The organism is Candidatus Hydrogenedentota bacterium (assembly GCA_016791475.1).
GTDB lineage: Bacteria > Hydrogenedentota > Hydrogenedentia > Hydrogenedentales > JAEUWI01 > JAEUWI01.
Genome location: JAEUWI010000028.1, coordinates 1 through 92,640, shown reverse-complemented (window position 1 = coordinate 92,640; position 92,640 = coordinate 1). Strand labels below are relative to the sequence as shown.

58 protein-coding genes and 2 pseudogenes are annotated in these 92,640 nt (G+C 62.1%); 27 read left to right on the top strand and 33 right to left on the bottom strand.

Annotation, left to right across the window (positions count from 1 at the left end; all coding sequences use genetic code 11):
- Positions 1-450: 450 nt before the first annotated feature.
- Positions 451-1,008 (top strand): Hsp20/alpha crystallin family protein, encoded by a 558-nt coding sequence (locus JNK74_15910; protein MBL7647671.1) that lies wholly within the window; start codon positions 451-453, stop codon positions 1,006-1,008.
- 63 nt (positions 1,009-1,071) lie between these two features.
- Here JNK74_15910 and JNK74_15905 read toward each other — a convergent pair whose 3' ends face one another.
- Positions 1,072-10,089, bottom strand: coding sequence for a tetratricopeptide repeat protein (locus tag JNK74_15905; GenBank protein MBL7647670.1), 9,018 nt, complete (start codon positions 10,087-10,089; stop codon positions 1,072-1,074).
- 259 nt (positions 10,090-10,348) lie between these two features.
- On the opposite strand from JNK74_15905, the gene JNK74_15900 reads away from it, so the two are divergent.
- From JNK74_15900 to JNK74_15870, 7 genes are all read left to right on the top strand, one after another.
- The gene (locus JNK74_15900) at positions 10,349-12,022 is read left to right on the top strand and encodes a CotH kinase family protein (GenBank protein ID MBL7647669.1); all 1,674 of its coding nucleotides are present in this window, start codon (positions 10,349-10,351) and stop codon (positions 12,020-12,022) included.
- Between the two features lie 287 nt (positions 12,023-12,309).
- The gene (locus JNK74_15895; GenBank protein MBL7647668.1) at positions 12,310-13,284 is read left to right on the top strand and encodes a hypothetical protein; all 975 of its coding nucleotides are present in this window, start codon (positions 12,310-12,312) and stop codon (positions 13,282-13,284) included.
- A 201-nt stretch (positions 13,285-13,485) separates the two neighbouring features.
- On the top strand, positions 13,486-16,464 hold the full coding sequence (locus tag JNK74_15890) for a PSD1 domain-containing protein (GenBank protein ID MBL7647667.1): 2,979 nt from the start codon (positions 13,486-13,488) through the stop codon (positions 16,462-16,464).
- 137 nt (positions 16,465-16,601) lie between these two features.
- Complete coding sequence (locus JNK74_15885; GenBank protein MBL7647666.1) at positions 16,602-18,017, top strand: DUF1501 domain-containing protein; 1,416 nt, start codon at positions 16,602-16,604, stop codon at positions 18,015-18,017.
- 48 nt (positions 18,018-18,065) lie between these two features.
- Positions 18,066-18,335 (top strand): hypothetical protein, encoded by a 270-nt coding sequence (locus tag JNK74_15880; GenBank protein ID MBL7647665.1) that lies wholly within the window; start codon positions 18,066-18,068, stop codon positions 18,333-18,335.
- Positions 18,336-18,337: 2 nt separating this feature from the next.
- Positions 18,338-18,838 carry a hypothetical protein gene (locus JNK74_15875; GenBank protein ID MBL7647664.1) on the top strand — a complete coding sequence of 167 codons (501 nt, stop codon included), beginning with the start codon at positions 18,338-18,340 and terminating at the stop codon, positions 18,836-18,838.
- A 134-nt stretch (positions 18,839-18,972) separates the two neighbouring features.
- Entirely contained in the window at positions 18,973-19,830 is an 858-nt protein-coding gene (locus JNK74_15870; GenBank protein ID MBL7647663.1) for a ThuA domain-containing protein, read from the top strand.
- A gap of 4 nt (positions 19,831-19,834) precedes the next feature.
- Here JNK74_15870 and JNK74_15865 read toward each other — a convergent pair whose 3' ends face one another.
- The 3 genes and pseudogenes from JNK74_15865 to JNK74_15855 all read right to left on the bottom strand — a co-directional run bounded on the left by JNK74_15865 (position 19,835) and on the right by JNK74_15855 (position 22,047).
- A complete protein-coding gene (locus JNK74_15865) occupies positions 19,835-20,845 on the bottom strand; it encodes a phytase (GenBank protein MBL7647662.1) in 1,011 nt (336 codons plus the stop codon).
- A 122-nt stretch (positions 20,846-20,967) separates the two neighbouring features.
- Positions 20,968-21,906 carry a hypothetical protein gene (locus JNK74_15860; protein ID MBL7647661.1) on the bottom strand — a complete coding sequence of 313 codons (939 nt, stop codon included), beginning with the start codon at positions 21,904-21,906 and terminating at the stop codon, positions 20,968-20,970.
- Positions 21,907-21,963: 57 nt separating this feature from the next.
- Positions 21,964-22,047, bottom strand: a pseudogene (locus JNK74_15855) (prepilin-type N-terminal cleavage/methylation domain-containing protein).
- A gap of 310 nt (positions 22,048-22,357) precedes the next feature.
- Between JNK74_15855 and JNK74_15850 the strand changes: the two are divergent.
- Positions 22,358-22,507 (top strand): annotated as a pseudogene (locus tag JNK74_15850) (prepilin-type N-terminal cleavage/methylation domain-containing protein).
- A 138-nt stretch (positions 22,508-22,645) separates the two neighbouring features.
- Positions 22,646-23,434, top strand: a complete 789-nt coding sequence (locus JNK74_15845; protein MBL7647660.1) for a hypothetical protein — start codon at positions 22,646-22,648, stop codon at positions 23,432-23,434.
- 81 nt (positions 23,435-23,515) lie between these two features.
- On the opposite strand, the gene arfB is transcribed toward JNK74_15845, so the two are convergent.
- Positions 23,516-23,941 (bottom strand): aminoacyl-tRNA hydrolase, encoded by a 426-nt coding sequence (arfB, locus tag JNK74_15840; protein ID MBL7647659.1) that lies wholly within the window; start codon positions 23,939-23,941, stop codon positions 23,516-23,518.
- 225 nt (positions 23,942-24,166) lie between these two features.
- On the opposite strand from arfB, the gene JNK74_15835 reads away from it, so the two are divergent.
- The 3 genes from JNK74_15835 to JNK74_15825 all read left to right on the top strand — a co-directional run bounded on the left by JNK74_15835 (position 24,167) and on the right by JNK74_15825 (position 27,584).
- Positions 24,167-24,658, top strand: a complete 492-nt coding sequence (locus JNK74_15835; protein MBL7647658.1) for a hypothetical protein — start codon at positions 24,167-24,169, stop codon at positions 24,656-24,658.
- 156 nt (positions 24,659-24,814) lie between these two features.
- A complete protein-coding gene (locus JNK74_15830; GenBank protein ID MBL7647657.1) occupies positions 24,815-26,095 on the top strand; it encodes a Gfo/Idh/MocA family oxidoreductase in 1,281 nt (426 codons plus the stop codon).
- 373 nt (positions 26,096-26,468) lie between these two features.
- Positions 26,469-27,584, top strand: coding sequence for a Gfo/Idh/MocA family oxidoreductase (locus JNK74_15825; GenBank protein MBL7647656.1), 1,116 nt, complete (start codon positions 26,469-26,471; stop codon positions 27,582-27,584).
- A gap of 122 nt (positions 27,585-27,706) precedes the next feature.
- On the opposite strand, the gene JNK74_15820 is transcribed toward JNK74_15825, so the two are convergent.
- The 10 genes from JNK74_15820 to JNK74_15775 form a co-directional block, all read right to left on the bottom strand.
- Positions 27,707-28,447, bottom strand: a complete 741-nt coding sequence (locus JNK74_15820; GenBank protein ID MBL7647655.1) for a thioredoxin family protein — start codon at positions 28,445-28,447, stop codon at positions 27,707-27,709.
- 127 nt (positions 28,448-28,574) lie between these two features.
- A complete protein-coding gene (locus JNK74_15815) occupies positions 28,575-29,897 on the bottom strand; it encodes a hypothetical protein (GenBank protein ID MBL7647654.1) in 1,323 nt (440 codons plus the stop codon).
- 174 nt (positions 29,898-30,071) lie between these two features.
- Positions 30,072-30,740, bottom strand: a complete 669-nt coding sequence (locus JNK74_15810) for a DUF4159 domain-containing protein (GenBank protein ID MBL7647653.1) — start codon at positions 30,738-30,740, stop codon at positions 30,072-30,074.
- 287 nt (positions 30,741-31,027) lie between these two features.
- Positions 31,028-31,774, bottom strand: a complete 747-nt coding sequence (locus JNK74_15805) for a hypothetical protein (GenBank protein ID MBL7647652.1) — start codon at positions 31,772-31,774, stop codon at positions 31,028-31,030.
- A complete protein-coding gene (locus JNK74_15800) occupies positions 31,749-34,091 on the bottom strand; it encodes a hypothetical protein (protein ID MBL7647651.1) in 2,343 nt (780 codons plus the stop codon). The genes JNK74_15805 and JNK74_15800 overlap by 26 nt, the downstream gene beginning before the upstream one ends.
- A 1-nt stretch (position 34,092) precedes the next feature.
- Entirely contained in the window at positions 34,093-36,333 is a 2,241-nt protein-coding gene (locus tag JNK74_15795; GenBank protein ID MBL7647650.1) for a hypothetical protein, read from the bottom strand.
- Between the two features lie 3 nt (positions 36,334-36,336).
- On the bottom strand, positions 36,337-38,445 hold the full coding sequence (locus tag JNK74_15790) for a BatA domain-containing protein (protein MBL7647649.1): 2,109 nt from the start codon (positions 38,443-38,445) through the stop codon (positions 36,337-36,339).
- Between the two features lie 304 nt (positions 38,446-38,749).
- Positions 38,750-39,769 (bottom strand): DUF58 domain-containing protein, encoded by a 1,020-nt coding sequence (locus tag JNK74_15785; protein ID MBL7647648.1) that lies wholly within the window; start codon positions 39,767-39,769, stop codon positions 38,750-38,752.
- Positions 39,741-40,772 (bottom strand): MoxR family ATPase, encoded by a 1,032-nt coding sequence (locus JNK74_15780; protein ID MBL7647647.1) that lies wholly within the window; start codon positions 40,770-40,772, stop codon positions 39,741-39,743. Before JNK74_15780 ends, JNK74_15785 begins: the two co-directional genes overlap by 29 nt.
- On the bottom strand, positions 40,769-40,984 hold the full coding sequence (locus JNK74_15775; GenBank protein ID MBL7647646.1) for a hypothetical protein: 216 nt from the start codon (positions 40,982-40,984) through the stop codon (positions 40,769-40,771). The genes JNK74_15780 and JNK74_15775 overlap by 4 nt, the downstream gene beginning before the upstream one ends.
- A 332-nt stretch (positions 40,985-41,316) precedes the next feature.
- Between JNK74_15775 and JNK74_15770 the strand changes: the two genes are divergently transcribed.
- The 6 genes from JNK74_15770 (at position 41,317) to lpdA (ending at position 56,008) form a co-directional block, all read left to right on the top strand.
- Positions 41,317-42,549 carry a hypothetical protein gene (locus tag JNK74_15770; protein MBL7647645.1) on the top strand — a complete coding sequence of 411 codons (1,233 nt, stop codon included), beginning with the start codon at positions 41,317-41,319 and terminating at the stop codon, positions 42,547-42,549.
- Positions 42,550-42,847: 298 nt separating this feature from the next.
- On the top strand, positions 42,848-48,994 hold the full coding sequence (locus tag JNK74_15765; GenBank protein ID MBL7647644.1) for an Ig-like domain-containing protein: 6,147 nt from the start codon (positions 42,848-42,850) through the stop codon (positions 48,992-48,994).
- Positions 48,995-49,139: 145 nt separating this feature from the next.
- Positions 49,140-49,913 carry an HAD family hydrolase gene (locus tag JNK74_15760; GenBank protein ID MBL7647643.1) on the top strand — a complete coding sequence of 258 codons (774 nt, stop codon included), beginning with the start codon at positions 49,140-49,142 and terminating at the stop codon, positions 49,911-49,913.
- Positions 49,914-50,256: 343 nt separating this feature from the next.
- Positions 50,257-52,875 (top strand): pyruvate dehydrogenase (acetyl-transferring), homodimeric type, encoded by a 2,619-nt coding sequence (aceE, locus tag JNK74_15755; GenBank protein MBL7647642.1) that lies wholly within the window; start codon positions 50,257-50,259, stop codon positions 52,873-52,875.
- 284 nt (positions 52,876-53,159) lie between these two features.
- Complete coding sequence (locus JNK74_15750; GenBank protein MBL7647641.1) at positions 53,160-54,524, top strand: 2-oxo acid dehydrogenase subunit E2; 1,365 nt, start codon at positions 53,160-53,162, stop codon at positions 54,522-54,524.
- A 62-nt stretch (positions 54,525-54,586) separates the two neighbouring features.
- The gene (lpdA, locus tag JNK74_15745; GenBank protein MBL7647640.1) at positions 54,587-56,008 is read left to right on the top strand and encodes a dihydrolipoyl dehydrogenase; all 1,422 of its coding nucleotides are present in this window, start codon (positions 54,587-54,589) and stop codon (positions 56,006-56,008) included.
- 116 nt (positions 56,009-56,124) lie between these two features.
- Here lpdA and JNK74_15740 read toward each other — a convergent pair whose 3' ends face one another.
- From JNK74_15740 to JNK74_15705, 8 genes are all read right to left on the bottom strand, one after another.
- Positions 56,125-59,187: a heparinase II/III family protein gene (locus tag JNK74_15740; GenBank protein MBL7647639.1), complete on the bottom strand. Its 3,063-nt coding sequence runs from the start codon at positions 59,185-59,187 to the stop codon at positions 56,125-56,127.
- 217 nt (positions 59,188-59,404) lie between these two features.
- Positions 59,405-59,752 (bottom strand): monovalent cation/H(+) antiporter subunit G, encoded by a 348-nt coding sequence (locus tag JNK74_15735; protein ID MBL7647638.1) that lies wholly within the window; start codon positions 59,750-59,752, stop codon positions 59,405-59,407.
- On the bottom strand, positions 59,749-60,015 hold the full coding sequence (locus JNK74_15730) for a hypothetical protein (GenBank protein MBL7647637.1): 267 nt from the start codon (positions 60,013-60,015) through the stop codon (positions 59,749-59,751). Before JNK74_15730 ends, JNK74_15735 begins: the two co-directional genes overlap by 4 nt.
- A gap of 12 nt (positions 60,016-60,027) precedes the next feature.
- Entirely contained in the window at positions 60,028-60,501 is a 474-nt protein-coding gene (locus JNK74_15725; protein MBL7647636.1) for a Na+/H+ antiporter subunit E, read from the bottom strand.
- Positions 60,498-62,000, bottom strand: coding sequence for a Na+/H+ antiporter subunit D (locus JNK74_15720; protein ID MBL7647635.1), 1,503 nt, complete (start codon positions 61,998-62,000; stop codon positions 60,498-60,500). The genes JNK74_15725 and JNK74_15720 overlap by 4 nt, the downstream gene beginning before the upstream one ends.
- Positions 62,001-62,053: 53 nt before the next feature.
- Positions 62,054-62,401, bottom strand: a complete 348-nt coding sequence (locus tag JNK74_15715; GenBank protein ID MBL7647634.1) for an NADH-quinone oxidoreductase subunit K — start codon at positions 62,399-62,401, stop codon at positions 62,054-62,056.
- Complete coding sequence (locus tag JNK74_15710; protein ID MBL7647633.1) at positions 62,391-62,816, bottom strand: Na+/H+ antiporter subunit B; 426 nt, start codon at positions 62,814-62,816, stop codon at positions 62,391-62,393. Before JNK74_15710 ends, JNK74_15715 begins: the two co-directional genes overlap by 11 nt.
- Positions 62,813-65,065: a DUF4040 domain-containing protein gene (locus tag JNK74_15705; protein MBL7647632.1), complete on the bottom strand. Its 2,253-nt coding sequence runs from the start codon at positions 65,063-65,065 to the stop codon at positions 62,813-62,815. The genes JNK74_15710 and JNK74_15705 overlap by 4 nt, the downstream gene beginning before the upstream one ends.
- Positions 65,066-65,529: 464 nt before the next feature.
- On the opposite strand from JNK74_15705, the gene JNK74_15700 reads away from it, so the two are divergent.
- On the top strand, positions 65,530-66,552 hold the full coding sequence (locus JNK74_15700) for a hypothetical protein (protein ID MBL7647631.1): 1,023 nt from the start codon (positions 65,530-65,532) through the stop codon (positions 66,550-66,552).
- A gap of 12 nt (positions 66,553-66,564) precedes the next feature.
- Here JNK74_15700 and JNK74_15695 read toward each other — a convergent pair whose 3' ends face one another.
- A complete protein-coding gene (locus tag JNK74_15695) occupies positions 66,565-67,359 on the bottom strand; it encodes a hypothetical protein (protein MBL7647630.1) in 795 nt (264 codons plus the stop codon).
- A gap of 114 nt (positions 67,360-67,473) precedes the next feature.
- The gene (locus JNK74_15690; GenBank protein MBL7647629.1) at positions 67,474-69,102 is read right to left on the bottom strand and encodes a neutral/alkaline non-lysosomal ceramidase N-terminal domain-containing protein; all 1,629 of its coding nucleotides are present in this window, start codon (positions 69,100-69,102) and stop codon (positions 67,474-67,476) included.
- Between the two features lie 294 nt (positions 69,103-69,396).
- On the opposite strand from JNK74_15690, the gene JNK74_15685 reads away from it, so the two are divergent.
- Positions 69,397-70,287, top strand: coding sequence for a prepilin-type N-terminal cleavage/methylation domain-containing protein (locus tag JNK74_15685; GenBank protein ID MBL7647628.1), 891 nt, complete (start codon positions 69,397-69,399; stop codon positions 70,285-70,287).
- Positions 70,288-70,378: 91 nt separating this feature from the next.
- On the opposite strand, the gene JNK74_15680 is transcribed toward JNK74_15685, so the two are convergent.
- The 6 genes from JNK74_15680 to JNK74_15655 form a co-directional block, all read right to left on the bottom strand.
- Positions 70,379-71,878 carry a trypsin-like peptidase domain-containing protein gene (locus JNK74_15680; GenBank protein MBL7647627.1) on the bottom strand — a complete coding sequence of 500 codons (1,500 nt, stop codon included), beginning with the start codon at positions 71,876-71,878 and terminating at the stop codon, positions 70,379-70,381.
- 40 nt (positions 71,879-71,918) lie between these two features.
- Positions 71,919-73,085 (bottom strand): exo-alpha-sialidase, encoded by a 1,167-nt coding sequence (locus JNK74_15675; protein ID MBL7647626.1) that lies wholly within the window; start codon positions 73,083-73,085, stop codon positions 71,919-71,921.
- 458 nt (positions 73,086-73,543) lie between these two features.
- Positions 73,544-74,872: a sigma-54-dependent Fis family transcriptional regulator gene (locus JNK74_15670; GenBank protein ID MBL7647625.1), complete on the bottom strand. Its 1,329-nt coding sequence runs from the start codon at positions 74,870-74,872 to the stop codon at positions 73,544-73,546.
- 71 nt (positions 74,873-74,943) lie between these two features.
- Positions 74,944-76,944: a HAMP domain-containing protein gene (locus JNK74_15665; GenBank protein MBL7647624.1), complete on the bottom strand. Its 2,001-nt coding sequence runs from the start codon at positions 76,942-76,944 to the stop codon at positions 74,944-74,946.
- Positions 76,941-77,522: a hypothetical protein gene (locus JNK74_15660; protein ID MBL7647623.1), complete on the bottom strand. Its 582-nt coding sequence runs from the start codon at positions 77,520-77,522 to the stop codon at positions 76,941-76,943. Before JNK74_15660 ends, JNK74_15665 begins: the two co-directional genes overlap by 4 nt.
- Before the next feature lie 40 nt (positions 77,523-77,562).
- A complete protein-coding gene (locus JNK74_15655) occupies positions 77,563-78,672 on the bottom strand; it encodes a hypothetical protein (GenBank protein MBL7647622.1) in 1,110 nt (369 codons plus the stop codon).
- Between the two features lie 326 nt (positions 78,673-78,998).
- Between JNK74_15655 and JNK74_15650 the strand changes: the two genes are divergently transcribed.
- Positions 78,999-80,315, top strand: a complete 1,317-nt coding sequence (locus JNK74_15650) for a PQQ-like beta-propeller repeat protein (GenBank protein ID MBL7647621.1) — start codon at positions 78,999-79,001, stop codon at positions 80,313-80,315.
- Positions 80,316-80,612: 297 nt separating this feature from the next.
- On the opposite strand, the gene JNK74_15645 is transcribed toward JNK74_15650, so the two are convergent.
- On the bottom strand, positions 80,613-82,058 hold the full coding sequence (locus JNK74_15645; GenBank protein MBL7647620.1) for an MFS transporter: 1,446 nt from the start codon (positions 82,056-82,058) through the stop codon (positions 80,613-80,615).
- A 315-nt stretch (positions 82,059-82,373) separates the two neighbouring features.
- Here JNK74_15645 and corA point away from each other — a divergent pair, with 315 nt between their 5' ends.
- The 5 genes from corA (at position 82,374) to JNK74_15620 (ending at position 89,294) form a co-directional block, all read left to right on the top strand.
- Positions 82,374-83,459 (top strand): magnesium/cobalt transporter CorA, encoded by a 1,086-nt coding sequence (gene corA, locus JNK74_15640; GenBank protein ID MBL7647619.1) that lies wholly within the window; start codon positions 82,374-82,376, stop codon positions 83,457-83,459.
- 29 nt (positions 83,460-83,488) lie between these two features.
- The gene (locus tag JNK74_15635) at positions 83,489-84,892 is read left to right on the top strand and encodes a hypothetical protein (GenBank protein ID MBL7647618.1); all 1,404 of its coding nucleotides are present in this window, start codon (positions 83,489-83,491) and stop codon (positions 84,890-84,892) included.
- Positions 84,893-85,032: 140 nt separating this feature from the next.
- Positions 85,033-85,893: a hypothetical protein gene (locus JNK74_15630; GenBank protein MBL7647617.1), complete on the top strand. Its 861-nt coding sequence runs from the start codon at positions 85,033-85,035 to the stop codon at positions 85,891-85,893.
- Positions 85,894-86,347: 454 nt separating this feature from the next.
- A complete protein-coding gene (gene metG, locus JNK74_15625; protein ID MBL7647616.1) occupies positions 86,348-88,090 on the top strand; it encodes a methionine--tRNA ligase in 1,743 nt (580 codons plus the stop codon).
- A 457-nt stretch (positions 88,091-88,547) separates the two neighbouring features.
- Positions 88,548-89,294 carry a ThuA domain-containing protein gene (locus JNK74_15620; GenBank protein ID MBL7647615.1) on the top strand — a complete coding sequence of 249 codons (747 nt, stop codon included), beginning with the start codon at positions 88,548-88,550 and terminating at the stop codon, positions 89,292-89,294.
- Between the two features lie 244 nt (positions 89,295-89,538).
- Here JNK74_15620 and JNK74_15615 read toward each other — a convergent pair whose 3' ends face one another.
- A complete protein-coding gene (locus tag JNK74_15615) occupies positions 89,539-92,259 on the bottom strand; it encodes a sigma-70 family RNA polymerase sigma factor (GenBank protein MBL7647614.1) in 2,721 nt (906 codons plus the stop codon).
- Positions 92,260-92,640: the final 381 nt, after the last annotated feature.

Here is a 92,640-nt window from a genome sequence, read left to right as displayed (position 1 = left end):
GTGGGGCCTACTGAAAACAACAAAACAGCAAACACTACCCAAGTGGACAGTATTTACAGAAACTATTTGACACTACCCCCCTGTGGAACACAAGCTTGCTGCGAACGGGCACAGGCGCCTCCAAAAGCTTCTCTTTTTCTCCGTGCCTCCGTGTCTCCGTGGTCCAAGTTCTAGTTGCGGCCGGAGGCTGCTCCAAGTCCATTCGTCGTTAGATCGATTTCTGGATTCAGACGGCTGGCGTGTTGCTTCGTTTGGAAATGAATCAGTCGCGTTCGATTCTGAAGCAGTAAACGCATTGTGGGGCTGGCTGCACAATCGAAAGCGCCCGGAAACCGATGGTTTATTGGGCAATCGCGTTGGCACGGTATTTGATAGTTAAAAAACGGAGCCGGAAATTACGCCGGGCCAAACTGACAACCGAAGGAAAGGAAAAGAAAAGGAGATTTCACCATGGAACTCAAGCAACTTGCTCCCTGGAACTGGTTCAAGTCTGAACAGGAGAATGGGTCTCGTCCACTCCCGGTGACGCGGGGTGGCTCCGCGAATGCCTATCCAGCGCCCCTTGCCCGGTTCCACGAGGAATTCGACCAACTCTTCGATAATCTGCTTCAGGGTTTTCCCTATGCCCCATCCCCGCTTTGGAACACCCTTCGTGTCCCCGACACTACTGCGTGGCTGAAGCCGTCCGTCGACATCGCCGCCACCGATAAGTCGTACACGATTTCGGCGGAATTACCCGGTGTGGACGAGAACCAGATCGAGGTACAAATCACGGGCGACACGCTGGTAATCCGGGGAAAGAAGGAGCAGAAAAAAGAAGAGAAGAAGGATCACTACTACTGCGTGGAGCGCTCCTACGGCTCTTTCGAGCGCCGCCTCTCCCTGCCGGAGGACGCCGATGCGGAAGGCATCCAGGCGGCCTGTAAGAAAGGCGTGCTCACGCTTACGGTGCCCCGCCGCGCCGCCGCCGCGCTACCCACAAAGCAGATCGACGTCAAAGTCGCCTGATCTCCCATCGCCCCACTCCGCCGCGGCCGCGCGGGCGCAACTGCTGCGCCCGGCGGCCCGGCTTCATTGTTGGGCAGTCCGCACGTCGTTCCTCCCTTCATCCCGCGCGGGAAGGGAGGGCATGACCACGCGCAGGCCCTCGGCGCCGGAGACTATGGCCAGAGAAAAAACGCCGGAGTTCACTTCCTGGCCGTGACGGCAACGAACGAAGACCCAGTTGATACCCTGTTTCAATGCAACTTCAACCCGATCCGTATCCAGGAGATTCAAGCGGCCCGAGCGGTTGGAATAGACTTCGCCCTCATTCACCCAGAGCCGGATTTGATCACTGCTTCCGATCGCCAGTGTTACGGTTCGTACGTCTGGACTTTCCAACTTCACGAGAAATTCGCTTGCGCCCCGGGTGCCCCAGGAACCCGAGAAGCCGCCGGACATTCGTCCCACCAGCAGCGAGGGATAAGAATCGCCTTCTTCCAGTGCGCGCCATTCCCGAGATGGGGGAAGGGGAACGTCCTCACCTCGCAGCAATGCGGATACTTCTCCGTCCAGATCCCGGGCCATCTCTGACCAATCGTTCGTTTCGGCAATGTCCGAGGACGCCCAGGACGTGATCAGATTACCCAAAAGCCGCACTTCGGCCTCGCGCGCGGCGGGAACCCCAAGGCTCGCGGGATCGAGGGCGGGAACCGGTAACCCATGTCGCGACGCAAGGGCGGCGCGAAGGGCCGCCAAATCCCCTACGCCGGGTTGCTCCGGGCTTGCCTGAATCTTCGCCACGATGAGAGGCTCTACGGTTTCATAGGGCAATTCGCTGAAATATGAGGCAATTTCCTGCCAGGCCTCCGAACGCATGGGCAGCGGCGCGGGGAGGAGGCGCGAGAATAGCTCAAGCGCCCCGGCCGGGTCCCCCGCCTTCCGCTTGAAGGATATCTGCGTCAGGAGCGCACGATCCTGTACTTCATCGCCATAATCACCTCCGGCCAATCGCTCCAGGCACTTAATCGCCAACGCGTCTTCTCCCTGCGCGCGGAACAGATCCGCCAGTCGGAACAAGTGGGGCGACTGGGCGCCCGGTGCATCGGCAAACGCCGTGAGTGCGGCGAGCCCCGCGGCCTTGTCGGGGCCATACCAGGCTTTGAACGCCGCCACATAGGTCGCCATGGCGTCGGTGGGCGCCAGCTCGGCAACGCGGTCGAAGAGCGCATCCCGCATTGCCGGGTCCTCAAGTTCCTCCGCGCGATAGAGTCCATAGGCCGGATCGTGGGTCAGTATTTCTGGATTGGTGCGGGAAAGCTCGATGAGCATTCCGGCCGCTTCACTGCGCGCTTCCAGGTTGTACAATGCATCCACCAGCACTCGATCCGAATGCCGAGAGGTGCGCGGGTGTTTCGCCGCCGCCACCAGCACCGCGACGGCCTGATCGCGCTGGCCCGACTCCCTCAGCACGAGACTGAAATTCTCGGCGTCGTCGCGATGCGCAATCGAGCTTGAATCGATACGGGTGAGCAAGGCGTCCCGCAGGCGCCCGGCCGTATCTGGATTCACGTTGCGTGTCATGCTGAGCAAGACATGATTCACGAAAGCGTTGGACTTCAGCGAGTCCGTGCCGAGCAGGGTCTGCCAGGTTGCCGACTTTTCCAGTTGCGTTCCGAGCTTCGATACGAGGCCCTCCTGACCATTCGCATTGAGATCGTGATACACGGACTCCAGCGATGCGACCATGGCTTCGATCTGCCCTGTGCCCTCCAGCGCCCGGGCACGGAGCAGGGCGACATCCACGGCCCAGCCGCCTTCCGTGCCGGCGTCGCCCAGCACTTCAAGGGCTTCGGCAAAGCAGGACTTGTCGAGAAGGACCCGCGCGAACTCCGTATTGACCGGCTCCCCCGCCTCCCGCCACGCCGCCATGGCCTCGGCGGGCTTTCCCGCCAGGGCAAGACACTCGGCGAGCTTCACCCGCACGTTGCGGTAGTCCGGTTGCCGCACCAGCAGTGCGGCCAGATCGGCCGCCGCCTTCTCGGGTGCGTTGGCCGCACGATACGCCTGCGCACGCTGCTGGAGCAGCTCGGAGTCGCTTTCCGAGAGCGTCACGGCATCCAGCAGGGCAATGGCTTCCTGTGCCTTCCCGTTGTTGGCGAGCTCCCGAGCCGCTTCGATGCGCGCCTGGGGTGTGGCTTCCGGAGTGGCGGCCACCGCCTCGGCCTCGGAGGATGCCGCGGGCGCCGCTACCGGTTTCTCCAGCGTCTCCTGTCGCAGATCCTGGGGCAACAGGTCCTTCGCTCGCTCTATCAGCTCCTGAAACATCCGCTCGTCGCGGTAGTCGCCGAGTAGCTCCAGAGCGGCGGGCCAGCGGCCCCGGTTGATCTCCCACCAGGCCAGTACAAAGCGATCGGTTTTGGAAAGTACCGGCTGCTTGCGGATCGCGTCGATATAGCCATCCACCACCGAAGCGGGCACAACATGGTTGCAGAAGTCGCCCAGCGCACGCAGCTCCTGGGCGAGTTGGTAACCGGCGGGATCGTGGCCCGCCTCGCGACGAAGCACGCCGCGCAACAATTCTTTCCACGCGGCCTCCGTGTTGCCGCTGGCCAGCAGGGCGCCCATGACGCCTCGTGATCGAAGTTCCTGAAAAACGGTGTCGCGGACCTCCTCGGGCCACTGGGCATATTGTTGTCCCGCTTCGGCATGAAATCCCCTGACGATCAGGAACTGAAGGTAGCGCGCCTGGATGTATCTGTCGTTGGACTGCTCCATCAGTGCTTTCAAAGTAGCGCGCGCGCCGACCACGTCGCCCCGCTCCGCGTCGAACTCGGCGAAGCCCGCCCTGAGCCGACTGTGCTGCCCCGGCTCCGAGTTCGCCAGAACCTCCTCGCGAAAGGCCGCCAACTCACCGCGACGGCCTGTTTCTATCAAGGCCTGGCTCGCCTCACGGACTACGTTTTCGTAAGGATTGGGGCGGCGGGCCCGGTTCAGCGCGAACTCGCGCCACGCATCGATATTGCCCGACTCCCGAAGCATGCCGCTGAAGCGATCGCCAAAATCCTTGTCAAATTCGGTGTCCCCAAGTAGCTTCTCATATATCGCTATTGCCCCCGCGAGGTCGCCGGACTTCTGCAGGGTATCGGCATAGAGGGCCTGAAGCTCGCGGTTCTCCGGAAAGCGCGCCGCTATCGGCTCGATCCGGCGCCGCGCAAGGCCCGGCAGATTTTCCAGGTCGCCCGCGTATCGCCGGGCCAGATCCGCCGTGGTCTTCGTTTCGGTAGAAAAGATCTCGGAATCGATCAGGCTCTCGTAGCGGCCCCGCGCTTCGTTGAGCCGGATGATCGATTCGGCCAGTTCGTGCCGCGCCGGGTCGGAGGCGGGTATTGAGGTGAATACCTCCTTGAAGTAGGGCACTACCACTTCGTCAGCGCCCGCCTCGGAAAGAGCGCGGATGGCCTGATCGTGACCAAAATTCCCGCCATGCTGCTCCGCGAATTTCTTCCAGGTCTGGAGGGACTTCTCCGGTTCCCCGGCGCGAAGATAGAGCATGGCCAGGCGCTGGTAGTCGGTCTGCCCCGCGACCTTGCCCACCGACTCCAGATACTGGATGGCCGCCGCGAGATCGCCCCGGGCCTCGGCAAGCCCCGCCAGGAGCGTGCTGACCTGCTGATCCGCGTTTGCGGTGGCAATGCTCTTCAGTAGTTGCTCGGCCTCCGCCGCGCGCCCCTCGTGGCGCGCGATAAGAGCCGCCAGAATTTTCAGCGAACGCGCGGTGTACTCGTCCGCGTGCGTGGCCGCCGCGATGGCCTTCAACTCCTCCAGCCGGCCCGCCTCGGCAATGCGCTGGATAATTTCGGGGGTGCGGCCCGTGTCCACCTGAATTCCGGCCTGGGGTGATGTCGGTTGGTAAAGCTTCAGATATTCGGCGGCCGCTTCGCTCTTGTTTCCCGCCTGCCAGTAGTAGTCACCTATCTGAAAAGTCAGCCAGACATTCTGCGGCTCGATGCGCAACGCGCGCTGGAGCAATTCCGCCGCCTGGAGGTATTCCCGCTCCTGGCCGAGTTGCTGCGCCAGTTCCTGGAGTTCGTTGACGGTGCGCGCCTCGCGCTTTACCCGCTGCTCGAGGGCAGCGAGTTCTTCCTTCTTCCCCAAATCCTTGTAGAGCCGCCGGATTTCGCCCGTGATATTCCTGGAAGCCGACGGGCGCGCCGCCACCACCGACTCCAGCACGGCGAGCGCGCCCGCGGGATCGTTGTTCGATTCCAGCAGGCCCGCATAGCGCACTTTCAATTGCACATCGTTGGGACGAAGCTCCAGCAACTTTTCCATTTGCGTCCGGGCCAGATCGTACTGCCGGCTCTCCATGTAGAGCCCGATCAGGGACTCGCGCAGCGTGACGGACGTGGGCTGACCCTCCAAACGCGACTCGAAGTCGGTGATGAGTTCCTGCTCGCGACCGGCCTCTCGGTAGGCGTTCCAGAGCGTTTCAAGCCCGTACAGCCCCTGGGTCTGGAGCGACATCGCATTCATCGTGTATTGAAAGTTCTGGCCGCGCCCCCGGACTGCGCCCTGCTTTTCATAGGCCTCGCGGGCATAGGCTATGGCCTCGTCGTAGCGATGCTCCGCGGCGCTGGAGCGCGACAACTGGATCAGGATGCCCGCATCGCGCGAACGGGCCAGCTCCTCCTCCAGCAGCGCCCGAGCCTCGGCGCGGGCGCCGCCGTTCTCCAGCGTCCTCACCACCTGGCTCAAGTGATTGGCCCGCATCCCCACGTTACCGCGGACCGTCCCGCCGATTGGGGTATCGGGCAGGGCGCGATAGAGCGCGGGAAGGGCCGCGATATCTTCCTGCGCCAGAGCGAGCTGGAGCCGCGCGCGTGCGACCTCGCCCGCCAACGCGGGATTCGATGTTTCAATTTCGGTATAGCCGCCGAGCATTTCATCAAATCGCCCCTGCTCGTCCAGCAGGAATAGGCGGAAATTCTGGAGGAGGAAGTCCCCCGGACGCCGGGCAAGCAGGGCCTCGACCGCCTGAACGGCTTCGCTGTCGCGCTCGGTATTGCGAAGGCACGCCACATAGAAGTAGGCAAAGTTGGAAGCTTCCTGCCGCGCTTCGTCGCTCTCCGCCGTCGCGTACTTCTCGGCCTCGGCGCGAAGGCGCTCGATGACCGGTGCGAACTCCTCGGGAGTCGAAGTCAGGCGGTAGGCCTCGTTCAGCGCCTGAGCCCGCTGATGATCCGTCACGGGGAAGTTATATCCCTGAAGCATGGAAATATTGCCGCCCGACTGGCGACCGCGCCGGGAACCCTGGGGCATGTAGAGCGGCGTTGGAAAGTTCCGTTGCGCTTGGAACATGTTGGGGACCGCCTCAGCGGTCGGGGCAAACACCGCCTCGATGTACAAATCCCGTGCGCCGGCGGCGTCGCCGCGCTCCTGACGCAGGCGCGCGCGTCCCGTGAGGGCGGCGTTGAGAAAGCGGGGGTCAAGTTCGGCGGCCTTCTGGTAGAGTTGATCGGCCGTTTCCTGGTTCTCGGCCCGCTGAAATGAAGCGGCGACTTGCAGGTAAATCTGGGCCTTCTCGGGCGCTTCCGCGGTCAACTCGGCCAGCACCGCCTCGGCCTCCCCATAGCGCTCGCTCTCCGCCAGCAATCGAATATGCATGAGCCGCGCCTGGCCCGCGAGGTTCGTGTCGGGCTGCTGTGACATTTCCTTCGCCATGGCGATTGCTTCATCCCTTCGCTGAAGCTGCTGGAGGTAACCGAAGATGCGCCAGCGAAGCGACAGATCTTCCGGCTGGAGCGCGGACAGTTCGCGGGCGGCTTCCAGGGCAAGCTCCGGCTGCTCGGACGCCTCGCAGACCAGAAGATAGTCGCGTCGCGCGTCGATATTCTCGGGTTGCGCTTCGATACGCTTACGGTAAGTATCGACCATGGACTCGGTTTCGTCGAGCTGGCGGGATAGATGGACCATGGTCTGCACGACCTGCTGGCGCACATCGTTGAAGCTCTGGCCGTAGCCCCGGGAACGATAACCGCCAAAGCCGCCCCGCGAACGATAAGGCCTGCTGAAGCCCATATTCATATTCATATTCATATTCATATTCATATTCATGTTCATGTTCATGTTCATGTTCATGTTTATATTCATGTTCATGTTCATCGACATCCCTCCCTGGAAGGCAGGGAACGACGGGAAATTCGCGGGCGGCCGAGCGGTGGCGGGCGGCTGGGTCCCGTTGGTCTGGGGCGCTTCTGGACGTTCGCCAATGTCCAGGATCTTCTTCAACTGCTCCAGTCCCTTGTCGATCTCGTTGAAGCCGATCAATTGCTGGGCATAATCGAAGCGAAGATTGTGATCGTAAGGGTCAATCTCCAGAGCGCGCTCCGTTCGGGCGTTCGCTTCGTCATAGAGTCCATAGGCCTCCAACTGGCGGGCCACTTGTAACTGCACGGCGGCGTCATCGGGGTTCTCACGGGTGATGCGCTCCCACACGGTGATGGCGTCATCCATCCGCCCGACCTGGGCATAGGCGCCGGCCAGCCGATCAAGATCCTGGGGCGTGGGCTGGGCCGACCGCGCCAGAAGCTCTTCGTAGACCGCCAGCACCTTCTGGTGATCGCCGGCCTGATAGGCCTCGGTCATCACGAGGCGCAGGACCGCGTCGCGATCCTCGACCTCGCCCCGGGCCCGCTCCAGGGTCTCCATGGCCCCCCGAAGATCTCCGGCGGCGCGATACACGGCGGCCAGCTCCTGATAGGCCGCCAGGCTCTTGGGCGCGGCGCTGACCCGGCGCTGGAACTCCGAGAGCAGCACATCGCGCTGGCCATTGCGCACATACACCGTGGCCAGCCGGTTCACCGCGTCGAGCCGCGTGTTATCGTCCGTGGCGGTTTCCAGCATCTTCCGGTAGATTTCCTGGGCCTCGCCCAAGCTGCCGAACTGCTGCAGGGCGTCGCCAAACTCGCGATAGTAGGCCGACTGGGCGCCGTCGAGCTGGACGAGGTTCCGGTACTGCTGGAGGCCCTTTTCGGGCTCGCCGTTGCGAAGGTACGCCTGGGCGAGCGCCGTGCGGGCTTCGGGGCTGGAGGGGGAAAGTTCCACCAGCTTTTCGGCGGATCGGATCGCCTCCTGGGGTCGGCCCGAGGTACCATAAAGTGCGAGCAGGTCGCGCAAGTAGGCCTGGGAACGTTCCGCGTCTTTCGACATCAGCCCCTCGATCGCTTCAATCGCCTTCTCGGTCTGCCGGTTCTCCTTATAGGCCCCGGCGAGCAGTCGCTGAAACTCGATACGCGCGGGATCGATGGCGACGCATTCCTCATACAACTTCACCACACCGGGTCGGTTGCCCAGGCGGGCGTAGAGCCGGGCCAGCTTGAGACGGGCCGTCGTGTCCCCCGGGGCCCGCACGATGGCCTCTTCCCAGGCCTTGCGCTGCTGATCCAGTGTTCCGAGGGCCTCGTAGGCATCAAGAAGCCCCCGCTCGCCCTCGTTTTTCAGGTACTCGCTCGTGTCCTGCTCCGCCAGACGCGTGTACTGCGCCACGGCCCCGGCGTGATCTTCGCGCGCCGTGAGCAGCCGGGCGTAGGCCAGGACATGGTCGAGATTGTCGGGCTCCAGTGCCATTGCCCGGGAATAGAGCGCCTCGGCCTCGGCTTTGAACTCTTTCGACAGCAGTATCGCGGCGATCTCCGCCACTTCTCCGGCGGGCGTATCTTCCGGAGCCGCGGCCGCCTGCCACGCCGCGAGGGCCGCCTCTTCCTCGCCCATGTCGTACTTCAGACTCGCCAGGCGCAGGCGCCACTCGCGATCCGGCCGAAGGGCCAGGGCCGCCTCGTAGGCCGCCGCCGCTTCGGGAAAAAACTCGCTCCGCTCCAGCCATTCGGCGAGCTGAGCGTGATTGCCGGCCACGCTCCCGTCGCCGACCACGCGGCGCCAGGTCTCCAGGGCCTTCTCGGGCGCTTTGTGTTCCAGCCAGGCCTCGCCCAGCCGCCGCACATAGTCCGGCTCCGCGGGATACTGCGCGATGAGCGCCTCAAAGGTCGCCGCGACTTCGTCCATTCGATCGGCCCGATGGTAGAGACTGATGAGCATCTCCAAGGCCGACACGCGCCCCGGCGCGCGCGCAATGATGTCCTTGAGCAGTGTTTCAGCCTTGGCCGTATCTTCGTGACGCAGGGCAACATCGGCCAATAGCTCGGAAAGGGAGAGATCCGTGGGATCCTGGGCGATGCGGGCTTCGAGGTAGGCCGAGAGCCCTTCCAGGTCGCCCCGGGACTCATAGACCCCCACGAGTCGACCTTTCAGATCCTCATGGAGCCAGTTCCCCGGTGCGGCGAGGGCCAGCCCCTGCTCGAAGGCCGCAATGGCCCCCGCATGGTCATCTTTCGCGAGGAGGGACTGGCCGATGGCGCGCCAGGCGTGGCACTGGCGATAGGGGTCCTTCGACGCAGCCGCGATGATACGTTGCCGGGCGGCAATGGCTTCGTCCCACATGCGATTTTCTTCATAGATCTCGGCTAATTCCTGAAGCGCAAAGAGATCGTTCGGATTCAGCGCTGCTATGCGCTCCCAGACGGCGGCGGCTTCGGCGCGCTTCCCCGAGCGAAGATAGACGCTGCCCAGCATGCGGCAGATTTCGGAGCGCTGCTCGGGGCTTTCCGTGGCGTCCAGCGCGGTGCCCAGCAGGGCAATCGCGTCGTCGTCCTTGCCCGTTTCATAGTAAAGCCGCCCCAGGAGTGCATTGAAGGCGGGGCTGGCCTCGCCCAGTTCACGGGCCTTGGAAAGCGCCTCGACCGCCTCACCGGACTTGAACTGGCGCGCCAGGATACGGCCGCGGAGCACGAGACCACCGGTGGTCTCCGTCTGCCCCTCGGCGGGCGCCAGTTTCTTGAGCCACCCGTCTACGCCCTCGCCGAGCATATAACTCTCGTAAACCCGGTCAAAGGCCGCATCCTGCAGCGGGTCCCGCTGGAGCACCTGCTCATAGCGTTCACGAATCAACCGGTCCCGCTCTTCCAGGACGACCGCCCCCGCTCCTTCTTCCTGCGCCCCCACGGGCGCGGCCGCCAGAATAAGGAAAATAACCGCATACAACGTTCTCATGCCCAGCTCTCCTCATCGAATTGAAACCATGTGCTATCTACTATATACGACAATGGCCGGAAAAAGTTCGACGGATTTCCCGGTCGCGCACCCGCCTCTTGGATTCCTGGATGGGCTCGTGTACACTCAGTAGCCATGGTGTTGCCGCAATGTGAAAAGCCTGGCGGACAGGGGTGGCTTGGCGGCGACACGGGCGACACAGCCCCCAGGCTGATCGCGCTGGATGCAGGCAGGGATAACTTACCTTCAGGGAGGTATCATGAATCTGTTAGCGAATCGTTACGTTTGTCTGGCCGCGACCTTTATGGGGCTGGGACTGGTCCTAAGCGCCTGCAATGGTAAGGCCAATTTCTTCCGCTTCCAATTGATCAACCAGACCCCCTACGCCATCACCTATTTCACGGTGGCGGATTCCGAGGCGGGTCTCGATACGGCGGCGAATGTGCTCGGCGAGGCGCTGCCCGGCAATGCCGTGGGCGACGCGAACGTGGACGGCCCCGGTGAATACTGGCTCCGCGCAACCGCCGACGTGGACGGCACCCCCGTGACCCGCACCCGCGGTCCGCTGACAATGACGAACAACAACGTGGGCTGGGCCTGGCGCCTGGAAGATGGAGAGGTGGTCGAGGGTACCGATGCCGCCAGCCTCTACGCCCAGAGCGAGCTGCCGATTGTCATTATCGACACGGATGGCCAGGACATCTTAGACGACCCGAAGATCACCGCGACCATGCACATCATCGAGGGCGCCGAGGGGGAGAACGTGGCACCCGATCCGGATTCGGCCACCTTTACCAGCCCCATCGGCATCGAGACCCGCGGCAACTCGTCCCAGACCTTTCCGAAGAAATCCTGGGGCCTGGAATTGTGGGATGAGACCGGCGAAGGCGTGGATGCCGAGCTTCTGGGCATGCCCGAAGAGGAAGACTGGGTACTCTATGGCCCCTGGATGGACCGAAGCCTGATCCGCAATGTGCTGGGTTACGGCCTCTGGGCGGACCTGGGTTACTACGCGCCCCGCACACGCTTCTGCGAGGTCTACCTGCGGACGGATCCGGAAGTACCGGTTGTCGAGTCCTACGAAGGCATCTACGTGCTCACGGAACGGATCAAGCGCGATGGCGACCGCGTGGACATTTCCCGCCTCGAACCGGAGGACTCACACGCCCCGGAGATCACCGGTGGATACCTGCTGGAAATCATGGAACCCAGCCGCCTGGATCCGGACGAAGTGGGCCTGCCCATCGCGGATGGCTTCGTGGCGAGCCTGGTCTATCCCGATCCCGACGACATAACCGATCTGCAGCAGCGCTGGATTCAGGGCCATCTTGCGGCCTTTGAGCAGGCCCTCTTCAGCGGCACCTTCACCAATCCCCAGTCCGGTTACGCGAAGTACATTGACGAGGATTCTTTCATCGACTACATGCTCTTCCAGGAGTACTTCAAGAACCGGGACGCTTTCCACTCCAGCACGTACGTGTACAAAGACCGCGACGATGTGCTGCACCTGGGCCCCATGTGGGATCTGAATATCGCCATGGGCTATTTCAGCTTCCAGGGACTCGAGGGAACGGAAGATTTCATCCTTACGAAGGAGGGCGGACCAATTTCGCGAAGCGCCTGGCCACGGCGGCTGCTGCGCGATCCCGCCTTCAAAGAACGGTATATCGCCCGCTGGAATGAACTGCGCGACGGTATATTCGACACGGCGACGATGAACGCGCGCATCGACGGCATCGTGGCGGAAGTCGGCACCGCTCAGGCGCGCCAGTTCCTCCGCTGGAAGACGCTCGGCTACACCCTGTTTCCCGATATCCGATACTTGATGTTTGCCGGTCCCCACCCCGATTCTTACCAGGGCGAAATTCAGTACCTCAAGGACTGGCTGCAAGAACGGGCGGAGTGGATTGACGCAAATATAGACGAATTGTAGTTGACAGTTGACAGTTGACAGTTGACAGTTGACAGTTGACAGTTGACAGTTGACAGTTGACAGTTGACAGTTGACAGTTGAAAGTTGACAGTTGACAGTTGATAACGAAAAGATTGTGCCCGTGGCGCTCCCTGGAGCCCACGGGCTTTTGGTAGATCAATCTCACAAGTCCCATAAGACCCATAAGTCCCATAAGTCCCATAAGTCCCATAAGTCCCATAAGTCCCATAAGTCCCACAAGTCCCATAAGACCCATAAGACCCATAAGTCCCACAAGGATTCGCCCGATGCGCCTGAGTCACCACCCTTTCTTCACCTTCGCCATGGCCCTGACCGCCCTCGCCACCGCCACGGCCCACGGGGAGGATACCTCCACCATCGGCCCCGCCTGGGAATGCATCACACCTGCGGCCGCTTTCAGCCCGCGTGATACGGCCGAGGGGGTGGTGTATCAGGGCAAGCTCTGGTTGAGCAATGGCTACTACCAGGGCAACATTCTATCGCGCGACCTCTGGACCTCCGAGGACGGTGTAACGTGGACCGAGGTCAACCATGCCACGCCCTATGATGGCTACAGCGAGATGGTCGTCTACCGGGACCTCCTCTGGGCGGTAAAGGGCAGCGTCTGGAACTCCAGGGATGGTGTCACGTGGACGCAGGTGCTGGACAAAACGCCCTTCGGCGTTCGAGGTTATGGCGAGCTCGTGGTGTATCGCGATTCCCTGTGGCAATTGGGCAGCGGGTCGGACGTGTGGCGTTCGACCGATGGCGCGCAGTGGACCGAGGTAATCGCGGAGGCCCCCTACGGCAAGCGCGAAGCGGCGGCGGTCACGGTGTTCAGGGACAAGCTCTGGCTGATGGGCGGAAAGACGCCCGGCGCAAATACGCCGAAAGAGAAGGGCTACCCCGAGACTACCACGCATAACGACGTATGGCGTTCCGCCGACGGCGTGACCTGGGAGCGCATCTCGGAGCACGCCCCCTGGGCCCCGCGTCAGTGGTTCATCGCCGAGGTCTACCGGGACCGCCTGTGGATCGTCGGCGGCTATGACAACGTAAACGGCGCGAACTTCGACGATGTGTGGTACACGGAGGATGGCGTGACCTGGCACCGCTACGAAGCCACGACGGTCTTCTCCACACGCCACGAACCCACGACGTATGTGTATCAAGACCGTCTCTGGGTCGTCGCGGGAAACACCTGGCCCGTGCTGAACGACGTGTGGCGGCTCACGCTGCCGGAAGGATGGCCGAGCAAGTAGGGTCGCCACGCCGCTCAATGTTGTAGCGCGACCTGACGTTTCCAGGTGTATTGAGTTGAGGGATGCGTACGGAGACCGGCGGGCCTGTCCTGTGGTGTGCCGGGCGACCCCGGCTCAACGGTTGGCGCTCCCGCCCGGCCTTCGCTATACTGCCTTGGTAGGTTGCAGATCACGCTTGCTGTTCAGGAGGTCCGTTCCGGCGTGTTTCGATTCGCTGTCCATACTACTACCGCCGCGCTGGTCGCCTTTGGAAGCGCCTCCGCTTTCGCCGCGCCCGACTTCGCCACGGAGATTCGCCCGATCCTGGAGCGGAGTTGCTTCGCGTGCCACGGACCGGAACGGCAGAAGAGCGGCTATCGTCTGGATGTGCGGGATCTGGCTTTGCGGGGCGGTGACAGCGGAAAGCCCGCCATCGTGGCGCACGACAGCGCAAGCAGCCCCCTCATTCAATACATCAGTGGCGGCGACCCGGAAAAGGTCATGCCGCCGGAAAAGAGCGATGCGCAGCGCCTGACGCCGGAGGAAGTGGCGCTCTTCCGCGCCTGGATCGACGCGGGGCCCGCCTGGCCCGATGAACTGGCGGGCGCACTGGAGGAACAAGCGCCCCACTGGTCGCTGGAGCCCCTCGTCGCACCGCCCGTACCAACGGACACAAGGAATGCTATCGACGCCTTCATCCAGGCGAAACTCGCGGAAAAGGGCGTCTTACCTTCACCCGAAGCCGATCGCAAGACCCTGATCCGCAGGGTGTATTACGATCTGACGGGCCTGCCCCCGACACCGGAGGCCGTGGACGCGTTCTGCGCCGACCCGAACCCGCTGGCCTATGAAGACCTGGTGGACCGCCTCCTCGCTTCCCCGCGGTATGGGGAGCGATGGGCCCGACACTGGCTCGACACGATCCACTTCGCCGACTCTCACGGTTACGAACACGACGTCGCTCGTGACAACGCCTGGCCCTATCGCGACTATGTAATTCAGTCTTTCAATCGCGATACCCCTTGGCCGCGCATGATCCGCGAACAACTTGCGGCGGACTATTTTTACCCCGATGAACCGGAGCTCACCCCGGCCCTGGGCTATCTCGGCGCGGGAACGTTTGACTTCAGTACTTATGTCACCGCCGTGGTCACCTTTGACTATCTCGACCGCGACGACCTCGTCACCCAGACCATGTCGTCTTTCGTGAGCACGACGGCCAACTGCGCGCGCTGCCACAATCACAAATTCGACCCGATCCCGCAGCAGGACTACTATGCGCTTCAGGCCGTCTTCTCCGGCGTGGTCAAGGGTGACCTGGCCTATGACGGAGAACGCGCAGTAAAGGCGGAGCGGGCGCGCTGGTCCGGGCTCATCGTGGCGGCGGACCATCGCGATGCGGCGACGCTTCTGAAAGCGGAGAATGCCCCGCTGGTGGACGAGTGGCTCGCGCGACGGGGCGACGGCGCCATCTGGACACCCCTCGACGTGGACACCTTCCTCTCCACCGAGGGCGCGACGCTCACGCGGGGTGAGGACAAAATCATCGTGGCCAGCGGCAGCCGTCCGGACAAGGACACCTATACCCTCTCCGCCGGAAGCACCCTGCCTGAGATCAGTGCGCTGCGCTTGGATGTCTTTCCCAACGACGCCCTGCCCATGAAGGGCCCTGGACGCCAGGGGAACGGCAACTTCCACCTGAGCGAGTTCGAGGTGCGCGTCTTCGAGCCCGGTGTCGCCGAGCCGGTGAAACTGGAGTTCAACCGGGCTACGGCCGATTTCAACCAGAGTGACTGGGGCGTCGAAAAATCCATCGACGGTAATGCCGGCACGGCCTGGGGTATCCACCCCGAGGTGGGCATGGCACACCATGCGGTCTTTGAATTGAAGACTCCCCTCGCGATGAAGCCCGGCGCTCGCCTTTCCATCACCATGAAGCACCTGCACGGCGACCGCCATGTCATCGGGGCTTTTCGCCTTTCCGCAGCCAGCGACACCGCCGATCGCGTTGCGGCGCTGCCCGCGAGCACCCTGGCGGCTCAGTCAATAGACGAGGCCGTGCGCAGCGAGTCGCAGCACGTTGATCGGGCCGCACCAGTACTCCGTTATGTCGCGGAACATGCACTGGCCCAGCTTCCCGCGCAGCAGCGGATCTATACGGCGGCGCGCAGTGTGGACATACCCGATGGTGCGGCCACCGTGAAGATGGCCAGTCTCTCGGAGCCCAAAGAAGTGCACCGGATGGAACGGGGCGACTTCAGCAAACCCCAGGAAATCGTGGAGCCCGGCGCGCTCTCGGCCCTGGCCACCCTGCCCGCGCGCTTCCCGCTGAAAGAACCCAAAAACGAGGCCGAGCGCCGCGCCGCGCTGGCCGACTGGATCGCGAGCCCCGAGAACGTGCTGACCTGGCGCAGCATCGTCAATCGCGTTTGGCACTATCACATCGGGCGCGGCCTCTGCGATACACCGAGCGACCTGGGGCGCATGGGCGGCGCGCCCTCGCATCCCGAGCTTATCGATTGGCTCGCAGTTTGGTTTCGCGATGAAGCCCACGGCTCCCTGAAGGCACTGCACCGCCTGATTATGACCAGCGACACGTATCGCCAGTCCTCCGCCCACCGCGAAGAGGCCGCCGCGCTGGATGCGGACAATCGCTTGCTCTGGCGACAGAACCGGCACCGTCTTGATGCGGACGCCTTTCGCGACTACACCCTCGCCGCAACGGGCATGCTCGACTTGACCATGGGCGGGCCGGGCGTGAGAAACTTTACCGAGGCGCCTGGCCCCCAGCTTACCCCGGTACTGGACTACCAGGCCTACGATTGGAACAGCGCGGGCGCAAATCGCCGCAGCATTTACCGCTTTGTCTGGCGCGGCATCGCCGATCCTTTCATGGAAGCCCTGGACTTCCCCGATCTCGGCCTGCTGTCGCCCCAGCGCGGCTTCTCCGCATCGTCGCTCCAGGCCCTGTCGCTGTATAACAATAATTTCGTGCTGCACCACAGCGCGACGCTCGCGGAACGGCTCCAGGCCGAGGCCACCGATTTGGATGGGCAGGTCTTGCGTGCCACGCGCCTGCTGTGGTTCAGAGATCCGAACCCGGAAGAGTTGGCGGCCTTTCGCGACTTTGCAAGCGAATATGGACTGCCGGCCCTGTGCCGGGTGTTGTTGAATAGCAACGAGTTTTTGTTTGTGGATTGAGAGAATGTACAACGTGTCACAGGAACAGCAGACTCTTCAGAGATGGCCGAATTTCATTTCCTGCCGTCCCTGCTGTCGCTGAAGTCCCTGCAATATGGAGCGTGCACTTGCGTGCACCGCGGGAATCCAGTCCCATGATGAAAAACGCGCAACACCCTCTGCTGAATCGCCGCGACTTCCTGTTGCAGGCGGGCGGCGGCTTTGCGGGGCTGGCGCTGGCCCAGATGCTGGCGGGTGACGCCGCCGCGTCGGTCCCCACACCTTTTCACCATCCGCCGCGGGTCAATCGCGTGATTCAGCTTTTCATGACCGGCGGGGCGAGCCCCATGGACCTCTTCGACTACAAGCCGGAGCTGGAACGCCTCCACGGTCAGATGCTGGGACCCAAGGAGAAGCCCGATGGCTTCGTGGCCCCCGCCGGCGCCATCATGAAAAGTCCCTTCGCATTCAAACAGCACGGCCAGAGCGGACGCTGGGTGAGCGAGGTCTTCCCTGAGCAGGCGAAGCTCGTGGACGAGATGGCCTTTCTCATGGCCATGACCACAAAGACGAATGTTCACGGCCCAGGCACCTATATGATGAATTCGGGCTTCCTGCTGCCGGGCTTCCCCTGCCTGGGATCATGGATCTCCTATGCCCTCGGCAGCATCACGGAGAATCTGCCTTCCTTTGTGGTGCTGCCCGATGGAAAGGGCCTGCCCTACAACCAGAAGGGCTGCTTTTCTTCCGGTTTCCTTCCCGCGGTGCATCAGGGCACGGTCATCAACGCGGCGGCGACCCAGCCGGTGCCGGATCTTTTCGCAGGCGGCAACTATCCCTTCGCCAACAGCGACGCCGATGCCTCCGGCCTCGCCTTGCTTGACACCATCAACCGCGCCCACGCGGCCGCTCACCCGGGCGATTCGCGGCTCGACGCGCGCATTGCGAGCTATGAACTCGCCGCGAAGATGCAGCTCTCCGCGCCGGAAGCCTTCGATGTGATGCGCGAGCCGGACTATGTGCGCCGGGCCTACGGCATGGAGGACAAAGTTACCGAAGACTTTGGCCGCCGCTGCCTCCTGGCCACGCGGCTCATTGAGCGGGGCGTGCGCTTCGTGCAGGTATGGAGCGGGCCCCAGGGCGCCGTGGCCAACTGGGACAACCACGGCAGCATCATCTCGGAACTTCCCCCCATGGCCGCGAGCGTGGACAAACCCATAGCGGCGCTCTTGCGCGATCTCAAGTCACGGGGGCTCGACGAAGACACGCTGGTCATCTGGACCACGGAATTCGGGCGCACACCCTTTGCCCAGTCGGGCACAGGCCGCGATCACAACGGCGGCACCTTTGTGACCTGGCTTTGGGGCGCGGGAATCAAAGGCGGGGTGTCCTACGGCCAGAGCGACGACTGGGCCTACAAGACGGCCGCGAATGAGACGTACTGCTACGATTTGCATGCCACGGTGCTGCACCTGCTGGGCATCGACCACCTCAAACTAAGCGTGCGCAAGGACGGTATCGACCGGCGGTTGACCGATGTACATGGACACGTGGTGCGGGAAATATTGGCCTGAGGGAACGGTGCAGGTTTGGTATACTGATGGAAAAGGAGGTAGAGAACGATGTTGGACGAGAACGAAGTCAAGACTCGTCTTGAACGAGAGGCGATTCCGAATGTGGACCACTTTGACGTATCCGTCGGGCCCGACCATACGGGCGTGGAGTGCGCGTTCATCTATGTTGTAGTCCCGGATACCATCGCCGATCTCGATGATTTTTCCCCGTACACGCAGCCAATCGATGACCGAATCTTCGAGATATTCAAGCAGGATTTCCCGGGGGTCTGGCCGCATGTGAACTTTCGAAGTGTCTCCGAGGCGGCCGCGTTGTAACCATGGCCTTGCACGACGAACTTCTGGAACTGTCCTTCGCGCTTTCGGGTTCCACGAAACAGGCGTACCGGCGAAGATCCGTTTCAAGCGCCTACTACGCCCTGTTCCATCGATTGGCTCATGAGTCATCCTCCCTTTTCTTCCCCGAGCCACCCGATGCGCTTCTACATGCGGCCACCACCCGAGCACTTGACCACAAGACGATGTCCAACGTATGCCAGGGCTTCGCCGGACTGTCCGTTCTCAAGGGTCAGATTCAACAGTTGCTCGGCTCGACCGAGATTCCCGAGGATTTGCGGAGCGTCTCTCGCCTTTTCTTCGAACTCCAAGTGGCGCGCCATCGGGCGGACTACGATATACGCGCCGTGTTTACTCCTACAGAGGCCAAGAAATACTGCCTCGGGACCAAGCGGGCATTCACAGAACTGGACAGGTGCCGCGCTGAACCTGTCTACCGGCTCTTCCTCGGATGCCTGCTATTCGCCAACTCCTGGCGCAGCTAACCCGGCGATTCTGGTCCCCCCCTCCAATTCGACATCCCCCACCCGCCTGCGCTAGGCTGTCCGCCGCTACTATTCCGCGCCCGCCCTGTCACACGGGTGCGTCAACGCAACGGTTTTCATCTGGAGGAGCATTCATGTCCCGCACGTATCGTTTCTTTGTCCAATCCATCGCGGCTTCCGCAGCGTTACTGCTGGGCGCGGGTCTCGCCACCGCCGCGGAGAAAAGCCCCGCCCCGCTGCGCGCCCTGCTTATCGCCGGCGGCTGCTGCCACGACTACGCCGCGCAGAAGGACATCGTCAAGAAGGGCCTGGAAGACCGTGCCAACGTGGTCGTGGATGTGGTCTACTCCGAAGATACCAGCACGGCGCCACCCCTGGCGATCTACGGCAACCCCGACTATGCCAAGGGCTACGACGTGGTCATTCACGACGAGTGCTCCGCGGATGTGAAAGACCTCGCCGTGGTTGAGGGCGTGCTCGCCCCGCACCGCGCGGGAATCCCCGCGGTGAACCTCCACTGCGCCATGCACAGCTACCGCACCGCGCCCAACGTGAAAGAGCCCGTGACGGCGGGAACGCCCGAGTCCCTCTGGTTCGACTTCCTGGGCCTTCAGTCCTCCGGCCACGGCAAGCAATTGCCCATCGCCATTGTCGTCGCCGACGCGGAACATCCCGTGATGAAAGGCCTTGCGGACTGGACCACCATCAACGAAGAGCTGTACAACAACATTGTGGTGCGCGACAAGACCAAGGTGTTGGCCCGCGGCAGCCAGGAGCCAAACGACCGCCCCGGATTTACCGAAGCGGCCGTGGTGTGGACCAGTGAATATGGCGACAAGAAGACCCGCGTGTTCTCCACCACCATCGGGCACAACAACGACACCGTGGCCGATGCCCGCTATCTCGATCTGGTGACGCGCGGTCTCCTGTGGGCCTGCGGCAAGCTGGATGAATCCGGCGCGGTCGCACCGGGCTACGAAGCGAAGCCCTGACCCCTTATTCCAGCGGCAGACCCAACTGCCGCAGATCACAAATCTCAATTGCGAAGGGCGGCGTCGCGCCATTGTGCAGGGCGAAGACGCCGCCCGGAAAATTTTCCCCCAGGTTGGCTGGGCACACATCGATCCCGTCGGTGTCCGTCGCGCCTTCTACGCTGAAAGACTTTACAAAGGTGCTGGCGTCGTCGAGCTTGTAGATGTTATAGCGGCTGTTGCCCTGGCTCGACGCGATGAGGTAACGATAGTCGCCCGCGCCGTGGAGCAGTGTGAGCCCCTCCACATCCGCCGTCAGTCCGTTCGTGCCCACGGGATGGACCAGTTCGCCCTTTACTTCCGCATCGGGCTCCGCGCCCGCGCGCCAGATACCCACCTTCTCTTCGCCGATGTAGAGCGTGCCCGTGCGATCATCCGCCACACAACCTTCGCTCTCGGTAATCGGCCAGCTCCGCACTTTCGCGCCCGTCACCTTGCCTTCGGCGTTCACCGCGAGTTCGTACTGCTCCACTTCGCCGCCGGTATCGTTGGGAACGGTGATGGCGTAAAACTTGCCCGACTTCGCGCTGTGATAGAGCGTCATGCCGTAGTTCATACCGGTTTGAATCGCGCCATCATCAATGCGCGAGAGCTTTCGGGTCTCTGAGTCGATGGCGTAGACGTGAACCTTAAGTTCATTGCGTTCGTTAAAGGCCACGATGCTCGTTTTCTTGCCCTTGAGGTCGAAGCCGTCGCGCAGATCGATGTTGCCCGGCTTGCCCACCCCCTCGATTATCTGAATCGCCTTCCCGTTCATATCATAGACAAACAAGATACCCGCGTGTTTATCCGACGTGATGATGGCGCTCAGCGCCGGGTCGGTCGGGTGGACCCAGATGCACATATCGTCCTGATCCACCACCTTGGTATGGGTCAGTACGAGATCGGGCTTCACGACGAGATCGGGGGCCGGCGCAGCCGCCAGCGCCGCGAGACAAGCGAAAAGGGCCATACCCCCATTCAATATCACGTTCATTTCAATTCTCCATTGAAGTCAGAGACGGTCGATGCCGCCAGATACGAAACCGCCGTGCCGCGCGTCCGACCTTCGGCGGATCGCGCGGCACGGAACAGTTTACACCCACGTCCGATCCCCGATCAGTCGTCCCACGTCGAATAGTTGAAGCCGATGGCGGCGGCCAGCTTGCTCGTCGGGATCTGGCCGTCATTGCTGCCGTACTTGGAGAAGGCCACGTGGCCGTCCATGTAAAGGATGTTGCAGCCGCCTGGAATGTGGTTGAAAGAATCTGCGCCTTCTTCCTTGAACCAGCCCGCGGGCGGGGGAACCAGCGCGCCGGTGCCAATGTTATCCCACATCACCGGCGTCGTGCTCTGCGCCTTGGCCGAGCCTCCGGGATTGTTGATGTCGGTGATGAGGAAGCGCTCCACACCCTCGCGGAGGCGCAGGATCGTGCTGCCGCCGGCATTGCCGATCACGTTGATATTAATGCCGGTGAAATCCGCCACATGGGCCGCCACCTGCGCGGCGGGCCAGCTCCCCACGTTGATGTCCTTCTCCAGATTGTCGTAGAAGGACTGAAGCGTCGTCCCAAAGCCCGCGTCGAGCCAGTCGCCGATGCCGCCCTCGAGGTTCATCATGCCATAGTCCGACTTGCCCATGGTGATGGTCACGAGCGTGCCGAACTGATCCACGGAATCGATGACCCAGGGCCAGTAGGTATAGCTCGCGTCTTCCAGCGCGCCGGGCGCCACGGTGCCGTAAAGGGGGTGACTCGTGGGCAGATTGCCTTCCGCCCCTTCGCACCAGATTCCCGGCGGGTTCGTGGAGCAGTCGGTGTACTCTTCAACACTTTCGCTATCCGATGGGCAGAATACAATCTTCAGATCGGTGAGATACTCCGGGTAGAGCTCCACGCCCGAGGGCACGTTCTGCGCATCCAGATCCCAGTCCGTAAAGGGAACCGTTCCCGAGGGATCATCACGATACTCCTTTGCCTCCAGATTCTCCTGAAGCCCCAGCCGCGGGAAGCGCTGGCCTTTGGATTCGTTGGCATACATCTTGAGCACGAGACCCATCTGCTTCAGGTTGTTCTGACAGCTCGCGCGGCGGGCCGCCTCGCGTGCGCGGGCCAGCGCGGGAAGCAGGATGGCCGCCAGGATGCCGATGATGGCGATCACCACCAGCAGTTCGATCAGGGTGAAACCACGTTTGCGCATTTTCATTTCTCCGATTTTTGTTCCGAGGGGGGATCTATACGATGCCACTGTTCGGGGTGCAGCCAACACCCGGTACATGGTCATTGTGGCCCGCCGCTGTTTCGGAAGAATGAGTCCGCGCTTAGTTTTTGGCGAAGTTATTGTTAGAAAAGCGCGAACCCCGGCCCACAACCCCCATCCCGCCCTCCCCTCATCGTTTTCTAGCAGATGACTGAAGCACACCTAACAGAGACCGACTATGCTGTGCGCCATTGTCATGTCATATGCACTCCAACAAACAAGAGTCTCACCAAGACAAAGGAGAATCGAAATGAAACGAAAGGGATTCACCCTGATCGAACTGCTGGTGGTGATCGCCATCATCGGCATCCTGGCGGCCATCCTGCTTCCCGCGCTGGCCCGCGCACGCGAAGCGGCCCGCCGCGCGAGCTGCCAGAACAACCTGAAGCAGATGGGCCTGGTCATGAAGATGTTCGCCGGCGAGAGCAAGGGTTCCCGCTTCCCCGACTTGAACCGCACGCTACCGGGCTTCAACAACGATTTCCAGGGCGTGGAAATCACCGAGATCTATCCCGAGTACCTGGCCGATGTAAACGTGATGGTGTGCCCGTCGGATTCGGACAGCGCGGGCGACGTGTGGACCCAGCAGGCGCTTCGCTTTACCGAAGGCGTAGAGACAATCAACGACCTGATCGGCGGAGGCACGGCCAATTTCAACTGTATGGTGGCCCACCTGGCGGTTCCGCGCTCCTATCCCTACTTCGGCTACGCGGTGGACCACGGCTCGAGCGCCCGTCTCGCCTGGAAGGCGATTGAGAAGGTCATCCGCAATGCGAAGGCGGTCCCCGCCGCGTATGTGCAACTCGACATGGGCGTGGATTGTCCCTACAACACCTTCACCTACGACGACGGCAAGGGCAACGTGTTGACCGGCCTCTTCCAGATGACTTCCGAAATGCCGAACGAGGCCAACCTCGCCTCCACCGCCGATGCGCCGGACGAACGGGCGGTTGGCTTCGACGCCGGTGGCACGATGATTCTCGGGCCCGCCTCCGCGCAGAAACTCCGCGAAGGTGTGGAACGCTTCCTCATTACGGACATCAACAATCCCGGTGCGAGCTCGGAAGCCCAGAGCACGCTGCCGGTGATGATCGACGCCTGGGGCACGACCAAGAAGGTGAGTAATTCCGACGACGAGAACAGCACCGCCGCGGTATCCGTTTTCAACCACGTCCCCGGTGGTTCCAACGTGCTGTATATGGATGGGCACGTCGAATTCATAAAATATCAGGGCGCGGGCGGCAAGTTCCCCGTCACCACCTACGGCGCCCCCTATGTCGCCAAGATTCAGGGCTGGTCCTCCCACCTTGTGGAAGGCGTGCTCTAGGCCGCACCGCAGTCACCACGATATAACCCCGACCGCTTCGCCGGGAAGCGCCTCCAACGAGGCCGCTTCCCGGCGTTGCTTTCAGTCGTCGCCGCCCCGCACGGGCCCCCGCGTCTTCTTCACCTCGCCGCGCCGCGCCTTGCCCTCCATGCGGCGCTCTTTGGCCGCTTTCGAGGGGCGCGTGGGTCGGCGATACTTGGGGCGCACCGTCGCCTGACGGATCAGCGCCACCAGCCGCGCCAGGGCCTCCTCTCGATTCGCCAGTTGGCTACGATGCTCCGTGGCCGTGATGATAATCACCCCGTCGGCCGTGGCGCGCGATCCCGCCAGCGCCAGCAATCGCGCGCGGACCGACTCCGACAGCGCAGGCGATAGCGCCGCGTTGAAGCGCAGTTGCACGCCCGTGGACGTCTTGTTGACGTTTTGTCCGCCGGGGCCGGAGCTGCGGATGAAGCTCTCCTGGATCTCGTCGTCGTCGAGGATGATATGGTCGGTGATGGGGATCATGGTTTGGGCTCAAGGGTGAAGTTCGTGGCATGAATGTAACGTAATCCGGAGCGCGGTGCCAAATGGGCGCGTTGAAGCGAATGCTATGCGCACTTTATGCCAGTGCGTGTCGGGTGATGGTGTCACGCAGATTTTCTCGAATCCAACCCAATTGACGGCCCATCCCCCGCAGTCTATAATCGACGTTCGATTCCCACGGCACCAGTAACATCAGGAGAAACTATCGTGACCCACGAATCTACGCCCCAGGAACGCAGGGCTTTCATGACCGGAACCATCGCGGGCCTCGCGGGCGGCGCGGCCATCCTTTCTTCCACCACGGCTGTCGCCGCGAGCAACGTCAAGCTCACCGGCCTCGATCCCGACGCCGCCCCCGCCGCCGACTCGGGCTACACGCCAGGCATCAAGGCGGAAGGCGGACAAACAGTTATCTTTGTTTCAGGGCAAGGCCCGGAAGATTACAACGCCGATATGGAAACGCAGATGCGGCAGACCTTCGACCGTATCGGCAAGGTGCTGGCCGAAGCGGGCGCGGGCTTTGAAAATATCGTAATCCTGCGTTCGTACTTCGTGGACATAGCCCGCGATCTTCCGGCCTACCGCAAAGTGCGCAAGGAATACCTCAAGCAGCCCTACCCGGCCTCCACGGCGGTCGGCACGCCCGCGCTGGCGATTCCGGGGTTGATGATCGAAATCGAGGCGGTAGCGATTATCTGAGAGATGGTTAAGAATGGGTCGTATGAGTCTTATGGGTCCTATGAGGTACTACACCGAATTTGCATTCTGACCCATTCGACCCATTCGACCCATTCGACCCATAAGACCCATAAGACCCATCAATCTCGGACGAGAACTGACACGGGAGCGTGAAACATGTCGGGAACCCTCAATCGCAGGCAGTTCATCAACCGGAGCGCTGTCGGTGCGGCGGGCCTGGCCCTGGCTTCAAGCGCCGCCCGTGCGCAGGAGGCCCCGGCCAATCGTGTCGTCGTCGGCGTGATGGGCCTGTCGCGCGGCCTTGCGCTAACGGAACACTTCGCGACCCAGCCCGGTGTGGAAGTGCGGTATGTGTGCGACACCGATTCCGAGCGCACCGGCCCGGCAGCGGCCATCGTGGAAAAGGCGGGCCACGCGCGCCCGCGGGAAATCGGCGACTTCCGCAGGATCCTCGACGATCCCGAGGTCAACGCGCTGGTCTGCGCCGCCCCGAACCACTGGCACGCGCCCGCCACGATCCTGGCCTGTGCGGCGGGCAAGCACGTCTACGTCGAAAAGCCGTGCAGCCACAATCCGCGCGAGGCCGAGCTGATGGCGGAGGCCGCGCGCAAGCACAACCGCGCCGTGCAGGTGGGTACGCAACGCCGCAGCAGCGCGAACATCCAGAAGGCCATGGCGACGCTCCACAGTGGCGAGATCGGCAAGGTTTACTCCGCTCGCGCCACCCTCGGCGGCAACCGGACCACCATCGGCACCGGAAAACCCGCCAATGTTCCGCCGCATCTGGACTATGAGCTCTGGCAAGGCCCCGCGCCGCGTGTACCCTTCTTGAGCAACCGCATTCACTACAACTGGCATTGGTTCTGGCACTGGGGCAACGGCGAACTGGGCAACAACGGCGTGCATTTGCTCGATCTCTGCCGCTGGGGCCTCCAGGTGGACTTTCCCACGCGCGTCACGTCCATGGGCGGGCGCTACGCCTTCGCCGACGATCAGGAAACGCCCGACACACAATCGACGGGCTTCGAGTTCCTGGACGGCAAGCTCATCACCTGGCAGGGTCAGAGTTGCAATCCTTTCGAGCCGGATTTCATCAATTTCTATGGCGAGAAGGGTACCCTCACCATGACGGACGGTGGAAATTTCTCGGTGCTCGACATGGAGAACAAGGTCCTTCGCACGGAGACCGGCGGGCGCGGAGATATCGAGCACGTCGCCGACTTTGTGGCCGCCGTGCGCGAGGATCGCACCACGGGACTCGCCAGCGGCATCGAGGATGCCTACAAGAGCACGCTGTTGTGCCACCTGGGCAACATCGCCCAGCGCACCGGCCGCGCCTTGCGCTGTCATCCCGCGAATGGTCACTTTGTCGATGATGCGGACGCCATGAAATTGTGGACACGCGACTACGAGCCCGGCTGGGAGCCGGTGGTCTGAGCCCCTTGGTCCGGGGAAGCTGAATCTTTGATATCGCGCCACGGCTCAATGCTGCGAGGAGCGTGGGCACGGCTGGGAGCGCAGGCGTCCCGCCTGCATCATGTGCCGAAGGCGCATGTGGTGAAGGGCAAACGAGTCTGCATGCGAATGTCTGACTTTTGAAACCTACTTGGAATGCGCCATGGCAGATGTGCACCTACGGTGCACGAGCAGGCGAGACGCCTGCGCTCCCAGCAGGTCGCGTATTATTCGATATGAGAGTTGGCCTGGCAAGCTCGAAGTCGTGCCAATCGAATCAAGTATTACCTGTGTTCTTACTTTGCGTTCTTTCGCGGCTGAAAATCTTTTCTTCAGAACTCTTCAGGAGCCCCTCATGAACAGACGCCACTTTCTGGGACAATCGCTGATCGGTGCGGCCAGTCTCGCCGCCGCTTCGTCCGCGCGGGCGCAGGCCGAAGGCGAGCACGGAATCAAAGCCGCCATCATCACCAACAAGAGCGGAGCGCATCTGGAGGCCTACTACACCGGCCTCGCCAAGGCCCCCGAGGTCGTGTCCGTGGTGCTTGCCGATCCGGATGGCACGGCGGAGGAAAAAGCGCGCCAGATGATAGGGCCCAAACTGGTCAAGGTGTACAAGGACCGCGCCGAACTCTTCGCAACGGAAAAGCCCGAGTTTGCCGTTATTACGATGGAAGCCGTCCAGGCCCCCGACGCGATCCGCGATGCGCTGGAGGCGGGCTGTCACGTGCTTGCGGAAAAGCCCGCCTGCACCCGCGCGGAGGATTTCGCGCCCCTCACAGAACTGGCGGAATCAAAGAAACTCAACCTCTGCCTCGCGCTGGCCAACCGCACCAACCCCGAGATGATCAAGGCGAAGCAACTCATGACCGATGGTGTCATCGGCAAGATGTATGGCATCGAAGTGCGTTTCGTGGAGGATCAAACACGCCTCACCAATCCGGGCTATCACCAATCCTGGTTTGCCGATAAGAACCGCGCCGGCGGCGGGCATCTCACTTGGCTCGGCATCCACTGGCTTGATCTGTCCATGTACATCACGGGCGCGTCCATCACCCACGTGACCGGTTTCGCCACGAACATCGGCGGTCAACCCATCAATATTGAAGATTCCGTGGCCATGACCATGCGCTACGACAACGGGGCGCTGGGCACCATGACCTCGGGCTACTATCGCAAGAGCGACGACGAGTCGCTCATCCGCATCTGGGGCTCCAAAGGCTGGATAGAGCTCAGCTCCGAGGATCGCCGTCGCGTGCGCTGGCAGGATACCTCCGCCGAGAATTCGCAGGTCGAAGAATTCAACGGCCCGACGGACTACGTGCACTACACGGCCTATACCGGGGCCTGCGTGCGCGCCGCCGTGGGACTCGGTGAGCCGCCCATGACCCCGCGTGAGTGCTTGCGGGTCTTGAAGGCGATCTACGGGCTCTACGAGGCCGCGGAGACGGGAAAGACGGTTGAATTGTGAAGGATGAAATTTGAAGGATGAAGGATGAAGGGGATGGCGACTTCACGCTTCCGTTTTAACCCCCGCCCTCTACGCTTAATCTCTTCCCACTTCTAATCTCTTCACACTTCATCCTTCATCCTTCATCCTTCATCCTTCCCCATCGCCGCCAAAGCCGTCGCGCGGTCCGCCTCACTTGCCCAGGGGTCGAAGTTCGCCGCCGCGTCCGGGTCGAGGGCCGCAAGCGTTTCCTTCGCCGCGATTCGCTCGCCCAGGTAGGCGCTGGCGAGTCCCTGGCGCATCCAGCCTTTCACCAGCGCGGCGTCGAGTTTCAGTACCGTTTCCCGTGTTGCCTTGCGCACTTCCGGATCGGGGTCCGCCAGCAGCGCCATTACCTCTTCCTGCTTCGCGTCCGCCGTGATGGACGTTTTCTCCGGGGCGCTTCCCTCGGGCACGGCGATCACCGTGCCTTCGATCTTCTTGTGCGTGTTCTCGCCCGCGTCCTTCAAATAGGCGATGAATTCCTCGCTCTCCATAAAGCCCAGGCGATCACCGATCATCTCGCCGTGCACGTTCAACACCACGTTGCGCGGGATGCTGTGGACCCCGTAGGCCATGGCGGTTTTCTCATCGGCGTCGATGTCCACCTTCACCGTCACAAAACTCCCCATCGCCGCGATCACTTCCGGGTCCGTGTAGACCTGCTCGTCCATCATGCGGCAGGGCCCGCACCACGTGGCGAAGAAATCGATGAGCAGTGGCTTGTTCTGTTCCTTTGCGAGTTTGAGGGCCTCGTGGTAGTCGGTCTTCCATTCGATGGCGGGCTTTTTAGTTTCCTGGGCGGTGGCGCGTGTGGTTATGAGCAACAGGGACGTCAGGGACATAAGAGACAACAGAGACAGCAGGGACGACAGATATTCTGCGATGCTTTTTTCCTGCCGTCTCTGTTGTCGCTGTTGTCCCTGTAAGTCGCGAAAGCCGCTTTGCAGGTTTCTTGTATCGTGCGCGTTCTCAATCCTTCCCATGCTTGATTTTCTCCCAGTACGTCTCATAATTGAAGGCCGGGCTGTTTTCCGGATCGTGGCAGCTCTCGCAGGCGATGGTGGCCATCTTCGCGGCGCGCTCGGGGATGTCTTCGCCGTTGTAAAACTTCACATGGTGATCGCCGCGCCCGTGGCAGCTCTCGCAGCTTACCGAACCGAGCGCGGGCGTGAGTCGCTGGTTCACATAACCGTCCGTCGCGCCATAACCCACCGTGTGGCACTGGAGGCAGCGGGGATTGCTGTCGTGGCCCTTGGCCGCCAGACTCTCCAGCGCGTGGGCATGCTTGAAGCCCTTCCACGCCTCCACCGTCTTCGGGTGACACGCCACGCAGGCGGCCTCGGAGACGTATTTATTCGCCGTGCCGCTGCGCGCCGCCGTGATCGTTGTGAGTCCTTCATCATCGTCGCGGTGCGGCTGAAAGTCCATCTCGGCCAGGCGCACTTTGAACTCATCCACGATGGGCGTGATTTCCGGCGCTTCCACCATCGTATCGGCCAGCATGTGGATGGCGTTGGTGTACGTCGCCTGTCCATCCGCGCCGAAAGCGATGTCCAGCTTGCCCACCGCCTTGCCCTTGTCGGTGATGTAGACCAAGCGCGACTGGTTTACTTCCACGGGTGCGTGCGTAGGCTGGAGCACCCGACCGCCAACGATCACGCCAATCTCGAAGTAGCGCTCGGCCAGTCGCTTCATCGTCTCCTCGTCGACAAAGGCGAGCACCACAATGAAATCGGCCTTGGGCGTGAGCTCGGGCAGATACTTCCCCACGGCATCCGCCGCGGGTGCAATCACTATGCCCTCCCCCTGATCCTCCGGAGCCACATTCTCATCCGTCACCCCGAGAATCCCTATCCGATAGCCACCCTCCACCGTCACCACCTTGTAGGGCGGGAAGAGCAGCGCGCCCGAGGCATCCATCACATTCGCCGAAATGAACAGTCCCGATTCTCCACCGACCTCCTTGAGCTTTTCCGCGCCGAGGGACACCTCGCGATGGCCCACGTTGACCGCGTGATAGCCCATCGCGGCGTAGCCCTTGAGGATGTACTCCATCTCGAAAACTTCCCAGTTGCGCGGACCCGCCGTGATATCGCCGACATCGACGAGAAGACGCGGTCCGGGGGCCTGTTCCTTGAGGAAGGTCATGCGGCGCGATATGCCGCCCGCCTGGCCGGAGGAGCATCCGCAGGGCTCGATGTGACCCCGCGTGTCGCAGGAGTAAATGATGGAGAGTGTGGGCGGCGCGACGGACTCGCGGGCGGATTCCGGGGAGCACGCAGCGAATGTCAAAGCCAGGGACACAAAGGACAAAAAGGACCTGAAGGACGCTATAGTTGCCGTAAAACGGGGTACAGGAGCGCACTTCAACCGCTTCGGTATCGGCACGATACCGCGTTGACTGTTGATGTCCCTTGAGTCCCTTCGGTCCTTTAGGTCGTTCACCTCTCCCACATCTTGGCCCTTTCAATGCGTCAACGAATAGGTCAACACGTTCACGTTGATTTCTTGGCTATTGCGCACTTCGTTTCCACCGCAACAGCAGCACCCGCCCCCCGCGTTGCCCGTGTCGTTCAGACCTTCGGGACTGTAAATCAGTACGATGCGCCCGTCGATTTCGAGGCCCTCCAGCGAGGCGGTGCCCTGGCTCTTTTTCAGGCGAACCGAGGTCACATCGAAGACCGTCTTGAAGATCTTGTGCTCCATCGGTATCTTCACCAGTTCAAGCTCGGGGAAGACCTTCTTGATCTCACGGCGAAAGGACTGATCCCACTCCTTTGACGAGCACCCCGCCGAGGCCAGAAGAAAGCCGCCGCGTTCGAGGTAGGCCCGCAAGTTTACCCGCTCCTCCTCCAGCAGATTAAACACACCCTCGCCCGTCATCACCGAGAAGGGATACTCGAAGAGCTCATCCTTGCTGAGCTTCACCGGGTCGAAACTTGACTGGGTCTCGATGTTCGTCTCCACGCGCGTCGTGGCGAGAAACTTGTCGCTGAAACATTTCGAGCTCTTTGAGCCCGCGTAGATCAGGTTGGCGCAGCGCACGACGGCGTCGGTCGACTGTGCGGCCTGTGCCCCGCGGCGGACTTTGGGTTTGGTATCGGCGGAGGCATGAATTAAGGGTGCTACCGCCAAAGCAAAAAGTGTGACCAGGGCGATTAAACGCCAACCCGGTCGTGCCACGCGATCCGGCAACGCCGGTTCGTGTGTGACGAGTGAAAATTGCCCGACACTTGCGAGTTGTCTGCGCGGAGGCGGTGCGACACAAGGGAGGTACACGACGCTCGCTCGGTGGCTTCTCCGAACGTGTAGATTCGGGTTTGCGGCGGGCACACGAACCGGCGTTGCCGGATCGCGTGGCACGACCGTAGAACCCGTAAAACCCCGACGATTTCCCTGCAAGATTGTGAATCGTGTGCCCCTCATTTTTTCGTCTCCTCTTCGGCCAGCTTCTTGAAATACTGGTCGATGTGCCCGCGGTATTCTTCCATCACGCGCTCGCCACCGCTGGCCTCGAAGTCCACATCGAATTTCTTCGCCGCCGAAACCTCGTCCACGTTCTGCGCGGCCTTGCCTGGCTCTTCCGCTTCCGCGTCGGACTTCGCCTTGCGATCACCGAGCATGCGCGACTTCTCATTCGACTTCTCACCGAACTGATCGGGACCAAATATGCCGAAGGGCGCACCGCCGCCGCCCTGACCGGACTGGCCGTTGCCCGTGAGGCCACTGGAGCCCGGCTTCATGCCCGCGCCGAGTTGCCCCAACGTGTTGCCCGCGTTCATGCCCATCTTAATCTCGAGCTTGAACTTGCAGGCGCTTCCCGCACCGGCGCTGGCGGACTCGCAGACCTTGATCATTTCTTTCATATCCGTCGCCGCCTCTTCCGCTTTCACGTGGCCATCGAGGGCCTTCTTTTCCGAGAGGCGCGTTGAGGCTTCGTCCATGTCAGACTCGATGAGGCGCTTCTCTATTTCGTCGGCGATCTTCCGCGCGTCCGCCGCCACGGTGGCGTAGTCCGGCTCGGCGAGTTTCTCGTCCTCGGTCACCGAAGGCACGCGCTGCGCCACCGGCGCCTCCACATCCACCGGCGCTTCCTGGCTCCAGGCGCTCGCCACCGCCGTCATCAGCATGGCGCACCACACGCTATTCCGCAGCAGGCGTTGTTTCATTTTCCGTTCCTTTTTGTTTCGCCGCGAGGGCGTCCAGTTCATCCGCATGCAGCCGGATCGTCTCTTTCAGTTCCGCCAGCGCCGCCTGCACTTCCTGCTGCTGTACCGACAACTCGTCGAGCCGGATCCGATCCTCCGGGGACAGGGTCGTCAACTGTTTGTAATAGCTGATGCTGCGCTCCAGGCTCTTCTGCACACCGTAGAGGTACTTGAACTGCTCCGTGTCGCCCATGACCTTGGCGACGTGCTCCAGGTTCTCGTTCGCCTGCTGGATGCCGTCCTTGAACTGCTGTGCGTTCTCCGCGAGTTGATCCAGGGCCTCCTGTTGCGCCTGCGATGCCGCCGCCATGCGCCCCTGCGGTGTGCCGGACTGCGGCTCGCCCGATTCGCCCTCGGGGCTTTCTCCGGCTTCTCCAGGCTGCTGTGCTTCGCCCGGCTCACCCGCCTTGCCCATCTCCGCGCCGGCCTGCGACATTTGTTCGTTCGCTTTCTCGAGGCGCTGCGCAAAATCGCGGAGCGAGGCCTTGTATTCGTTCTCAATGTCGAAGACCACTTCACCATCCGCCATCTCCTCCAGTCGCTTCGCCATGTCCGCCGCCTCCTTCGCGAGCTCCGCCTGTTCGCCCGCCGCCTGCGCCAATTGCTCTTTTTCCTCTTCGGTCAGGCCACCGGGTTGATTCATCTTCTCCTGGAGCGCATCGGTTTTTTCCTTCAGCGCCTGTTGCGCTTCGGCGATGGCCTCCATCTCTTCCAGAATCGCGTCGTACTTCTGGCGGAGATCCTCCGCCGTCATTTGCGATTGCGCGAACCTGCGATATTCCTCGAAGGAAACAATCTGAAGACGAAACATTTCCGAGGTGGCCGTCTGCGGCGCGCCCGGCCTGCTGTCCGTCGCCGTGGCGTAATATTCGATGCTGTCGCCGGGCTTTACACCGAGATCTTTCAAATCCAGCGTGTCGTCCACGGTCACAAAGCTCGTCGCGCCATCATCCTCGTAGATCGATTTGCGCGCGTCGTCGGACTGGTTGTGGCGGCGGAAAAACGCGACTTTCGTGATGCCCAGGTCGTCGCTGGCATCCACCAGAATCGGAATCTTCGAATCCGGCACCGCGAAGGAGTCCATGCCCGGTTGATCAATCACGACCTCGGGCTTGTTGTCGGGGATGATCTCGACGGTGCCTTGCGCGCTGTCTTTCGCGGTATTCCCATCGATATCCACAATACTGGCGGAAAAGGTGCCCGCCTCGGCCAGCGCGAAGGTCGCCTCGACGATGTTCTCCTCGTCCGCCGGTGCGAAGGGATGGGCCACACCGTTCACTTCCACCTGGCCGCCTTGCAGCGGTCGGTTGGAGCGAACCCGCATCGTGACCTTCGTGTCCACGTAGCCCTTGATCGGCTCCTCGGACAGGACGCGTGTCTCGGGGTCCTTGTGGGTGTAGGCGGGGTATTCGTAGTTGATCACCACGTCCTCAATGCGCGGCACGGTGTTGATCGCGATATCGTGGCGATGGGTCCGCGCGCGGCCCGTTCGGGCGAAATAAATCACCGGTTCGCGCAGGTTCTCCAGGGTCTGAAAGAAATTTCCTTCGCCCGCGTCGTGCATGTCCACGACGGCGATTTCCTTGCCTTGCCGATCCAGTAGCACGAGCGACAGCGCATCGGGGATACGATTCGAGGCGAGCACTTCGATCTTGAGGCTGTCGCCGAAGTCCACGCTGGTGTCGCCCGGATTCACCGCGAAGTGAAACGGGCTGTAGGGCGGGAAATCCGCGAAGGGCAGGAGGTAACGGGGTACCACCGCCAGAAAGAGCACGTAAGACATGGCCGCACTCACGAAGAAGAGCAGTGCCAGCCCCGCGAGGGCCCAGCGTTCGCGACTCAAGGTTGGCGGTGTAAGCGCGTCGTAATTCACCGGGGTTGCGGCCCGCTCGGTGGCATTTTCGATCTCGCGGCGCATGAGCGCGGGAGAGAAAGGGACGCCCTTCTCGCTGTCCAGGCGCTGCTCAAAGTCCATGGCGTTGGTGAGCACATTCTGGAGGTCGGGGTTGCCCTCCTCCACCAGGCGCACCAGCATGCGACCCCGTTCGCGCGACTGAAAGGCCTGGCGCAGGGACCACGCCACGCACCCGAGCAACACAACGGCCAACAGGCCATCCAGCATGAGGCGAATGGCGCTGGAGAAGGCGAAGGCCCCATCGAGGGCGATGAGCGCCAGCGCGAGGGCGAGAAAAATCCACGCCACGCGGATGACCATCAGCACGAGCACGCGGTCCCGATAGGTCGTTTCGAGCTCTCGAATGAAATCGCGCACGTTCATATCACAACAGCCCCGTCCGGCGGCGGATGAACCACTCCACGCCCAGCACGCACACCAGCAGCACGAAGAAACGGCCCTGGTCCCACGCGTCCTCCGGTTTTGTTTCCTCTTTGAGAGACAGCTCGTGCCGTTTTAGTTTCTCCGGCAGGGCTTTCCAGTCCTCCACCGCGAGCACCTCGCCGCCGCTGGCCGCCGCGATCTGCGCCATGAGCTCCGGGTTCGCCCCCACGAAGCGGGCCTCCTGATCGTTGGCATAGACGGAAAACTCGATGGTCTGTTCGCCCTGGCCGTGGCCATTGTCGAGGAGCACCGCTTGATAGGCTCCTTCCTCTTCCGGCGTGTAGAGCGTGCTGAAGAACCCGTCGCCCGTGCCGTTGCCGGCGGGCTCCAGCGTTGTCGTGGTGCCGCTGGGCGCGGTCACGCGAATCTGCGGCGCGAAGTCCGCCGCCACGTCCTTCGTCTGGACAATGAGCGACGCCGACTCGCCCGCGTTGTAGGAAAACTGGTCCGTCTTGAAGGCGATGCTCTGTCCCGGCAGAAACTCGGAGTCGTAGACCAGCCAGCGAATCATCTGTCCCCAGAAACGGGCGTAGACCTCGTCGTACTTTGAAAGTTCGTCCTTCATGAAGGCCCATTGCCAAAGGCCCGAAGCGCCCACGGTCATGACTTTGCCCTTGCCGTAGCGCTGATAGGAGATCGCGGCAATCTCCTCGTTGGCCGCCGCGCCCACGCCCTTCGCGAGGATCACCGCGAGGGACTTCTCCTCTTTCACTTTGGTCACGCTGATCATTTCGGGCAATTCGCGGATGATCACATCGGCGGACTGGCCCGCGCCGAAGTTGAACATCGGGTTCTTGCTGCCCGCGCTGGTCAGAGCGAAGCGCGCTTTCGCGAGGGCGCCGTCGTCCCAGATCACCGGCTCGATCTCCGCCAGGGCGCTGCTTGCCGCTTCATAGGGCTTGCCCCGCGCGAAAATGATGTTGCCCCCGCGCACTTCCACGTACTCCTTGAGCAAAGCCACCTGCACCGGGTCAAAGATTTCCTCCACGCCCTTGCCGAGGATTACGCAGTCGTACTGGAAAAGTTCCTCGCGCGTCCGGGGCACCCGGAGCGCGCTCACGCCTTCGGCGGTGCCCTCCACCCCCTCGGGCGCGGCCTGAGTCACGTAGATCATCTTGTCGTGGCGCTCGCTCATATCGAAGATGGCGGACACCTCCAGGTTCGGGTCGGCCTGGAGCGCGCGCAGCAGAAACTTGCTGTCCCAATAGGGCGAGGCTTCGGCCAGCAGCACCTTCGCGCGATCATCCGCCACCTGCACGAAGACCGTGCGCTCGTTGTTCTTCAGGTCGGACTCGCCCTCCAGCGCTTCCACGCGCACGGTATAGCGATAGGTGCCCTTGACCGCTTCCTTGATGGGGAAGGAAAGGGGCTGCATGCCCTTTTCCAGCATGCACTGCTGCACGCCCATGGACACGCCATCGCGAAACAGCTCCACTTTGCCATACCAGCCATCGAAGCCGCGCTGATGCAGATCCACTTTCAGACTGGAGGGCTGATTGCGAAAAAGGAAGCTCTGATCGAAGCGCGCGGCCACGGCGAGGTCTTTCGTCTCGTCGGTCGTGCCCACCGTGGTGGTCCACACCGGGATGCCCGCCGCGCGGAGTGATATTGCGGCGGTGGCCGGATCGTTGCCGTTGTTGTCGCGTCCATCGGAGATGAGCAGGATGCCCGCGTGGTGCTGGCCCTGGCTGGTAACGCCCGCGTTGCTCAGGGTCGTGGCAATGTCCGTCGCGATGCTTTCGCGCGGCTGGCTCGCAAGCAGCTCGTCGAAAGGCATCCGACCCGCTCGGTCGTCGAAGAGCGTAAAGCGCACGTCGTAGTTGCGCCGCAATTCGGTCATGAAAAGATCTTCCGACGCGATGAGGGCCTCGCGCACGACCTCGAAACGGGTGCCGCCTTCCACATCCGCCGTCCCCATGCTCCGGGAACCGTCCACCAGCACGGTGAAGACATTCTTGCCCTGGGCGCTGTCTTCCGTCGCAAGTTTCATGGGGCGCAGCAGCAGAATCGTCATGCCCGCCACGACCGAGAGGCGCATTGCCGTGAGCAGTGTGCGCTTGAAGGCGCCAGCGTCGTTACGCGCGCGAAAGTAATTCGCGATGGTGAGCAGGCCCACGACACAACCGAGCAGCACAATATATTCGGCGGGAAAGGGCGGGTCGAAGGCGATGTTCTTGAACATGGCTCAGCGCCTCCACGCCAGGGCGAAGCCCTGCTCAATCGCGAGGAAGGCCAGCGCGGCCGCAAGGAAGAAATGCCACAGAGGCGCGCCTTCGCGCATGGCCCGCAGCGTGCCCGCGTCGGAGCCCGTCGCCGCGAGGAAGCTTTCCTGCGATCGCTTCGCCATTTCCTGGAGCTGGGCCGCCGAGAGTGTCTCCAGGTTGCTCTCCCGCGGGTCGGTATTCACCGCGATGGACGCGAGTTTTGCGTCTCCGCTGTACACGCGATAGAAGCCGGTTTGCTTCGTTTCAGCGAAGATGACCGAGCCGGTCGCGCCGTTCAGGTCGAGCACGGCGCTCACCGATTCCCCGGCGGGATTCGCAAAGCGCACGGGCGTCTCCGGTGTGGCCAGCGTGATCGATGTGGAGCAGGGGAGGCCCGCCTCGAAGGATCGCGCGCCTCCGCCTTCGAGCCCAAGGGCCTTCACCATCTCGTGAACCAGCGGCACGAAGACGGTGCTCTTCTGCACGTCGCTGCCCTCGAGTCCCGGCGAGAAATTTGCCAGCAACAGGGAGCCGCGCCCGAAGTTGGTCCGCGCCAGGGCGATGTTGCCGTTGTCGTATTTCATGAGCACCTGCCCCTGGGTCTCCTCCCGCTTTGTGGTGAAATAGCTGAAGAAATGGAGGTCCGCCAGCGCGCCCGACTCGCGAAACTTCTTCAGCATCGGGTCGTCGTAGTTCGCCGAGGCCAACGTCGCGAAGCCCGCTTCGTTCGCGTCGGGGGCCACATGCCCCGCGAGTGTGAAGGGCAGTTTCAATGCGCCCTCGGACTTGGCGAGGAGCAGCGTCAGATTGCCGGGATCCGCAGGCCCTTCCACGAACCAGGCCACGCGTCCGCCGTCTCTGAGATAGCTCGCCAGCGCTACCGCCGTCGATTCGCTCATCGCACCCGCCTGCGACACGATCACCGCGTGGGCGCGGGCCGCCGCGAAACGATCAAAGGCATCCAGCGCCATCACCTCCGGCACGAATACAGATGCGCCACCGCCGAAGGGATCGAGGGCCGCCGCTAAAAAACGGTGGGAGGCATCCCGCGCGGCGCTAGGCGCATCGGACAGAATAACGACGGGAAAGCGTTCGGAAACCGTTACCGCCGCGTGGCGTGTGTCGTCCTCGCGGAGGCCATCGGCTGGAATAGACGCCACGGCCTCGAAAACACCACTGCCGTTGAAGCGCACGCGAAAACCCGCCGTGGCGCTCATGCCCGCGTCGACCTTCACGGTCGATTCCAGGGGCGCTTCGCCCTCCAGCGTGAGGGACACGGGCAGCGCCTGGAACTCGGGGCCGTAGTTCGCCACGGTGCAGTGAATCTCCGCAGGCTCGCCGATGGCGGGACTCGCGGGCCGCACTTTCATCTCCGTGATCGCAGCATTGCGAAGTGCCGCATCCGACACGGGGACGAAGACTGTCTTGACGTGTTCGGGAATTGCCGAAAAGTTGACCGAGGCCCAGTTGGATCGCTGGAAATCGGAGATGAAGTGAATCTCCTGACTGCGCGTCGATTGATCGTCCAATTGCTCCAACGCCAGCGCGATGGCCCCGTCGATGTCGCTTCGGGCGGCCTGGTAGTGCCTGTTGGCGAGTTCCGCGCGCAACTGAGCCCGCGTGGCCCGGGGCGCGTCATAGATCGCCTCGGGCACGTTTCCCGCAAAGATGACGTTCGCGATGTCGGCGGCGCCCAGCGCGTCCAGCACCGATTCCGCAGCACTGAGCGCCCGCCCAAAATGGGAGACGCCCGCGCCGGAATAGCCCATGCTGAGCGATGCGTCCACGATGATAATGGCCGCCGCGCCGCCTTCGGGAGTCTTTGTTGCGGCGAGCGTGCCCTTGGCGAGCACGGGCCGCAGGAAGGCAAAGAGCACCAGCAGGATGATAAGCGTGCGGATGAAGAGGAGCAGATAATGGCGGACGCGAAAAAGACGCGACTGATTCGCCTGAGCCTTGTAGAGGAAGCGCAGCGTGGGGAAAACGATCAACACGGGCGTCCTGCGGGTGAGCAGGTGAATCGCCAGGGGTATGGCTATCGCCAGGGCCCCGATGGCCATCGCCGGATTGATAAATGTTAAACCGCCCATAATGTGTCCCGCATAACCGAAGTGTAACGCCTTAACCGCCATCAACAAACTTTCACCACGAAGGTCACGAAGCGCACGAAGAAGAAAAGAGAAGTTTTCCTAAATTGATGACCCAGCACGATTGAACGCGGAGCACATTGAATCGGCGAGCTTTCGCTATCTGGATCCGTGGCTCGATAACTGCGGTCTCTTTCCTTCGTGTACTTCGTGCTCTTCGTGGTTAAACTTTTCTGTCGGCTTAGGCGATGTCTTCGCTACTCCCATTCGTGTAAATTCGTATCCATCGTGGTTAAACTCTTCATCTTCATCCCCTTCCCCGGTGCGCGAGAAAGCGCCCCAGCACTTCGGGGTAGGGCGTTTCCGTCGTCATGAAGGTGTAGGTGATATTCCGCGCGCGGCAACGGGCTTCGATATCGCTGCGGAAGGCCTCCAGCAGCGCGCCATAGGATTCCGCCACGTCTTTCGGCTGGATCGTGATAGAGCCGCCCGTTTCCGCGTCCACAAAGTTCGCATTGGCCACGTCGGGCAGTCGCACTTCATTCTCGTGGAGCAGGTGAAAGACAACGATTTCGAAACCACGGTGGGTGTACATCGCCAGTGCGCTGAACAGCTCGTCGGGTTCGTCCAGCAGATCGGAAATGATGATCAACACGCCCCGCTGCTTGAACAAGGTGAAGGCCTTGCGCAGCGCCGACGCCACCGAGGTGTGTCCGCCGGGCCTGGTCAGTTCCAGCGCACTCAGCATGCTGTAGAGATGGCGCACCGTGCCGCCTGCGGGAATGTGGCTCCGTATCCGCCGATCGAAAAGCACCAGTCCTGCTTTGTCGCCCTGTTTGATGAGCACGTACGACAGCGCCGCCGCGAGATAGCTGCCGTACTCCAGTTTGGTCAATCCACAGAAAGGCAGTGCGGGCCGGTTCACCGTGCCGCCAAAGGCCATGGAAGCGCTCACGTCCAGGAGTATGGTGGCCGAAAGATCCGTCTCCTTCTCGAAGAGCTTGATGTAGTGTCGGTCCGTACGGGCGTAGGCCTTCCAGTCGATGCTGCGAATTTCGTCGCCGGGATTGTATTGTCGGTAGTCCACGAACTCCGGCGCGTTGCCCTTGAAGCGCGAACGGTGCCGACCGCTGTAAAAACCCTCCACGATGGCCCGCGCCGCAAAGAGCATGTTCTTCATGCTCCGCAGGTCGCGGGGCTTGAGGTACTTGAACTCCTTCGGCTTGTGCCTGGGCATGGGCGGGGGCTCCGCCTGGCGCCAGCGGCGCAGGTTTTCGCGGCCCGCTTCGATACGCTGCCTAATGCTTGTAAGACGGCTGTTCGACATGTTCGAGAATCCACTTCACGATCTGCCGGGAAGAAATATCCTCGCCCGCCGCATTGTAGTTGGGAATGATGCGATGCTGGAGCACGGGCATGGCGACCTCCTGCACCTCCAGCGCCGAAGGGGCCGCTTTGCCCTTCAAAAGCGCCAGGCACTTCGCCGCGAGGATGAGGTACTGAGAGGCTCGGGGTCCGGCGCCCCACTCCACATAATTGTTAATATACTCGGGACTGTCATCCAATTTGGGCCGAGATGCCCGCGCCAGGCGCACGGCATACTCCGTTACGTGGCGCGACACGGGAACACTGCGCACCAGCGCCTGATAACGCAGGATATCTTCCGGACCAAAGACGGGCAGCACGTCCTGCACCGCGTCGGTGGTGGTGCCCTCCACGATATCGCACTCTTCCTCCGCCGAGGGATAGCCGATGTTGATGCTGAACATGAAGCGGTCCAACTGGGCCTCGGGCAGGGGATAGGTGCCCTCGTGCTCAATCGGGTTCTGCGTGGCCACGACGAAGAACGGCTTCTGCAGGGTGTAGGTCGTGCCCGCCGCCGTCACCGTGTATTCCTGCATCGCCTCCAGGAGTGCCGCCTGCGTTTTTGGGGAGGTGCGGTTGATTTCGTCCGCCAGAATGAGGTTCGCGAAGATGGGACCCTTCACAAAATGCATCACGCGGCCGCCCGTCTGGGGATCGATCTGCAGAATCTCCGTGCCCGTAATGTCCGAAGGCATCAAATCCGGCGTGAATTGAATCCGTTTGAAATCCCAGCCCAGCGACTGGGCCAGGGTCTTCACCAGCAGCGTCTTGGCAAGTCCCGGCACCCCAATAACCAGCACGTGGCCCTGGGCGAACATCGCCGTAAGTAATTGCAGAATAATGTGTTCCTGCCCGATGACCACCTTGTGGATCTCGGCCCGGAGCGTGTTGAATCGCTCCAGAAACTCCCGGGCGGCCTCCAGATCGGCCCCCGGCTCGGCAGTTTCCAACGACCTCGGTGTCATGCAATACCCTCCATGTACGGTGATTGCCTGAAAGCTATGCCTGGAATCCGCCCCAAGAGCGCCCCAGCCTGTGATGTCATTACGCCAACCCTGCCAGTTTTATTCATGTCGTAGTAACGATACTCACTAGCATATACGTTAACGCCGCCGTTGGCAATAGGGTGAATTTTTATTTCGGTGCCGGGGATGGCGGGCGAGCCTTCCAGCAACATTCCCGGTCGAGCTCCGCTCCTGCGTCACGGGCAGCCCCAGTCAACCGCGAAAAAGTAAACCGGTCATGATGCTGTCCAGTTTAAGGGCCAACTGGACAGAATTATGACCGGTTTGAACCACGGATTTTGAATAACCGCGGCTGATCACGGCCGTGGGTCACGCGGCACACCGGGGAGACGGTCGAAACCGCCCATGGATTGATCCACGTAGTGCCCGCGTGGCGATTCCTGTTGTCGCTCCCGGACATCGGCGATTGACGTCTTGCAATGCGCTCGCGCCTTTGCTTTAATGACCCTTCTCCCGCGTCCACCCAATTCATAGGAAGTACCCCATGAAACACGCCGCCCCCCTCTCCCTCTTCGTTCTCTCCGCCCTGCTGTTCTGCGTCCTTCCCACTCACGCCCAGGAACGCTTCAAGCAGGATCGCTTCGCCATCGGCCTTTGGGTGAATCCACCCGTGGATGATCAGGCGGCGGCGCGCTATCAGGACGTGGCCGACGCGAATTTCAATATGGTCATCGGCGGCTTCGGCGGCGGGGAGCACGACACGCTGGTGGAGCTCTGCGAGAAGCTGGACCTCAGGCTGATCGGCTATGCCGGCACGGCAGACCCCGCAACCCTGCCCGACAGCCCCGCCATCTGGGGCTATGCCCTGCGCGACGAACCCGGTGCCGACGATTTCCCCGCCCTCCGCGAGTTGGCCGACGGCGTGCGCAAGGCGCGGCCGGGCAAACTGCCCTATATTAATCTCTTCCCGAACTACGCCGTCCCCGGCCAGCTCGACGCCCCCACCTACGACGAACACGTGCGGAAGTTCATGGAAATCGTCCAGCCCGAAGTGCTCAGCATGGACCACTATCCCCAGTTCCACCCCGGCAACCCGGGCCGGGACGGTCGCGCGGGCTACTGTGAGAATCTCGACACACTTCGCACGCACGCTATGAAGGCGGGTGTGCCCTTCTGGAATTTCTTCAACATCATGCCCTACGGCCCCCAGACCGACCCCACCGAGGCCCAGGTCCGCTGGCAAATCTACACCTCCATCGCCTATGGCGCAAAGGGCGTCATGTACTTCTGCTACTACACGCCCCAGGGCGCGGAGTTCCCCAAAGGCGGCGCCATCATTCACGTCGACGGACGCAAATCCCGCCACTACGGCGAGGCACAGCGTATCAACGCGGAATTGAAACACCTGGGGCCGGTGCTGATGCAACTCACCAGCGAGAAAATCGTCCACGTCGATGAAGCGGCGGGCGATGTGCCGACCGACAAGCTCGCCGGCCTGCCCATCACCAACCTGACCCGCGCGCCGGAAGACCCGAAAGGCGACTACCTCGTGGGCGCCTTCAAGCATGCCGATGGCCGCCGCGCCGTGCTCCTGAACAACTACCACTTCGCCTACACCGCCTGGCCCACCGTCACCTTCAATGCCCCTTTGGCGTCGGTCATTGAGGTAAACAAAGAGACCGGCGAACAACACCCCGTGATCGACGACAGCCCGCTGATGGATGGGATCCAGATCTCCCTCGGCGCGGGCGACGGGCGGCTCTTTCTGCTGCCGTGACCACCCCGCGTTACCCCCTTGATTCGGGGGCGGCGGAAACGTCGCGCCTCCCACATTGGATTGACGGTTAGCGAGTCGTCTGCTACACTCCCCATGTCCGAGCATGGGCCCGAAACCGCACGATTGGCTGTCCGGTCGGGCTCATCGAGGTGGTGATTCTTCCGATCCGCCGCAACGGATCAGGTGCGGTATCTCAACGCACCAGATATCCCATGCGGTGATCGGAAGATGCGTCTGGCTTTCGACCGTGGGCAAGGGTGATTCAATGCAAATCAGGTCCGTCGTTACGTGTCTATTCTTGTTGGTGCCGATGCTCGCCCTCTTGTCGGGCTGTCCACCCCGCACCATCTCCGTCCCGGATCTTCAGGGCTCGACCCAGGCGGCGGCGGAAACCGCGCTGGAGAATGCCGGACTGAGCCTCGGCACCGTCTCGCAGGCCCATAGCGACACCGTCGCGGTCGGGCTTGTTATCTCCCAGCGCCCCAGCGCGGGCGACCTTGTATCGCCCAACACCTCCGTTGCCATCACCATCTCGCTGGGACCCGATACGGGTGGTGAAGGTGAAGGCGAGGGTGAAGGCGAAGGCGAGGGTGAAGGTGAAGGCGAGGGTGAAGGTGAAGGCGAGGGTGAAGGTGAAGGCGAGGGTGAAGTGGAAGGGGGCCCCACAGCGGCGTTCCTTTCCCTCGGCGTGGAAGGTCAGGCGCCCCTGCTGGCCCGATTCTTCGACCGTTCCCAGCCCGGCGACGAAGCCATTACCGCCTGGTCGTGGGATTTCGGCGATGGCGGCGTCAGCACGGATCCCAATCCCACCCACACCTACACGGAACCGGGCGAATACGACGTGCGCCTCACCGTCACCACGGCCATCGCGCAGAACACGACCACGGAGGTCGGCCTGGTGCGCGTGGCGACCTTGAGTGACGCGAAGTTTGTGGATTCCGCGCCCTTCGACGGCGAGGGCGACATCGCGGTGACCCGCGAGACCATTTTGAACTTCAGTGCGCCGCTGGACCCCGACAGCCTCACGGAGACGTCGGTCTTTGCGAAGCGCGGCAATCAACTCCAGGGGGTTCGACGCCACCTCTCGCCCGATGGTCGCCAGGTAACCCTCTTCTATACCGCGCCCCTTCCGGGCAACGCATCGATCGATGTAACCATCAACGGCGACCTGCTCACCACCGTCGACGGTCGCACAATCGATGCGGACGACGACGGCGAGCCCGGCGGCACCCGCACCATCACCTTCACGACCCTCGGTCTCACCTCCGTGCCCGGCACCGCGGTCTACGGCCGCATCTTCGCCTCGGAGCTCGCGCTCGGTGCGAAGGGCGCGGAGGTCAACATGCCTCTGGAGGGCGTGGAGATCATGGTCGATGGCCGCTTCGACATGGCCACCACCACCGACGCGGAGGGTAATTTCCGCCTCGATCCCGCCCCCTCGGGCCGCTTCTTCGTGCACATTCGCGGCCTGGAAGTGGCCACGGCCTTCGTGGACGGCGCGCCCGTTGATACCAGCTTCCCCGATGGCCCCTACTACCCTACCGTCGGCAAGGCGTGGGAAGCGAATCCCGGCGCGGAAACCAACGTGGGAGACATCTATCTCCCACTCATCCAGCCGGGCGCCCTGCGAGAGGTGAGCGAGACAGAACCCACCGAAATCGGCTTTGTGGATGAAATCATCGAAGCCAATCCCGATTTCGCGGGCGTGCGCGTCATCGTGCCGCCAGACAGCCTCTACAATGACTTCGGCGAGCGCGGTGGTCGCGTGGGCATCGCGCCGGTGGCCCCGGACCGCCTGCCGAGCCCCCTGCCCGAAGGACTGGATCTGCCGCTCGTCATCACGGTGCAGACCGATGGGCCAAACAACTTCGATACGCCCGTACCGGCCTGTTTTCCCAATCTGCCGGACCCCGAGACCGGCGCGCTGCTGCCGCCCGGCGCGCCAAGCGCCCTCTGGAGCTTCAACCATGATTCCGGCGAATGGGAGATTGTAGGCCCCATGACCGTCAGCGAAGACGGCGCCACCGTCTGCACCGACCCCGGCGTTGGCATCGTCCAGCCGGGGTGGCACGGCAACGCACCGGGCACCGAGGCCGAGGGCCCCGAAACACCCGAGCGCCCCGAGCGGGAAAACCCCGAACAACCGCAGAGGCCCCGCCCGCGGCCGAATGATCCGCCCCAGGATCCGCCCACGGACTGCGAGGAAGAGGAGTGGGCCCTGCCCGATGCCTTCGACGTACAGAGCCTGGCGAACTGCGCAAGCCAGTTGGCCGACGCCCAGTCGTCACTCGCGACCGTAATGCAGACCGCAAGCCTCGTCCAGGGCATCCGGGCCCAGACGGCCCAGGTCATCAGCGAGGTGGCCAGCGGCGCACGAAACGACGCCAACACCCTGCTGCTGCTGGAATCCATTCTGGCCGGTAAAGAGCCTGTAATCGCGGAGATAAACGCGCTCCTCGCCGCGGTGCGGGGGGAGAACTCGCCCCTCGTGCAGGCGTCCAACGCCGTAACCTGCGCCCAGTCGGCCCTGGAGCTCATCCAACCCTATTGCGACGCGCTGCTCGATAGCGAGTGCGCCCCGGCGGACGCACGGGCGGTTTGCCTGCAAATCGCCGTCATTGCCGAAAACCTGACCAATACCGCCGCGACACTTGCCCAGGCCCAGACGGCTCTTGCCGATTTCTCCCTGGACAATCTGTGCCTCGACGTGGAGATCGCCATCAACGCCCTCTCGGCGGCCAAGGCCGACCTGACGGACGAGGAACTGACCGATCTCCTCGAGGCTATCCTCGCCCACACCGTGGCGCTGGAGGAGGTGACGCCCGAAGAGGCGGAGGCCTTCCTCGGCGCGCTACCCGCGCTGTCGTCGGCCCTCGGCGGCTATGGCCGGGCCTATCTCGCCGCGCGGGGCTGGACGCCCAACGCCTTCGTGCGCCTCGATGTAAACGGCAATACCTTCCGCACGCGCGCCTCCCAGCAGGGTGTGTACGATTTCATTCTCCCGCCCCAGGCAGTCTTTGTTCTCTCCGTCTTCGATCCCCTCGCCATGACCTGCGGCGACTACGTCGGCGTGTCCGCGGAGTCAGGCTTTGAAACCGCGCTCCAGGCGCCCGTGCTGGCCCCCTGTGGTCCGGACGACGCCGACGAGGATGGCCTGCCCGACGCGGCCGAGGAAATCGTGGGCACGGACGGCGCCGATCCCGACACCGACGGCGACGGCACGCTGGACGGCGCCGAGATCCAGCAGGGCTCCAATCCGCTGGACGGGTTCATCGTGGAAAATGGCATCATCGCCGCCACCGACACCCCCGGCACGGCGGTGGATGTGGACGCGGCGGACAACCTCATCGCTGTGGCGGATGGCGACGGCGGCGTGGCCCTCTTCAACGTCTACAACGGCATGAACCCCGCCATCGTCGCTCAGGTGGAGACCGTCGGCAATGCGACGGCCGTTGCCGTGGGTGCGAACCATGTTGCCGCCGCCTGCGGTAGCGCGGGCCTGTCGATTATCGACGCGACCAACCCGATCACCGCGAGCGAAATCCACGTGGTGCCCGCCGGCGCCTTCGGCGAGAGTATTGGCGCCGTCGCCGTCGCGGGCGGATACGCCTTCGCCGCCGGTCAGGGTGGAAACGGCGGCGTGGTCCAGGAAGAGAAGGACTTCGCGGGGTCCAACGCGGGTGCAAACAGCATCGGCATGGTGGAGCTCGCCACGGGACAGGTGGTCGCCCAGTACACCCTTACCAACGAGCAGGCCATGGACCTGACGGTCTCTGGAAACGTGCTCTACGCCACTGTGGCTTCCGTCCAAGGCCAGATCCCCAAGAAGGGCGCCTCCTATCAGTCTTATCGCCTGATGGCCTTCCGCATCGGCCAGGGCGCCCTCGACTTCACAAGCTCGACCAGCCTGCCCGATTCCTATGGCGATGAGGAACTGAGCCGCAAGGTCTTCGCCGGCGGCGATCTGGCCTTCGCCACGCACCGCACGGGCTACACCGTGGTGGACATCCAGAATCCCGCCGCGCTGAGCTCGCTGGCCACCGCCGACACCCAGCTCTTCGGCTGGAAGCAACTGCTCCACGACGGACAGGGCCTAGGCATCGCGGCGGTGAGCCCGAACAGCACCCTGGATGGCCCCCATCATGTGTCCCTCTATGATCTGAGCGACCCCCTGAACACCGATCAGTTCATCACCGAGTTCCCCACGCCGGGTATCGCCCGCGCCGTGGCGCTCTACAACGGCCTGGCCTACGCCGCCGATTCCGATGCGGGACTCCAGGTCATCAGCTATACCCGCTTCGACGCGGGCAGCACACCACCCGGCGTGAGCTTCACCGTCGGCGATGGAACGGGCAATGTGGAGATCGGCCAGTCCGCGCTGATCGCCGTGGAGGCCACCGACGATATCCAGGTGCGCCATGTGGAGCTGCTGGTGAACGGTCAGGTGGTCGAACGCGATGGGAACTTCCCCTTCGAGTTCTACTTCACTCCCGCGCAGACTGTCGGCGCGACGGCCAGTCTCTCCGTCGTGGCCGTGGATACCTCCGGCAACAGCGCGGCGGCCCCCGTCCAGACCATCACCACCACGGCGGACACCACCCCGCCGCGCATCTCGGGCTCTTTGCCGCGAGAGGGTGGAGAAGGAGAGGATCTCGCCAATGTGACGCTCTTCACCAATGAGGCGATCAATCCGGAATCGCTCTCACCCGATGACTTCACCCTGACCGCCTATGGAGAAGACCCTGTGCCGGGTAAGAGCGACCCGGTCGATGTGCCCATCGACGGCGTGGCGCTGATGGATGGACGAACGCTCATCGTTTCGCCCGCCGGGCCCGTACCCTATGGCCGGAATGTCCTTTCCGTGGCCTCGGGGTCCATTCGCGATGTCGCGGACAATGCCATGGTCATACCCTATACCTTGACCTTTTTCAACGTGGCGCCCAAAGTACCGCTGGAGTGGATCGGGGCCGACGGGGCCGACTGGAACAATCCTGCGAACTGGAGCGAGGGCCGCGTGCCGACCGAGGAAGACTCGGTAATCATCAATCCGCCGGGCGACCCTGTCGTCATCCGAAACGGCGATTTTACCGTGGCAAACGGCGCAAACGTGGACCTGCTCAACGTCCGGCGCCTGGAAAACATGCGCTTCCGTTTCTATGGCAACAACCGCTTCAACGCCCCGCAACTTACCGAATGGGTGGCCGACGAAGGCGGCGGCGAGCTGACCGTTTTCGATGGCCCGTTCGACTTCAACGCGCCGCTCAACTACGTTGAAAACATTTACCTGCACGCATGGGATGGGGCCACCATCGCCCTGCCGGAACTGGAAACCTACGCAGCGACCTCCTGTTTTGGCGGCACCTTGATCGCCGCCTTCGAATCCAACAGCCTCGTGTCCCTGCCCGCCCTTACCACGGTGCTCTTCGACCGGAACCTCGACTACCCCTGCAACTACGGCATTAGCGCCGTTGAAGGCGGACGGGTGGAGATGCCCATGCTCACGGCCTTTACCCTGGGCGAGTTTGACTATGCCGAGGTCAACGCCAGCGGAAACGCCAGTCGGGTTGACCTCCCCTCCATGGCGAGCGTGCAGGAACGTGTCCATGTCTACATTGGCAATGGAGAGGTGCGGCTCGACGCCATCACCGCGATTCACGGCTCTATGCGGGTTGTTGGCGACTCGCCGCCGGCTCTCTCTCTGGTCACGGAACTCACCGGAGGGCTGGACGTCTCAAATGCCACACTCGATTTGCCAAACCTGACGACCATCGAAGCGCTGGAACTCTATGTGAACGAGGGGGCGACCGTTACCCTGGGGGGCGCGGAGGCGGTACTCGGCGGCAAGTTTATGAACATTGTCTCCGGCGGTACGTTGAATCTGCCCGCGGTCACCGAGTTGAGCGACGTATCGATCACTATCGGCACCGGGGGCACGCTGAACGCACCCCTGCTGAACGCCATGCGGGCCGCAAATCTGCTGACCCGCGTGGAGATTGGGAGCGAGGGCAACCTGTCGCTCCCCGTGGAAACCATGACGAATGTGGAGTTGTGGACCAACAACGGCGGCCACCTCGAATTGCCTCTCCTGACGCAGTTTGAGTGGCGTGACCACTGTCTTGGCGTACCCGCCCTGGACGCCCGCGACGGCGGGGCCACGATCAGCCTGCCCGCCCTGCAAACCATCGTCGTCGATAGCGGCGGTCGCTGCGCGCCCTTCTACGATCCCCTCGGGATCCAGGCGGCCGCCGGCGGCAGTATCAGCCTGCCCGAGTTGGTCACCATCGAGCTCGGCGCCGGAGGGGAGGGGGAGACCGCCTACGCCGACCGCCTCTCCATCAACGCGGCCGGCGAAGCGGCTCAGATCGATGTATCGAAGCTCGCCACCTTTCCCGTGGACCGCGTAATCTTCACCAACGACGCCGACGGCGTCATCCTCCGCCCGTAGAGACGGATTTCGCGGCGGGCGGTCCTGGAGTTCCGGGACCGCCCGCGCCGTTTTGGATTAGACCATTGCCTGTACCCTTCCCCCGACAGCCTGTGCGACAATAGAAGCCACTTACGGCGCGACAATTGAAGTGAGGATAGAGGCCATGAGCAACGCGAACGAGAAGAAGAATTACTTGATCGATATGGACGGCGTACTCGTGCGCGGCCAGCAGCCCATTCCCGGCGCGGCCGAGTTCATTGCCCGGCTCCGCGCGGCGGACTGTAAATTCATGGTCCTCACCAACAACCCCCTCTATACCACCCGCGACCTGGCCTACCGCCTCCGCGCCACGGGGCTCGACATCGAGCCGGAGCGCATCTACACCTCCGCCATGGCCACCGCACAGTTCCTACACCTCCAGAAACCCGAAGGCACCGCGTATGTCGTCGGCGAGAGCGGGTTGACCCACGCCATCCACGATGTGGGCTATGTCATCACCGATCGCAACCCCGACTATGTCGTCCTTGGCGAAACCCACGCCTACAGCTTCGACCAGATTACCACCGCCATCCGCCTGGTGACTGGAGGAGCCCACTTCATCGCCACGAACCCGGACAAGTCCGGCCCCAGTGAGTACGGCATCGTGCCCGCCTGCGGCGCCATGGCCGCCTTGATCGAGCAGGCCGCCGGGCGTCGCCCCCTGTTCATCGGCAAGCCCAATCCCCTCATGATGCGCCTCGCGCTCAACCACCTGGGCGTGCACTCGGAAAACACCATCATGATCGGTGACAACATGGACACCGATATCATCGCGGGCGTTCAAACCGGCCTCGGCACCATCCTGGTGCTCAGCGGGATCACCGATCGCGAGCATCTGCGCCAGTTCCCCTTCCAACCGACCCGTGTCATCGACTCGGTGGCCGAAATCGAGCCCTGACGGATCGCGGCCTGCGGAAAGCCGCGAGAAAAACCCGTCACGCGTTTTTCTCGAATTTCGCTTTTATGCCTTCCTGAACAGGCGCCGTCGCCCCAGCTATAAGCGCTTGCAACCCTTGTCGATAGAGCGCGCGGGGTCCCCCGCCTTGATGTATGGCGCATGACTGGCATACAATACCATGTCGCCCGGTGCTTGCCGGGTTTTGGACAAGGATGCCCTTCGCGAGTCAGCGATATCTATAGTTTTGCGGTACGCGTATGCGTGTGCATCGAAGCGGAAAGGATAAAGGTCCCCGGTGAGTGTAGAACCCGAACCTTTGGAAGAACAAGTAGCCCAGGAATGGATGGACGCGCTGGACGATCTGGTCGCGGAATCGGGCGTTGCCGCGGCGACCGCCCTCATGTACCGCCTGTCGGATTATGCCTACGCCCACGGCGTCCGCCTGCCGTTTACGGCCAATACGCCTTATATCAACACCATCCCAGCGGATGATGAACCGGAATATCCCGGTGATCGCGAGCTGGAGCGCCTGAACAAATCCACCATCCGCTGGAACGCCATGGCCATGGTCGTGCGCGCCAACCGCGAACTGGACGGCATCGGCGGCCATATCTCCACCTATGCCTCCTCGGCAAACCTCTATGAAGTGGGCTTCAACCACTTCTTCCACGGCCGCACGGAATCCCACGGCGGCGACCAGATCTACTTCCAGGGCCACGCCTCCCCCGGCATGTATGCCCGCGCCTATGTGGAAGGCCGTCTGAACGAAAAAGACCTCAAGAACTTCCGCCGCGAGCTGGCGAAGGGCGGCGGCCTGTCGTCCTACCCGCACCCGTGGCTCATGCCCAACTTCTGGCAGTTCCCCACCGTATCCATGGGCCTTGGTCCAATCATGGCTATCTACCAGGCGCGCTTCAACCGCTACCTGGAGCACCGGGGTCTGAAGCCCAATAACGGCGGCCATGTGTGGGCTTTCCTGGGCGATGGCGAGTGCGACGAGCCCGAAACCCTCGGCGCCATCGGCCTGGCCGTGCGCGAGCAGCTCGACAACCTGATCTTTGTAATCAATTGCAATCTCCAGCGCCTTGACGGTCCCGTGCGCGGCAATGGCAAGATCATCCAGGAACTGGAGCGAATCTTCCGCGGCGCGGGCTGGAACGTCATCAAGGTGATCTGGGGCAGCGAGTGGGACCCCATCTTTAAGTCCGAACTGGGCGGTCGCCTGATCAACGTGCTGGAAGGCGCGGTGGACGGCGACTACCAGAAGTTCACCGTGGAATCCGGCGATTATATCCGCCGCTGGTTTCTGGAACGCGACCCCGAGCTGAAACCGCTTCTGGATACCGTCACCGACGAGCAACTGCGCAAAATCAAGCGCGGCGGCCACGACCCGATCAAGGTCTATGCGGCCTACAAGAAGGCGGTGGATACCGAAGGCCGCCCCACAGTAATTCTGGCCAAAACCGTCAAGGGCTACGGTCTGGGCGAGGCGGGTGAAGGCAAGAACATCACCCACCAGCAGAAAAAAATGAACGAAGACGAGCTGCGCGAGTTTCGCGGCAACTTCGGCATCCCCATCACCGACGACGACGTGGCCTACGCGCCCTTCTACAAACCCGCCGAGGACAGCCCGGAAATTCAGTACCTCAAGGCGCGCCGCGCCGCGCTGGGCGGCTCGCTGCCCCGCCGCGAAGTTACGGCGCCCGCCCTCAAGGCCCCGGGCGACGAGCTCATCAAGGAATTCCTTACCGGCAACGACCGGGCCGTGTCGACCACCATGGTCTTCGTGCGCATCCTGGCCATCCTGTTGCGCGACAAGGCCCTGGGCAAACTCGTGGTGCCCATCGTGCCCGATGAAGCCCGCACCTTCGGCATGGACGGCCTCTTCCGCCAGGTCGGCATCTATTCTTCCAAGGGCCAGCTTTATGAGCCCGTGGACGCGGACAACCTGCTTTATTACCGTGAAGCCACCGACGGCCAGATTCTGGAAGAGGGCATCAACGAAGCCGGCTCCATGGCCTCTTTCCTGGCGGCGGGCACGGCTTATGCCACCCACGGCATCAACACCATCCCCTTCTATATTTACTACTCCATGTTCGGCATGCAGCGCATCGGCGACCTGGTGTGGCTGGCGGGCGATATCCGCTGCCGGGGCTTCCTCGTCGGCGGCACCGCCGGCCGTACGACCCTGAACGGCGAAGGCCTCCAGCACCAGGACGGGCACAGCCTGGTCCTCGGCAGCACCGTCCCCAACATGCTCTGCTACGACCCGGCCTTCGCCTTTGAACTGGCTGTCATCGTTCAGGACGGCATCCGGCGCATGTACCAGGAGCAGGAAGCGGTCTTCTACTACCTCACGGTGGAAAATGAACCCTACGCGATGCCCGCCATGCCCAAGGGCAAAGGCGTCCGCGAGGGCATCCTCAAGGGCATGTACAAGTTCAGGCCCTCCGAGATGAAGCCCACCAAACTCCGCGCCCAGTTGCTCGGCAGCGGCGCCATCATGAATGAAGTGCTCAAGGCCCAGGAGATGTTGGAGAAGTACAAAGTCTCCGCCGACGTCTGGAGCGTGACGAGCTATGGCGAACTGCGCCGCGACGGACTGGCCGCCGAACGCTGGAACCGCCTCCACCCCGGCTCGAAGCCCCGTGTGCCCTATGTCACCAAGTGCCTGGCCGGGGAAGAGGGCGTGGTTGTGGCCGCTTCCGACTACATGAAAGTACTGCCCGACGGACTGTATAAGTGGGTGCCCCAGGGCATCGAAAGCCTCGGCACCGACGGTTTCGGCCGCAGCGAGTCCCGAGAGGCCCTGCGCGATCACTTCGAAGTGGATGCGCGCCACATCGTCTTCGCCACCCTGTCGGCACTGGCCCGCGCGGGCAAGATCAAAATCGATGTGGTCAAGGCGGCCATGAAGGAATTGAAGATCGCGCCCCACAAGCCCGATCCCGCCTCGGCCTAGAAACTCAGCATTAGTACGCAGTCACGCGATTTGACGGGAATGCCCTCGCGGCGAGAAGCCGGGCCATTCTTATCGCTTCCAGCGACGGCAGCGACTTCAGGGACAGCAGAATGAGACGTTACTGCTGTCCCTGAAGTCCCTGTTGTCCCTGAGACGCGCATGTAGTCCTTGAACACGATTGAGAAACCGGGTTGTGGGCAGAGCTCACGTCCAGCTTCACCAGAGAATGACACCATTATTCCAGCGGTGATTGCACGGCCCGAACCATGCAGGAACAGAAATCCATGGCGACAGAATTCAAGCTCCCTGAACTGGGTGAAGGCGTCACGTCGGGTACGGTTGCGACCCTACTGGCCAAAGTGGGCGACACGGTGGCCGCGAATTCGCCCATCATCGAAATCGAGACCGACAAGGCCGTGGCGGAAATCCCGATTCCGGTTTCTGGAAAGATCACGAAGATCAACGTCAAGACCGGAGACAAGGTCAGCGTGGGCCAGGTTATCCTTGTGTACGAAAAGGCGGACGGCGCCGCGGCGCCCAAGGCGGAAAAGCCCGCTCCCGCTCCCGCACCAGCTCCGACCCCGGCGCCCGCGCCTGTGGCCCCTCCGGTTGCTCCCGCACCCGTAGCGCCCGCGGCGACTGTGGCGGCGCCCGCGCCACGCGCCACGGCTCCAGTCGCGCCCGTGGCCCGTTCGAGCGCGCACATCCAGGCCTCCCCCTCCGTCCGCAAGCTCGCCCGCGTCCTCGGTGTCCGCCTGGAAGATGTCCCCACGGCCGATCCCTCGGGCCGCATCAGCGCCCACGATGTGGAGCAGTTCGCCGCCGCCTCCGGCGCCACGCCCGTCGTCACGGCCCCGCCCGCACCCGCTCCGGTCGTTGCGCCCGCCCCTGTGGCGGTAACCCCCGCGCCGGTGGCCTTGGCCGGTTCCGTAGCCGATGACCGCTGGGGAAAGGTGGTGCGCGAAGCCATGAACGGCGTCCGCAAGAAGACCACCGAGCACATGACCCACTGCTGGACCACCATTCCCCACGTGACCCACTTCGACAAGGCGGATATTACCGCCCTCGAGCAGATCCGCCAGCAGTACGCCCCCGGCATCAAGGCCAAGGGCGGCAGTCTGACGGTCACGGTCTTTCTCATGAAGGTCGTCACCGAGGCCCTGCGCCGCTTCCCGAAGTTCAATGCGAGCATCGATCTGGCCACGGAAGAGATCATCTTCAAGCAGTACTACAACATCGGCGTCGCCGTGGAAACCCCCGCCGGCCTGCTCGTCCCCGCTATCCGCAATGTGGACCAGAAGAGCCTTCAGGACCTCGCCCTGGAGTTGCCCGTAATCGCGAAGAAAGCCCGTGATCGCAAGCTCAGCCTGGACGACATGTCCGGAACGACCTTCACCATCAGCAATCTGGGCGGCCTGGGCGGCACCGGCTTTACCCCCATCGTCAACTCGCCGGAAGTCGCCATTCTCGGCGTCTCCCGCTCCGCCGTCGAAGGCGTCTTCCAGAATGGCCAGCTCGTGCCCCGCACCATGTTGCCCCTGAGCCTCTCCTACGACCACCGCCTCATCGACGGGGCGGACGCCGCGCGCTTCATGCGCTGGGTAGCCGAGGCCCTCGAAAACCCCTGGAAACTCATCCTGGAATCCTGACCCCCCGGACGACCAACGATAGAACAACGAAAACGACCCCGAAGGGGGAAGAGGATAAACGTATGAGCAGCAATCAGAGCACACAGGTCGCGGTGCTGGGCGGCGGGCCCGGCGGTTACGCCGCGGCATTTATGGCCGCGGACCTCGGCCTCGACGTGACCCTCATCGATGTGGAAGCCAATCCCGGGGGCACCTGCCTCTACCGCGGCTGCATCCCGTCCAAGGCCCTGCTCCACGTGGCCAAGGTCATCAACGAGGCCCGGGAATCCACCCACTTCGGACTGACCTTTGGCGAGCCCCAGATTGACCTGAATCGCGTACGCAACGCCACCGACGCCGTCGTCAACCAGATGACCGGCGGACTCGGACAGCTCGTCAAAGCGCGCAAAATCAATTACATTCAGGGCCGGGGCACCTTCGTAAACTCGAAGAACCTCGTCGTCACCCTGGCCGACGGCAAGCAGATCAAGCTGGCTGCGGAATACACCATCATCGCCGCCGGCTCGCGTCCGGCCCGATTCGGGCCCCTGATCGAGTCCGAGCGCATCATGAACTCCACCGGCGCTCTGAAGCTTACCGACATTCCCGAATCCCTGCTCCTCGTGGGCGGCGGCTATATCGGCCTGGAACTCGGCACCGTCTACTCGGCCCTCGGCTCCGAAGTCACCTGCGTGGAAATGACCGGTGGACTCTTGCCCGGCGCGGACCGCGACCTGGTGAAGCCCCTTCAGGCCCGCTTGGAGACCCAGTTCAAGGAAATCCTCCTGAACACCAAAATCGCCGATATGAAAGAGCAGAAGACCGGCATCAAGGTCACCCTCGAAGGCGAGAACCTCAAGAAGCCCCAGCGCACCTTCGACAAGGTGCTCGTGAGCATCGGCCGCAAACCCAACTCCAGCGGCCTCGGCCTCAAGAGCACCGGCGTCGTGGTCAATGATCGCGGCTTCATCGAAGTCGATGCCCAGATGCGCACCGCCGATCCCAATATCTTCGCCATCGGCGACATCGTGGGCGGTGCCATGCTCGCCCATAAAGCCTCCGCCGAAGGGCGCGTCGCGGCCGAAGTCATCGCCGGCCACCACGCCGCCTTCGAACCCCAGGCCATCCCCGCCGTCGTCTTTACCGACCCCGAAGTCGCCTGGTGCGGCCTCACGGAAGAAGAGGCCAGGCGCACGGAACGCAACGTGCACATCGCACGTTTCCCCTGGGCCGCCTCCGGTCGCGCCACCACCATCAATCGTATGGAAGGCATGACCAAGATTATTTCCGATCCCGAAACCCACCGCCTGCTGGGCATGGGCATCGTCGGCGCGGGCGCGGGCGAGCTCATCGCGGAAGGTACCCTGGCCATCGAGATGGGCGCCCTGGTGAGCGACATGGACCTCACCATCCACCCCCACCCCACCCTCAGCGAAACCGTCATGGAAGCCGCCGGCTCCGTCTTCGGCACCGCCACCCACATCTACCGCCCGAAGAAACACTAAGCAGTCCAGAGACCATCCGGGCAGCCCGCAACCAGCGAGGCTGCCCGGTTCTATTTGAGACGGGACCGTCCCGCGCATTACGTGCGGGGAACGGCCCACTCGGATTGCATTATGGTTCACCCACCGCCAACAGTCGCCATCGGTACCTCCACACGGTCCCCAGGGCCCACATTCACGATCCACGCGTCCTCCCCCGACACAAAGGGCGCACTGTCCGCGCGGGGTGCGGTGTAGGTCACCACGCCGCCTTTCACGCCCGTAATCGGCACGAAGGCGCTGAAAGCCTCGTCCGTCGCGTAGGCGCCATCGTAGACCGGGGCAAAGGCCATGCCCGTGGCCGTGGTGAAGCCGTCCGCGCGGAGTGCGCCGATGCGTACGCGACCCACAAGCAGATCGTCGCCCACGGTAACCAGAAGTCCGCCTGGCGCGGGTGCCGCCCCGAGGATGGGGTGGGCCGTGCGGCGAAAGTCGTTCTGAAAGTGAATCACCTTGCCGGCCAGCGAACCGACATCCGCCGAAAGCATTTCGCATGCGATAAGAATGCGACCCGAACCCGCGTCGACCGAAGTGACCGTGCCCGTGAGGGGGGCCGACTGGCTGGAGCTGACGCCTCCGGCCATGAGATAGGTACCGCCGGTGGCCCATCGGCGCGACACCGTCCCATTCGCAAAACGCACAACGGCCATGGCCGCGTCGGTGTGCAGGTCTTCATCGGCGAGACGCATCGTTCCGCCCGCCGTGTTGATCAACACCACATCGCGCATGACCTCAGCCGCGGGTCCGGTCCAGCGCACCTCCGCGGCCACGCCGGAACCTTCACGCAAGGGTAAATTGCGGGCTTGCTGGATGGCCGCCGAACCGCTGAACGGCTCGGCAATCGAGACAAACTGGGATTCCATTTGATCACCCTGATTGCGCCCAATCACATACTTTACCGGCGTCTTGTACTTCACGGGCGAGATAAACGCATCCGCAAGCATCGCCTCCTTCGGCGCATCCAGCCGGTAAAGCCTGAGCTTCGCCTCGGGATTCTTCTCATGGATCCATTCGCCCGCGGCGCTGCCCCCGGTCAGCCGCTGCACGTTAAACAAGTGCTGGAAACCCGAACCGCGGTAGTCCGAGTAGCCGCCGGTGTACCCCGGTGTGGCCATCGCCGGATTGTCGTAGATATATTCCAGCGGGACGTCCGGACCCGCCAGCGTGCCCGCCGCCGGCTCGCTCCATTCGCCCGACAATGGAGTAAAGGTCCCGGGCGGGCCGTGCAGGCTATAGTCGTGCTGACCGCCGCCCTTCACCGTAAAGCAATCCACCAAGTAGCTCCGGGCATCATCCAGGTCCACCATCACCAGCCGCCGCCGGTACTCGCTCGTCTGGCCATAGGTCGGCGCGGCGTCGATATCCAGCGCTCGGGCGAATCCCTCATCCACAAAGCGCTGCACCGTGCCGGGGTAGTTGGTCCGCTGCCGCGCGGCGTCCACCGTGACCGTGTTGTGGGCGATGGTGTTCTTGCTCCAGGTATAGATGCCGGGCACATAGGCGTTCATGAAATCGGGATAGCCCAGATCGGGCATCATCACAAGATTGTTCGCATAGAGCTCGAAGTTCAACCGGTCAAAGTGGCCGTGTCCCCCCATGTAGCCGTAGTAGAGCGCCAGCGAAATCGTGTTCGCGGGATTGTTCAAGATCGCCATGCCGTAGCCGTCCATCAGCCTTGATCGCACCGGAGCCTTCACGGGCGGCGCGGAAGGAATCACCGGCGCAAAGAGGCTCTCGAAATCGATGAAGCCCCCGTCGCCGGTGGCGTTGAAGCCCTGAAGGTGCGCGAGAAATCTCGGGTCTTGATAGACCTGCCAGGCCCGTTGGTATACGTAGGCATCGCGCCCGACAAAGCCGCCATACACCGAGCCGCTGTCGCCCACGGAAGGCGTGTGCTGGCCAATGTTCACCACGTCGATTACGCCATCGTAGAGCCGGCGCATCTTGGGAATGGCGTACACGTCGCGATTCGCGCGGTGCAGGGCCTCCGCCACCGTGGTGATATTGGCCACCCAGGAAAAGTTGTAGCCCGGCGCCGTCTCGAAAGGCGGCCCGTCGCGATAGACCAGGTTGTAAAGCGCGTAGTTCAGCCCGGTCGTTGCTTCTCCACTGCCCGCGTCGTTCATGATGCCGTCGAACCATTCATCCTGCTTGCCAAACTGACGCGCCAGCCCCGCAAAGACCAAAGCTTTCTGGTGCATGCCGAAATTGCCGCGAATCTTCCCGGAGAAATAGCCGTCGATACCTTCCTCGAGCAGATTCGCCTCGATGTTCGCCCGCACCTGCGCCGCCGTCTTCCCCGACACGGTGTCATCTCCAATCGCGTCCCAGCAATAGTCATAGGCCTCGGCCAGCGACGTCAACGTGCCCGTCTCCCAGATGTGGTTCAGGATCTTCCCTTCATAGCGCCCGCCCCGCGCGCCCTGGAGTTCCCCATAGCGCGACTGCGGATGGTGATCCATGTTCGGGTAAACTTCCGCGATGCGATCCAGCAGCACCGCCGCTTTCCGCCCATAGGTCGCATCGCCCGTCAGAATGTAGGCCCGGGCCAGATCCTGCGCCGCGGGAATGATGTGGTTCATCCACGTCCAGTGATTCGCATACGCCACAAACCAGTGCTTCTCGCCGCTCGGTGACACCCAGCCCCGTCCGTCGTCCGCGTAGTCGCCCGTGAGCAGCGAACGATCGTTCATACCCGATGCATAATAGGCCGCGAAATCGTTGCTCGGATAGGTGCTGCCGTCCACCGGGCACGTCACCTTGAACGGTACCTTCGGGTCGATAATCCAGGGATATGTCCCGCCCTTCTCATAGAGTTCCATACCGCATTTCGGACAGCCCGCCGTCGCGTCGTTGAAGGCGCGCGGCACGTCCGCCGTCGTCACAATGGCCCGCAACGCGGTGTCCTCCCAGGCCATCCAGACATCGGCCCGCTTTATGGTGGCATCCGCAATCGCCCGCGCCGCTGGATATTTCGCGATGTTCTCCCGGGCCATCGCCACTTCGGCATCGGTCCACAGCATGCGCTGCGTCTTCAGGGGATACTGAGGCGCGCGGGAGATCGGCGGAAGGAGATCGGCGTGGGCGGGCAGAAGAGCCAGGATCGCCACACCGAGGATGGAGCAGGTCATTCGCACAAACATGAGAGAACTCCAGAGTAAACCGTGGAAAATGGAGCGGGCTCCTTCATTGTCGAAGAACCTTCACGGTCGGAACCCGCAGCCGGTATCATAGCCCTTCGCTGAGTGCGATGCCATTTCCGGTCCGGCGCTGTATCGCCCTTTATCAGAGTCTGCACGACAGGTCCGTAGGGCGCTTGCTGGCCGCGGATCACGGGCGGGTGATCGTGGGCCAACAACGCTACTTTGTGTCACCTCGCTTGTGGGCCTCGTCGGCCGTCCACTCCTCACACCGGGTTCGGGGACACATGGGGGTCCGGGCGGCGAGTGCGGCCCGCGCCAGCACCTGCGCCACGATGGGCGCGGTGATGCACAGAAAGAGAGCGATTAACACGGCGCGCGCGCGGATGGCGGGTTCATCGAAATGCAGGGTCAGCGCAAGCAGGCCCGAGATGACGCCAACGGTGCCCGCCTTCGCCGCCGCATGCATGCGGAGAAAAACGTCGGGCAGTCGGACGATGCCGATCGCGGCGACCAGTGTGAAGACGGCACCGACCCACAAGAGTCCTACGACCAGATGATCGGTCATTGCCCCGCCCTCCGTTGGATATACATGGCGAAGGCCAGGGTTCCTACAAAGCCGAGTAATGCGGCCACAATGGCCACGCTGAGGAAGTGGGACTCGCCCGTGGCGATAGCATCGACCACGATCATTCCGATGACGCAGGTCATGATAAAGTCGAGCGAGATCACGCGGTCCGCCAGTGTGGGCCCCTTGATAAGCCGTGCGAGCGCAAGGAGAAGTGCGACCCCATAGACAACCATGATGTACTTAATATGGGTTTCTATCATCTCGGGATCTCCTCAGGACAGCATCCTCAACAGGTGCGCTTCCAGGCCGCTCTTGAATTTCCGGCGCACTTCGTCCGCATTCTCCATATCCATCACGTGTACATAAAGGGTCTTGCCGTCGGCGCTGAGCTCGACGCTCATTGTTCCCGGCGTCAGCGTCATGGCATTCGCCAGCAAGGTCTGCTGGATCGTCGTTCGCGCCGACAGGGGCAGCGCCACAATGCCCGGTCGGATTGCGCGAAAAGGCCAGATGACCGCCCAGGCCACTTGAAGTGCTCCGACAAGCACCTCGCGCAGGAAATACAGCGCGAACACAAACACGTACCAGACCTTCTTGCGGTACTTCCCGCCGCGGCTGATCTCGGTCTGGACGCTCAGAATCGTGAAGCCCACCAGGAAGCCCAGAGCAAAGTTCTGGGTATTCACCGCCCCGGATGCGGCGCACCAGGTCAGGGCGAGGAGCAGATTCAGGAAGAGAGCCTTCATGGCGCAACTCCCAGCACCGCCGAAATATACGCCTGAGGGTCGAGAAGCTCTGCGGCGGCGGCGGTCGACACGGCGAGGAGCGGGGCGGCGGCGACGGAAAGGAGCACACTGAAGGCCGCCAACACCACGCCGGGTGCCAGTATACCCCAGGTTTGCACGCGCGAAAGTTGGCGCTCCGGCACGTGTGCATGGACTTCACGGGGGGCGGCCTTCCAAAAGGCCTCGTTCCAGATCTTCGTCATGGAATAGAGGGTGAGGATGCTGACCGCCAGCGATACAAAAACCGTGATATAGGCACCGCCCTCCAGACCCGCCTTCACGAGGGCATATTTGCCCACGAAGCCCGAAAAGGGCGGCAGGCCCGCCAGAGACAACGCTGGCACGGCGAATAAAAGGGCGAAGGCGGGTCGGGTCGCGGCGAAGGAGCCGAGCTGCTTCAAGTCCGAGGTCCCGCGAAGGTAGTGCATAAAGGCCCCCGAAACAAAGAGCGCCCCTTTGGCCGCCATGACGTGAACCATGAAGCAAATCGAGGCCGCCAGACTGCCGGCGGTGGCCAGCGCAACGCCAAAGATCAAGTAACCGATCTGGCTTACGATATGAAAAGAAAGGAGCTTTCGCAGGTTGTACTGTGCGACGGCCCCCAGCACCCCCGCCACCATCGTCAATGACGCCACGACCAGCACAAAGGGCTGAAACTGGGCGTGCTCGGCCGGGAACAACAGGGTGCTGGCGCGGATGAGTGCGTAGACGCCCACTTTTGTGAGGAGCGCAGAAAAGAGAGTCGTGACCACGTGAGGCGGCGTATGGTAGGAAGCGGGCAGCCAGGAAAATAGTGGAAAAACGCCCGCCTTGATCCCGAAAGCCACCAGGAGTAGCCCGTAGGATGCCTGCCTCACGGACCCGCTCTCAATCTCCGGAATGCGCGTGGCCAGATGGGCCATGTTCAGAGTGCCGGTATTGCCGTAGATGATCCCGACGGCGGAGAGAAAAACGACCGATCCCACAAGGTTCATCGTGACATACTTCACCGCACCGCCGAACTGTCGACGGGTACCGCCGAGAACGATGAGCACGAAGGACGCGATCAACAACACTTCAAACCATACGTATAGATTAAATAGATCTCCCGTAAGAAAGGCGCCGTTGACCCCGGCCAGCAGCACAAAGAAAAGAAAGTAGTACCCGTCCTTCAAGCGGCGCGTATCCATGGTGGCGTTGGAGAAAATCGCCATAAGCAAGGCGGTGATGCCCGTCATGAGCACCATGATGGCGGAGAGACCGTCGGCCACAAGAGAGATTCCGTAGGGTGCGGGCCAGGCCCCCGTGTGAGCCACTTGAATCCCACCCTGGACTTCCACTGCCAGGGCGATCACGGCGGCGAGCAAGGCGATCGTTCCCGCAAGGCCGATCCACCGGGTTGTGCGGGGCCACGCCGTCGCGGCGGCCGCGCAGAGCGCCCCCGCGGCCAGGGGAATCACAATTGGTAGAAACAACAGCAATGAAGAATCCTTCTACACGATGCGCGTAACTGGCTTGTCGGCCCTTTGTCGGATCAATGCACCGTGTCGCGCAATTGATCCGTGTCGTCGGAATCGATCATGTCATAGGCCCGGCGAAACAAGACCAGGGCGAAAGCCGAAACGCCGAAGCTGATCACGATGGCCGTTAGCACCAGGGCCTGAGGCAGCGGATCGGCGGAGTGTGCGGGCACGGCGGTCATACCCTCGGCCACGAGGGGCGCGGGGCCTCGCGCCACGCCGGCGGACACGAAGACAAGCAGATTGGCCGCATGTCCCAGCAGCATCAGCCCGAGAATGACCCGGAGAAAGCTTCGCCGAAGCAACAGATAAAATCCGCAGCCGAAGAGCACCGCGATCAGGACGACGATACTAAGTTGCATCGTAGTCCTCCAGCATGGCAAATACCATGGTCAGCACGACTCCCGCGACGACGAGATAGACGCCGACGTCGAACAGCAGGGGCGTGCCCAGTGTTATCTTGCCCAGATAGGGAATGTCGGGCGTACCCCAGACACCCGTCAAAAAGGGCTCTCCCTTCCACAATCCCGGCAGTCCGCTGATCAGCGCGACCAGTAGGCCCGAGGCCATGAGCGTGCGCGGCGAGAAACGCGCGGAGCGGCGCGCCGCATTCACATTGTAGGCCAGGGCATGCACGGTGAACGCGGTGGCCGCCACCAGCCCCCCCACGAAGCCGCCGCCGGGCTCGTTGTGCCCTCGCAGGAGCAGGAGCACTGAAATCAGCAGCATGACGGCCTTCAGCAGGGGCGTCCAATTTCGAAGGAGGGCGGAATTCATACGCGGGCCTTTCGCGCGCGGCGGCGGCGCATGAGCGCCTGGGCACCGAAGGCGGCAACAGCCAGCACCGTTATTTCACCCAGAGTATCGAGGGCACGAAAGTCCACCAGGATCACATTCACCACGTTGCGCCCGTGGGCCAGGAGCAGACTGTTCTCGCGATAGAAGTCGGAAACCGAACGAGCCTGCCCCGTTGCCAGAGTGAAATAAGCGAGCAGACCCATCAGGATGCCAGCCATCGCGGCGAGGGCCGCATCGCGGCGGCGAACCGAGACGGGCGCGAGGTTCTTAAAGCCCGGCATGGCCGCCGCAAGCAGGGCGAACAACACCACCGACAGGGATTCCACGATGATCTGGGTTTTCGCAAGATCGGGCGCACCATAAAAAACATAGAGCAGGGCCATGCCGTAGCCCACCACGCCGAGGCAGGCGAGGGCTCCAAAGCGGGACTCCACACGGGTGAGCGCGATGGCCGCGATGGCAATCATGCCGACGATGATCAGTTCGTGAACCCGCGCATCGGCCAGTAGGAAGGCGGGGGCGTGGCCTTCGTCCGGTAGTACGCTGCACGCCATGCCGATAACGCAGGCAATTACGACCAGCAGGTAGTAGCGGAGATAGCCGTGCTGAAGAAAGCTCGTTTGCACCCCTGAGAACCAGAGCATACCCGCCACCGCGCCATGATAGCCCCCTTCCGGCCCCAGGCGGTACAAGGGCGCGAGTCCGGATGCGGAACGCTGAAGAAGGCGCCTTAACAACACGGCAACCATACCCAGCACCAGGGTCGAGATACTGAGGAGCAGGGCGGTATTGAACCCGTGCCACAGCTTGAGTTTGATCTCCACCGTTGCTCCGATGACATCCGAGGCACCGGGACCGAGAATATGATGACTCAGCAGGGTCGGGTAGAGCCCGAAGGTCAGGCCGAGCGCGCCCAACACCATGGGACCCAGCCAGAGCGAAAAGGGAGCCTCGCCCGATACAGACGGATGCGCGCCGTGCCGTCGCCAGAAAGGCAGCACGCCGACGACGATGGCTACGTAGACATTGGCCGCGTTGGCCAACACGGCCGCGCCGACCAGCCACGGACCCGCCACGGGCGCATAGAGCAGGGCCTCATAGACCGATTCCTTGCCCACAAATCCCAGCAAGGGAGGCAGCCCCCCCATGGAGAGGCTGGCAATCAATGCCGCCAGGGCCGAAGCCGGCATCGCGCGGCCCAGCCCGCCCAGCTTCTCCACGTGGGCTTCGTGGGTCGCGTGGATCATTGTGCCCGCCGTCATGAACAAGGCCGCCTTATAGAACGCGTGCACAAAAAGGAAAACCTTGAAGGCTTTGATGGCCATCGGCGTACCCAGGCCGATACATAAAACGAGCGTGCCGAGCGCGGTAACAGTCGAATAGGCGAGCATGGGCTTCAAGGCCGTCTGCTGCATGGATAGCCACCCGCCCGCGAACATCGTCGCCGTGCCCAGACCCACCAGCAGCCAGAACCAGAGCTCCGTCCCCCCCAACGCCGGGCTGAGACGCGCAAGGAGGTAAACACCGGCTTTTACCATCGTGGAGCTGTGGAGATAAGCGCTCGCGGGCGTGGGAGCCGCCATCGCATTGGGAAGCCAGAAATGGAACGGAAACTGGGCCGATTTCGTTGCCGCGCCCGCGACTATCAGCAGGACGATCGCCACATAGTGGGGGTGCTCCGCGAGGCCCGGTGTTGCGATAATCTCGCCCAGCCGAAAGGTACCCGCCGCATTGCCGAGGAGAATCAGGCCCGCGAGAAGCGCCAGGGCGCCCGCACCCGTGGTAAGTAGCGCCTGCAAGGCCGCCTGTCGCGCGCTTTCTTTCTGATGCTCGAAGCCGATCAACAGGTAGGACGCGACACTGGTCATTTCCCAGAATAGGAAGAGTGCAATCACGTTGTCGGCGAATACCACGCCGAGCATGGCCGCCATGAAGAGAAAGAGAAAGGCCATGAAACGGCCCCGGCGGGGATCGCCCTCGAAATAGGAAGCCGCATAGACAACGATCAGGGCCCCAATCCCCGTAATCAGAAGGCCGAAAGCCAGACTGAGACTGTCCAGGCGCAGACTGAGCTCAAGCCCGGCCAGCGGGGCCCAGGGGAGCGACTGCACCCACCCCTCGTCCACGTGATCGACCAAGAAAAGCAGCCAGACGCAAAGACCCGCCGGAGCGAGGGCCATGACCCAGCCGAAGGTCCGGCCCGCCGGACGGGAAAAGGGAGCAGACACTACCGCAGCCACCAGTGGAATCAGAATTAACAGAAAGAGCATTAAATCAGTCAACAAATCAGGTTAGGCCCCCTGCTTTCCTTGCATTCGCGGATCACGCCAAATCGGGTCGAAGCCCAAATACCGGTTGAGCAGGCCACGACTTACTCTACAAATCCTGGGGGCGTTTTATTCTTGCTCACGCTGATTTGACGGATTCAGGTTGCCGTAGTCAATTTCGGACGCGATGTACGGCAACGGTCGCCTCCGGCTGCAGCCATTCCTCAGCGTGCCGGATCCATCTCCGTATGGAACGAGTTTTCGAGGGGCAAAATCGCTCCAGACCGATCGGCACACTCATACGCCCAAACCAGGACCGCCTGGATCGCCACCAGTAAAAGCAGCGCGAATCAGGTTGGTCACGTTGCATTACGCAAGCGGGCATCGGATAATGGCCTGGTAGACCAGCCAGGAGACCAATCCCAATGCCCCCGATCCGAGAGCTTAACCGCGCGGTCTTGTGTATCGCCTGCGTCACAACGGCGATCCAATCCATGCCCTCTTTCGCCGCACCCTATCCCAAGGTTAATCTTTCGGCAGGCTACGAGGTGGATCCCGCGTGGCCCAAGAAGCCCGCGTCTCTTCCGTGGGAGCAAATCGCGGGGGTAGCCGTGGATGGTCAGGGCCGTGTGTGGACCTTCAACCGCGCGGAACCACCGGTGCAGGTCTTTAGTGCGGCGGGCGATTTCTTGTTTTCCTGGGGCGAAGGCCTCTTCAGAGGACCCCACTACCTTCGGATCGATCGGGAGGGAAGGATCTGGACCGCGGACTACCAGCGGCACCTCGTGCGCAAGTTCGAGCAGGACGGCAAACTGCTCCTCACCATCGGAACACCCGACGAAGCAGGCGAGGATGAATCGCACCTCAGCGGGCCCACCGACATGGCGATATCGCCCGCCGGCGACGTTTTCATTTCGGACGGCTATGGCAACAATCGCATCGTCCACTTCGACAGGGATGGGAAATTCGTGAAGACGTGGGGAACCCTGGGCGTGGGGCCCGGCCAGCTCAGCCAGCCCCATGGCATTGCCATGGATTCCCAGGGCCTGCTGTATGTATGCGAGCGTAACAACGGCCGCATTCAAGTCTTCAACCAGGCGGGCGAATCCCTCGCACAGTGGCGCAATCTGATCAACCCCTGGGGCATCCACATAAACTCCCGCGACGAGATCTTCGTCTGCGGGAGCACCCCCGCCCGATGGACGGAGCGGGGCAATCTGGGCAACCCGCCCCACGATCAAATCCTGATGAAATTCGACACCACCGGGCGCGCCTTGGAACTCTGGGCCTTCCCCCTGGCAAAGGAGGGCGAATTGGTACCCGGTCACCTCGACTGGATGCACGGCATGGGCTTCGACGACGCAGGCAACGTCTATTTCGGCGACGTGGACGAAAACAGCCCCACCCACCGCGTGCAGAAATTTGTCCGGCTCGAAAAGGAGCAGTAAGAGAAAGCTCCCCTACGCGTCGATGGTGAGGATTTCCAAACTAAGTGCGGCGCTCATTACCCCCATGAGAAACATCCCCATCTGCGTTTCCTGAAGCATCGCGAGCGCCCCGCTGTCGATGACCAGATGATCCTGGAGGTGGGCCGGATTCCGCAAAATCGATTGCACCGTGTCCGGCGCGATATCGTGCGGCAAAAGCCCGAGAAACAGGCACGTAAAGATCGCGTGCGACGGCGTAACGGGCCCCGAGTAAAACAGAAACTGAATCAACTGATTCGAGGAAACGGCGTGTTGACTATTTCCGTCGCTCCACTGCCGCGTGGGGGCCTCGCATTGCTCGAAATAGAGCCCCTTCCGCTCGCGAATTGACGCCACGGTCGCACCGTCAATTCGTAACTCCCCGAACACGTTGCGAAGATAGACTCCGGCGACGGAATCCATGGACTCGGGCAACCGGGACATCAACCACTCCTCCTCCGCGCGGGCGATGGGGTAGTTGAGAAAGCCGCAGCAGCCGAAAGACGCCTGGCGGAAGTTGGCCGTGCACCCGTCGCACAACGGCGCATAGGGATCAAGGCTGCGCCCCGTTTCCAGCAGCGACGCCACCGTCACCTGCTCCGCCACCGGGCCACTGGGGTACTGCACCACCCGCGTGATGGTGGCCGTCATCGGGTCCTGCCCGCCATCGCGGATGCGTTGTACCAGCAACGCCGCCTGGCCCCGCGCCTTGATGCGGGACACCAGCACATCCACGCCCAGCTCCCGCTTTACCTTGCAATTGCGGCTCTGTACATAATCCACGCCCACGATGGTCAGCTCCTTCGATTGATTCCGCCGCCATCATGGCAGAACGAGCGAAGGGCGTCAACCGAAACGTCGCGGAAAGTCCTTGTGGCGCGGAGTGCACCGCCGTGCCGAATGCTACCTCGCCGCGCCGCCCGTGGCCGCGGGTTCGTCCCCGGACGCCGGCTCGGGAAACACCGCGTTCATCTCTTCGAGCATCTTCATGGATTCACGGTGGATCGTGGGGGCCACGTCCGGTCCGCCGGAGTTCTCCTCGCCGTACTGGGCTTCGCCATCGTAGATAAAGGGCGCCTTCACGTCCCATTGAGACTTGGGCACCATATAGCCGATCTGATCATTGGCCAGGCCGATGACCAGGGCCATGCGGGCCTTGCGCTCCATTTCATCGCGCAGCGGCGGCACTTCCACCGGCTCGATCTCATAATCGCGCCCCGGCAGGGCTTCCACGCCCCCTTCCACGATCTCGGGATAGATTTCGCCGGGCACGCTCAGCAGCAGCACGCCGCCAATGCGGATCACATTCAGCTCGGTGCGCGCCCCTTGAAAGAGTTTGTAGCCGTCGTGGATAAGGCCCATCATCATGGCGTATTTGTACATCCCCGTGACCGGCACCCGGATCGTCCGCGCGGAAACGGCCAGGCGCGGATTTTCGTTCTTCCAGACGCGGTCGCTGCGCAATGCGTTGCACGCCACAATCGCTAGATTCTCGCCCAGCGCCTGGGCCTTCTCAAAGCTCGCCTCGCTGAAACTCCGCTGCCCGTCGCGGTGGGGTACGGTGGTGTGGAGCTGCGTCATCAGACCGCCCACCTGCCCCTGAAAAAAGAGGCACATCCCGCCAAAGCCCTCCACGCCGTTGGGCGCGGGCACGCCCTTCTCCACACCCTCCCGCAGCCAGTGGGGAAAGTCGGAGGTGATCATGCCGTTCTTGCCGCCCAGCGCCTCGGGGTGGTTCCCCCAGTTCACAAACGTCGCGATCGTGTCCTCGCTGTCCTTCTTCGTGAAGCGCATGAGGTACATCGTGTTGTCCATCACCACCGGCTTCCGGGAATCGTCCACAAAGCCCTCCGGGGCGATCTCCACCGTGGTGCACTCCATCTCCGCCGGGCGCATCGACAGCACCGCGCGCTCCACCGCCGCGCGGGTCTTCTCCCGGACCATGTCCATGTAGCGCTCGTCGTAGCCGAAGATGGGCGTGGGGCCGCTCCAGATCTTCATCGTGTCGGGCGTCTCATGGGTGTGGCTGCTGGAAAACAAGATATGGTCGATACCCAGGTCCTTGCTCACCGACTCGCGCACCGCAATGAAATCGTTCTGGAAAATGCCGACGCTGTCAATGGTAACCAGCACCAGCGTTACGCCGTTGTTGCGCAAGGCAATGGCCCGGGTCCACGGCGTGTCGTTGATCCCCTTCGCCGGTCGGTTTGAACTGAATCCCGCCATCCAAACGGCGTCAAACTCGCCGTTCCCGTTGCGGTCCGTAAAGGTATCCGTCCCCTCGTCGTATTTGCTGTTTTCGTTCACGTCCACCCAGTCGTCGTACAGGGCGAAATCCGGACTGATTTCCTCCATCCCCACCCCCACCTGAAGTCCCTCGGGCGCGACCGCCACTTGCGTATGGTCCGGCACCTGCAGATTCAACTCATAGTCGGGATACTGCCCCTTGAGGCGACCGCGAAACCAGACAGCGCCCACCAGAATAAGGATCATGCAGGCGCTGAATATCTTATGCTCTCGAATGAATGACATGGGGTACTCCTGAAAGACGTCAATACGACCTCCATCATAGCAGGCCGGGGAGTCCCGATCCCATGGGGGCATCAGCCCCCTTGTCGTCAGTGGACACGACTATGCGAAAAAGTGGCACACAAAACCCTTGCATAGCTATCAGCCTTATGTTATACTTACTAAACATTATTCTGCACCGCCTCTCATTAATTCAGCCAGTCGTGGGAATGGCTTCCGGCGTATACAGCAGTTCTAACCCAACGCGGCAACGCCGCCGGTACACCATCTTTAATCCATTCAATTGAAAGGACTTAAATCATGAAGAAACGTGGCTTCACCCTCATCGAACTCCTCGTCGTTATCGCCATCATCGGCATCCTCGCCGCCATCCTGCTTCCTGCCCTGGCCCGCGCACGGGAGGCCGCACGGCGCGCTTCCTGCCAGAACAACCTCAAGCAGTTGGGCGTCATCTTCAAAATGTACGCCAACGAATCCGACGGCGAGAAGTTCCCCCGCCGCAAGACCTTCAACTGCAACGGGACCCTCAGCGACACCATGATCTTCGACGGCACCCAGCTCATGCCCGAATACCTGACCGACGCGCAGGTCGTCTTCTGCCCGTCCTGGGGCAAGGATGTGGACGCCGTGGATCGCTACGACGCCGATGGCAACGGTCGCGTGGATCCCTGCGAGTTCGCCAAGGAGCCCTATGATTATATTGGCTGGCTCTTCACGGAGGACGTGAACCTCCTCGGCCCCCTGGTCGGCACGGTGGGCTCGGACGTGGGCGGTCGTTTCTCGGAAGCCGAAATCAATTCGAGCACCCCCCTGGGCGCGCTGGCCCAGGCCAACGTCACTACGCTCGGAGCCCAGAGCGACAACGACTTCACCGTTCCCGCCGCCTATGCCGGCACCCAGGCCGGGGGCAGCAACGTGATGCTCCGTCTCCGCGAGGGCGTCGAACGCTTCCTCATTACCGATATCAACAATCCCGGCGGCAGCGCGAAGGCCCAGAGCAATGTGGCCGTCATGTGGGACCACGTCACCACCAACACCATCGACTTCAACCACATCCCCGGCGGTGGCAACGTGCTTTACCTGGATGGACACGTCAACTTCCTCAAGTACCCGGATGAGAAGTTCCCCATGACCGAGGACAGCGCCCGTACCTTTGGCCGCTACAATCGCCCCTTCAACGGCGTGTAAACCCCCCACCCCTTCCCGAGTACAGCGCGGCCCGGATGGCGACAACCATCCGGGCCGATTCTATTTGGATCGACACGTTGCGAATCCGGCGCTACGCCTTCCAGCGACCCAGCGCGCCCATGGCCGCGAGCGTCAGGAGCGCCAGCCCCGATACTAAAATGTTTCCCGAGGACTTCTCGATGGACTGGGCCTCGAAGACGCAACCGGAGCTTCCAGCGCCGCGCGGCGAGCCATTGCGCGAATAAAAGTCACTCCCGTCATCCGGCGGTGTGGCCAGGGTCAGGAAGCCGCCCGCCAGTGCGAAGAACTCACGGAAGGATGAATACTGATCCAGTCGCGCGTTCGAAATACCACAGGCCTGAAAATTGCCGTTGCTGAGCATGCCGAAGACCCGGAAGTTCGCATCGTCGAACATGACGGGCGAACCGGAAGAACCGCCCTCGGTGAGCCCTTCATCCCACGACAGCGTGGTCTGCAAGTCGCCAAAACGGGTGTCCAGATTGATCTCGTTTACGCGGCCTATACTCTCTTTCATTGCCGTGCCGTCGGGATGGTGAAGGCCCACCGCGCCATCGCCGATGCGGGGCGCACGCGTGTCCCAGCCGAGATAGGCGCGACCGCGCGTGCCCACGGGCACCGTGTCCAGCCGCAGGAGCATGCCATCCAGCGCCGTGCTGTTGCGCAGGAAAGCCGTGCCCGTGCTGCGGGGCAATCCCGCGATCGTACCCGCACTCGGTTCGGTCCCGGGGCAGCCGTTCGTGCGCAGGTCCCAGATCACCTCTACGCCATCCGCAAAGATGGTGTCGCTCGTGCCCTGAAAGCAGTGATCCGCCGTCAGGAAGAGCCCTTCGGCCACATCCGTCGCCGCGTTATTCAGCAGGGCGCCGGAACAGAGAAAGGAGGTGCCGTCTTCGTCCGTAACGGTCATGCGCCCGATACCCGCGCTCACCTCCTGAAGGGACGTGTTGTCGGTGCAGTCCGCCGAAAGGGGACAATCCAGTTGCTTCGTTGCCGGGCTGCTGAAATAGTGGGAAAGCATCTCCAGCGTAATGTCCGGCATGATCTTCCGGGGTGAGCGAAGCTCCACGATCACCGTGTCGCCCATCGTCGTGGGCAACCAACGGCCGTTGCTGCTCGTGTTGGCCAGCGTGAAGGGGCCAAAGGCGTGGGGCGCCGAGAGGTCCACCAGCCAAACCTCGTCGTCCGGGTGAAGGCGGGCCAGGTTGACCCGGAGCCGGAGTGCGGAGGCATCCACCGAGGTGATGGAGGACCGCCAGATATTCAGGCCATCCTGCGCGACCTGAGCCTCGAAAAGGTCCGCGGAGGCCCAGCCGAGTATCGCGCCCGAGCCGACCTGAAGCGCGGGCGTTTCCACGGCCGACTTCAGTGCTTCGGTTTGTCCCGCGAAGTCATCGATCTGGTATTGGGGCACCAAGTCGGCATTCCACGCGGCGGCGGCCCCGGCCGCCACGGCATCGGACTCGCCATCGGACAGGGCCTTCGCGGGCGGAATAAACCGGTAGTCGGCAAACTCCGCGACCGCACTCAGCGCCAGGGCGCACAAAGCCGCCCCGATTAATAATCGATGCATACGATATCTTCTCCTTGCGGGCCACGCGGGCCCCGCGCTTCTATCGGATCGCTTCCGGCGCCAGCCGGTCCAGCGGAATCCGGGTTACCACAATTTCTTCATAGGCGCTTTGCGTGCCCCGCTCATAGACGCAGGCCACCGTCGTTTCATTCAAGAAAGCAAGATCGGAGTAGGCGCTCGGCCCGGCGTACAGCTCAACCGCATTGGGCCACGTCGCACCGCCATCGCCGCTCGCGCGCACGGTCATCTTCTCCCGACTCGCACTGGCCGGATTGGAGAACAGTAACAGAGGACGAACGCCGTCGCTCAATGCGCTCGCCTGGCAAACCGGCTCGACCAGCGCGGGATCGCTCCGATCCGCCGACCATGTTAGTCCGCCATCCTCACTGTAGGATACACGACGTCGATTCTCCCCGGTATAACTCCGCATGTTCTGGTAAACGCGCCCATCCGGCAATTCGGCGACTGTAGACTCGTTGGTAAAGCCCTCGTGTATGCCGCCGATGGCCCAGGTCGTGCCCCCGTCATCGCTGAAGATAACATGGGAGTGCCACCCGGTAAATTCTGGCCCCAGCGAGTGGTTGGCGGGCACCAGCAATCGGCCCGACTTCAGTTGAATCGCGTGGCACGGCCCCGTGGCGTACCACCGCCATTCCGGTTTGCTCGCCGTCGCGCTGATCTCCACCGGCGCGCTCCAGGTCGCGCCCTCGTCGCGGCTGTCCATCACCCAGACCGTCCTGGGCGGATCCTCCCCGGTAAGGATTCGATTTTCCCTCGCGGAAGCAAGATTCTTCGTCCACACCAGCACCAGCTTCCCCGATCGCCCGTCGTACACCGGCGCGGGATTCCCGCAGGTAAAACCGGCGTCATGCGCCACGACGGCAAGGGGCGACCACGTGACGCCCTCATCCACGCTGTATTTCATCACCAGATCGATCTCACCGGAATCGCTGCGATCATTCAGACGCCCCTCGCAAAAGGCAATAAGCCGGCCCGGTGTGCGAATGAGGGCGGGAATGCGGAAAGTGTGGTAACCCTCCGTACCCGATCTGAACACGGTCGTGGCGGCCAACTCCTCCGCCGGACAGCACGCGGCCCAAAGGGCCAGGCTGGTCAAGGCGAGGCACTGAATAAACTGAACTGTCGTTTTCTTGAACGCCACAGCAATCCCCTTTTGCCTTGCAACTAATTTTTTGAATACTACCATGAAATGGGGTGTTCCGTTTCTATTCCAATCGGGGCCCAACAAGGCTTCCACATCGGAAACACATAAGTTGGCTATGACGCTCAAAGAGAGATCGAACCGCAAATTAACGCAAATTAGCGCACATTCTTCCTCGGGTCGAGAATAGTTGGTTTTATCCGGGGTGTACAGGGCTTAGACTATGCTGATTTGAGCATTGCTTACTTCCGTGCCCTTCCGTGGTCAGTGTTTTTTTGACCACGGAAAACACGGAATTCCACGGAACGAACATGTTAAGCGCCGCTTTTTAAAGCCCGGTGCACGATACGCAACCAAATATCCGCGTTCATTCGCGGTTCAGATCTCTTTCGTTTCCCTCTTCAACAATTTGCGAAAATTCGCGTGAATTTGCGGTTCCACTTTCTCAGATCTCGCCAAGCGGCGGCTTCAGGCTCCTCGTGGTTAGAAATCTCGGATCCGTCCTATTCGCCCGACTGCTTCAAGCGCTTGTTGAGCGCCTGACGCGAAATACCCAGCATCTCGGCGGCTATCGCCTGATTGCCATCGGCCCGTCGCAGCGCTTCTTCAATGAGCAATTCCGTGTTTTCTTTCATGGTGGGCAGGACCTCCCCAAACGTTACACCCGCGCCGGGACGCGGCGCCGGATCCTGCAACGGCGCAAACTGTTGCAGGTGCTCCTTGAAGCGCGCCATGGAAAGAATGCCGCCGGGGTGATGGGTCACGGCGTCCACCACCATGGAGCGCAACTCCCGCACATTCCCCGGAAAGTGATAGGTCTTCAGCAGGGCGGTGAGCTCCCGGGGGGCCGAGGGACGCTTCTTCTGCAGCATGCCGGCCGCTTCGTCGAGAAACAGTTCCAACAGCGGCGCGATGTCTTCCCGCCGTTCGCGCAGCGGCGGAACAACCACCCGATGGGTCTGGAGCCGGAAATAGAGATCCTTGCGAAATGTCCCGGAATCACTCAGCGTCTTCAGATCGCGATTCGTCGCCGCCACGATGCGCGCGTCCGATTTTCGGGCCACATCCGATCCCAGCGGATAGTATTCCCCTTCCTGAAGCAGCCGAAGCAATTTGATTTGCCCCGAGCTGTCCAGATCACCGATCTCGTCCAGAAAGAGCGTGCCGCCGGCCGCCTGCTCGATGAGGCCGGGCCGGGCCGAATCCGCGCCGGTGAAGGCGCCTTTCACATGGCCAAAGAGCGTATCGGAAAAGGCCTGATCTTCAAGACCCGCCGCATTCACCGGAACGAAGCGCCCACCCCGGCCGCTGACGCGGTGAACGGCCTGCGCAAAGAGTTCCTTGCCCACGCCCGTTTCCCCGGCAATCAATACGGCCATGGGCGATGCGGACACGGCCTCCAGATACTTGAAGATACCCCAGACCCGCTGGGACGCCGTCACAATGCCCTCGAAGGCTTCGGGGTGGGCCAGGGCGTCGTCCAGCACGCTTTCTTTCAGGCGCAAGTTCTCGCGCCGGAGCTGCTGGAGCTCCAGGGCCCGTTTCACCCCGCTGACAAGCCGCTCGGTCTCCGTGGTCTTCACATAGTAATCAAAGGCGCCCTCGCGCATGCACGCGACAGCCGAACCCACATCGTTGACGCCCGTAAGCATCACCACAGGAACCTCGGGGCACGCCTCGGCGAGTTCCCGGAGTACCTCCACCCCGGAAAGGTGCGGCATTGTGAGATCGAGGATCACCAGGGCTGCGGAAAGCTCCACCGCCCGGGCACGCCCCTCCCGGCTGTCGGAGCAGGTGTGGACATTGGAAATACCGGCCGCGCGAAGGGTCATGCTGAAACTGCGCAGCCAAGCCTCCTCGTCGTCAATCAGCAATACGGGTTCCGCCAGGTGTCGCGCCGCGGTCAATTTCGTTCTCCCCTGCCGCCCGTTGGCAGCAAGATGCGTGCGGTCGTTCCCGCACCCTGTTTCGATTCAAAAACAAGCTCGCCGCCATGCTCCTCGATGATTCCGGCCGAGATGGAGAGTCCAAGACCGGTGCCGCCCGCGGTGCGCCGGGTCGTAAAGAAGGGATCGGTAATGCGCGGCATATCCTCTTCCGCGATACCCCGGCCCGTGTCGGCCACCTCGATGGCCACGCGGCCATCACTGCCGGTGCCCGTGGAAATGCGAATCCCGCCCTCGGGCGAATCAAGGGCGTCGCAACTGTTCAGCAGCAGATTGATCACCACCTGCTCCAGACGCCGTCCGTTTCCATACACACTCGGCAGGTCCCGCGCCAGGACAACACTCAGATGGCGTGTGGCCTTTTTCAGGTGGCTGGATACCAGATTGACCGACGACTGGACCACCTGGTTCACGTCGACGGGATCGTCCAACCGCTCTTCCGACTGGCGGGAGAAGCCCTTGAGGTCATCCACAATCGCCTTGATCCGTTCCGAGCCCGCGGCGGCATCGGCCAGCATCAGGGGAAGCTGATCGCGCAGTTCGGAATAGTTCATGGGCCCGAGACTGAAATCGCCGTGTTCCCTGTAGTACGTGTCCAGCACGGGGAGGGCCTTCTCCCATACTTCGGCAAGCAGCCCGAGATTCAAGGCGATCAAGCCGTTGGGATTGTTTATTTCGTGGGCCACACCGGAGACCAGAATCCCGAGAGACACCATCTTGTCGGCCTGGCGCAGTTGCTGCTCCCGCAGCGAGGCCTGGCGCTGGGCCTCTTCGCGCGCCCGGATCTCGCCCTGCAACTGCCGCACCGAAGCCTCCAACTGGGCGGTCCGCTCGCGCACCGAAGAGTCCAGCGTGTCAATCTGGCGTTTCAGACTCAGGCGCATCGTGTCCAGGCCCGCGGCGAGGCGGCGCGTCTCCACGCCGGCGACCCGGGGCGGCGACCGATCCAGATCGCCCTCGGCAATCTGCTGCGCCGTGGCGGCCAGGGCCGTCAGGGGCCGGCTGATATTGCGGCTGAGAATCAGCGCCAGCACGAAGATGCCCGCCGCCGCCGCCGCGCAGGTGGCCAACGTGAAGGCCGTCAACTGCCGCGCCGGCTGAAGTACCAGCGCCTCCGGCGCGATCGCCACGCCGTCCAGCACCATGCCCGACAGAATTCCGCGAACCTTCACCGCCGCCAGGACCTGCCGCGAGCCGTCGAGAGTGCCGTCCGAAAGGGCGTGGGCACGCCCGCCATTCGCGGACACCTGGCGCGCCAGCGCGGGATACTCCGCCGCCAGCAATTCAAATATCGAATCGTTGTCCTCCAGCGCGGCCACAAAGGATGCCTGCTCGTCGGCAAGATAGAGTCGGATCCCCCGTTCGACCGCGGACCGGCTTTGGCGAACACTGCGGCTACTGGCCTTGTCCCAGTTGAAGGAGCCCACAATAGTGCCTATCACCGTCTCGCCGTCGAAATCCCCCAGGATCGGGCTGGCCATGATGATTTCCCGGACCGGCTCCCCGTCGGGCAGGATCGACGGCTCGATCTCGCCTATGAAGGGGTGTTCTCTCGAAGCCCGCCGCAGTGGCTCATAGCCGCTCATCGTGGTGTCGATCCGAGTGTAGTTGCTCGACGCCACGATTCTGCCGGCCAGATCCGTGCACCAGATCTCGGAGAAATCGCTTCGCTGCTGCTGGTCCGCCAGCAACTCCGCCAGTTTCAGATTCTGGTCGTCTCCCATGAATACGCCGACCTGCAGCATGTCGAGCTCGGACCAGGAAACCAACTCCTTTACCGCGTCATCCACGGCGACCACGACCGACTGGGCCAGGGTCTCGGCACTGGCCTCCAGCGAATCGCCCGCCACGGCCAGCAAAGACTCCTGACTGGTGCGATTGGTGACGTAGGTAACCAGAAGCAGCGGGGCAAGTGCCGTGGCCAGGAGGCTGAGCAGCACTTTCGCAAACATGTTCATTTGGGGGCTTCCGCCCCGTCCCGCGCCGGGGTGGGTCCTTCTTCGGCCGCAGGCCCGTTTTCGCGGCGCTCCTGCGGCTCTTCCGGCGCCTCGGGAGCCAGCAGTTCCGGGGCATCGGTGATGGCCAGCACCCGCACCGTGTCGTCCACCTCGGACTCATAAATATAAGCCACGGCCCCTTTGAGTTTTCGCACGTATTTCTTCACCGTCTCGCTGCCGTCCAGCGCGATCGGCGGGCGGGCATTGCCCGTCATCGTCTGCTGGATCCAGTAGCGCTTCCACTCGTCGGGCGTCTGCTCCAGCACAATCCGCCCGAATGCCGTGCGAATGTCGCCGCCCGCCTGATCGATCGGAATGCAGTGCTCGCCGTCTTCCCACTCCGTTTGGGTCTTCCGGAACATGCGCGCAAGTTCGGTCCGGGTGATCGAGGCCGTCTCATTCTCCACATGGGTCACCACGGCGATGCGCGGAGCGGGCTCGGGCCCCTCCTCGGGTGCGGCGGCAATGGCCGAAGTCAGCAGGCCGGCCAGGAGCCAGACTGCCGCCATCGCGTTCCATCGCCGTTTCGGATGTTTCATGGAAACCATGCTTGCTTCTGTTGCTTTCGCCTCGGCCCCATCAGAAATTGAACACGACCGATGCCGCCACGCCGTCATAGGAGTCGCGCGGGTGCTCGGGCTCGCTGTGGAACAACTCCAGCTTGAGCGACACATTGGGCCGGGGCCGGAAATTCGCACCCACGGTGTGACGCGTTTCGTCCCGTGGCGTGGGAATCCCATCGTTAAAGTCGAGATAGTCATAGCGATAGAAGCCGTGCCACTTGTCCGACAGGCGGTAGGCCGCTTGAAGGTACGCGCCGACCGTATCCCCCTCTTCCTGATCCAGTCTGGACCGGAGACTGTTGTCGACGCGCGGCAAGCTGCCCCGGGCAAACTCGGCCAGAATCTCAAGCCGGCCCAGGCGGATCTGGGAGTCCAGACCGAAAATCAACTCGCCCTGATCCAGGTCGTTCTCGCTGACCAATGTTGACAAGGAGAAATCTAAAGTGTCGAGCCACGCGGGCCCGTCCCGGCCCGCCAGGCGAAAGGTGAGCCGCCCGCCCGCCGCCGGATTATCGTTCTGCTCCAGTTCCATCAACGCCGTGTTGGCCCCGCCGCCCGCAAAAAATGCGTAGCTCAGACCCCGATCGTTGGCATTCCACCAGTCGCCCGAGGCCTGAAGGGCCACTATACTCTTCGGAAACACGTTGCCCGACATCAGAGGCGCCAGCGTGGACATGGTCAGATTGGGGTAGTGATTCGACTGCCAGTATTGGGGAAGCAGCAACTTGCCCCCACGAAGGCGAAACCGATCCGAATCTCGAAATTCGACCCAACCCGTTTCCATCTCGACTTCTATCGACTTGCCCCCCCGATCCGTCAAATAGACATCGCCGTCAATTCGGTCAAACTCAATCTCGGAAAAAGCCGTCCATTTTTCGTCTTTGGTCGTAGCCCGAACAAATACGCTGAGCTCGTTCTGGATAAAGGAACCGCCCTGCTCGCTCGAATCGCCGCCATACTGAAGATCGGCATAACCGTGGACCGAAAGCTGTCGCTCCCCGCCCGGCGATTCCAGCGCCAGCGCGTCCAGGTCTTCTTCTTCGCCGGCCCAGACCCGAAACGGCACGCCCCCCAAGGCCATGAACCCCGCCAGCGACACCACAACCGGGATCATGTTAAAGCGCATGCGGAATGTTTCTCTCGTCAACTTCATCGGCAGGGGCTCGAAAAGGGGCTACAGGCCACCAGAGGCCTTCGGGCGAGATCTTGACAGGTCCGGCGCGGAATCGCAAACTGACGTTGGTACTTTAATTCGACACCGGATTGCCCTCCAAACCTAACAGGCGCGGCGGCTGCGCCGGGCGGCGTTGGATAGATCTGCTTCGTGAGGCAACGAAGGCATTTCGAGTAGATTTATTGTGAGGCAATTCGGCGGCTTGCGCGGCCACGGCGCGGCACCGTACCATAATTCCGGTCGGGAAGTGAGTCTCCGACCGCGAAAGGGCCCACGCCATGAACCAGACCCCCCGCAAGTATCAGAAGCACCTTTCCCGGCGCGCGTTTATCGGCGCCGTTGCCTCCCTGCCCCTGTTGGCCCGCGCGCAGGAGTCCGCGCCCGCGCCCGATGTGACCACCGCGCCGGTGCGCGCCGACTGGCCCTGCTTCCTCGGACCGAACCGCAATGGAATCTCTGCGGAAACCGGCCTGCTCAAGACCTGGCCCGCCGATGGCCCGCCCCTCCTCTGGGAGCGCACCGTGGGCGAAGGCTACGGCGCGCCCGTCGTGGCCAGGGGCCGCTTGCTCACCTTCCACCGTATCGGCGATGAAGAAATAATCGAGTGCGTCAACGCCCTCAAGGGCGACGAAGTACACTGGAAGTACGCCTACCCGACCCAGTACGTGGACACCTACGGTTACAATGGCGGACCCCGCTCTTCCCCCACCATCCATGGCGATCACGTCTTCACCTACGGGGCCGAGGGCGTGGTCACCTGCCTGAAGTTCGACTCCGGCGAACTCGTTTGGCAGCGCCCGGTCAATAAGGAATTCAACGTGCCCCAGGGCTTCTTCGGCGCGGGCACCGCGCCCGTCATCGAGGAAAACCTGCTCCTGCTGAATATCGGCGGGCCCAGCGGCGCGGGCGTCGTGGCCTTTGACACCGCCACCGGCGCAACCGTGTGGCAGGCGAGCGACGATCAAGCCAGTTATTCCACACCCATCGTGGCCACGGTCCATGGCGAGCGCCTCGCCATATTCCACACCGCCGACGGTCTCCTCGTGCTCGAAGCCAAGACCGGTGCGAAGCGCTTCAGCTATCCCTTCCGCTCCGAGACCTATGAATCCGCCATCGCCGCCACGCCCGTGCTGGTGGACAACATCGTCTTCCTCTCCGCCACCTACAACGTCGGCGCCGTTGCCCTGAAGCTCGACCCGGCGGGACTCAAAGAAGTCTGGCGAGACCAGCTCGCCATGCAGAACCATTGGGCCACCAGCCTCTACCTCGATGGTTTTCTCTACGGCATGGATGGTCGCCACGAACGGGGCTCCAACCTGCGTTGCATTGAATTTGCCACGGGAAAAGTCCGCTGGACGGCCGACGAAGGCCTGGGCCGCGCGTCGTTCATCCTGGCGGAAGGTCACCTCATCGGCGTGAGCGAACGCGGCGACATCGCCCTCATCGAGGCCAGCCCCGAAGGCTACAAGGAGATCGCCCGCGCCCGCGCCCTTCGCTACCCCGTGTGGACACCGCCCATCCTGGCCCAGGGCCTCCTCTACGTTCGCAACGAGCGCACCTACCGCAGCATTAAATGCCTCGATTTAAGGGCCTGACGGGACCGCCGCACCGGGACCGTCCCGAACGAAAAGGCACTCAAATTAGGCAGCGATACGACGAACAAATCCCATAAACGTGCCGTAACAAAGCCCACCAGGCGTTCGGGGCCGTCCCGCGCTTTTGAAAACGGGGGACAGTCCCGCACGCCTGGCAACCGTTCCTCAAGCAAGTCGAACGAGATAGCCTTGGGACGCCACACCCGTTTCAAGTGGCCTTGCGTGCAGGACAGTCCCCAAAGCAAAGGGCGAGGCGGTGTCACTGACACCCACCTCGCCCTGCGAATGCTGCAATGATTACTCCGGCAACTCCTTGCCCTTGGTCTCCGGGGCAAAGGCCAGGATTATCAGGCCGATGATAAACACCGACGAGAGCATGGTGGCGCCCCAGGCGAAACCGTAGGGCTTGCTCAGGAAGGCCAGGGCGGAAGGACCGGCGATGGCGATGTAACGCGCCACGTTGTAGCACACGCCCGTGCCCGTGGCGCGCAGGCGCGTCGGGAAGAGTTCCGGGAAGTACACCGCGTATCCGCCGAAGAGCGACGTCAGGAAGAAGCCCATGATCGGATAGAGAATCAGGGCGATGGTGAAGGAGGTGGTGAAGTGGAAGGTGATCGGAACGATGATCGCGCTGCAAATCAGGGCCACCGCAAAGGCCGGTTTGCGGCCCGTGCGCTGGGCCAGCCAGCCCCACGCCAGCACGCCGAAGAACGCGCCGAAATTCTGCATGATGACGGCGATACTCGCCTTCTGGTTCGCATCTTTTGCGAGATCTTCTTTCGAGCGGCCCTCGGGATTGTCGCTCAGGCCGTCAAAGCGCGCCTGATCGCGCTCGCTGAGCGTCGCGCGGAATGCCTCCACTTCGGCGGCGTTGTTCTGGTCGCCGTTGAACACAACGCCGTCACCCGTGGGATCGGCGGTGGCGCCGCGCATCAGGTCGGGCGAAAAGGTGCCAATACCCCAGAAACCGATAACGCCCACCGCCGCCAGGCCCACGGCGCACAAGGTCCGGCGCCGCAATGCGGGCGAGAGCAACTCGGTGATCACACCCAGCTTGATGTCCCCCTTCTTCGCGTCTTCCTGCGCCTCCTTCCACTTTTCCGGTTCCTCGATGAACATGCGGATGACAAACACTAGAACGGCCGGGATGAACCCGATGGCGAAGATCCAGCGCCATGCGGATTCCGGCGGCACATAGGAGAACACGCTCAGGCTGATGAAACCCGCCGCCATATTGCCCAGCGAGGACGCCGCCTGCATGATCGCCAGCGCCGTGGCCCGCGCGTGCTGCGGGAACACCTCCGCGATCAGGGCCGCGCCCGCCGCAAATTCGCCGCCGATACCCAGGCCCGTGAGGAAGCGGAACAGGGCAAACATCTCCCAGTTCTGCGCCAGGCCGCTCAGACCCGTGAAAACGGCATACATGCCCACCGTAATCGCCATGCAGCGCGTCCGGCCCCAGCGATCACCCACGATGCCGAAAAACAGGCCGCCCGTCGCCCAGCCAAAAAGGAAAATGCCCTGCACCAGCGTCGAGTAGTAACGCACGTCATCGGGGGCCGTGGACAACTCCGCGTTTCGGAGCAACTCGGTTATGGCGGGTTGCCGCGCCATAACGTACAGCCATTGGTCCATCGTGTCGAAGAGCCAGCCGAGACAGGCCACGACAAGTACGAGATAGTGGTAGGGCTTCAGGCCCTCGCGCCAGGAATTCGATCCCTGGCCTGGCATGGTGGTCGTCATCAATTTTTTCCCTGCGGTTAAGATAGGATGAAGCTGGGGTTTGCCAGGGGGCAACGCCATCACCGAAGGAATGACCGGCCTCGCGCGCTCCAATCGCGCAAGGACCATCCCCAATGAATACACAATGTCGAGGGGGGTGGGGACACAGATATGCGGAGCGGATCCACGCGGGCCACCACCGCCGAAAGTGTATAGAAGCATGAAATCGATGTCAATCCAACGCCTTTCGCACTATTCTTTTCGCAGGCGTCGACCAACGCTTGGATCGTCCGGGCGCGCCATGGCACCATGGAAGCTCCCCGGAAGGAGTTTGGAATGAAAAAGAAGAAAAGGAAGCGCGATGGGCGGCAGGGCCGCTACACCGATAAGGCTGGCCTTTCCCCCGGCACACCGGTATTCATCGGCGAACAGAAGCTCGACTATACCCGCATGGACGTACTCCGATTCTGCGGGGATTTCGCCGTGGAGACCAACGATGCACGGGTGGGCGACTGCGCCCTCGCCCGGGAACAGCCGGGTGTCACCTGGGTCAATGTCGTGGGTATTCACGATGTGAACAAGATCGCGGCGCTGGGTGAACATTTTGGGATCCACCCCCTGACCCAGGAAGATATTGTGAACACCGCCCAGCGGCCCAAATCCGAGGAGTTCGAGGGCTACATCTTCATCGTGATGAAGACCTTGACCTTCGATGACGTGCAGAAGGATATCGACATCGATACCATCAGCATCATTCTCGGCAGGGGCTTCGTCATCTCTTTCCAGGAGCGGGACAGCAATGTCTTCTTTCCCGTCGTAGACCGGATCCGCAACGCCAAGGGACGCGTCAGGAAACTCGACGCGGACTACCTGGCCTACGCCCTGATGGACGCGGTCGTGGATGAATATTTCGTCGCCCTCGAACGCCTCGGCGACTACATAGAAACCATTGAAGACGCCATCGTGGCCAACCCGGAACCCGCGCACATGCACGAGCTGCACCGCCTCAAGCGCGAAGTGCTCTTTGTCCGCAAGTCGGTCTGGCCACTGCGCGAAGAAATCGGCTCCATACTCAAGACGGAATCAACGCTGATCCAGGAGGGCACGGGCGTCTTCCTGCGCGATCTCTACGATCACACCATCCGCGTCATCGACATCGTGGAAACAAGCCGCGATATCCTCAGCAGCATGCACGACACCTACCTCTCCAGCGTGAGCAACCGCATGAACGAAGTCATGAAGGTGCTCACGATCATCGCCACCATCTTCATCCCCCTCACCTTCATCGTGGGTGTGTACGGCATGAACTTCGAAAACATGCCCGAGCTGCGCTGGCACTGGGGCTATTTCGGTATCTGGGGCTTCATGCTCGCCCTCAGCGGGGGCATGGTGACCTATTTCAGGAAGCAGAAGTGGCTGTAAGCCCGAAACCTCGCAGGAGACAAGATCGTATGCGCCGCCTAACCTGGCCGCTCCTGGCCGTGCTCGTCGCCATATCGGCCTGGCCCGAACAGCCCGCCGATGTCGTCAAGAAGACCTTTCCCCTGACCGATATCAAAGACCGCGTACCCTGCGCGTTTTTCCAGCCCGATTTCCCCCAGGGCGACAGCAACTACCATTCGCTTGCCGCGGCTTCGGATGGCAAGCTCTATTTTTCCATCGACACCCACAACACGGACTACGCATGCCGCTTCTACAGCTTCGAGCCGGCCACGGAGCTCGTAACGCAAATCGCGGCCCTCGATGCGCCCGTGGGGGAGGACGCGCGCAAGGATATCTCTCAGGGCAAGATTCATGTACCCTTCTATGAGCACAACGGAAAGCTCTACTTCTCCACCCACCTTTCGTTTTACGCCGAAGGCCTTCCGGGATATGACGCCAAGGGCAAGTCCCTCTACCAGGGCGGCCATTTCATGGCCTACGATCTGAAAACGGGCGCCTTCGAAGACCTCGCCCGGATTCTGCCCGATGAGGGCCTCATCACCATGATCCTGGACAAGGATCGCGAAGTGCTCTACGGCCTGTCGTGGCCCTCCGCCCTGCTGATCTCCTATGAACTGAAGACCGGCGACCTCCACTCCTGGGGTGCGGTGCAGGGCCGGGGCGAATGGGGACACCTGCCCCACGAATGGGACCGGGTCTGCCGCACCCTTGCTCTGGAGCCCAACGGCAACCTCTACGGGTCCACCATGGACGGCCAGATCTGGCGCTTCCAACCGGGACTGCGTCCCCGCCCCTTCCAGTACATCGAGGGACTCGATCTCTCCCGTCTGGTCTTCTCCCAATCGGCGGCGGAAACCAAACGAGGCGAGTTCCAGTACAACTGGCGCGTGCTCGAATGGAATCCCGCCACGAAGAGCTTCTTCGGTGTGCAATGGGAAACCACCGCCCTTTTCGAGTTCGCACCGGAGAAGGAATACCTGCGCGCCCTCTGCGATTTCCGCCATGACGCCTACAAGGGCATGCCGCGCAACCCGGAGATCAGCCAGCTCGGCTTCCTCATCGCGCCGGACAACAACACCATCCTCTACCTTGCCAATGGCCCCGCCGCCACCATTCCCGGACGCCCCGACGTACAGTCGGGCATCTACCTCTTGAGCTACGACATCGCAAAGGGAATGATGAAAAATCACGGACTGGTTATCGGCCGGGACGACCGGCGGCCCTTCTTCACCGAGAGCCTCGCCATCGGTGCGGACGGCCACCTCTACAGCGTGGCCTGGACCGAAGTGATCGATCCCGCACGGCGGGACACCATCGCCAAAGCCCGCGCCTTCGGCCCGGAAGAAACCGAGCGCATGGTGTACGAAGTGCAACTGATTCGCCTGCCAAAGTGGGAAAAGTTCGTGAAGTAATCAGCCGCGACTTGAGCGGTTCACGAGGTCGTTATGCTTTGCGGCTTAGCGCCTTTGCGTGCAAAAATATCCAGGCGTGATGGCACGTGATGACGCAGAGACGCAAAGAAAAGTACGATATATCAACATCAGGAGAATTTATGTCTTTCACAAGGGCTTCGAAACTACGCTTCGCAATCGCGATTCTTGCCTTTGCCACCGCAAGCGCCGCACGGGCCGACGACTGGCACACGGAATTAGCGAACAAGATCATGAACGCCCGCACCGCCGTAACGCCCATGCCGCTGCTCAGCGTGGCCCATCCCGACGCCGCCCTGGACGATGGCTATGCGGTCCAGACCCTGGTGGTGAAGCAACTCCTGAACGGCGCAAAGCCCGCGGGATTCAAGGCGGCCATCGTGGCCGCACCCGGCCAAAAAGCCATGGGCGTCGAGGGCCCCCTCGCTGGCGTTATTCCTGCAGGTGGCGTGCTTTGCGCGTGTGAAGCGGTCACGATCAATCTGGCCGAAGACCCCGCGCGCCACATCGAAACGGAAGTGGGCTACATCATCGGCGCCGCCATCACGGAGCCCGTCGCGGATGTGACCACGCTCCAGAAACATATCAAGAGCGTTCTCGCCATGATCGAGGTGCCCGGCGGTCCCGTGGAATCCACCCAGCCGCCCAAAGCCGCCGATCTGGCCGCCTGGAATATCAACGCCAAGCTCTTCATCGCCGGTGACTACAAGTCCCCCGAGAAAATCGACGAAGACGCCGTCACTGTCACCCTTACGCGCGACGGACAGACCGTGAACACCGGAAAAGGCGCCGACGCCGCCGGTGGGCAGTGGGAAACCCTGCGCAAGACCATCAATACCCTCGTCGGCCTCGGCTACACCATTGAACCCGATCAATTTATCTCCAACGGCGCCCTCGGCAAGATCATCAAGGCCGAGCCGGGCACCTACGAAGCCGATTTCGGCCCGCTGGGCGTCGTGGTCTTCGACGTGATCGCGGAGTAGCCTCCGGTCTCAGCCCTATTCCCTCTCTTTGCGCCTTCGCGCCTTTGCGTGAGAAATTTTTTGACCTATTGCCTCGCAAAGGTGCTAAGACGCAAAGGAATCCAAGTTAATTTACTTGATGAGTCCATATCCATGGAATGGGTGGCAACTTACGAAGAAATATTCCTCCGGAAGATCTTTCGTGAATTCCCATGCGATATCTGCGCAAATTTCTTTCTATGGCGACCGATGCCCGCTCCAGAGCCTTCGTGGTTGAAGCATTCATACCCGCCAGCGCCCATTCATTTCCTTATCTGTTAAAATCTCGGTGTATCTGTGGGAATACTCCTCTTCCCCGCCTTCCGCTGACTCAGTCGCACTCGGGAAGACCGCCGTGATCCACCCGCCCGACTTCAGGTAAAATACGGCCTTATTCAACCCAACAGCCCCAGCAATCTACAGGCGTCCATTCATCATGTCTTCCGAAAAGAAATTCCAGCGCACCCTCGTCACCAGCGCGCTTCCCTATGCCAATGGCCACATCCATCTGGGCCACATCGCCGGCGCCTATCTCCCCGCCGATGTCTACGTCCGCTACCTTCGCCTGCGCGGCGAGGCTGTCCTCTATGTTGGCGGTTCGGACGAGTATGGCGTGCCGATCACGCTCACGGCCCTGAAGGAGGGCATCACCTCCCAGGAAGTCATCGACCGCTACCACCACGCCAACAAAATCGCTTTCGAGCGCCTCGGCATCTCCTACGACATTTATGGCCGCACCTCCTGGGATCTCCACGCCGACACCACCCAGCGCTTCTTCACCAAGCTCTTTGAAGAGGGCTATATCCACCAGGAAGACATCGAACTGTGGTACTCCGAACAGTCCGACCGCTTCCTGCCCGACCGCTACGTGCGCGGCACCTGCCCGAAGTGTGGCTATGAAGACGCCAACGGCGACGAATGTGAAAGTTGTGGCGCCCAGTACCCTCCTCAGGATCTCGTCGCGCCCCGGGCCAATATTCCGGGCGACAACTCCACGCCCATTTTGAAGAATTCGCGCCACTGGTTTCTCGACCTGCCCAAGTTCCAGGGCCAGCTCAAGGACTGGCTCGACACCCACCCCGAATGGCGCGCCAATGTAAAGGGCATCGCCAATGGCTGGGTCGGCGATCTCCGCTCACGCTGCATTACCCGCGACACGGATTGGGGCGTGCCGATCCCCCTCGATGTGCCCGAGGCCCAGGGCAAGAAAATCTACGTCTGGTTTGACGCCCCCATCGGCTACGTTTCCAACACGCGCCAATGGGGCATCGACACCTACGGCGATCCGGATGCCTGGGAGGGCTGGTGGAAACAGCCCGACACGCGCCTGCTCCACTTCATCGGCAAAGACAACATCCCCTTTCATGCCGTGATCTTTCCCGCCATGCTCATTGGCCAGGGCGATTACATCATGGCCGACAACGTGGTGGGTAATGAATACCTGAACATCTTCAACCGCCAGACGGGCAAGTCGGAAAAGGGCTCCAAGTCGCGGGGCAACATGATCTCCGTGAAGTGGGCCGTGGAGCAATTCGATCCCGACGTCCTGCGCTATTACCTCTGCGCCAACGCCCCGGAATCGAAAGATGCCGACTTCGACTGGGACGATTTCATGACGCGCTACAATGGCGAGCTCTGCGACGTGGTCGGCAACTTCGTACACCGCTGCCTCACCATGACCGTGAAAAACTTCGACGGACACATCCCCCATCCCGGCGCGCTGGATGCCGACGATCAGGCCATGCTCGACGCGATTCCCGAGGGGATCGACGCCATCGCCGAATCCCTCGAAGGCTTCCGATTCCGTCAGGCCCTGGAGCGCTTCATCGATCTCGGCCGCAAGGCCAACGTCTACTTCGACGGCAAAGCTCCCTGGACCACCCGCAAGACCGACATGGAGCGCACCGGCACGACGCTTTACGTCTGCTGTCAGATCGTCCATGCCCTGTGCCACGCCATGGCCCCCTTCATGCCCGGCGGCGCGAAGAAACTTGCCGGCATCCTGAACATTACGATACCCGAAGGCGGCCCCAGCGGCGGCGAAGACGTGTGGATCCTCGGCAAAGCCCCCATCGCCGCCGGACTGCCCTTGAATAATCCCGAAGTCCTCTTCCCCAAGCTCGACAAAGACGCCATCGCCGCCCTGGCCGAGTTGCATTTGAACGGGGAAGCGTTCTAAGAACTCAACCGTTTAAACAAAAAATTGAACCACGAATGGACACGAATTTTCACGAATAAGAACATCAAAATTGGCGTTTGATAGGAAGATGGTATTCCGGCCCGAAGGGCCACCAACATATTAGCCCTGGGCAGCGCCCAGGGTTAAACGCGTAAAAAATATATAAGCCCTGTAAGGGCCCGACATTAGGCAATGTGTAGAGGTTTTGAAGCCGTTCAATTTCTACGAAAAAATGCATCAAGATTGCAGGTAGTAGTACGAATAGGAGACCTGGACGGCTGGACTGATATTTCGAATTACTCGTTGCATCTCGGCCACACCTTAGCTCCCGGGGCTTCCCATTTTCCGTGAACTTCCGTGTATTTCCGTGGTTCATTTCTTTTTCTTATTCGTGTAAATTCGTGTCCATTCGTGGTTCAACAAATCCGTTCCACCAGCCCGTAGAAGGAGTTCCCCCATGAGCCAAGGCCTGCGCGTCACCATCTGGAACGAAGGCGTTCACGAAAAAACCAATCCCAAAGTCTCCGCCCTCTACCCCGACGGCCTGGGACGCCAGATCGCCCGCTACATCGAGCAGGTCCCCGGCATCGCCTCCGTCCGCGTCGCCGAACTGGATGATCCGGAACACGGCCTGACCGACGAAGTCCTCGAAAATACCGATGTCATGACCTGGTGGGGCCACACCGCCCACGACCGCGTGGACGACGCCATCGTGGAGAAGGTGCGCCTGCGCGTCGTGGAGCACGGCATGGGCCTCGTCGTCCTGCACAGCGGCCACTTCTCCAAGATCTTCAAGCGCCTCATGGGCACCTCCTGCGACCTCAAGTGGCGCGAATACAACAACGAAGGCGAGAAAGAACGCCTCTGGGTGGTTGACCCCGCCCACCCCATCGCCCACGGCCTTCCCGAGATGTTCGAACTCGAAAAAGCCGAGATGTACGGCGAACACTTCGACATCCCTCAGCCCGACCAGCTCGTCCTAATCAGTTGGTTCCAGGGCGGCGAAGTCTTCCGCAGCGGCTGCTGCTGGCACCGCGGCCTCGGCAAGGTCTTCTACTTCCGCCCCGGCCACGAGACCCTCCCCATCTACCACAACGAGACCGTCCTCAAAGTCATCGCCAACGGCATCCAATGGGCCGCCCCCACCCGCGTCGCCGGCGGCATCAAACGCGGCAACGCCCAGCCCCTGGAGAAGATGGAATAGCGCCACTACGGGACCGCATCAACGGGACCGTCCTGAACGCCAGGGCCCGCCGCCAAAGCATCACGACACCGGATCAATCAAACAACCCCAACCGGCCAAAGCCCGCCACGCGTTCGAGACCGTCCCGCACTTGTGGCGGGGACTGTCCCGAAAGGCATTTACGGTAGAAAACCAAAAAACACGACGGGTGCCACCCTGTCCGGATTATTTGGACCGAGTGGCACCCGCCGTCGTCATGAATCAGTTACTCTTCCGAACCGCTACCGTCGGGTTCACCCTCCTCCGGCTCCAGCGCGATCTCCATCTCTGTGTCTGGCTCGGCATCAACCTCGAAGTACTTATAGCCCTCCTGGCCGCCGGAGACGACAAGGGGAAGATTGGGAACATGGAATTCCACACGCCCCGAGGCATCCACCTGGGCGTCCGCGATATATTCATCGGTATCTCGTACCTTCACGATCACGTCGGGTCGGGACACGGTCGTGGCCTCATTGAAGCCCTCGATATTCACCACGATTTTTTGATCGTATCGTTCCACGGCAATGTCGCCAAGGGACTTCGTTTCGTCCGCTTCAACGGCAAACCACTCCGAAGAAATGCGGCTGTAGGTACCACCGCCCACGACGAGTTGGTACTCGCCAGTCGCGATGTTCGCAATGGAGAATCGCCCGTCTTCACCCGTCGGGCGTGACGGGGTCTGCGTCTGATGATTGCTCTCGCCGTGCTTGTACTTGCGTTCGATGGCCATGGGAACCCCAGCCAGTGGTCGGCCTTCCGCGTCTATCACCCGGCATTCCAGCGTCGCCGTTCCTGCGGGAGCCAGTTCCGCTTCGCTCTTCTTTGCCAGTTGAAAGGTCACCGGCTGAAGCCTTGTGTCGCCCGAGGCGACCGTGATCAGCGTTTTGTTTTGTTGGTCCGGACTGAGGAATTCTTCGGGTACCTCCGAGATGTATATCTGAGACACACCAACAGGAAGACGAAACGCGAATTTGCCCTCGGCATCGGTGGTGGCATTGCCGATTGCCTGCGCAAAAGGGCCGTACTCCTCATCCGCCGGATTCAGTGCAACCAGCCGGGCACCCACGATGGGGTCGCCACTCAGCTTGTCTGTCACCGTGCCTTCCTGGAGTGCGCCCTGCTCAATGGTGATGTCGATATCTTTCTGCGTCGACCCCGGCAGTAGTTCCAGTATCGGGACGACGGGAGAGATCCCTGAAGGAGGATTTCCATCGTGCCGCGCCAGCACTGAATACGAGACATCCGGTAGGCCCTTGAATGTGTATCGCCCCAGTGCGTCGGTGCGCGTCTCAAACGCCGTGATGAAGCCAAGTTTCATATCTTGCCCTGAAAATGGATGTGCGAATACGGGCACATCCGCCGCAGGTCCACCCGCGGCGTAACGGACGGTACCCGAGATAGTCGCCTCCGGGAACATCTCCACATCAAGAGGTGTTTCGCCATTGGCGTTGAAGTCAAAACGCTGTGCTTCTCCCAGACCGGCACCCGTGAATGCGAGGTAATAGGAATGTCCCGTGGGGAGGTCGCCAATACTGAATGCCCCATCTCGAGCGGGCCTTGTGGAAAACACCTCGGGCCAGAACGACGGGCGATATTTGGAGGAGGCTTCAAAGGGCCCACCACGGCCTACGCCCAATCCAATGCGCACCGTGAGCACGTTTATATCCACCTGTGACGGATCCATTCCATTCGGAACCCTCACCGTTCCCGCAATGCGTGTGGACTTGACCATCGTAATCGTCTTGCTCCAGTCCAGCACTTGGGAGGTTGGTCGATAGCCCCACGTTCCTACCAGCGCGTTTGGAACACGGGCGTACGCCTGATAGAATTCCGCTGAATCCTCAACCGCGGGCACTTTCACGAATCCATCGGTGTCCGAATTCGTCGGCCCAAAGGGTTCCCGTATCAGTATTTTCGGATCGCTCTTTCCTGGCGTGGGCGTGTCGGCGTAGGCACACTTAACGTAATACACCTCCGCCCCCGCCACGGGCTTACCCTCCTCGTCCACGCAGCGCAGACGGAGCATTTCCGGCTTCTCCGCCTCGGGTGTCGCCGCCTCTACTACGTCGCCACGCGCGAGGCTTATATCCGCCGCTTCCGCGACCGGCGTTATCACCTCCGCCACTTCCTCATACGCGCCGGTCGGCCCTTCGCCACCCGCCTCCACATCCGTCTCGATGACCGTGCTCGCGTCTCTTCCACTTCGCGCGTTGGCCCTCGTATTGGATACCCACAACGCAGCTACCAGCACCGCAATCGCCCCGGCAACCGCCACTGCCCGCCATTTAAGGGGCAAACCCGTGGGAGGTGCCGACCGCCCCGTCGCGATACCAATTTTCTTGAGCGAAGCGACGAACGCGGGCGGAGCTGCCGATACTTCGAGGGTCCCGAACAGCGCGGACAGCGCGGCGAGGCCCAGGGTGATGTGCTTTGCCGCGAGTTGCTCCCGGATTTCAACAATGGCCCGCTGTATCCGCTCCGTCACGGTGGAGCGCCCGATGCCCAGCGCCCGCGCCACCTCCCGGTGGGTGTGCCCTTCGAAAAAGTGGAGCACCAGCGGCGCCTGAAGTTCGTCCGCCAATTGCGCGATGATGGCGTCCACATGGGGTTGGATATCGTTCCAGGTGGGTTCGGTCGATCCGGATTGCTCCGCTGCATAGTTTCGTTCACGCGCCGCGCGCGCCGTGTCACTTCGCAGGCGATCCAGCGCGCGATTCGTCGCGAGCCGATGGAGCCAGCCGCCCATGGATGGCGCGACGGCCCGTTGCGCCTGGCTCACCTGCAGGAAGCACTCCTGCGCCGTTTCTTCCGCGTCCGCATGATTGCCCAACACCCGGCGGCACACGGCCAGCACCATGCCCGCGTGGCGATCCACCAGTTGGGCGAAGGCCTCCGGGTCCCTCGCGGCGATCCACCGCTCCATTAACGCCGTATCCGATTTCTGCATTGTCCGTCTCCTGGGTTAAACCATACCCATCTAACGGAGTCAATGGAAGTTTGGTCGGCATGGCCGCCCTCGACGGGACCGTCCTGAACGCAAGGGTCTCCCGACTACGCCACACGACTGCGGGTCAACCTCGCAGCCCCAGCCCGCCAACGCCCGCCCGGCGTTCGGGACCGTCCCGCGCTTTTAAAGCGGGAGGACAGTCCCGCACGCGTAAACACACCACCCCCATCTAATCTCTTGGGGCATTGCAGTTCGACACACCCTGCCAGGTCGTCGAACGTGCAGGACAGTCCCCTCGAAGCCCCCCAATCGAGTAGGGGGAGGGGTTACCCCTCTCCCCCTCTCACACCACCGGGCATACCTGCGCGGTACCACGGCGGT

Coding starts and splice junctions, on each gene's coding strand:
- JNK74_15910 (MBL7647671.1), top strand. CDS start 451: ATGGAACTCAAGCAACTTGCTCCCTGGAACTGGTTCAAGTCTGAACAG.
- JNK74_15905 (MBL7647670.1), bottom strand. CDS start 10,089: ATGAGAACGTTGTATGCGGTTATTTTCCTTATTCTGGCGGCCGCGCCC.
- JNK74_15900 (MBL7647669.1), top strand. CDS start 10,349: ATGAATCTGTTAGCGAATCGTTACGTTTGTCTGGCCGCGACCTTTATG.
- JNK74_15895 (MBL7647668.1), top strand. CDS start 12,310: ATGCGCCTGAGTCACCACCCTTTCTTCACCTTCGCCATGGCCCTGACC.
- JNK74_15885 (MBL7647666.1), top strand. CDS start 16,602: ATGAAAAACGCGCAACACCCTCTGCTGAATCGCCGCGACTTCCTGTTG.
- JNK74_15880 (MBL7647665.1), top strand. CDS start 18,066: ATGTTGGACGAGAACGAAGTCAAGACTCGTCTTGAACGAGAGGCGATT.
- JNK74_15875 (MBL7647664.1), top strand. CDS start 18,338: ATGGCCTTGCACGACGAACTTCTGGAACTGTCCTTCGCGCTTTCGGGT.
- JNK74_15870 (MBL7647663.1), top strand. CDS start 18,973: ATGTCCCGCACGTATCGTTTCTTTGTCCAATCCATCGCGGCTTCCGCA.
- JNK74_15865 (MBL7647662.1), bottom strand. CDS start 20,845: ATGAACGTGATATTGAATGGGGGTATGGCCCTTTTCGCTTGTCTCGCG.
- JNK74_15860 (MBL7647661.1), bottom strand. CDS start 21,906: ATGGGTCTCGTGCTCAAGATGTATGCCAACGAATCCAAAGGCCAGCGC.
- JNK74_15845 (MBL7647660.1), top strand. CDS start 22,646: ATGGTGTGCCCGTCGGATTCGGACAGCGCGGGCGACGTGTGGACCCAG.
- arfB (MBL7647659.1), bottom strand. CDS start 23,941: ATGATCCCCATCACCGACCATATCATCCTCGACGACGACGAGATCCAG.
- JNK74_15830 (MBL7647657.1), top strand. CDS start 24,815: ATGTCGGGAACCCTCAATCGCAGGCAGTTCATCAACCGGAGCGCTGTC.
- JNK74_15825 (MBL7647656.1), top strand. CDS start 26,469: ATGAACAGACGCCACTTTCTGGGACAATCGCTGATCGGTGCGGCCAGT.
- JNK74_15820 (MBL7647655.1), bottom strand. CDS start 28,447: ATGTCCCTGACGTCCCTGTTGCTCATAACCACACGCGCCACCGCCCAG.
- JNK74_15805 (MBL7647652.1), bottom strand. CDS start 31,774: ATGAAACAACGCCTGCTGCGGAATAGCGTGTGGTGCGCCATGCTGATG.
- JNK74_15800 (MBL7647651.1), bottom strand. CDS start 34,091: ATGAACGTGCGCGATTTCATTCGAGAGCTCGAAACGACCTATCGGGAC.
- JNK74_15795 (MBL7647650.1), bottom strand. CDS start 36,333: ATGTTCAAGAACATCGCCTTCGACCCGCCCTTTCCCGCCGAATATATT.
- JNK74_15790 (MBL7647649.1), bottom strand. CDS start 38,445: ATGGGCGGTTTAACATTTATCAATCCGGCGATGGCCATCGGGGCCCTG.
- JNK74_15785 (MBL7647648.1), bottom strand. CDS start 39,769: ATGTCGAACAGCCGTCTTACAAGCATTAGGCAGCGTATCGAAGCGGGC.
- JNK74_15780 (MBL7647647.1), bottom strand. CDS start 40,772: ATGACACCGAGGTCGTTGGAAACTGCCGAGCCGGGGGCCGATCTGGAG.
- JNK74_15775 (MBL7647646.1), bottom strand. CDS start 40,984: ATGTTGCTGGAAGGCTCGCCCGCCATCCCCGGCACCGAAATAAAAATT.
- JNK74_15770 (MBL7647645.1), top strand. CDS start 41,317: ATGAAACACGCCGCCCCCCTCTCCCTCTTCGTTCTCTCCGCCCTGCTG.
- JNK74_15760 (MBL7647643.1), top strand. CDS start 49,140: ATGAGCAACGCGAACGAGAAGAAGAATTACTTGATCGATATGGACGGC.
- aceE (MBL7647642.1), top strand. CDS start 50,257: ATGGACGCGCTGGACGATCTGGTCGCGGAATCGGGCGTTGCCGCGGCG.
- JNK74_15750 (MBL7647641.1), top strand. CDS start 53,160: ATGGCGACAGAATTCAAGCTCCCTGAACTGGGTGAAGGCGTCACGTCG.
- lpdA (MBL7647640.1), top strand. CDS start 54,587: ATGAGCAGCAATCAGAGCACACAGGTCGCGGTGCTGGGCGGCGGGCCC.
- JNK74_15740 (MBL7647639.1), bottom strand. CDS start 59,187: ATGTTTGTGCGAATGACCTGCTCCATCCTCGGTGTGGCGATCCTGGCT.
- JNK74_15735 (MBL7647638.1), bottom strand. CDS start 59,752: ATGACCGATCATCTGGTCGTAGGACTCTTGTGGGTCGGTGCCGTCTTC.
- JNK74_15730 (MBL7647637.1), bottom strand. CDS start 60,015: ATGATAGAAACCCATATTAAGTACATCATGGTTGTCTATGGGGTCGCA.
- JNK74_15725 (MBL7647636.1), bottom strand. CDS start 60,501: ATGAAGGCTCTCTTCCTGAATCTGCTCCTCGCCCTGACCTGGTGCGCC.
- JNK74_15715 (MBL7647634.1), bottom strand. CDS start 62,401: ATGCAACTTAGTATCGTCGTCCTGATCGCGGTGCTCTTCGGCTGCGGA.
- JNK74_15710 (MBL7647633.1), bottom strand. CDS start 62,816: ATGAATTCCGCCCTCCTTCGAAATTGGACGCCCCTGCTGAAGGCCGTC.
- JNK74_15700 (MBL7647631.1), top strand. CDS start 65,530: ATGCCCCCGATCCGAGAGCTTAACCGCGCGGTCTTGTGTATCGCCTGC.
- JNK74_15690 (MBL7647629.1), bottom strand. CDS start 69,102: ATGTCATTCATTCGAGAGCATAAGATATTCAGCGCCTGCATGATCCTT.
- JNK74_15680 (MBL7647627.1), bottom strand. CDS start 71,878: ATGCATCGATTATTAATCGGGGCGGCTTTGTGCGCCCTGGCGCTGAGT.
- JNK74_15675 (MBL7647626.1), bottom strand. CDS start 73,085: ATGGTAGTATTCAAAAAATTAGTTGCAAGGCAAAAGGGGATTGCTGTG.
- JNK74_15670 (MBL7647625.1), bottom strand. CDS start 74,872: ATGACCCTTCGCGCGGCCGGTATTTCCAATGTCCACACCTGCTCCGAC.
- JNK74_15665 (MBL7647624.1), bottom strand. CDS start 76,944: ATGAACATGTTTGCGAAAGTGCTGCTCAGCCTCCTGGCCACGGCACTT.
- JNK74_15660 (MBL7647623.1), bottom strand. CDS start 77,522: ATGAAACATCCGAAACGGCGATGGAACGCGATGGCGGCAGTCTGGCTC.
- JNK74_15655 (MBL7647622.1), bottom strand. CDS start 78,672: ATGCGCTTTAACATGATCCCGGTTGTGGTGTCGCTGGCGGGGTTCATG.
- JNK74_15650 (MBL7647621.1), top strand. CDS start 78,999: ATGAACCAGACCCCCCGCAAGTATCAGAAGCACCTTTCCCGGCGCGCG.
- JNK74_15645 (MBL7647620.1), bottom strand. CDS start 82,058: ATGACGACCACCATGCCAGGCCAGGGATCGAATTCCTGGCGCGAGGGC.
- corA (MBL7647619.1), top strand. CDS start 82,374: ATGAAAAAGAAGAAAAGGAAGCGCGATGGGCGGCAGGGCCGCTACACC.
- JNK74_15635 (MBL7647618.1), top strand. CDS start 83,489: ATGCGCCGCCTAACCTGGCCGCTCCTGGCCGTGCTCGTCGCCATATCG.
- JNK74_15630 (MBL7647617.1), top strand. CDS start 85,033: ATGTCTTTCACAAGGGCTTCGAAACTACGCTTCGCAATCGCGATTCTT.
- metG (MBL7647616.1), top strand. CDS start 86,348: ATGTCTTCCGAAAAGAAATTCCAGCGCACCCTCGTCACCAGCGCGCTT.
- JNK74_15620 (MBL7647615.1), top strand. CDS start 88,548: ATGAGCCAAGGCCTGCGCGTCACCATCTGGAACGAAGGCGTTCACGAA.
- JNK74_15615 (MBL7647614.1), bottom strand. CDS start 92,259: ATGCAGAAATCGGATACGGCGTTAATGGAGCGGTGGATCGCCGCGAGG.